Annotated in this window: 113 protein-coding genes and 1 tRNA gene (1 of these 114 running past the window's edge); 66 read left to right on the plus strand and 48 right to left on the minus strand. The window is 68.3% G+C overall.

What is annotated here, in order from left to right; translation table 11 throughout:
• The first annotated feature begins 25 nt into the window (after nt 1–25).
• From ACQY8B_RS26895 to ACQY8B_RS26915, 5 genes are all read left to right on the plus strand, one after another.
• On the plus strand, nt 26–418 hold the full coding sequence (locus ACQY8B_RS26895) for a DUF4260 domain-containing protein (RefSeq protein WP_422084707.1): 393 nt from the start codon (nt 26–28) through the stop codon (nt 416–418).
• Complete coding sequence (locus tag ACQY8B_RS26900; protein WP_422084708.1) at nt 412–807, plus strand: hypothetical protein; 396 nt, start codon at nt 412–414, stop codon at nt 805–807. The genes ACQY8B_RS26895 and ACQY8B_RS26900 overlap by 7 nt, the downstream gene beginning before the upstream one ends.
• A gap of 50 nt (nt 808–857) precedes the next feature.
• Nucleotides 858–1,550 carry a response regulator transcription factor gene (locus ACQY8B_RS26905; protein WP_422084709.1) on the plus strand — a complete coding sequence of 231 codons (693 nt, stop codon included), beginning with the start codon at nt 858–860 and terminating at the stop codon, nt 1,548–1,550.
• 26 nt (nt 1,551–1,576) lie between these two features.
• Nucleotides 1,577–2,956 carry a HAMP domain-containing sensor histidine kinase gene (locus ACQY8B_RS26910; protein ID WP_422089116.1) on the plus strand — a complete coding sequence of 460 codons (1,380 nt, stop codon included), beginning with the start codon at nt 1,577–1,579 and terminating at the stop codon, nt 2,954–2,956.
• Between the two features lie 121 nt (nt 2,957–3,077).
• Nucleotides 3,078–4,121 carry an NADP-dependent oxidoreductase gene (locus ACQY8B_RS26915; protein ID WP_422084710.1) on the plus strand — a complete coding sequence of 348 codons (1,044 nt, stop codon included), beginning with the start codon at nt 3,078–3,080 and terminating at the stop codon, nt 4,119–4,121.
• Between the two features lie 16 nt (nt 4,122–4,137).
• Here ACQY8B_RS26915 and ACQY8B_RS26920 read toward each other — a convergent pair whose 3' ends face one another.
• The 10 genes from ACQY8B_RS26920 to ACQY8B_RS26965 form a co-directional block, all read right to left on the minus strand.
• Nucleotides 4,138–4,455, minus strand: a complete 318-nt coding sequence (locus ACQY8B_RS26920; protein ID WP_422084711.1) for a hypothetical protein — start codon at nt 4,453–4,455, stop codon at nt 4,138–4,140.
• Nucleotides 4,456–4,528: 73 nt separating this feature from the next.
• On the minus strand, nt 4,529–5,374 hold the full coding sequence (locus ACQY8B_RS26925) for a DMT family transporter (protein WP_422084712.1): 846 nt from the start codon (nt 5,372–5,374) through the stop codon (nt 4,529–4,531).
• Nucleotides 5,375–5,460: 86 nt separating this feature from the next.
• Nucleotides 5,461–6,177 (minus strand): helix-turn-helix domain-containing protein, encoded by a 717-nt coding sequence (locus ACQY8B_RS26930; RefSeq protein WP_422084713.1) that lies wholly within the window; start codon nt 6,175–6,177, stop codon nt 5,461–5,463.
• 52 nt (nt 6,178–6,229) lie between these two features.
• The gene (locus tag ACQY8B_RS26935; RefSeq protein ID WP_422084714.1) at nt 6,230–6,784 is read right to left on the minus strand and encodes a hypothetical protein; all 555 of its coding nucleotides are present in this window, start codon (nt 6,782–6,784) and stop codon (nt 6,230–6,232) included.
• A gap of 42 nt (nt 6,785–6,826) precedes the next feature.
• Complete coding sequence (locus tag ACQY8B_RS26940; protein ID WP_422084715.1) at nt 6,827–7,990, minus strand: SLC13 family permease; 1,164 nt, start codon at nt 7,988–7,990, stop codon at nt 6,827–6,829.
• A complete protein-coding gene (locus ACQY8B_RS26945; protein ID WP_422084716.1) occupies nt 7,987–9,249 on the minus strand; it encodes an MFS transporter in 1,263 nt (420 codons plus the stop codon). The genes ACQY8B_RS26940 and ACQY8B_RS26945 overlap by 4 nt, the downstream gene beginning before the upstream one ends.
• A gap of 19 nt (nt 9,250–9,268) precedes the next feature.
• Nucleotides 9,269–10,084: a hypothetical protein gene (locus ACQY8B_RS26950; protein ID WP_422084717.1), complete on the minus strand. Its 816-nt coding sequence runs from the start codon at nt 10,082–10,084 to the stop codon at nt 9,269–9,271.
• 150 nt (nt 10,085–10,234) lie between these two features.
• Nucleotides 10,235–11,596 carry a sigma-54-dependent transcriptional regulator gene (locus tag ACQY8B_RS26955; RefSeq protein ID WP_422084718.1) on the minus strand — a complete coding sequence of 454 codons (1,362 nt, stop codon included), beginning with the start codon at nt 11,594–11,596 and terminating at the stop codon, nt 10,235–10,237.
• A complete protein-coding gene (locus tag ACQY8B_RS26960; RefSeq protein ID WP_422084719.1) occupies nt 11,581–13,041 on the minus strand; it encodes a sensor histidine kinase in 1,461 nt (486 codons plus the stop codon). The genes ACQY8B_RS26955 and ACQY8B_RS26960 overlap by 16 nt, the downstream gene beginning before the upstream one ends.
• 38 nt (nt 13,042–13,079) lie before the next feature.
• Nucleotides 13,080–14,612, minus strand: a complete 1,533-nt coding sequence (locus ACQY8B_RS26965) for a class I adenylate-forming enzyme family protein (RefSeq protein ID WP_422089117.1) — start codon at nt 14,610–14,612, stop codon at nt 13,080–13,082.
• 193 nt (nt 14,613–14,805) lie between these two features.
• On the opposite strand from ACQY8B_RS26965, the gene ACQY8B_RS26970 reads away from it, so the two are divergent.
• Together ACQY8B_RS26970 and ACQY8B_RS26975 are read left to right on the plus strand one after the other, a co-directional pair.
• Nucleotides 14,806–15,048, plus strand: a complete 243-nt coding sequence (locus ACQY8B_RS26970) for a GlsB/YeaQ/YmgE family stress response membrane protein (RefSeq protein WP_081266107.1) — start codon at nt 14,806–14,808, stop codon at nt 15,046–15,048.
• A 13-nt stretch (nt 15,049–15,061) separates the two neighbouring features.
• The gene (locus ACQY8B_RS26975; RefSeq protein ID WP_422084720.1) at nt 15,062–15,556 is read left to right on the plus strand and encodes a hypothetical protein; all 495 of its coding nucleotides are present in this window, start codon (nt 15,062–15,064) and stop codon (nt 15,554–15,556) included.
• A gap of 19 nt (nt 15,557–15,575) precedes the next feature.
• Here the strand turns inward: ACQY8B_RS26975 and lipA are convergent, their stop codons facing one another.
• Genes lipA through ACQY8B_RS27000 form a run of 5 tightly spaced genes read right to left on the minus strand, consistent with a single transcriptional unit; the run spans nt 15,576 to nt 19,707 of the window.
• On the minus strand, nt 15,576–16,577 hold the full coding sequence (lipA, locus tag ACQY8B_RS26980) for a lipoyl synthase (protein WP_422084721.1): 1,002 nt from the start codon (nt 16,575–16,577) through the stop codon (nt 15,576–15,578).
• 7 nt (nt 16,578–16,584) lie between these two features.
• Complete coding sequence (lipB, locus tag ACQY8B_RS26985) at nt 16,585–17,310, minus strand: lipoyl(octanoyl) transferase LipB (protein WP_422084723.1); 726 nt, start codon at nt 17,308–17,310, stop codon at nt 16,585–16,587.
• Entirely contained in the window at nt 17,307–18,512 is a 1,206-nt protein-coding gene (locus tag ACQY8B_RS26990; protein ID WP_422084724.1) for an MBL fold metallo-hydrolase, read from the minus strand. Before ACQY8B_RS26990 ends, lipB begins: the two co-directional genes overlap by 4 nt.
• Nucleotides 18,509–18,817: a YbeD family protein gene (locus ACQY8B_RS26995; RefSeq protein WP_081266103.1), complete on the minus strand. Its 309-nt coding sequence runs from the start codon at nt 18,815–18,817 to the stop codon at nt 18,509–18,511. Before ACQY8B_RS26995 ends, ACQY8B_RS26990 begins: the two co-directional genes overlap by 4 nt.
• On the minus strand, nt 18,814–19,707 hold the full coding sequence (locus ACQY8B_RS27000) for a D-amino acid aminotransferase (protein WP_422084725.1): 894 nt from the start codon (nt 19,705–19,707) through the stop codon (nt 18,814–18,816). The genes ACQY8B_RS26995 and ACQY8B_RS27000 overlap by 4 nt, the downstream gene beginning before the upstream one ends.
• 157 nt (nt 19,708–19,864) lie before the next feature.
• On the opposite strand from ACQY8B_RS27000, the gene ACQY8B_RS27005 reads away from it, so the two are divergent.
• The 20 genes from ACQY8B_RS27005 to ACQY8B_RS27100 all read left to right on the plus strand — a co-directional run bounded on the left by ACQY8B_RS27005 (nt 19,865) and on the right by ACQY8B_RS27100 (nt 40,769).
• Nucleotides 19,865–20,350, plus strand: coding sequence for an ATP synthase subunit I (locus ACQY8B_RS27005; protein WP_422084726.1), 486 nt, complete (start codon nt 19,865–19,867; stop codon nt 20,348–20,350).
• Nucleotides 20,351–20,354: 4 nt separating this feature from the next.
• The gene (gene atpB / locus ACQY8B_RS27010) at nt 20,355–21,224 is read left to right on the plus strand and encodes a F0F1 ATP synthase subunit A (protein ID WP_422084727.1); all 870 of its coding nucleotides are present in this window, start codon (nt 20,355–20,357) and stop codon (nt 21,222–21,224) included.
• A 60-nt stretch (nt 21,225–21,284) separates the two neighbouring features.
• On the plus strand, nt 21,285–21,548 hold the full coding sequence (atpE, locus tag ACQY8B_RS27015; protein WP_019657641.1) for a F0F1 ATP synthase subunit C: 264 nt from the start codon (nt 21,285–21,287) through the stop codon (nt 21,546–21,548).
• An 82-nt stretch (nt 21,549–21,630) separates the two neighbouring features.
• A complete protein-coding gene (locus tag ACQY8B_RS27020; protein WP_081266099.1) occupies nt 21,631–22,101 on the plus strand; it encodes a F0F1 ATP synthase subunit B in 471 nt (156 codons plus the stop codon).
• An 8-nt stretch (nt 22,102–22,109) separates the two neighbouring features.
• A complete protein-coding gene (locus ACQY8B_RS27025) occupies nt 22,110–22,640 on the plus strand; it encodes a F0F1 ATP synthase subunit delta (RefSeq protein ID WP_081266098.1) in 531 nt (176 codons plus the stop codon).
• Between the two features lie 38 nt (nt 22,641–22,678).
• Nucleotides 22,679–24,292: a F0F1 ATP synthase subunit alpha gene (gene atpA / locus ACQY8B_RS27030; protein ID WP_106936601.1), complete on the plus strand. Its 1,614-nt coding sequence runs from the start codon at nt 22,679–22,681 to the stop codon at nt 24,290–24,292.
• A 21-nt stretch (nt 24,293–24,313) separates the two neighbouring features.
• Nucleotides 24,314–25,189: a F0F1 ATP synthase subunit gamma gene (atpG, locus tag ACQY8B_RS27035; RefSeq protein WP_081266096.1), complete on the plus strand. Its 876-nt coding sequence runs from the start codon at nt 24,314–24,316 to the stop codon at nt 25,187–25,189.
• Between the two features lie 98 nt (nt 25,190–25,287).
• On the plus strand, nt 25,288–25,668 hold the full coding sequence (locus ACQY8B_RS27040) for a hypothetical protein (RefSeq protein ID WP_422084728.1): 381 nt from the start codon (nt 25,288–25,290) through the stop codon (nt 25,666–25,668).
• Between the two features lie 127 nt (nt 25,669–25,795).
• Complete coding sequence (gene atpD / locus ACQY8B_RS27045; RefSeq protein ID WP_081266094.1) at nt 25,796–27,196, plus strand: F0F1 ATP synthase subunit beta; 1,401 nt, start codon at nt 25,796–25,798, stop codon at nt 27,194–27,196.
• A 12-nt stretch (nt 27,197–27,208) separates the two neighbouring features.
• A complete protein-coding gene (locus tag ACQY8B_RS27050; RefSeq protein WP_081266093.1) occupies nt 27,209–27,628 on the plus strand; it encodes a F0F1 ATP synthase subunit epsilon in 420 nt (139 codons plus the stop codon).
• A gap of 250 nt (nt 27,629–27,878) precedes the next feature.
• Nucleotides 27,879–29,048, plus strand: coding sequence for an ROK family protein (locus tag ACQY8B_RS27055; RefSeq protein WP_081266120.1), 1,170 nt, complete (start codon nt 27,879–27,881; stop codon nt 29,046–29,048).
• Nucleotides 29,045–30,667: a sugar ABC transporter ATP-binding protein gene (locus ACQY8B_RS27060; RefSeq protein WP_422084729.1), complete on the plus strand. Its 1,623-nt coding sequence runs from the start codon at nt 29,045–29,047 to the stop codon at nt 30,665–30,667. The genes ACQY8B_RS27055 and ACQY8B_RS27060 overlap by 4 nt, the downstream gene beginning before the upstream one ends.
• A complete protein-coding gene (locus ACQY8B_RS27065; RefSeq protein ID WP_422084730.1) occupies nt 30,630–31,655 on the plus strand; it encodes an ABC transporter permease in 1,026 nt (341 codons plus the stop codon). The genes ACQY8B_RS27060 and ACQY8B_RS27065 overlap by 38 nt, the downstream gene beginning before the upstream one ends.
• A 44-nt stretch (nt 31,656–31,699) precedes the next feature.
• Complete coding sequence (locus ACQY8B_RS27070) at nt 31,700–32,662, plus strand: substrate-binding domain-containing protein (protein ID WP_106936605.1); 963 nt, start codon at nt 31,700–31,702, stop codon at nt 32,660–32,662.
• Nucleotides 32,663–32,699: 37 nt separating this feature from the next.
• Nucleotides 32,700–33,827, plus strand: coding sequence for a Gfo/Idh/MocA family protein (locus tag ACQY8B_RS27075; RefSeq protein ID WP_422089118.1), 1,128 nt, complete (start codon nt 32,700–32,702; stop codon nt 33,825–33,827).
• A 25-nt stretch (nt 33,828–33,852) separates the two neighbouring features.
• Nucleotides 33,853–34,566, plus strand: a complete 714-nt coding sequence (locus ACQY8B_RS27080) for a phosphatase PAP2 family protein (protein ID WP_422084731.1) — start codon at nt 33,853–33,855, stop codon at nt 34,564–34,566.
• A gap of 80 nt (nt 34,567–34,646) precedes the next feature.
• Nucleotides 34,647–35,168 carry a DUF3617 domain-containing protein gene (locus tag ACQY8B_RS27085; protein ID WP_422084732.1) on the plus strand — a complete coding sequence of 174 codons (522 nt, stop codon included), beginning with the start codon at nt 34,647–34,649 and terminating at the stop codon, nt 35,166–35,168.
• A 101-nt stretch (nt 35,169–35,269) separates the two neighbouring features.
• On the plus strand, nt 35,270–36,355 hold the full coding sequence (locus ACQY8B_RS27090) for a ligase-associated DNA damage response exonuclease (protein ID WP_422084733.1): 1,086 nt from the start codon (nt 35,270–35,272) through the stop codon (nt 36,353–36,355).
• Nucleotides 36,352–38,007 carry an ATP-dependent DNA ligase gene (locus tag ACQY8B_RS27095; RefSeq protein WP_422084734.1) on the plus strand — a complete coding sequence of 552 codons (1,656 nt, stop codon included), beginning with the start codon at nt 36,352–36,354 and terminating at the stop codon, nt 38,005–38,007. The genes ACQY8B_RS27090 and ACQY8B_RS27095 overlap by 4 nt, the downstream gene beginning before the upstream one ends.
• Nucleotides 38,004–40,769: a ligase-associated DNA damage response DEXH box helicase gene (locus ACQY8B_RS27100; RefSeq protein WP_422084735.1), complete on the plus strand. Its 2,766-nt coding sequence runs from the start codon at nt 38,004–38,006 to the stop codon at nt 40,767–40,769. Before ACQY8B_RS27095 ends, ACQY8B_RS27100 begins: the two co-directional genes overlap by 4 nt.
• Nucleotides 40,770–40,791: 22 nt before the next feature.
• Here the strand turns inward: ACQY8B_RS27100 and trxC are convergent, their stop codons facing one another.
• Nucleotides 40,792–41,241, minus strand: coding sequence for a thioredoxin TrxC (gene trxC, locus ACQY8B_RS27105; protein WP_409194404.1), 450 nt, complete (start codon nt 41,239–41,241; stop codon nt 40,792–40,794).
• Nucleotides 41,242–41,318: 77 nt separating this feature from the next.
• On the opposite strand from trxC, the gene pdeM reads away from it, so the two are divergent.
• Entirely contained in the window at nt 41,319–41,999 is a 681-nt protein-coding gene (gene pdeM, locus ACQY8B_RS27110) for a ligase-associated DNA damage response endonuclease PdeM (protein ID WP_422084736.1), read from the plus strand.
• Nucleotides 42,000–42,113: 114 nt separating this feature from the next.
• Here pdeM and ACQY8B_RS27115 read toward each other — a convergent pair whose 3' ends face one another.
• The 3 genes from ACQY8B_RS27115 to ACQY8B_RS27125 are packed head-to-tail and all read right to left on the minus strand — an operon-like array spanning nt 42,114 to nt 44,177.
• Nucleotides 42,114–42,641 carry a TPM domain-containing protein gene (locus tag ACQY8B_RS27115; protein WP_422084737.1) on the minus strand — a complete coding sequence of 176 codons (528 nt, stop codon included), beginning with the start codon at nt 42,639–42,641 and terminating at the stop codon, nt 42,114–42,116.
• Nucleotides 42,642–42,646: 5 nt separating this feature from the next.
• Nucleotides 42,647–43,561 carry a TPM domain-containing protein gene (locus tag ACQY8B_RS27120; protein WP_422084738.1) on the minus strand — a complete coding sequence of 305 codons (915 nt, stop codon included), beginning with the start codon at nt 43,559–43,561 and terminating at the stop codon, nt 42,647–42,649.
• A 16-nt stretch (nt 43,562–43,577) separates the two neighbouring features.
• Entirely contained in the window at nt 43,578–44,177 is a 600-nt protein-coding gene (locus ACQY8B_RS27125; protein ID WP_422084739.1) for a LemA family protein, read from the minus strand.
• Between the two features lie 45 nt (nt 44,178–44,222).
• Between ACQY8B_RS27125 and ACQY8B_RS27130 the strand changes: the two genes are divergently transcribed.
• Complete coding sequence (locus ACQY8B_RS27130) at nt 44,223–44,981, plus strand: hypothetical protein (protein ID WP_422084740.1); 759 nt, start codon at nt 44,223–44,225, stop codon at nt 44,979–44,981.
• A gap of 10 nt (nt 44,982–44,991) precedes the next feature.
• Here the strand turns inward: ACQY8B_RS27130 and ACQY8B_RS27135 are convergent, their stop codons facing one another.
• From ACQY8B_RS27135 to ACQY8B_RS27160, 6 genes are all read right to left on the minus strand, one after another.
• Complete coding sequence (locus ACQY8B_RS27135) at nt 44,992–45,666, minus strand: cysteine hydrolase family protein (RefSeq protein WP_422084741.1); 675 nt, start codon at nt 45,664–45,666, stop codon at nt 44,992–44,994.
• Nucleotides 45,663–46,595, minus strand: coding sequence for an ABC transporter permease (locus tag ACQY8B_RS27140; RefSeq protein WP_422084742.1), 933 nt, complete (start codon nt 46,593–46,595; stop codon nt 45,663–45,665). Before ACQY8B_RS27140 ends, ACQY8B_RS27135 begins: the two co-directional genes overlap by 4 nt.
• Nucleotides 46,592–47,740 (minus strand): ABC transporter permease, encoded by a 1,149-nt coding sequence (locus ACQY8B_RS27145; RefSeq protein WP_422084743.1) that lies wholly within the window; start codon nt 47,738–47,740, stop codon nt 46,592–46,594. The genes ACQY8B_RS27140 and ACQY8B_RS27145 overlap by 4 nt, the downstream gene beginning before the upstream one ends.
• The gene (locus ACQY8B_RS27150) at nt 47,733–49,259 is read right to left on the minus strand and encodes an ABC transporter ATP-binding protein (RefSeq protein WP_422084744.1); all 1,527 of its coding nucleotides are present in this window, start codon (nt 49,257–49,259) and stop codon (nt 47,733–47,735) included. Before ACQY8B_RS27150 ends, ACQY8B_RS27145 begins: the two co-directional genes overlap by 8 nt.
• 19 nt (nt 49,260–49,278) lie before the next feature.
• The gene (locus ACQY8B_RS27155; RefSeq protein ID WP_422084745.1) at nt 49,279–50,346 is read right to left on the minus strand and encodes a BMP family ABC transporter substrate-binding protein; all 1,068 of its coding nucleotides are present in this window, start codon (nt 50,344–50,346) and stop codon (nt 49,279–49,281) included.
• Nucleotides 50,347–50,448: 102 nt separating this feature from the next.
• On the minus strand, nt 50,449–50,835 hold the full coding sequence (locus ACQY8B_RS27160; protein ID WP_422084746.1) for a VOC family protein: 387 nt from the start codon (nt 50,833–50,835) through the stop codon (nt 50,449–50,451).
• A 302-nt stretch (nt 50,836–51,137) separates the two neighbouring features.
• Here ACQY8B_RS27160 and ACQY8B_RS27165 point away from each other — a divergent pair, with 302 nt between their 5' ends.
• Nucleotides 51,138–52,244: an IS110 family transposase gene (locus tag ACQY8B_RS27165; protein ID WP_422084748.1), complete on the plus strand. Its 1,107-nt coding sequence runs from the start codon at nt 51,138–51,140 to the stop codon at nt 52,242–52,244.
• 411 nt (nt 52,245–52,655) lie between these two features.
• Here ACQY8B_RS27165 and ACQY8B_RS27170 read toward each other — a convergent pair whose 3' ends face one another.
• Nucleotides 52,656–53,657, minus strand: coding sequence for an isopenicillin N synthase family dioxygenase (locus ACQY8B_RS27170; RefSeq protein WP_422084749.1), 1,002 nt, complete (start codon nt 53,655–53,657; stop codon nt 52,656–52,658).
• 226 nt (nt 53,658–53,883) lie between these two features.
• Between ACQY8B_RS27170 and rutR the strand changes: the two genes are divergently transcribed.
• Nucleotides 53,884–54,591, plus strand: coding sequence for an HTH-type transcriptional regulator RutR (gene rutR / locus ACQY8B_RS27175; protein ID WP_422084750.1), 708 nt, complete (start codon nt 53,884–53,886; stop codon nt 54,589–54,591).
• Between the two features lie 116 nt (nt 54,592–54,707).
• On the opposite strand, the gene rutF is transcribed toward rutR, so the two are convergent.
• The 6 genes from rutF to rutA are packed head-to-tail and all read right to left on the minus strand — an operon-like array spanning nt 54,708 to nt 59,018.
• Entirely contained in the window at nt 54,708–55,259 is a 552-nt protein-coding gene (gene rutF, locus ACQY8B_RS27180) for an NADH-dependent FMN reductase RutF (protein WP_422084751.1), read from the minus strand.
• 14 nt (nt 55,260–55,273) lie between these two features.
• Nucleotides 55,274–55,873, minus strand: coding sequence for a malonic semialdehyde reductase (locus tag ACQY8B_RS27185; protein ID WP_422084752.1), 600 nt, complete (start codon nt 55,871–55,873; stop codon nt 55,274–55,276).
• Nucleotides 55,870–56,676 carry a pyrimidine utilization protein D gene (rutD, locus tag ACQY8B_RS27190; RefSeq protein ID WP_422084753.1) on the minus strand — a complete coding sequence of 269 codons (807 nt, stop codon included), beginning with the start codon at nt 56,674–56,676 and terminating at the stop codon, nt 55,870–55,872. The genes ACQY8B_RS27185 and rutD overlap by 4 nt, the downstream gene beginning before the upstream one ends.
• Before the next feature lie 8 nt (nt 56,677–56,684).
• Nucleotides 56,685–57,077 (minus strand): pyrimidine utilization protein C, encoded by a 393-nt coding sequence (gene rutC / locus ACQY8B_RS27195; protein WP_285413130.1) that lies wholly within the window; start codon nt 57,075–57,077, stop codon nt 56,685–56,687.
• 22 nt (nt 57,078–57,099) lie between these two features.
• Entirely contained in the window at nt 57,100–57,891 is a 792-nt protein-coding gene (gene rutB, locus ACQY8B_RS27200; RefSeq protein WP_422084754.1) for a pyrimidine utilization protein B, read from the minus strand.
• 14 nt (nt 57,892–57,905) lie between these two features.
• The gene (rutA, locus tag ACQY8B_RS27205; RefSeq protein WP_422084755.1) at nt 57,906–59,018 is read right to left on the minus strand and encodes a pyrimidine utilization protein A; all 1,113 of its coding nucleotides are present in this window, start codon (nt 59,016–59,018) and stop codon (nt 57,906–57,908) included.
• Between the two features lie 217 nt (nt 59,019–59,235).
• Between rutA and ACQY8B_RS27210 the strand changes: the two genes are divergently transcribed.
• The 3 genes from ACQY8B_RS27210 to ACQY8B_RS27220 all read left to right on the plus strand — a co-directional run bounded on the left by ACQY8B_RS27210 (nt 59,236) and on the right by ACQY8B_RS27220 (nt 61,318).
• Nucleotides 59,236–59,688, plus strand: a complete 453-nt coding sequence (locus tag ACQY8B_RS27210) for a YybH family protein (RefSeq protein WP_422084756.1) — start codon at nt 59,236–59,238, stop codon at nt 59,686–59,688.
• A 66-nt stretch (nt 59,689–59,754) separates the two neighbouring features.
• The gene (locus ACQY8B_RS27215; RefSeq protein ID WP_422089119.1) at nt 59,755–60,732 is read left to right on the plus strand and encodes a YheT family hydrolase; all 978 of its coding nucleotides are present in this window, start codon (nt 59,755–59,757) and stop codon (nt 60,730–60,732) included.
• A 19-nt stretch (nt 60,733–60,751) separates the two neighbouring features.
• Nucleotides 60,752–61,318, plus strand: coding sequence for a DUF2946 family protein (locus ACQY8B_RS27220; protein WP_422084757.1), 567 nt, complete (start codon nt 60,752–60,754; stop codon nt 61,316–61,318).
• A gap of 48 nt (nt 61,319–61,366) precedes the next feature.
• Here the strand turns inward: ACQY8B_RS27220 and ACQY8B_RS27225 are convergent, their stop codons facing one another.
• The 4 genes from ACQY8B_RS27225 to ACQY8B_RS27240 form a co-directional block, all read right to left on the minus strand.
• Nucleotides 61,367–62,065, minus strand: coding sequence for a c-type cytochrome (locus ACQY8B_RS27225; protein ID WP_422084758.1), 699 nt, complete (start codon nt 62,063–62,065; stop codon nt 61,367–61,369).
• 124 nt (nt 62,066–62,189) lie between these two features.
• Nucleotides 62,190–63,617: an efflux transporter outer membrane subunit gene (locus ACQY8B_RS27230; protein ID WP_422084759.1), complete on the minus strand. Its 1,428-nt coding sequence runs from the start codon at nt 63,615–63,617 to the stop codon at nt 62,190–62,192.
• Nucleotides 63,610–66,774 carry an efflux RND transporter permease subunit gene (locus tag ACQY8B_RS27235; protein ID WP_422084760.1) on the minus strand — a complete coding sequence of 1,055 codons (3,165 nt, stop codon included), beginning with the start codon at nt 66,772–66,774 and terminating at the stop codon, nt 63,610–63,612. Before ACQY8B_RS27235 ends, ACQY8B_RS27230 begins: the two co-directional genes overlap by 8 nt.
• 17 nt (nt 66,775–66,791) lie before the next feature.
• Nucleotides 66,792–68,057, minus strand: a complete 1,266-nt coding sequence (locus ACQY8B_RS27240; RefSeq protein WP_422084761.1) for an efflux RND transporter periplasmic adaptor subunit — start codon at nt 68,055–68,057, stop codon at nt 66,792–66,794.
• A gap of 179 nt (nt 68,058–68,236) precedes the next feature.
• Here ACQY8B_RS27240 and ACQY8B_RS27245 point away from each other — a divergent pair, with 179 nt between their 5' ends.
• The 3 genes from ACQY8B_RS27245 to ACQY8B_RS27255 all read left to right on the plus strand — a co-directional run bounded on the left by ACQY8B_RS27245 (nt 68,237) and on the right by ACQY8B_RS27255 (nt 69,301).
• A complete protein-coding gene (locus tag ACQY8B_RS27245) occupies nt 68,237–68,905 on the plus strand; it encodes a TetR family transcriptional regulator (RefSeq protein ID WP_422084762.1) in 669 nt (222 codons plus the stop codon).
• A 41-nt stretch (nt 68,906–68,946) separates the two neighbouring features.
• Nucleotides 68,947–69,021 (plus strand) — tRNA-Arg (locus ACQY8B_RS27250).
• Nucleotides 69,022–69,073: 52 nt separating this feature from the next.
• Nucleotides 69,074–69,301 (plus strand): hypothetical protein, encoded by a 228-nt coding sequence (locus ACQY8B_RS27255; RefSeq protein WP_422084763.1) that lies wholly within the window; start codon nt 69,074–69,076, stop codon nt 69,299–69,301.
• Nucleotides 69,302–69,328: 27 nt separating this feature from the next.
• Here ACQY8B_RS27255 and ACQY8B_RS27260 read toward each other — a convergent pair whose 3' ends face one another.
• Nucleotides 69,329–70,096, minus strand: coding sequence for an AraC family transcriptional regulator (locus ACQY8B_RS27260; RefSeq protein ID WP_422084764.1), 768 nt, complete (start codon nt 70,094–70,096; stop codon nt 69,329–69,331).
• 134 nt (nt 70,097–70,230) lie between these two features.
• On the opposite strand from ACQY8B_RS27260, the gene ACQY8B_RS27265 reads away from it, so the two are divergent.
• Together ACQY8B_RS27265 and ACQY8B_RS27270 are read left to right on the plus strand one after the other, a co-directional pair.
• Complete coding sequence (locus ACQY8B_RS27265; protein ID WP_422089120.1) at nt 70,231–71,034, plus strand: sulfite exporter TauE/SafE family protein; 804 nt, start codon at nt 70,231–70,233, stop codon at nt 71,032–71,034.
• Between the two features lie 90 nt (nt 71,035–71,124).
• Nucleotides 71,125–71,853 (plus strand): glutathione S-transferase, encoded by a 729-nt coding sequence (locus ACQY8B_RS27270; protein ID WP_422084765.1) that lies wholly within the window; start codon nt 71,125–71,127, stop codon nt 71,851–71,853.
• A gap of 15 nt (nt 71,854–71,868) precedes the next feature.
• Here the strand turns inward: ACQY8B_RS27270 and rsmI are convergent, their stop codons facing one another.
• The gene (gene rsmI / locus ACQY8B_RS27275; protein WP_422084767.1) at nt 71,869–72,816 is read right to left on the minus strand and encodes a 16S rRNA (cytidine(1402)-2'-O)-methyltransferase; all 948 of its coding nucleotides are present in this window, start codon (nt 72,814–72,816) and stop codon (nt 71,869–71,871) included.
• Between the two features lie 46 nt (nt 72,817–72,862).
• Here rsmI and ACQY8B_RS27280 point away from each other — a divergent pair, with 46 nt between their 5' ends.
• The 3 genes from ACQY8B_RS27280 (at nt 72,863) to ACQY8B_RS27290 (ending at nt 74,765) form a co-directional block, all read left to right on the plus strand.
• The gene (locus tag ACQY8B_RS27280; protein ID WP_422084768.1) at nt 72,863–73,231 is read left to right on the plus strand and encodes a YraN family protein; all 369 of its coding nucleotides are present in this window, start codon (nt 72,863–72,865) and stop codon (nt 73,229–73,231) included.
• Nucleotides 73,232–73,317: 86 nt separating this feature from the next.
• The gene (locus ACQY8B_RS27285; RefSeq protein ID WP_081266048.1) at nt 73,318–73,962 is read left to right on the plus strand and encodes an SIS domain-containing protein; all 645 of its coding nucleotides are present in this window, start codon (nt 73,318–73,320) and stop codon (nt 73,960–73,962) included.
• On the plus strand, nt 73,959–74,765 hold the full coding sequence (locus tag ACQY8B_RS27290; protein ID WP_422084769.1) for a BON domain-containing protein: 807 nt from the start codon (nt 73,959–73,961) through the stop codon (nt 74,763–74,765). The genes ACQY8B_RS27285 and ACQY8B_RS27290 overlap by 4 nt, the downstream gene beginning before the upstream one ends.
• A 42-nt stretch (nt 74,766–74,807) precedes the next feature.
• Here the strand turns inward: ACQY8B_RS27290 and ACQY8B_RS27295 are convergent, their stop codons facing one another.
• Entirely contained in the window at nt 74,808–75,716 is a 909-nt protein-coding gene (locus tag ACQY8B_RS27295) for an NAD(P)-dependent oxidoreductase (protein ID WP_422084770.1), read from the minus strand.
• Nucleotides 75,717–75,803: 87 nt separating this feature from the next.
• Here ACQY8B_RS27295 and ACQY8B_RS27300 point away from each other — a divergent pair, with 87 nt between their 5' ends.
• Entirely contained in the window at nt 75,804–76,286 is a 483-nt protein-coding gene (locus ACQY8B_RS27300) for a MerR family transcriptional regulator (protein WP_422084771.1), read from the plus strand.
• Complete coding sequence (locus tag ACQY8B_RS27305; protein ID WP_422084772.1) at nt 76,283–77,833, plus strand: MFS transporter; 1,551 nt, start codon at nt 76,283–76,285, stop codon at nt 77,831–77,833. Before ACQY8B_RS27300 ends, ACQY8B_RS27305 begins: the two co-directional genes overlap by 4 nt.
• Here the strand turns inward: ACQY8B_RS27305 and ACQY8B_RS27310 are convergent.
• Both ACQY8B_RS27310 and ACQY8B_RS27315 read right to left on the minus strand, forming a co-directional pair.
• Nucleotides 77,830–78,966, minus strand: a complete 1,137-nt coding sequence (locus ACQY8B_RS27310) for a PilT/PilU family type 4a pilus ATPase (protein ID WP_422084773.1) — start codon at nt 78,964–78,966, stop codon at nt 77,830–77,832. The genes ACQY8B_RS27305 and ACQY8B_RS27310 overlap by 4 nt on opposite strands.
• 32 nt (nt 78,967–78,998) lie before the next feature.
• Complete coding sequence (locus ACQY8B_RS27315; protein WP_081266042.1) at nt 78,999–80,042, minus strand: type IV pilus twitching motility protein PilT; 1,044 nt, start codon at nt 80,040–80,042, stop codon at nt 78,999–79,001.
• A 51-nt stretch (nt 80,043–80,093) separates the two neighbouring features.
• Between ACQY8B_RS27315 and ACQY8B_RS27320 the strand changes: the two genes are divergently transcribed.
• Nucleotides 80,094–80,804 (plus strand): YggS family pyridoxal phosphate-dependent enzyme, encoded by a 711-nt coding sequence (locus ACQY8B_RS27320; RefSeq protein WP_422084774.1) that lies wholly within the window; start codon nt 80,094–80,096, stop codon nt 80,802–80,804.
• 4 nt (nt 80,805–80,808) lie between these two features.
• Here the strand turns inward: ACQY8B_RS27320 and ACQY8B_RS27325 are convergent, their stop codons facing one another.
• Both ACQY8B_RS27325 and ACQY8B_RS27330 read right to left on the minus strand, forming a co-directional pair.
• A complete protein-coding gene (locus tag ACQY8B_RS27325; RefSeq protein ID WP_056514219.1) occupies nt 80,809–81,276 on the minus strand; it encodes an Lrp/AsnC ligand binding domain-containing protein in 468 nt (155 codons plus the stop codon).
• A 143-nt stretch (nt 81,277–81,419) separates the two neighbouring features.
• Complete coding sequence (locus ACQY8B_RS27330; RefSeq protein ID WP_422084775.1) at nt 81,420–81,842, minus strand: hypothetical protein; 423 nt, start codon at nt 81,840–81,842, stop codon at nt 81,420–81,422.
• A 230-nt stretch (nt 81,843–82,072) separates the two neighbouring features.
• Here ACQY8B_RS27330 and ACQY8B_RS27335 point away from each other — a divergent pair, with 230 nt between their 5' ends.
• From ACQY8B_RS27335 to ACQY8B_RS27405, 15 genes are all read left to right on the plus strand, one after another.
• Nucleotides 82,073–83,347 (plus strand): Glu/Leu/Phe/Val family dehydrogenase, encoded by a 1,275-nt coding sequence (locus ACQY8B_RS27335; protein WP_409194383.1) that lies wholly within the window; start codon nt 82,073–82,075, stop codon nt 83,345–83,347.
• A gap of 43 nt (nt 83,348–83,390) precedes the next feature.
• Complete coding sequence (locus ACQY8B_RS27340; protein ID WP_422084776.1) at nt 83,391–83,798, plus strand: alpha-ketoglutarate-dependent dioxygenase AlkB; 408 nt, start codon at nt 83,391–83,393, stop codon at nt 83,796–83,798.
• A 25-nt stretch (nt 83,799–83,823) separates the two neighbouring features.
• Entirely contained in the window at nt 83,824–84,477 is a 654-nt protein-coding gene (locus ACQY8B_RS27345; protein WP_422084777.1) for a nucleoside/nucleotide kinase family protein, read from the plus strand.
• Nucleotides 84,478–84,574: 97 nt separating this feature from the next.
• Nucleotides 84,575–85,264: a DUF2242 domain-containing protein gene (locus tag ACQY8B_RS27350; RefSeq protein ID WP_422084778.1), complete on the plus strand. Its 690-nt coding sequence runs from the start codon at nt 84,575–84,577 to the stop codon at nt 85,262–85,264.
• 41 nt (nt 85,265–85,305) lie between these two features.
• Nucleotides 85,306–85,782, plus strand: a complete 477-nt coding sequence (locus ACQY8B_RS27355) for a MarR family winged helix-turn-helix transcriptional regulator (RefSeq protein WP_422084779.1) — start codon at nt 85,306–85,308, stop codon at nt 85,780–85,782.
• Nucleotides 85,779–86,831, plus strand: coding sequence for an FUSC family protein (locus ACQY8B_RS27360; protein ID WP_422084780.1), 1,053 nt, complete (start codon nt 85,779–85,781; stop codon nt 86,829–86,831). The genes ACQY8B_RS27355 and ACQY8B_RS27360 overlap by 4 nt, the downstream gene beginning before the upstream one ends.
• Before the next feature lie 38 nt (nt 86,832–86,869).
• A complete protein-coding gene (locus ACQY8B_RS27365; RefSeq protein ID WP_422084781.1) occupies nt 86,870–87,388 on the plus strand; it encodes an RDD family protein in 519 nt (172 codons plus the stop codon).
• Nucleotides 87,389–87,394: 6 nt separating this feature from the next.
• The gene (locus tag ACQY8B_RS27370) at nt 87,395–88,132 is read left to right on the plus strand and encodes an RDD family protein (RefSeq protein ID WP_422084782.1); all 738 of its coding nucleotides are present in this window, start codon (nt 87,395–87,397) and stop codon (nt 88,130–88,132) included.
• Nucleotides 88,129–89,130 (plus strand): stage II sporulation protein M, encoded by a 1,002-nt coding sequence (locus ACQY8B_RS27375; RefSeq protein ID WP_422084783.1) that lies wholly within the window; start codon nt 88,129–88,131, stop codon nt 89,128–89,130. Before ACQY8B_RS27370 ends, ACQY8B_RS27375 begins: the two co-directional genes overlap by 4 nt.
• Nucleotides 89,120–89,851: a hypothetical protein gene (locus ACQY8B_RS27380; RefSeq protein WP_422084784.1), complete on the plus strand. Its 732-nt coding sequence runs from the start codon at nt 89,120–89,122 to the stop codon at nt 89,849–89,851. The genes ACQY8B_RS27375 and ACQY8B_RS27380 overlap by 11 nt, the downstream gene beginning before the upstream one ends.
• A complete protein-coding gene (locus ACQY8B_RS27385; RefSeq protein ID WP_422084785.1) occupies nt 89,838–90,614 on the plus strand; it encodes a DUF4129 domain-containing protein in 777 nt (258 codons plus the stop codon). Before ACQY8B_RS27380 ends, ACQY8B_RS27385 begins: the two co-directional genes overlap by 14 nt.
• Nucleotides 90,611–91,861: a DUF4350 domain-containing protein gene (locus ACQY8B_RS27390; RefSeq protein ID WP_422084786.1), complete on the plus strand. Its 1,251-nt coding sequence runs from the start codon at nt 90,611–90,613 to the stop codon at nt 91,859–91,861. The genes ACQY8B_RS27385 and ACQY8B_RS27390 overlap by 4 nt, the downstream gene beginning before the upstream one ends.
• Before the next feature lie 17 nt (nt 91,862–91,878).
• On the plus strand, nt 91,879–92,874 hold the full coding sequence (locus tag ACQY8B_RS27395) for an AAA family ATPase (RefSeq protein ID WP_106936649.1): 996 nt from the start codon (nt 91,879–91,881) through the stop codon (nt 92,872–92,874).
• Between the two features lie 115 nt (nt 92,875–92,989).
• Entirely contained in the window at nt 92,990–94,354 is a 1,365-nt protein-coding gene (locus ACQY8B_RS27400) for a DUF58 domain-containing protein (RefSeq protein WP_422084787.1), read from the plus strand.
• Between the two features lie 69 nt (nt 94,355–94,423).
• Nucleotides 94,424–94,954, plus strand: coding sequence for a DUF805 domain-containing protein (locus ACQY8B_RS27405; RefSeq protein ID WP_422084788.1), 531 nt, complete (start codon nt 94,424–94,426; stop codon nt 94,952–94,954).
• Here the strand turns inward: ACQY8B_RS27405 and rocF are convergent.
• Nucleotides 94,951–95,871: an arginase gene (rocF, locus tag ACQY8B_RS27410; protein ID WP_422084789.1), complete on the minus strand. Its 921-nt coding sequence runs from the start codon at nt 95,869–95,871 to the stop codon at nt 94,951–94,953. The two genes, ACQY8B_RS27405 and rocF, sit on opposite strands and share 4 nt — an antisense overlap.
• Nucleotides 95,868–97,931, minus strand: coding sequence for a prolyl oligopeptidase family serine peptidase (locus ACQY8B_RS27415; protein WP_422084790.1), 2,064 nt, complete (start codon nt 97,929–97,931; stop codon nt 95,868–95,870). The genes rocF and ACQY8B_RS27415 overlap by 4 nt, the downstream gene beginning before the upstream one ends.
• A gap of 200 nt (nt 97,932–98,131) precedes the next feature.
• On the opposite strand from ACQY8B_RS27415, the gene ACQY8B_RS27420 reads away from it, so the two are divergent.
• The 5 genes from ACQY8B_RS27420 (at nt 98,132) to ACQY8B_RS27440 (ending at nt 102,578) form a co-directional block, all read left to right on the plus strand.
• On the plus strand, nt 98,132–99,844 hold the full coding sequence (locus tag ACQY8B_RS27420; RefSeq protein WP_422084791.1) for a WS/DGAT/MGAT family O-acyltransferase: 1,713 nt from the start codon (nt 98,132–98,134) through the stop codon (nt 99,842–99,844).
• A 137-nt stretch (nt 99,845–99,981) separates the two neighbouring features.
• A complete protein-coding gene (locus ACQY8B_RS27425) occupies nt 99,982–100,539 on the plus strand; it encodes a hypothetical protein (protein WP_422084792.1) in 558 nt (185 codons plus the stop codon).
• 55 nt (nt 100,540–100,594) lie between these two features.
• Nucleotides 100,595–101,044, plus strand: a complete 450-nt coding sequence (locus ACQY8B_RS27430; protein WP_422084793.1) for a phasin family protein — start codon at nt 100,595–100,597, stop codon at nt 101,042–101,044.
• A gap of 25 nt (nt 101,045–101,069) precedes the next feature.
• Nucleotides 101,070–101,705 (plus strand): TetR/AcrR family transcriptional regulator, encoded by a 636-nt coding sequence (locus tag ACQY8B_RS27435; protein ID WP_422084794.1) that lies wholly within the window; start codon nt 101,070–101,072, stop codon nt 101,703–101,705.
• A gap of 87 nt (nt 101,706–101,792) precedes the next feature.
• Complete coding sequence (locus tag ACQY8B_RS27440; protein ID WP_422084795.1) at nt 101,793–102,578, plus strand: esterase/lipase family protein; 786 nt, start codon at nt 101,793–101,795, stop codon at nt 102,576–102,578.
• A gap of 54 nt (nt 102,579–102,632) precedes the next feature.
• Here ACQY8B_RS27440 and ACQY8B_RS27445 read toward each other — a convergent pair whose 3' ends face one another.
• The 3 genes from ACQY8B_RS27445 to ACQY8B_RS27455 all read right to left on the minus strand — a co-directional run bounded on the left by ACQY8B_RS27445 (nt 102,633) and on the right by ACQY8B_RS27455 (nt 108,078).
• Nucleotides 102,633–105,860 (minus strand): bifunctional cytochrome P450/NADPH--P450 reductase, encoded by a 3,228-nt coding sequence (locus ACQY8B_RS27445; RefSeq protein WP_422084796.1) that lies wholly within the window; start codon nt 105,858–105,860, stop codon nt 102,633–102,635.
• A gap of 240 nt (nt 105,861–106,100) precedes the next feature.
• On the minus strand, nt 106,101–107,360 hold the full coding sequence (locus tag ACQY8B_RS27450) for a branched-chain amino acid ABC transporter substrate-binding protein (RefSeq protein ID WP_422084797.1): 1,260 nt from the start codon (nt 107,358–107,360) through the stop codon (nt 106,101–106,103).
• A 25-nt stretch (nt 107,361–107,385) separates the two neighbouring features.
• Nucleotides 107,386–108,078 (minus strand): TetR family transcriptional regulator, encoded by a 693-nt coding sequence (locus ACQY8B_RS27455; RefSeq protein WP_422084798.1) that lies wholly within the window; start codon nt 108,076–108,078, stop codon nt 107,386–107,388.
• A gap of 85 nt (nt 108,079–108,163) precedes the next feature.
• Here ACQY8B_RS27455 and ACQY8B_RS27460 point away from each other — a divergent pair, with 85 nt between their 5' ends.
• On the plus strand, nt 108,164–108,581 hold the beginning of the coding sequence (locus ACQY8B_RS27460; RefSeq protein ID WP_422084799.1) for an AMP-binding protein. It continues 1,196 nt past the right edge of the window; the window shows 418 of its 1,614 coding nt (coding positions 1–418); its start codon is at nt 108,164–108,166; its stop codon lies off the right edge, out of view.

Raw genomic sequence — 108,581 nt, forward strand, 5'->3', positions numbered from 1 at the left:
GGTATCCCGCGAACAGACAACGCCAATGACGACGACAACGGCAGCGGCGGGTGGCGTGCGCGCACTGCTGCGCCTCGAGGGCGCGGTGGTGCTCGGCGTGGCGCTCGCGGCGTACGCGCAGTACGGCCTGGGCTGGGGCGTGTTCGCGCTCTGGCTGCTGGCGCCCGACCTCGCGATGCTCGGCTACCTTGCCGGGCCGCGTGTTGGTGCAGCGCTCTACAACGCGACGCACTCGTACGTCGGCCCCGCACTGTTGCTCGCGTTCGGCGTGCTCGCGGCCACGCCGTGGGCGGTGGCCGGCGGGTTGATCTGGTTCGCCCACATCGGCTTCGATCGCGCGCTGGGCTACGGGCTCAAGTACGCCGCCGGTTTCGGTCTCACGCATCTCGGCCGCATCGGCCGGGCCGATCCATGGTGAGCGCCGCTGCCGCCGTTGTGGCCCCCGTCATGCGCCCGCGCATCGCGCGCGCATGGATGCTGGGCGAGGCACTCACGCTCGGTGTCGCGTCGACGGTGCATGCCGGCTACCTCGTGCCGGGCCATGCGCACGCACATGCGCGCATCGCCGAGGCGGTGATCGCGACTGTGCTGGTGCTGGCTTCGGTCGAGACCTGGCTGCGCCCCGCGCATGCGCGGCGCGCCGCGATCTTCGGCCAGGGCTTTGCGCTGCTGGGCACGCTGGTCGGGCTGGGCACCATCGTGGCCGGCATCGGCCCCGGCTCCACAGGCGACGTGGTCTACCACGCGCTGCTGCTCGCAATTCTGGTTGCGGGCCTGACCTGGGCGGTGCGATGCCGGCGGGTCTGATGGTGAGCGAAGTCATCCGCCACATGCTTGCCAGGAGGCACAATCCCGCCATGCCGCGCATCCTGCTGATCGACGACGACGAACACCTCGCCGCGCCGCTGACCACCTACTTCGCGCGCTTCGGCTGCACGCTCGAAAGCGCCGTGCGCCCGAGCGAAGGCCTTGCCAAGCTGCGCGCCGGCCAATACGACGCCGCCATCCTCGACGTCATGCTGCCCGAGATGGACGGCTTCGAGCTTTGCCGCGAGATCCGCAAGGAAAGCGACATCCCCATCGTGATGCTCACCGCGCGCGGCGAAGTGACGGACCGCGTGGTCGGCCTCGAGCTGGGCGCCGACGACTACGTGCCCAAGCCCTTCGAGCCCCGCGAACTGGTGGCTCGCGTGCAGACGATCCTGCGCCGCCAGCGCAGCGCGCCGCCGGCCGCGGGCAGCACGCAGCAGCGCGTGTTCGACGGCCTGTCTATCGACCTCGACCGCCGCCAGGTGCTGCGCCACGGCGAGCGCGTGGAACTCACCGGCACCGAGTTCGAATTGCTCGCGCTGCTGGCCGGCGAACCCGGCAAGGTCTTCAGCCGCGACGACATCCTCAACCGCCTGCGCGGCCACGAGGCCGAGCTTTACACGCGCGCGGTCGACATCGTGGTGAGCCGCCTGCGCAAGAAGCTGGAACCGCTGGACTGCATCAAGACGCTGCGCAATGCCGGCTACGCGCTGGCCGTGGCGCGCAGCGAGACTGCATGAGCTTCAACCGCAGGTTTCCCCGCGAGATGCGGCGGCGCATGGAATGCCAGGACGAAGAATGGCGCCAGGAGTGGCACAAGCAGTGGCATGCGCGCTGGAACGAGAAGGTGCAGGGCAAGCGCCGCTGGCGCCGTTCGCTGCGGGTGCGGCTGGTGCTGATGTTCGTGCTGCTGGCCATGGTGATGGCGGTGGTCTTCATGAGCGGCATGAAGCGGGCGTTTTCCACCGGCTGGGCCGAGGCCGCGAGGCCGATGCTGACCGACTACACCGACCGCCTGGTCGCCGACATCGGCACGCCGCCCGACGTGGCGCGCGCGCAGGCGCTGGTGGCGCGTCTTCCCATCACCATCCGCATCGTCGGCCCCAAGGTCAACTGGGACTCCAACCCCGGCGGCGCGAGCAGCCCCGGCGGCTGGATGCACGACCGCTACGACGTGTCCGGCGGCGACAAGTGGTTCATCCGTTCCACCGCCGACGGCCACCGCGTGATCTTCGGCTGGTCGCCCAAGCTCTGGGAGCTGGCGCCGCGCATCATCGGCTGGGCCACGCTCGGCGTGCTGCTGTCGTGCGTGCTGCTGGCCTATGCCTACGTGAGCCGGCTGCTGCGGCCGCTGATCGACATCCGCGAAGGCGCGCAGCGCTTCGGGCGCGGCGAGTTCTCGCAGCCCATTCCGATCCGCCGCAACGACGACCTTGGCGATCTGGCGCAGCGCGTCAACACCATGGCCGACGACATCCAGGCCATGCTCGATGCCAAGCGCGGCCTGCTGCTCGCGCTGAGCCACGAGCTGCGCTCGCCGCTCACCCGCGCCCGGCTCAATGCCGAGCTGCTGCCGGCCACGCCCGAAGGCCAGGCCGAGCGCGAGGCGCTGCTGCGCGACCTGAACGAGATGCGCGACCTCATCAGCGACCTGCTCGAAAGCGAACGCCTGGCCAGCCCGCACGTGGCACTGCAGCGCGAGCCGGTCGACCTTGCCGTGATGATCCGCGAGACCGTGGCCGAGATGCCCGGCGCGCAGCAGGTGCACCTGGACCTGGCCGACGGACTGCCGCCCCATGCCGTCGACCGCATGCGCATCCGCCTGCTGGTGCGCAACCTGCTGGACAACGCGCTGCGCTACAGCAACGAAGCGCCGCGCCCGCCCTGCGTGTTGCTGCGCGCGGTGCTCGACGGCAAGAAGCAGGGCGTCGAGATCGAGGTGCGCGACCACGGCCCCGGCGTCGACGATGCACAGCTGGAGCGGCTCACCGAGCCCTTCTACCGCACCGACGGCGCGCGGGCGCGGGCCACCGGCGGCGTCGGCCTGGGCATGTACCTGTGCCGGCTGATCGCCGAGGCGCACGGCGGCGAACTCATGGTGCGCAACGCCTCGCCGGGGCTGCAGATCATCGTCCGGCTGGTGTAGCGCGCGGCGGCGCCGGGCTGTCGCCTGCGCTACAGGCGGGGCTACGGAGGGCGCGGGGTGCGCGGCTACGATGCGCCTCCGTGCCCACGCCGGCGCCCGGCCCGTCATTCAAGGAGACACCATGAGCAGCCCCCTCACCAATCACCAGGTTCGCCTTGCCAAGCGCCCCGAAGGCGCCGCCACCCGCGAGAACTGGAAATTCACCACCGAGCCCGTCGGCGAGCCGGCCGAGGGCGGCGTGCTGGTCAAGACGCTGTCGCTGTCGCTCGACCCGGCCATGCGCGGCTGGCTCAACGACGCCAAGAGCTACATCCCGCCCGTGGCCATCGACGAGGTGATGCGCGCCGGCGGCGTCGGCCGCGTGGTGGCCTCGAAGAACCCGAAGTTCGCGGTCGGCGACACGGTGTACGGCACGCTCGGCGTGCAGGAATACATCCTCATCGCGCAGGACGACCTCAAGCGCAACGGCCTGGTGAAGATCGACCTGAACGTCGGCAGCATCACCCAATGGCTCAACGTGCTGGGCATGCCCGGCATGACCGGCTACTTCGGACTGATGGACGTGGGCCAGCCGAAGCCGGGCGAGACGGTGGTGGTCTCCGGCGCGGCGGGCGCCGTGGGCCAGACCGTGGGCCAGCTGGCCAAGATCAAGGGCTGCCGCGTGGTCGGCATCGCCGGCGGCGCCGCCAAGTGCGACTGGGTGGTGAAAGAGCTGGGCTTCGACGCCTGCATCGACTACAAGGCCGGCGCGGGAGCGGTGCGCGAAGGCCTCAAGGCGCATTGCCCGAAGGGCGTGGACGTCTACTTCGACAACGTCGGCGGCGAGATCCTCGACATGGTGCTGGCGCGGCTCGCGCGCAAGGCCCGCATCATCATCTGCGGCGCCATCAGCCAGTACAACAACGCCAACAGCATGCCCTCGGCCGGCCCCAGGAACTACCTGAGCCTGCTGGTGAACCGCGCGCGCATGGAAGGCATCGTGGTGTTCGACTACGCCGACCGGTATCACGTCGCCATCGCGGAGATGGCCGGCTACCTGAAGGACGGCCGCATGAAGAGCAAGGAAGACATCGTCAAGGGGCTGGACACCTTCCCGGAGTCGCTCAACAAGCTCTTTGCCGGCGAGAACTTCGGCAAGCTGGTGCTGCAGGTCGCCGAGGCCTGAAGGGCTGCGGGGCGCTTCAGTCGTCCTCGGGGCGCATGGGAATGTCGCCCATCGCCTCGTCGTCTCGCAGGCCGCGCGCGGCCTTCAGCAGCTCGATCGACAGGCCGTCGCCCCGGCCCGCGAAGCCCTTGGCGATGCCTTCGAGCACCGTCGACAGGCCTGCTTCGCCGTCGTCGCGGGCATCCATGCTGATGTTCAGAACGCGGGCCGCCATCTGGCGGTAGGTGACGGCGCCCGCGGCTTCCAGCGCGGCGACCAGGTCGAGGTACAGCGCAAGGTTCATGTCGAACACGAGCTTGGGCGTTATCTCGAAATCCCCGTTCTTTTCGTTCATGCGTGGCTCCTTTGTTCCTGAGTCGCCACTCTGCCAGAAAACGCGCGGCCTGCCCCGTCGGACGCGGACGCATTCAGCGCGCGCGGGTGCCCATCAGCGCGGCCGAGATGATCAGGATCGCCGCGAGCGCGATGCTCCACGTCAGCGGCCGGCCGGTCACCGCGAGCAGCAGCGCGGTCGAGGCCAGCGGCGTGATGTAGCTCAGGATGCCGATCTGCCGCGCGTCGCCGCGCTTGAGCGCCATGTCCCACAGGAAGAAGGCCGCGCCCAGCGGGCCGAGGCCGCACAGCACCAGCAGCAGCCAGTCGCGGCCCGACAACACGGCCGGTGTTTCCAGCACGGCGTGGCAGGCCAGCGCCAGCAGGCCCGAGACCAGCCCGAACAGGCCGATGGCGGAAGTAGGGAAGGCTGGCACGCGCTTCGTCCACAGCGAGTAGCTGGCCCAGATCACGGCCGAGGCCAGCGCGGGCAGGAAGCCCCAGTACGTGGTTGCCGGCCCGGAGGCCGCGGCCCCCTGTGCCCCGAGGATCGCCGCCGCAGCGCCCGCGAACCCGAGCAGCGCCGCCACCACGTGCACCGGCCGCAGCGACATACCGGTCAGCAGCACCGGCGCCAGCACCACCATGAGCAGCGGCCACAGGTAATTGACGAGGTTGGCCTCCACCGGCGGCGCGATCCGCAGCGCCATGAACAGCAGGAAGTGATAGCCGAACAGGCCGTAGATGCCCAGCGCCAGTGTGAGCGGCGGCACCTTCCATGCGCTGCGGTCGCGCAGCACCAGCGGCCAGCTCGGCACGCTGCCGACGATCAGCGCGATGCCGGTCGTGAGGAACGGGGGCAGGTGAGACAGCGAGGTGCCCAGCGAGGCGAGCGTCGCCCAGAGCGCAATGGCGAGCAGGGCAAAGAAAGTGGACGGCATGGCCGGCGAGGCTACGCGATGCGCCCGTCGCGCAATGCCGGACTGTCGTCGCGCAACGACGGTTTGCGGCGCGACCAGCGGTGAAATCAGCGGCGCAGCGCGGCGGTCAGCGCCGACGGCGAGCGGTAGCCCGTGCGGCGCGCCGTCTCGGCCACGCCCATGCCGCCGAGCCGCAATTCGCGCGCATGCGCCAGCCGCAGCGAGCGCAGCCAGTGCATCGGGCTCGTGCCCTGCTCTTCGCGGCAGCGCTGCGCGAACTGGCTCGGGCTCAGGCAGACGACATCGGCCAGGTCGGCCACGCCCAGCGGTTCGTGCCAGCGGGCCCGGGCCCAGTCGGCGAGCAGGGGCCAGTCGATGCGCCGGCGACGCGAATCCGAAGAAGCCGGCGCTGGGCTCCATGCCTCCAGCAGCAGTGCGGGGCCGTGCAACAGGGCCAGGGCCGAGGCCTGCGGCTGGCTGATGCATTGCGCCAGGTAGCGCGCCAGCGTGTGCAACTGCGGCGCGCCGGGCGGTGCGCGCTCGGCGCAGCGCGCCCATGCCGGCTGCGTGGTGTCGAGCACCAGGCACAGGCTGCCGTGCTTGCGCGCGTTGAAGTCGTGCCGCTCGCCCGGGGCGATTACCTGCGCTTCGCCTGCGCCGATGCCGCAGCCGCGGCCCTCCACTTCGATCTCGAGCACGCCGCCCAGGCCGATCAGCACCTGGAAGTGGTCGTGCGCGTGGCTGCCATGCGAGTGGCCATAGTCGCGCAGGGCGAGTTCATGGCGGGGCTGGTGGAGCGGCTGGGAGGAAGCGGGGGCATGCATGGGCTGCAGCGGATTGTCCGCGCAGCCCCGGCCGTGCCACAAGCAGGATCGATCAGCCCTCGTCGGCGTCGTCCCGCACGGCCTGTCCGTTGACCCGCACGGCCTCGACCACGCGCCCATTGCCGGTTGCCAGCGGCTGCGTGCGGCCCTCGGCCCGCACCTTGTCGCCGACCTTGAGGGCCAGCCGCGCCAGTCCGTCGGGCTTGGTGTGGACGAAGTCGCCGGTGTCCAGCACCACGCCGTTGGCCTCTCCGTGGCGCGCGTAGTTGAAGCGCACCACCTTGCCGTCGATGCTTCCGGCGGTGTCCACCTGGCGCGGCGCCTTGCCGTCGACCGAGGCCAGCCGTTCGAACCGGTAGACCGTGTGTTCGGCATCGCCCTTGGGCGAGGGGCCTTCTTCGATGCCCTCGATCACCAGCGCCTGGCCGGACTTCAGGCCGGCGAACGCGGCCGCCGCGTCTTCGTCGTGGCGCTCGAAGACGAACTGCGTGGGCACGCCGTCGGTGTCGATCAGCACGCCTTCGATGCGGCCCTTGGGGCTGTAGATCAGATGCTGGAAACGGCCTTCGACCGACCAGACGTCGAGGGTGTCGTGAGGATGTGGCATGGAATGTCCTTTTTGAGTGTGGTTGTGAAACGGAAAACGCGATCAACCGAGCCGCAGCAGCACCGCCGATGCCGCGCACACGATCAGGAAGGGAATGCTGATGCGATGGAACTCGCGAAGCCCGTGCGGCACCTTGGCCAGCCGCAGGGCGATGAGGTTGGCCAGCGAGCCCAGCACGCAGCCGAAGCCGCCCACGCTCACGCCCGCCGCCAGCGCGGGCAGGTCGTGCACGTAGCGGTCCAGCAGGATGGTGGCCGGCACGTTGCTGATGAACTGCGAGGTGACGATGGCCGCGAGGTACGCGCGCCAGCCCTCGGCAATCGGCCACTGGCCGACCAGCGAAGCCACCGCCGGCAGTTCGGCGAGCTGTCGCAGGTCGACGAACATCAGCGCGATGATGGCGAGCAGCGCCCAGTCGACGCCCAGCAGCACGCGGCGCTGGAACAGCAGGTAGGCGACGAACACCACCGCCAGGCCGGCCAGCAGCCAGTGCCGGTCGAGCGCGACGACGAAGCCCACGAACAGCACGCCCGACAGCGCCAGCAGCCTCGGCTGCACCGGTGCGGCCTCGGCCGCCGGCTTGAGCGCGATGGCCGTGCGCGGCACCAGAAGCCACACGGCCACGAACAGCCAGAAAAGCATGACCAGCACTGTGGGCGCCATCATCAGCATGAAGCCGCCGAAGCTTTCGCCGGTGCGATGCCACAGGTACAGGTTCTGCGGATTGCCGATGGGCGTGAGCGCTGATCCCGCGTTCACCGCCAGCGCCTGGAGCACCACCAGCCGCGCCAGCGGCAGGTGCGCCTGCGTGGCCAGCACGCGGGTGAGTGGCACCAGCAGGAACAGGCTCACGTCGTTGGTGACCAGCGCCGACAGCACGGCCGCCGTGGCGGTGAGCAGCAGCGCCAGCTGGCGCAGATCGGTGGTGCGCGCCAGCAGCCGCTGGGCGGCCGACTGGAGCATGCCGCTCTTCTCCACGCCCTGCGTGATGGCGAGCAGCCCGGCCAGGGCGCCCACGGTCTGCCAGTCGACCAGCTTGAGCCAGTCCATCGGCGCGCGCGGGCGCATGAAGGCGAACAGCACCGCCACCGCCACCAGCACCCAGAGCAGGCCGTTGCCGCCGCTTTCGTGCGTTGCGGGAGCGTCGGCTGGGGAAGCGGCGGACGAGGAGGAAGATGCCAGGGTCGGCGCGGTGTCTTTGGTCATGGAGCGGCGGTGGTCAGTGCGGAGGCGGCCGGCACGTTCGCCATCGAACGGCGCCTGTCGCGAGTTTCCGGCATTGCGAGCGCGAACAGCGTCAGCGCAGCGGCCGCGATGCCCGCCAGCATCACGAAGGCCGTGCCGTAGCCGGCCAGGTGCGCGACCGTGCCCGCCACCAGGTTGCTGAGCGCCGCGCCCAGTCCCACGCAGGCCGCGCCGATGCCCAGCGCGAAGTTGAAGTGGCCGCTGCCGCGCGTCAGGTCGCCGATCATCAGGGTCAGCATCACGCCGAAGATGCCCGCGCCGATGCCGTCCAGCACCTGCAGCGACAGCAGCGCGGCCGGGCTGTCGGCCAGCAGGTACAGCAGCCCGCGCACCGGCAGCACCGCGAAGCCGGCCAGGAATATCGGCTTGCGCGCCAGCCGCGGCGCCCAGCGTCCGACCGCCAGGGCGATCGGAATGGTGACCAGCTGCGTGACGATGACGCCGCCCGACAGCCACAGCGTGGCCGAGGTACCGGCCTGCGTGCCGACCTTCTGCGCCACCAGCGTGAGCATGGCGGCGTTGGCCAGGTGGAACAGGAAAGCGCAGACCAGCAGCACGATGAAGCGGCGGTCGTACCAGCGTGCGTTGGAACGCGGCGCGTCGGCCTCATCGTGATCGGCATCGGCGCCGCGCGCCAGCTTTGGATCGACGTCGCGCTTGCGGATCAGCATGGCCGCAGCGATGGTTGGCAGCGCCATCGCCACCGCATAGAAGAACATGGCATGCGGGCCGAACGCGTGGCCTACCCAGCCGGTGCCCAGCGCCCACAGCACCGTGCCCGCCGCGGTGATCGCTGCGTTGCGGCCGACTCGCGCATCCAGCCCGGCGCGGCCCACCATGCCCAGGCTGACGGCCGCGATGGCAGGCGCCACCAGCGTGCCCGCCGCGCCGATGAGCGACTGCCCCGCCAGGATCACGCCGTAGCCCGGCCAGTTCGCCATGACCACCAGGCACACCGCGATGAGCGAAATGGCGCCGGCGATCCAGCGCGGCTTGTGCCGCGCGCTGTCGATCAGCGCGCCGGCCGGCGCCTGCACCAGCAGCCCCACGAGCGCCGAGACGAACATAACGGTGCCGATGCGCTGCGGGTCCCAGGCCAGCGTGCCGGCCATGAAGACGATCAGGAACGGGCCGACGCCGCCCTGGATGTCGGGCGCGAAGAAGGCCAGTGCGTCGAGTGCGCGCAGGCTGCGGCGCGAGGGTGCGGCGGTAGTGGTCATGGCGGGCCGGACGTGAAGATCAGGAGGCCGGCACCGGCGCCGGCGGGGCCATCAGCGGCGCGGGCGGCGCGGGCGGGGTGGGCGGGGTGGGGCCCGCGCCCCTCGGACCGCGAGGACCGCCGGGGCCGCGCGGCGCGGGTTCCAGGCCCGGTCCGCCGAAGATCTCGCGCACAGTGTCTGCGCTCGTGCCCAGGCTGGTGGCTTCCAGCGCCGTGCCCTGCGCGCCGCGCGTACCCCAGCCGCGCGCATGGAGCTGCGCACCGGGCTTCAGTTGCGCGCCGTACATGGCGCCGATGTGCGGGGGGAAGCGCACGGTGGTCTTGTCCGCGAGCAGCACGCCGCGCACGTCGCCGCGGTCGGTGTAGAGCAGTCGTTCGATGCGCCCGCCCGCCGACAGGGCGACCAGCGCGCCCGGATCGCGCGGCTGCGGCGGGGCCATGCCGGGCGCCGGAGGCTGGTCGGTCAGGCTGCGGCCGTTGGCGGCGAGGGCTTGCATGCGCACCACCGGCACGTTGGGCGCGCGCCAGCCGCTGACCTGCACCGTGTCGCCGGGCTTGAGCATCTGCATCACCGCGGCCGAGAGATGCGGCGGAAATGCGACCTGCGTGCCGTCGCTCAGCAGCAGGCCGTCGGCCTCGCCGTTCGGGTTGATCAGCCATTGCTGCACGCGGCCGCTGGCGACGGTGCCCGCTTCCGGCGCGGCGGGCGGCAGGGGTGCGGTGGCGCCGAGTGGCGGCGGGGGCACCGGGCCGCCGGGCGGCGGCGGTACCTGGGCGAGGGCGGCGCTGCTCGCCAGCAGGCAGGCGGCGGCGAGGAAGGTAATGCGATGTGTCATGGATGGCTCCTTGAGGGGTGGATGCCCAAAGACATCTCACACAACGTGCCAGCCCACGAATCCTTTTAAATCAACGACTTGCGTGTGTCTGGCAGCTTGCCATCGCATGATCCGGAGACACCGGGTGTCCGGTTTGCGGACACCCGCGGCTCATTCGAGCCCGTACTGCGCCAGCTTGCGATACAGCAGCTGCCGGTGAATGCCCAGCCGGCGTGCCGTTTCGGCGCGGTTGCCCTGCGTCTGCGCCAGCGCGTGCGCGATCAGCAAGCGCTCGAGCCTCTCGACGGCGGCTGGCAGTTCGCCCTCGAGCCAGTCGGCGGGCAGCGTGGCGGGTGCTTCGCCGGGAGCCGCGGCACCGAGCGCGAGGTCCAGGTCCGCGCCGCCGATCACGCGGTGCCGCACCAGCGCATGGCAGCGCTCCATCACGTTGCGCAGCTCCCGCACGTTGCCCGGCCACGGGTGGCTCAGCAGCCGCTGCGCCGCCTCGGCCGACAGCGCCTTGGACACGGCATCGGGCGCGCCTTGCAGAGCGGCGCGGCGCAGGAAGTGCTCCGCCAGCGGAATGATGTCCGCCAGACGCTCGCGCAGCGGCGGCATGCGGATCGACAGCACGTCGAGCCGGTACAGCAGGTCTTCCCGGAAGCGGCCTTCGCGCACGGCGGCGGCCAGGTCACGGTGCGTTGCGGCGACCACGCGCACGTCGACCTTCACCGTCTTGTGGCTGCCAAGCGGCGTGACCTCGCCCTCCTGCAGGGCACGCAGGATCTTGGCTTGGACATCCAGCGCCATGTCGCCGATCTCGTCGAGCAGCAGCACGCCGCCGTCGGCCGCGCGAAAGCAGCCGGGCCGCTCGCCGGTGGCACCCGTGAAGGCGCCGCGCACATGGCCGAAGAGCTCGCTTTCGAGCAGCTCCTTCGGAATGGCCGAGCAGTTGACGGCCACGAACGGCTGGCCGGCGCGGGCCGAATGGCGGTGCAGGGCGCGCGCCACCATTTCCTTGCCGGTGCCCGTTTCGCCGAGCACCAGCACCGGCATCGAATTGGCGGCGGCCAGGCCGATGCGCTTGTGCACCTCGCGCATGGCCTGGCTCGGGCCGATCAGGTCGCTGTCGTCGTCCCCTGCCGTGGTGGCGGACGGCGAGGCCGCCGTGTGCTGCTGCAGCGCGCGTTCCAGCACCTCGCGCACCGCCTCGCGGCTGATCGGCTTGGCCAGGTGGTCGAAGGCGCCCAGGCGCATCGCCTCGATGGTGTTGCCCGCGCTCGAAAAAGCCGTGAGCACGATCACCGGCGGCAGCCGCGCCAAGCGCGCCTGCAGGGCGGCGAGTGTCTGCAGGCCGTCCATGCCGGGCATGCGGTGGTCGAGGAAGACGGCGTCGAAGCGTTCGCGCGACGCCGTCTCGATCGCCTCGGCGCCACTCGCGACTGCAACTGTTCCGTGGCCCAGGCCCTCCAGCGTCTCGGCCAGCGTGTCGCGGAAGGCGTCGTCGTCGTCGACGATCAGGAGATGCGCCATGGAAGCTCCAGTTCGAATCGTGCACCCGGCGTCAGCGGCACGTGATGCAGGTCGCCGCCGTGCGCCAGCGCCACCTCGCGCGCCAGCGCCAGGCCCAGCCCGGTACCGTCGGCGCGCCCGGTGGCGAAGGGCTCGAACAGGCTGGCCTGCAGCGATTCGGGCACGCCGGGGCCGTCGTCGTCCACGCGGACGGCCAGCGTGCGTGGGTCGGGCTTCAGGGCCGAGAGCACCACGTGGCCGCCGCGCGGCGCATGGCGAACGGCGTTGTCGAGCAGGTTGTCGACCGCGCGCGCCAGGTGCACCGAATCGAACATGGCGCTGGTGGGCATGTCGTGATGCAGCGTGACCTGCACGCCGGCGGCATCGGCCTTGGGCACCACGGCGGCCACGCGCTCGTCGAGCCAGCGGTGCAGCACCACTTCCACCGGTGCCAGTGCCACCGGTTGAACCAGCGCGAGCAGGCTCTGCACCAGGCCGTCGAGCCGGTCGATCTGCCCGACGATGGCCTGCAGCGCTGCGCCCTGCCGTTCAGGCGTGGCGGCCAGCGCGTTCTCGGCCTTCAGCCGCATGGTGGCGATGGGGTTGCGGATCTCGTGCGCGATGCCGCCCGTCATGCGGCCCAGCGCGGCCAGGCGCTGGTCGCGGCTGCGCTGCTGGGCGGCCGCGCGCAGATGCGTGCGGGCCTCTTCGAAGCGCAGTCGGTAGTGGTTGAAGCCGTCGACGATTCGGTCGAGCTCGCGCACGCCTGTGCGGGGAAGTTCGGGCACGGCGCCGCCGTCGGCGTCGGCCTGGATCAGCCGGTTTTCCAGGCGCTGCACATGGCGCAGTCCGCGCAGCAGGATGAAGCCCAGCCACAGGCCCGAGGCCAGCACCAGCACCAGCAACACGCCCAGGCCGGTGCGCAGGCTGTCCTGGGCGGCCAGCGCGCCGCCGCTGGTGCGCGTCATGGTCCAGGCGGCCAGGTCATTGCGCGGGGTTGCCAGCGGGCAGGCCGAGACGATCAGCGCCTCGCGGCTGCCGCGCACCACGTCGGTCTGCGGCTGCTGCGTGCGCGCCGCGAGCTGCGCCAGCTCGGCGATCAGCGGCTGCTCGGCCGCGGGCACGTCGCGCTTGACGCCGCTGCCTTCGTAGGTGGGGTAGGCGTAGGCCAGGTGGCCGCCGCTGGCTTGCCATACGCCGCCTTCCACGTGGGGCGCCTCGATCAGCACCAGCTGCAGCAGCACCTGCAGCAGGTCGACCTGCGGCTGGGCGGCCGGGGGGGCGGTGGCCGAGCGGACATAGCGCGCCGCGATGGCCCGGCACGACTGCTCGGTGGCGGTGCGCCCCGCCGCCACCTGCGCGCCCGCGCTGCTGCGGTACAGCGTGAGCATCACCACCGCCAATGCGGCGCACATGCCGAACAACAACACCCAGAAAAAGAGCAACTGACCGCGTAGAGATTTCATCTGCCGCAATCGTGCCCTGTTTTCAGGGCTTCGGCGTGTCAGCTGCGGTCGCGTTCGCGCAGCTCGCGCTTGAGCACCTTGCCGATCGCGCTGCGCGGCAGTTCGTCGATGAAGCTCAGCCGCGCCAGCCGCTGGGTCTTGCCGAGCTGGTCGTTGGTCCATTGCAGCAGCGCGGCTTCGGTGGTGGCGTCGCCCTCGCGGCGCACCACGAAGGCCACCGGCGTCTCGCCCCATTGCTCCGACGGCACGCCGACCACCGCCGCGTCGGCCACCGCCGCATGGCCGCGCAGCACGGCCTCGAGGTCGCTCGGATAGATGTTGAAGCCGCCGCTGATGATCATGTCCTTCTTGCGGTCGAACAGCGTGAGGAAGCCCTCGGCGTCGAAGCGGCCCACGTCGCCGGTGCGGATGAAGCGCTTGCCGGTGGCGTCGAACCACTCGGCCTCGCGTGTCTTCTCTGGCTGGCGGTGGTAGCCGGTCATCATGCCGGCCGAATGGCCCACCACCTCGCCGGCCACCTCGGTGTTGTCGCGCGGCAGTTCGTTGCCTTGCTCGTCGATCAGGCGGATGTCGCTGCCCTCGGCGGGCCGGCCCACGGTGTGCAGCTTGGTCGGGTTCAGGTGCGCTTCCAGGATGCAGGTGCCGCCGCCTTCGGTCATGCCGTAGAACTCGACCAGCCCGCCGGGCCAGCGCTTGAGCACGTCGGCCTTGAGCGTGGCGTTGAAGGGCGCGCTGGTGCTGAACTTGTGGCGGAAGGAGGAGAGGTCGTGCTCGTCGAAGCGCGGGTGCGCCATCAGCCGCTGGTACTGTACCGGCACGAGCATGGTGTGCGTCACACGGCGCTGCGAGGCCAGCTGCAGGTAGCCGAGCGCGTCGAACTTGGGCATCAGCACCACGCAGCCGCCGAAGGCGATGGTGGGGAAGAACACCACCAGCGTGGTGTTGGAGTAGAGCGGCGTCGACAGCAGGGTGACGGTGTCGGGGCTGTACTCGTACCTGGCGCCGCGCTGCACATGGGCCCAGCGCATGCCGTGGCCCTGCACGATGCCCTTGGGCTCGCCGGTGGTGCCCGACGAATAGATGATGTTGAACGCCCACGATGGCTGCGCCTCCACGGGCGCGGGCCGCGTGCCGGCCGGCGCGAGCCAGCCTTCGAAGCCGCGGCCCACGGCGGAGCCGTCTAGCGCGATGCGCGCAATGCCGCCTTCCCTGGCAGGGCCGATCACCTCGGCCGCCGATGCGTCGCTGAACAGGATGCGCGCCTCGGCGTCCTCGATCATGCGGGCCAGGCTGGCGGGCGTGGAGCCGGGCGCCAGCGGTGCCACCGCCACGCCCGCGCGCAGTGCGCCCAGGAACACCGCCGCATAGTTGACCGACGACGACGCGCATATCGCGATGGCGTCGCCGGGCTTGAGACCGTCGCGCTGCAGGCTGGCGGCGATGCGGTCCATCAGCGCGTCCAGCGCGCGGTAGTCCAGCGTGTGGCGGGCGTCGGCCAGCGCGGCGTTCCCGGGCGTGTGTTGCGCATGGAGACGGACCAGGTCGGCAATGGCGCCGAAGTTGCGTTCCATCGCGGCTTGAACGGCAGGGTGCGTTTGCAAAATCATTCCTTCTTCTTGACCAACCAAAGGGCAGGATAGCGAAATGTTTACGCTTTCGGCCAGCGCCTTGGCGACCTCGAGGCTTCAGGGCGCAGCCGTCAGCCAGCGCTCAGGATGGCCGGTCCACGATGCCTCGTCACCATCAGCAAACAGGGAGCTTCTCGTGCACATCATCTGGACGATCCTGATCGGTTTCATCGCGGGGCTGATCGCCCGCGCCGTCTTGCCGGGCAACAACTCGATGGGGTTCATCCTCACGGTCATCCTGGGCATCGCCGGGTCGCTGGTGGCGACCTATGCAGGACAGGCCCTGGGGCTGTACGCTGCGGGCGCGGGTGCCGGCTTCATCGCCTCGGTGATTGGCGCGGCCCTGCTGCTCGGGGTCTGGCATCTCGTGACCCGCTGACAAGGAGTTCCACATGGGTCTACTCGACATCCTCCAGCAGGCCATCGGCGGCAACAGCAGCCCCGAGGCCCACATCGACCAGGTCACGCAGCACGCTTCCACCGACGAGGTCGGCGCGGGGCTCGCGGCGGCCATGCGCTCCGACCAGACGCCGCCTTTCGGCAACATGGTCGGGCAGCTGTTCGGCCAGTCGTCGCCGCAGCAGCAGGCCGGCGTGCTCAACCAGATCCTGGCCACGCTCGGGCCGGCGGCCGCGTCGGCGCTGGCGGGCGGCGTGCTCGGCCGCATGCTGCAGCCGGGCCAGACACAGATCACGCCCGACCAGGCCTCGCAGCTGTCACCCGCGCAGGTGACCGAAATCGCCGCGCATGCCGAGCAGCAGCACGCGGGCGTGATCGACGAGGTGAGCCAGTTCTATGCGCAGCACTCGGGGCTGATCAAGACGCTGGGCGGCGCGGCGATTGCCATTGCGCTGGCGAAGATGAAAGAGAACGCCACGCGCGGCTGAGGGCGCGCGGGCTGCTGGCTCACTCGTGGTGAGTCGCCGCCTGCTGAGCCGCATGCGCCTGCTGGTCGGCGTGGTAGCTCGACCGCACCATCGCGCCCACGGAGGCGTGGCTGAAGCCCATCTTGTAGGCCTCTTCCTCGAACATCTTGAAGGTGTCCGGGTGCACGTAGCGGCGCACCGGCAGGTGCGAGCCCGACGGCGACAGGTACTGGCCGATGGTCAGCATGTCGATGTCGTGGGCGCGCATGTCGCGCATGACCTGCAGGATTTCTTCGTCGGTCTCGCCCAGGCCGACCATGATGCCGCTCTTGGTCGGCACGCTGGGGTGCAGCGCCTTGAACTTCTTCAGCAGGTTCAGGCTGAACTGGTAGTCGCTGCCCGGGCGCGCTTCCTTGTAGAGGCGCGGCGCGGTTTCCAGGTTGTGGTTCATCACGTCCGGCGGCGCGGCCTTGAGGATCTCGAGGGCGCGGTCGTCGCGGCCGCGGAAGTCGGGCACCAGGATCTCGATCTGCGTCATCGGCGAGAGCTCGCGGATGTTCTTGATGCAGTCGACGAAGTGCTGGCTGCCGCCGTCGCGCAGGTCGTCGCGGTCGACGCTGGTGATCACCACGTACTTCAGGCGCAGCTTGGCGATGGTCTTCGCGAGGTTGAGCGGCTCGTCCTTGTCGAGCGGGTCGGGGCGGCCATGGCCCACGTCGCAGAACGGGCAGCGGCGGGTGCACTTGTCGCCCATGATCATGAAGGTGGCGGTGCCGTTGCCGAAGCATTCGCCGATGTTCGGGCACGAAGCCTCTTCGCAGACGGTGTGCAGGTTGCTCTCGCGCAGGATCTGCTTGATCTCGTAGAAGCGCGTGGTCGGGCTGCCGGCCTTGACGCGGATCCATTCGGGCTTCTTGAGCACCTCGCCGCCCTGCACCACCTTGACCGGGATGCGCGAGAGCTTGGCCGCTGCTTTCTGCTTGGCCAGGGGGTTGTAGTTTTCGGCGCTTTGCGCGTCGCGGACGACTTCTGTGGTGCTCATTGGTATGTCAAGGCGCCAGGAAGGCGCGGAGCTTCTGGCTCAGCACCGTGGCGGCTTCTTCCCATGTGGTTTGAATGCCGATTGTAGAAAGGTCGACCGTTTGCAGCCCCGCGTAGCCGCAAGGGTTGATGCGGGAGAAGGGTTCGAGGTCCATGTCGACATTGAGCGCCACGCCGTGGTAGGTGGCGTGGCGGCTCACCTTGATGCCCAGCGCGGCGATCTTGCCGAGACCGCGAAACGGGTCGGCGGCGGGCAGCGGGCCCGTCAGCGCTGAGCCAGGCGAAGGCGGTGCTTTCAGCATCGCGTGCGAAAACGGGTCGTCCAGCCGCACGTAGATGCCCGGCGCGCCCTGCACGCGGTGGCCTGTCACGCCGAAATGGGCGAGGGTGCGCAGCACCGATTCCTCGATGCGGTAGACGTATTCCTTGACGAAGTAGCCGGCGCGCCGCAGGTCGATCAGCGGATAGGCCACCACCTGGCCGGGGCCGTGGAAGGTGACCTGGCCCCCGCGGTCGGTCTGCACCAGGGGAATGGCGCCGGGGTTCAGGATGTGGTCCTGCTTGCCGGCGATGCCCTGGGTGAACACCGGCGCGTGCTCGCAGACCCACAGCGCGTCGGGCGTCCCGGGCGTGCGGTCGAGGGTGAACTGCTTCATGGCCGCGAAAGTGGTCGCGTAGTCGACGCGGCCCATCGGGTGCAGCTCGATGGCGGGAACGGTGGCGGTGTCTGTCATGGCGTGGCCTGCCGCGCGGGCAGCCTGCGGGTCTCGCCGATGGCGAGCGTGAAAAAGGCGTCGTCCGCCACGCCCTGGGCCTTGCGGGCTGCGGCAAGGTCCTTGGGTGGCTGGTCGAGGGCTTCGTCGGTGAGCGAGAAAGTGCCCCAGTGCACGCCCAGGCTGCGCCTGGCATGCAGTTCGCGGTGGATGCGCACGCTTTCGTCGGGGTTGACGTGCTGGTCCTTCATGAACCAGCGGGGCTCGTAGGCGCCGACGGGCAGCAGCGCGAGGTCGAAGCCGCCACCTTGCGCGTCGGCCTGGCGCGGCGCGAGACGGGCCTGGATATCCGCAAAATCCTTCGAGTAGCCGGTGTCGCCGGAATAGAAGACGTGCAGCTTTGGCGAAAGCAGCGCGAATCCGCCCCAGAGCGTCTTCATGCGGTCGCCGAGGCCGCGCGCGCTCCAGTGCTGCGCGGGTGTCAGGAACACCTGCACGGCGTCGCTGTTTGCGCCAGCTGCGATGCCCGCGCCGTTGCGCTGGACCAGCGCCTGCGCGGAAGGTGCGGAAGGCGTGGCCGGCAGCGTGACGCTGTCCCACCAGTCGAGCTCCACCGCGTTTGTGATGCCGCGCTCCGCGAGCCACGGCTTGATGCCCAGCGGCACCACGAACAGCGGCGGGCCGCCGGCCTGCGCATTGAGCGCTTTCACGCTGTCTTCGTCGAGGTGGTCGTAGTGGTTGTGGCTGATCAGCACGAGGTCGATGCGCGGCAGGTCCTTCAGGGCCACGCCGGGCGGCTGGAAGCGCTTCGGTCCCGCGAAGGAGACAGGCGAGGCGCGCTCGCCGAACACCGGGTCGGTCAGAACGTTGAGGCTGCCGTTCGCAGTCGGCACCTGCACCAGCACGGTGGCGTGGCCGATGAAGGTGGCGGCGGGCCGGGCCTGTGCGCCGGTGTTCGACGCGATGAAGGCGAGGTCTGGCGCGACCACCGGCGGTGGCGCTTCGGGCGCGGGCGGCAGGCCCTTGAACCACGAAGGCAGCTGCCAGCCCAGCAGCACGTCGGTGAAGAAATTCTTCGGCTTGAACTCGACGTAGTTGTCCTGGAAGCCGTCGGGCCGGTGGTGTCTGCGGCTGGCGTCGTAGTACGGGTTCGGCGGCGTCGAGCAGGCGGCCAGCAGGCCACCCGCGCAGAGCGCCGCCGCGACGTGCCGCAGACGGGTCAAAGCACGACCTTGACCTGCGGGTGCGACGACAGCGCGCGGTACAGGTCGTCGAGCTGTTCGCGGCTGGTGGCCGTGACGGTGATGGTCACGCCGAGGTAGTTGCCGGCCTTGCTGTCGCGCAGTTCGACCGTGGTGGCGTCGAAGGTCGGGTCGAAGCGCTCGGCGATCTGCGTGACGGCATGCACGAAGCCGTCGACCTTGGCGCCCATCACCTTGATCGGGAACTGCGAGGGGTACTCGATCAGCGACTCCTTGCGCGGGTCGGGAATCGAGGTGGTTTCGGTGGTGGTCGTGTTGTCGGTCATGCCGGGACTCCGTGCTTCTGTGCGTTGCGTAGCTTGGCCTGCTGATAGGCCGCGTACAAGCTCTTGTAGATGGGGCCGGGGTGGCCGTTGCCAATAGCCTTGCCGTCGAGCGTGACGACGGGCAGCAACTCCTTGCTGGCCGAGGAAATCAGCAGCTCGTCGGCGGCGAACACCTCGTCGCGCGAGATGCGGCGCAGCGCGAACGGAATGCCTTGCTCCTCGCACAGGCGCTCCAGCAGGCCGTAGCGGATGCCGGTCAGCACGAGGTTGTCCCTGGGCGGCCCGGCGAGGATGCCGTACTTCACGATCCACACATTGCTCGACGAAGCCTCGCTGAGCCAATCGCCGCGGAACATGACGGTCTCGGCCGCGCCGGCCTCCACGCTGATCTGCCGCGCGAGCACGGCGCCCAGCAGGCTGGTGCTCTTGATGTGGGCCTTCTGCCAGCGGAAGTCTTCCGCCGTCACGCAGGCCACGCCCTTGGCGCGGATGGCCTCGGAGATGGGCGGCAGCGGGTTCACCATCACGAACACCGTCGGGCGAATGCCGCGCACCATCGCGTGGTCGCGCGGAGCCACGCCGCGTGTCACCTGAAAGTAAACGGATTGTGGCGCTTCGCCGCCGGGGGCGACCAGGCGCATCACGATTTCGCGCCACTGCGCGAGCGAGAGCGGATTCTCGATCTGCAGCTCGGCGAGCGAGCGGTCGAGGCGGGCCATGTGCTCCTCGAAACAGAAGGGTTGGCCGAAGTAGACGGGGACGTATTCGTAGATGCCGTCGCCGAAAATGAAGCCGCGGTCCAGGACGCTGATCTTCGCGTCGCGCAGCGCGGTGTACTCGCCATCGAGGTAACAAAGCGTGGCGGGCAGGGCGTCGGTGATAGGGTGCATGAAGGAATTATGGTTGCGTGCGCCGGGTCGGGCTCGCGTCAGGGAATGCAGGAGCGATTTGCATGCGCGACACGTGGGGTGGCGGGATGGGTTGGGTTTTTACTTATAATCAATGGCTTTGTAGAAATTCTGGGTCGTCATCCGGGCTTCATTCAAAATGAAAACAATCGCCCGACAAGACTCGGAGGTCGCTGAAGACCTCGACGCAGAATTCAAGCCGTTGACCGCCGAGGAGGCGCGTGAACTGCGTGCAAGGAACCCTTCGATCTCCCCCTGGCGGGTGGTCGTGGGGCAGTTGGTTGTCGGTCTGCTGGTGGCTCTGGCCATCTGGGGACTGACGGGGAGGCAAAATCTGGGTTGGTCCGCCGCTTATGGTGCGATCGCGGTGGTCATTCCATCGGCGGTATTCGCACGAGGGCTGACCGGTCGGTTTTCTTCCCTGAATCCGGGCACTGCGGTGTTCGGATTCTTCCTGTGGGAAATGGTCAAGATGGCCTTGTCGGTGGCGATGCTGATCGCTGCGCCAAGGCTGATTACGGCGCTGAGCTGGCCAGCAATGCTGGTCGGCCTGGTGGTGACAATGAAGGCGGCCTGGTTGGCGGTGATGTTCTCGCCCCGGCGCCGGAAACAGAGAGACGAGTAACGGAATGGCTGCTGAAAACGCTGCGGAACATAGTCAGACCGCGGGTGAATACATCGTTCACCACTTGACGCACCTGCAAAGCTCCAAGCCTGGAGGTGTGGCTGACTTTACGGTTTTCAATTTCGACTCGCTCTTTTTCTCGATCTCGCTCGGCATCCTGGGCTGCTGGCTGCTGTGGCTTGCCGCACGCAGGGCCACTTCGGGCGTTCCCGGCCGTTTTCAAGCGGCGGTCGAGCTGCTGGTCGAAATGGTCGATCAGCAAGCCAAGGGCATCGTTCACAACGCCACGAGCCGCAAGTTCGTGGCCCCGCTGGCACTCACGATCTTCGTCTGGATCTTCCTGCTGAACGCGATGGACCTGTTCCCGGTCGATCTGTTCCCGGCAATCTGGGCCAAGATCTTCGGCCTCGCCGGCGAAGACCCGCACCACGCCTACCTGCGCGTCGTGCCCACCGCCGACCTCTCGGTCACCATGGGCATGTCCGTGGCCGTGCTGCTGATCTGCATCTACTACAACATCAAGATCAAGGGCGCTGGCGGCTGGATCCACGAGCTGTTCACCGCACCCTTCGGCAACCACTGGGCGCTGTACCCCTTCAACTTCGCCATGCAGATGATCGAGTTCGTCGCCAAGACGGTCTCGCACGGCATGCGGTTGTTCGGCAACATGTACGCCGGTGAACTGATCTTCCTGCTGATCGCCCTGATGGGCGGTGCCTGGTCCATGTCGGCCACCGGCATCGGCCTGGCCATCGGTCACATCATCGCGGGCACGGCCTGGGCCATCTTCCACATCCTGATCATCACGTTGCAAGCCTTCGTGTTCATGATGTTGACGCTGGTCTACATCGGCCAGGCCCACGATCACCACTGATCATCAGTTTTCGTTTCTGTTTTTGTTTTTCTCTTCAACCAAAGTCCTCTAGGAGTCATCATGGAAGTTATTAGCTTTGTTGCACTGGCCGCCGGCCTGATCATCGGTCTGGGCGCTGTTGGCGCATGTATCGGCATCGGCATCATGGGCAGCAAGTACCTCGAGTCGGCCGCACGTCAGCCTGAACTCATGGGTGAACTCCAAACCAAGATGTTCCTGCTGGCTGGTCTGATCGACGCCGCTTTCATTATCGGCACCGGTATCGCCCTGTGGTTCGCAACGGCCAACCCGTTCCTGTCGCAAATCGCCAACCTGCCGAAGTAAGTCTTTCTCGTCGGACCTGCGTCGTCGTTCTCTAGAGTCCCTAGCGAATGGCTTCGATTCAATCCCATAGAGAGGGTGAAAAGTGAGCATTACCGGTACCCTGATCGTTCAGATGATCGTGTTCCTGATCCTGGTCGGGTTCACGATGAAGTACGTGTGGCCGCCGATCGCGAAGGCGTTGGACGACCGCGCTGCGAAGATCGCCGAAGGCCTCGCTGCAGCCGACAAGGCCAAGTCCGAGCTGACCGCCGCCAACAAGCGCGTGGAAGCCGAACTGGGCCAGGCACGCAACGAGTCCGCACAGCGTCTTGCCGACGCCGAACGTCGCGCCCAGGCCATCGTTGAAGAGGCCAAGGCCCGCGCGACCGAGGAAGGCAACAAGATCGTTGCAGCCGCACGCGTCGAAGCCGACCAGCAGGCACTGAAGGCCCGTGAGGCCCTGCGCGAGCAGGTCGCCGCTCTGGCCGTCAAGGGCGCGGAGCAGATTCTGCGCAAGGAAGTGAATGCAGGCGTTCACGCCGATTTGCTCGCCCGTCTGCAGACCGAACTCTGATAGAAGCCATGGCAGAACTCGCCACCATTGCACGCCCCTACGCCGAGGCGCTCTTCAAGGCGTCGTCGTCCGACCTCGCCGGTACCAGCGCCTGGCTTGAAAAGGTTGCCGCCATCGCGGCCAGCCCGGAGCTCAAGCAGTTCGCCGAGAACCCCAAGGCCACGGCCGAACAGGTGATCGGCGTGGTCGCCGGTGCATTCGGTGCACCGCTTGCTGCTCCTGCCCAGAACTTCCTGGGTGCGCTCCTCGAGAACGGACGTTTTTCGGTGCTGCCGGAAATTGCGAAGCAGTTCCGGGCACTGGCCAACGCGAAGAGCGGTTCGTCCGACGCCGTTGTCTACAGCGCCTTCCCGATCGATGCCGCGGCCCTCGCCAACGTGTCGGCCGCGCTCGAAAAGCGTTTCGGTCGCAAGCTCCAGGTCACGGTCCAGCAAGAGCCGGAACTGATCGGTGGCATTCGTGTGGTGGTCGGCGACGAGGTGCTCGACACCTCCGTCAAAGCGCGCCTTGAACAAATGAAAGTTGCGCTGGCGGCCTGACGGTCTCCATCGCCTTACAAAGAAAGAAGGAAAGAGTCATGCAACTCAATCCCGCAGAAATTTCCGAACTGATCAAGAGCCGCATCGAGGGCCTCGGGGTCAGCGCCAACATCCGCAACGAAGGCACCGTGGTTTCGGTGACTGACGGCATCGTGCGCGTGCACGGCCTGTCGGACGCGATGCAGGGCGAAATGCTCGAATTCCCGCCGAGCGCAGACGGCACGCCGTCGTTCGGCCTCGCACTGAACCTCGAGCGCGACTCCGTCGGCGCCGTGATTCTGGGTGAGTACGAGCACATCTCCGAAGGCGACACCGTCAAGTGCACGGGCCGCATTCTTGAAGTGCCGGTCGGCCCCGAGCTCATCGGCCGCGTGGTGAACGCACTGGGCCAGCCGATCGACGGCAAGGGTCCTATCAACGCCAAGATGACCGACGTGATCGAAAAGGTCGCTCCCGGCGTGATCGCACGGAAGTCCGTCGACCAGCCGATGCAGACCGGCCTGAAGTCCGTCGACTCGATGGTGCCCGTCGGCCGCGGCCAGCGCGAGCTGATCATCGGCGACCGCCAGACCGGCAAGACCGCAGTGGCCATCGACGCGATCATCAACCAGAAGGGTCAGAACATGACCTGCGTCTACGTTGCGATCGGCCAGAAGGCTTCGTCGATCAAGAACGTGGTGCGCGCTCTCGAACAGGCCGGCGCGATGGACTACACCATCGTGGTGGCGGCATCGGCTTCCGAATCGGCAGCCATGCAATACGTGTCGGCCTACTCGGGCTGCACGATGGGCGAATACTTCCGCGACCGCGGCCAGGACGCACTGATCGTCTATGACGACCTGTCCAAGCAAGCCGTTGCATATCGCCAGGTCTCGCTGCTGCTGCGCCGCCCGCCAGGCCGCGAAGCCTACCCCGGCGACGTGTTCTATCTCCACAGCCGTCTGCTCGAACGCGCAGCCCGCGTGAATGCCGACTACGTCGAAGCCTTCACCAAGGGTGAAGTCAAGGGCAAGACCGGTTCGCTGACCGCACTGCCGATCATCGAAACGCAAGCCGGCGACGTGTCCGCCTTCGTTCCGACCAACGTGATCTCGATCACCGACGGCCAGATCTTCCTGGAAACCAACCTGTTCAACGCCGGTATCCGCCCCGCCATCAACGCCGGTATCTCGGTGTCGCGCGTGGGTTCGTCGGCTCAGACCAACCTGGTGAAGAACCAGTCCGGCGGTATCCGTACCGACCTGGCGCAGTACCGCGAACTCGCGGCCTTCGCCCAGTTCGCATCGGACCTGGACGAAGCCACCCGCAAGCAGCTCGACCGCGGCGCCCGCGTGACCGAACTGCTGAAGCAGACCCAGTACAGCCCGCTGCCCATCTCGCTGATGAGCGCCACGCTGTTCGCGGTGAACAAGGGCTTCATGGACGACATCGACGTCAAGAAGGTGCTCTCGTTCGAACACGGCTTCCACCAGTACCTGAAGTCGAGCCACGCCTCGCTGCTGGAAACGATGGAAAAGCACGGCGCCAAGTGGGACGTCAAGCCCGCCAAGGCCGACGACAGCGACGCCAAGAAGGCACTCAAGAAGACCTGCCAGGACGCCGAAGCCGAACTGCTGGCCGCCGCCACTTCGTTCAAGAAGTCGTTCGCCTGATCGACGCAAGAAGGAGCTCTCATGGCAGCTGGTAAGGAAATCCGCGGCAAGATCAAATCGGTGGAAAACACCAAGAAGATCACCAAGGCCATGGAAATGGTCTCGGTTTCCAAGATGCGCAAGGCGCAGGAACGCATGCGCGCCGCTCGCCCCTACAGCGAAAAGATCCGCAACATCGCGGCCAATCTCGGCAAGGCGAATCCGGAGTACACCCACGCGTTCATGAAGACGACCGAGGCCAAGGGCGTCGGTTTCATCATCGTGACCAGCGACAAGGGCCTGTGCGGCGGCTTGAACACCAACCTGCTGCGTGCAGTGACGGCCAAGCTGCGCGAAGCGCAGTCGGCCGGCAACGTGGTGGAGTCGGTGGCTATCGGCAGCAAGGGCCTGGGTTTCCTGAACCGCATCGGCGCCCGCGTGGTGGCCCATGTGACGCAGCTGGGCGACACGCCGCATCTCGACAAGCTCATCGGGCCGGTCAAGACGCTGCTCGACGCCTACGCCGAAGGCAAGCTGTCGGCCGTGTACCTGTGCTACACGAAGTTCATCAACACCATCAAGCAAGAGCCGATGGTGGAGCAGTTGCTGCCGCTCAAGGCCGAGACGCTGCAGACCGAGTCGGGACACCATTCGTGGGACTACATCTACGAACCCGACGCGCAAAGCGTGATCGACGAGCTGCTGGTGCGCTACGTGGAATCGCTCGTGTACCAGGCCGTGGCCGAGAACATGGCGTCCGAGCATTCGGCGCGCATGGTGGCCATGAAGGCCGCAACGGACAACGCGGGCAACGTGATCAGCGAGCTGAAGCTGGTCTACAACAAGACCCGCCAGGCCGGCATCACCAAGGAACTGTCGGAGATCGTTTCCGGCGCCGCGGCCGCCGCGGGCGTTTGATGGTTGGCGGGCAATGGAACTGGCCACATTGCCTGCCGTGCGCGCTTCGCGTGCACAGTGAGTGACTCAAGGCCTTCTTTTAAGGGGACTACGCGCAAATGAAGAAAATTCTTGCTCTGGTGGCAGTTGCTGCCGCTCTGACCGCCTGCTCCAAAAAGGAAGAGGCGCCCGCGCCTGCACCGGCTCCGGCTGCTGCACCCGCGGCGCCTGCGCCCGCTCCCGCAGCCGCAACGCCTGCAGCTCCTGCAGCGGCATCGACGGCCTCGGCCGACCTGCCGCAAGAGTGCAACGACTACCTGGCCAAGGTGCAGACCTGCGTTGCCGCGCAAAGCGGTGCTGCCGCCGACGCGATGAAGGCAAGCCTCGACCAGACCAAGGCCACCTGGGCTTCCATGGGTGCCGACAAGGCTGCGCTGGGTCAGGCCTGCAAGGCTGCCTCGGACGCATTCGCTGCGCAAGCCACGGCAATGAAGTGCTGATCTGATCTGAACCAATCAAGGGTGCCGGCCCGTCCGGCATTCTTGCAAAAGCGGCCCGTTTCGGCACCAGGACGCTTCTGCAAGAACCTGTCGCAAATTTATTGAGATCCATCCAGAAGGAAACGCCATGGCTGAAGGAAAAATTGTCCAATGTATCGGCGCCGTGGTCGACGTGGAGTTCCCGCGTGACCAGATGCCCAAGGTGTACGACGCCTTGAAATTCGAAGGCAGCGCGCTGACTCTCGAAGTCCAGCAACAGCTCGGCGACGGCGTGGTGCGCACGATTGCACTGGGCTCGTCCGACGGCCTGCGCCGCGGCCTGATCGTCACGAACACCGGCGCACCCATCACGGTGCCCGTCGGCAAGGCCACGCTCGGCCGCATCATGGACGTGCTGGGCGCGCCCATCGACGAACGCGGCCCGGTCGGCCAGGAGCTCACCGCTTCGATCCACCGCAAGGCTCCCGCGTACGACGAACTGTCGCCTTCGCAAGACCTGCTGGAAACCGGCATCAAGGTGATCGACCTGGTGTGCCCGTTCGCCAAGGGCGGCAAGGTGGGCCTGTTCGGTGGCGCCGGCGTGGGCAAGACCGTGAACATGATGGAACTCATCAACAACATCGCCAAGGCCCACTCGGGTCTGTCGGTGTTCGCCGGTGTGGGTGAACGTACCCGCGAAGGCAACGACTTCTATCACGAGATGGCCGACTCCGGCGTCGTGAACCTCGAGAAGCTCGAGGACTCGAAGGTGGCCATGGTCTACGGCCAGATGAACGAACCCCCGGGCAACCGTCTGCGCGTGGCGCTGACCGGCCTGACCATCGCCGAGTCGTTCCGCGACGAAGGCCGCGACGTTCTGTTCTTCGTGGACAACATCTACCGCTACACGCTGGCCGGTACCGAAGTGTCGGCTCTGCTGGGCCGCATGCCTTCCGCCGTGGGCTACCAGCCGACGCTGGCCGAGGAAATGGGCCGTCTGCAAGAGCGGATCACGTCGACCAAGGTCGGCTCGATCACCTCGATCCAGGCCGTTTACGTTCCCGCCGACGACTTGACCGACCCGTCGCCCGCCACCACCTTCGCCCACTTGGACTCGACCGTGGTGCTGTCGCGTGACATCGCTTCGCTGGGTATCTACCCCGCCGTGGACCCGCTGGACTCGACCTCGCGCCAGCTCGACCCGAACGTGGTCGGCGAAGAGCACTACAACGTGGCCCGCGCCGTGCAAGGCACGCTGCAGCGCTACAAGGAACTGCGCGACATCATCGCGATTCTGGGCATGGACGAACTGGCTCCCGACGACAAGCTCGCCGTGGCCCGCGCCCGCAAGATCCAGCGTTTCCTGTCGCAGCCGTTCCACGTGGCCGAAGTGTTCACGGGCTCGCCCGGCAAGTACGTGCCGCTGGCCGAAACCATCCGTGGCTTCAAGATGATCGTGAACGGCGAAGCCGACCACCTGCCGGAACAAGCGTTCTACATGGTGGGCGGCATCGACGAAGCGTTCGAAAAGGCCAAGAAGGTCGCTTAAGAAGGAATCACCATGGCAGGCACCATTCATGTGGACGTGGTCAGCGCGGAAGAGTCGATCTTCTCGGGCGAAGCCAGGTTCGTCGCGCTGCCCGGTGAAGCCGGTGAGCTCGGCATCTACCCGCGCCACACCCCGCTGATCACGCGCATCCGCCCCGGCGCCGTGCGCATCGAAATGGCCGATGGCGGCGAAGAGTTCGTCTTCGTGGCCGGCGGCATTCTCGAAGTGCAGCCCAACGCCGTGACCGTGCTGTCCGACACCGCGATCCGCGGCAAGGACCTCGACGACGAAAAGGCCAATCAGGCCAAGGCCGCGGCCGAGGAAGCACTGAAGAACGCGAAGAGCGACATCGACATCGCGATGGCGCAATCGGAGCTGGCCGTGATGGCCGCCCAGATCGCGGCGCTGCGCAAGTACCGCCAGAAGAAGTAAGTAAGCAAGCAAGAGAAGAGCCCCATAGGCTCTCTTCCCGAAAAGCCGCCTCCGGGCGGCTTTTTTGCGTCCGGCGTTCCCCCGCTCAAGCCGACTTCGGTTTGAACTTGGCCGAAGTTCGGCCTTGTCCGGCTGAAGACCTGCACCTAGTATTCGCCTTCGCCCGACGGCCGAAGGTTGCGGGCGGCGACTTCAAAAGAACACCGGAGACAAACGCGTGGCACCCTGGAGCGGCATCACCGCCGATGAAATGCGGTTGCTGGAAACGACCTTCTGGTCGGCCGGCGGATCGCGCCATGCCATGGCCGAGCAGCTCGGCTTCTCCAAGAGCAAGGCCAATGCGCTCATCGCCGGCCTCGTCGAACAGGGCCTGCTCGCCGAAGCAGGCCTGCAGCGTTCCTCGGGCGGGCGGCGCGCTGAAAACCTGCAGCTGCACTTCGGGCTCGGCGTGCTGGTCGGCATCGACATCGGCGCGACCAGCCTCGGCGTGGCCGTGCTGCGCCCCGACCTCACCGTGCTGGCGCAACACGAAGAGCCCGCCGACGTGCGCGAAGGCCCGGCCGTGGTGCTGGCCCGGGTGCGGGTGCTGATGCGCGAGCTGCTGGCGCAAGGCGGCCACGCCGCGCGCGACGTGCTCGGCATCGGCATCGGCGTGCCCGGCCCCGTCAACTTCGAGATCGGCCAGCTCGTGAACCCGCCGCTGATGCCCGCGTGGGACAGCTTCTCGATCCGCGACTACCTGCGCGAGGACTATGCCGCGCCCGTCTTCGTCGACAACGACGTGAACCTCATGGCGCTCGGCGAGCTGTGGCGCCTCAAGCGTTCGCTGACCAATTTCCTGGTCATCAAGATCGGCACCGGCATCGGCTGCGGCATCGTCTGCCACGGCGAGGTGTACCGGGGCGCGGCCGGTTCCGCCGGCGACGTGGGCCACATCTGCGTCGACCAGGAAGGCCCGCGCTGCCACTGCGGCAACCTGGGCTGCGTCGAAGCCATGGCGGCCGGCCCCGCGATCACGCGCATGGCCGTGCAGGCGGCCGAGGCCGGCGAAAGCGAACTCCTGGCCGAGTGCCTGCGCGTGCATGGCCGCATCGACGCGATCGACGTCGGCCAGGCCAGCCGCGGCGGCGACACCGCGGCGAACGGCATCATCCAGCGCGCGGGCAGCCTGATCGGCCAGATGCTTGCGTCGGTCGTCAACTTCTTCAATCCGTCGCATGTGTTCATCGGTGGCGGCATCACGCGCATCGGGCCGCTGTTCCTCGCGGCGGTACGCCAGAGCGTGTACCAGCGCTCACTCGCGCTCTCCACGCGGCACCTCGAAATCCAGTACACGCCGCTGGGCATGCAGGGCGGCCTGATCGGCGCGGGCGTGCTCGCGATGCACGAGACCCTGAAGGTCCGCGGAGTGGCACCATGAGCGACAGCACGGCAAGCAGCAAAGGCAGCGTCGCCGTCGAGTTCGACGGCGTGGTCAAGGCCTTCGGCCCGGTGCAGGTGCTTCACGGCGTGAGCTTCGCCCTCGCCCCCGGCCGCGTGTACGGCCTGCTCGGCGAAAACGGCGCGGGCAAGTCGACGCTGATGAAGATCCTTGCCGGCTACGAACAGCTCACCGGCGGCACGCTGCGCATCAACGGCCAGCCGCAGCGGTTCGGCAGTTCGCGCGATGCCGAGGCGCTGGGCATCGTGCTGATCCACCAGGAGTTCAACCTCGCCGAAGACCTGAGCGTGGCGCAGAACATCTTCCTGGGCCATGAAAAGAAGATGTCGCCCCTTGGCCGCCGTGTCACGGCGCCCGTCCCCCGAGGGGAGCAAGGAAGCGCGGGGCGGCCCGGCGCTTCCTGGGCGGGCTGGCTGCTCGACGACGCAGCCATGGAGCGCGAAGCCGCCGCCGCGCTCGCTGCCGTGGGCCTGAACATCGACCCGCGCACCAAGGTGCGAAAGCTCATCGTCGCAGAGAAGCAGCTCGTCGAGATTGCGAAGGCCATCGCCCGCCGCGCGCGCTTGCTCGTCATGGATGAACCCACCGCGACGCTCACGCCCGGCGAGACCGAGCGCCTGTTCAAGCTCATCGCGCAGCTGCGCGCGGACGGCGTGACCATCGTCTACATCTCGCACAAGCTCGACGAAGTGGAGCGGGTGACCGACGAGGTGATCGTCATGCGCGACGGCCGCTTCGTTGCGCGCGCACCGACGCCCGAGGTCACGCGCCAGCAGATGGCCAACCTCATGGTGGGGCGCGAGCTGGCCGACCTGTACCCGCCGCGCGATGTGGTGGTGGCGGCGGACGCGCCCGCCATGCGCGTGCGCAATTTCAACGTGCCCGGTTGGGCGCGCGACGCGAGCTTCGAGGTGCGCCCCGGCGAGATCCTCGGTTTCGCGGGCCTCGTCGGCGCCGGCCGCACCGAACTCTTCGAAGGCCTGCTCGGCCTTCGCCCCGCGAGCGGCAGCGTCGAGATGCTCGGCAAGCCCGTGCCCGGCGGCAAGGGCTGGCGCAACCCGCGCGACGCGGCGAAGCACGGCCTCACCTATCTCAGCGAAGACCGCAAGGGCAAGGGCCTGCACGTCAACTTCGGCCTGCGCCAGAACCTCACGCTGATGGCGCTAGAACGCTATGCGCAGCCCTGGCTGAAGCCCGAGGCCGAACGCGGCGCGCTGGCCGGGGCGGTGAAGGACTACGGCATCCGCACCGGATCGCTCGAGGTCAAGGCCTCGTCGCTGTCGGGCGGCAACCAGCAGAAGCTCGCGCTCGCCAAGGTGCTGCAGCCGCAGCCGAAGGTGGTGGTGCTCGACGAGCCCACGCGCGGCGTGGACGTGGGCGCCAAGCGCGATATCTATTTCCTGATCCAGCGACTGGCCCGCGAAGGGCTCGCGGTGATCGTCGTCTCGTCGGAACTGATGGAGCTGATCGGCCTGTGCCACCGCGTCGCGGTGATGCGCGCGGGCCGCCTCGTCGCCACGCTCGACGCGGACCATTTGACAGAAGAGGAGCTCATCGCTCATGCCACCGGAACAGCAGACACCTCCGCCGCAGCCTGAAGTCGCAGCGCACCGCAGCGAGGCCAGGCCGCGCTGGACCGAGCGGCTGCACGGGCTCGGCCCGGTCATCGGCCTCGTGCTGCTGTGCATCGCCGGCACGCTGCTCAACAGCGACTTCGCGACCGTCGACAACGCGATGAACGTGCTCACGCGCACGGCCTTCATCGGCATCATCGCGGTGGGCATGTGCTTCGTGATCATCTCGGGCGGCATCGACCTGTCGGTGGGCTCGATGGCGGCGCTCATCGCGGGCAGCGTGATCATGTTCATCAACTGGGCCGGCCCGGCTTCAGGCTCGCCGCTGCTCGCGGTGGTGATGGGCGCGGTGCTGGCCATCGTGCTGGGCGCTGTGTTCGGGCTGGCGCATGGCCTGCTCATCACCAAGGGGCGCATCGAGCCCTTCATCGTGACGCTGGGCACGCTCGGCATCTTCCGCGCGTACCTCACGTACTTTGCCGACGGCGGCGCGCTCACGCTCGACAACGAACTGTCGGACCTCTACGCGCCGGTGTACTACGCGAGCCTCGCGGGCATTCCGGTGCCGGTGTGGGTGTTCGTGATCGTCGCGATCATCGGCGGCGTCATATTGAACCGCACGGCCTATGGGCGCTACGTGCAGGCCATCGGCTCGAACGAGCAGGTGGCGCGCTACGCAGCCGTGGACGTCGACCGCGTGAAGATCATGACCTACGTGCTGCTCGGCGTGTGCGTGGGCATCGCGACGCTGCTCTACGTGCCGCGCCTGGGCTCGGCCTCGCCGACCACCGGCCTGCTGTGGGAGCTGGAAGCCATTGCCGCGGTGATCGTCGGCGGCACTGCGCTCAAGGGCGGCGCGGGCAGCATCACCGGCACCGTGGTGGGCGCGATCCTGCTCTCGGTCATCAGCAACATCCTGAACCTCACCAGCATCATCAGCGTGTACCTCAATGCCGCAGTGCAGGGCTTCGTGATCATCATCGTCGCGTTCCTTCAACGCGGCCGGCGCTAGTTCCGTTCCCGTTCCGTTCCACCCACCAAGAGGAGACATCCAGCATGACAACTTTCACCAGACGCCTCGCGCTCACGGCCGTTGCCGCCGCAGCCTTCGCCAGCCTGCCCGCGCTCGCCGCGGAGAAGGTCAACCTCGGCGTTTCGATTCCCGCGGCCACGCACAGCTTCATGGGCGGCATCAACTACTGGGCCAACCAGGCGAAGAAGGACCTCGAGAAGGAACACAAGGACCTGAAGATCACTATCAAGACGGCAGCCAACGCGCCCGAGCAGGCCAACCAGCTGCAAGACCTGTCGACGGTGACCAAGATCAATGCGCTGGTCGTGTTCCCGTTCGAATCCGCCGCGCTGACCAAGCCGGTCGCGCAGGTCAAGGCCAAGGGTGCCTATGTGACCGTGGTCGATCGCGGCCTCACCGACACCAGCGCGCAGGATGCCTATGTGGCCGGCGACAACACTGCCTTCGGCAAGATCCCGGCCGAGTACATCGTGAAGCAGCTCAACGGCAAGGGCAACGTGGTGGCGCTGCGCGGCATTGCCACCACGCTCGACAACGAGCGCATGGACGCCTTCAACGCCGTGCTCAAGGGCAGCCCCGACATCAAGCTGCTGGACGCCAAGTACGCCAACTGGAACCGCGACGACGCCTTCAAGGTCACGCAGGACTACCTCACGCGCTTCAAGAACATCGACGCCATCTGGGCCGCCGACGACGACATGGCCGTGGGCGTGCTCAAGGCCATCTCGCAGGCCAAGCGCGACGACATCAAGATCGTGTTCGGCGGCGCCGGCGCGAAGGACATGGTCAAGACCATCATGGACGGCAAGGACCCGCGCATCACGGCCGACGTGAGCTATTCGCCGAAGTTCATCTACGACGCGATCAAGCTCACTGCCGAAGCGCGCCTGAAGGGCGAGAAGCTGCCTGCGACGACGATCATTCCTTCGGTGCTGATCACCAAAGAGAACGCCAAAGAGTTCTACCACCCCAACTCGCCGTTCTGAGGTGATCGAGATCGCTCCTCGCAAGCTCCGCTACGCCATGGTCGGCGGCGGCCGCGACGCCTTCATCGGCGCCGTGCACCGCAAGGCCATGGCGCTCGACGGCCAGATCGAGCTCGTGGCGGGGGCGCTGTCGTCGAGCCCCGACAAGGCGCGCGCCTCGGGCCGCGACCTTGGCTTGGCCGACGCGCGCAACCACGGCGACTGGCAGTCGCTGCTGGCCGACGAGCTGAAGCGGCCCGCCAATGAACGCATCGACTTCGTGTCGATCGTCACGCCCAACCATGTGCACTTTCCGGTGGCGCAGGCCTTTGCCGACGCCGGCTTCCACGTGGTGTGCGACAAGCCGCTGGTGCACACGCGCGAGCAGGCCGATGCGCTGGTCGCCACGGTCGCGAAGCGGGGCACGGTGTTCGGCGTCACCTACAACTACACCGGCTACCCGATGGTGCGGCAGGCACGCGAGATGGTGCGCTCGGGCCAGATCGGCGAAGTGCGCAAGGTCGTCACCGAATACAACCAGGGCTGGCTTGCCAGCCATGTCGAAGGCGGCACCAACAAGCAGGCCGACTGGCGCACCGACCCCGCGCGCAGCGGCGCGGCCGGGGCCATCGGCGACATCGGCTCGCATGCCGAGAACCTCGTGGCCAGCGTCACCGGCCTGGAGATCGAAAGCCTCTGCGCCGACCTCAGCGCACTGGTGCCGGGCCGCATGCTCGACGACGACGGCAGCCTGCTGTTGCGCTTCAAAGGGGGCGCGCGCGGCGTGCTCGTGGCCTCGCAGATCAGCACGGGCCTGGAGAACGACCTGCGCCTGCGCGTCTCAGGCACGCTGGGCACGCTCGAATGGCACCAGGAGCAGCCCAGCCAGTTGCTGCACCTGCCGCACGACGGACCCAGGCGCGTGCTGACGCGCGGCGCGCCCTGGCTGTGCGAGGCCGCGCAACGCGCGAGCCGGCTGCCGGCGGGGCACCCCGAAGGCTTCATCGAGGCCTTCGCCAACGTGTATGCCGGCGTTGCGGCGGACATCCGCGCCCGGCTCGACGGGCGGACGGCCGACCCGCTGGCCGCCGACTATCCGCGCGTGGAAGACGGCGCGCGCGGCGTGCGCTTCATCGAACGCACGGTGGCTTCCGCGCAAAGCGAATTAAAGTGGACGCCCTGGTAGCGCATGCGCGCTGCCGCGGGCTTCCATGACATCCACAACCACCAGCAACAACGACACCGGCGCCTCGCCCTCGAACACGCAGACATGGCCCGCGGCGCTCTGGCGGCGCTGCATCACGCTGTTCCCGCTGAAGCTGGTGGGCAACACCGTCGCCACGCTCGGCTTCTTCCCGCTGTACTTCTGGATCGCGAAGAACGCGGGCCAGGCCTGGGTGCTGCCGCTCACCGCCTTCGACCGGGCGATCGCCTTCTGTCCGGCGCTGCTGCCGGTGTATCTCTCGCTGTGGGGCTACATCGCGCTGCCGGTGCTGCTGGCCAGGGACATGCGCGAGCTGACGCGCTTTTCCCTCGGCTGCGCGGCGATGACCTTGCTTGCGCTGCTCGTTTTCTGGTTCATGCCCACGGCCATTCCCAATTTTGCGGTCGCCACCACGCCGGGCACTTCGCTGCAGTTCCTGAAGATGGTGGATTCGGCCGGCAATGCCTTTCCGTCGCTGCATGTGTCGTTCTCGGTGTTCGCCTGCGTCATGCTCGCGCGGCAGTTGCGCGATGCGGGCGCGCCGGCGTGGCTGCGCTTCGTCAACGTGGCGTGGGCCGTGGGCATCGTCTATTCGACGATGGCGGTGCGCCAGCATGTGCTGGTCGACGTGCTCGGCGGCCTTGCGCTGGGTGTCGCGCTCGGCGTGGCCACGCGGCAGCGGGAGCCGGCCGCGTTGGCGGCGCATGCGCGTCCGGCGTAGGCCGATAGCGGTATTCCGCCGCCACCGGGCGCGCGGTACAAACCCGGCATCGTCGTTGTCCAAGCGATGCGGAGCCCGCCATGAAGATTCGTCCGTCCGCCGCCGCGGCAGCCTGCCTTGCGGCGGCTGCCATCGCCATGCCCGCCTTCGCGCTCGACTACCCGGCGCGCAAGCCCGGCCTGTGGGAGATCCAGACCGGCGACGGCGGCAAGGGCCAGGGCCACACCATGCAGCAGTGCATCGACGCGGCCAGCGACAAGTCGCTGCGCGAAATGGGACAGGGCATGGGCAAGGAAATGTGCTCCAAGCAGGAGTTGCGGCTCGACGGCGGCAAGCTGGTGATGGACTCCGTCTGCAAGGTCGGCAACGCCACAGCCACGTCGCATGCGGTGATGAGCGGCGACTTCAACTCGGCCTACCGCATGGAAAGCAAGTCGAGCTACAACCCGCCGCTGATGGGCCGCGCCGAAGGCACCAGCGTGATCGAGGCCAGGTGGATCGGCCCCTGCAAGGCCGACCAGAAACCCGGCGACATGGTCATGCCCAACGGCATGAAGATGAACGTCATCGACATGATGAACAACCGGCCCAAGCGGCCCTGACCGTGCCCCTGCGGCAAGCCGGCGGGTAGGCGCCGGCCCACAGCGCTTCGCGGCCGACGTTCGGCGCCGGGCAACGCCGGCTGCGCCTACGATGGCGTGCCATGCCCGCAACGCAGCAGCAAGAAGATCTCGTCGTCGCCCGGCCCGAAGGCCTGTACTGCCCGCCGGGCGATTTCTATATCGACCCCTGGCGGCCGGTGGCGCGCGCCGTCATCACCCACGCCCATTCGGACCACGCACGCACGGGGCACGCCTACTACCTGGCCCACACCGACAGCGCCGGCACCCTGCGCACGCGGCTGGGCGCCGACATCGACCTGCAGACGCTGGCCTACGGCGAGGCCGTCAGCCACCACGGCGTGCGCGTTTCCCTGCATCCGGCCGGCCATGTGCTGGGCTCGGCGCAGGTGCGGCTCGAGCACGGCGGGCGCGTGTGGGTGGCCTCGGGCGACTACAAGACCGAGCCCGACGGCACCTGCACCCCCTTCGAGCCGGTGCCCTGCGACACCTTCATCACCGAATCGACCTTCGGCCTGCCGATCTACCGCTGGCCCACGCAGGCCGCGCTGTTCGCGGAAATCGACGCATGGTGGCGCGCCAATGCCGAGGCGGGGCGCGCGTCGGTGCTGTTCTGCTACGCCTTCGGCAAGGCGCAGCGCATCCTGCACGGGGTGGACGCGAGCATCGGGCCGATCGTGGTGCACGGGGCGGTGGAACCGCTCAATGCCGTGTACCGCGCGGCGGGCGTGGCGCTGCCGCCGACGCTGCGCGTGACCGACGCAGGTGTAGACGCGGCACTGCTGAAGCGCGCGCTGGTGCTGGCCCCGCCGTCGGCGCAGGGCACGCCGTGGATGCGCCGCTTCGGTAACTACGCCGATGCGTTCGCGAGCGGGTGGATGCAACTGCGCGGCACGCGCAGGCGGCGCGGCGTGGACCGCGGCTTCGTGATGTCGGACCACGCGGACTGGCCCGGGCTGCAGCAGGCGATTGCCGGCACGGGTGCGCAGCGCGTGTTCGTCACGCATGGCAGCGTGCAGGTGATGGTGCGGTGGCTGACGGAGAACGGGCTGGATGCGCAAGGGTTCAAGACCGAGTACGGCGATGAAGACGACCAGGCGACGCCCGATGGAGCCGCCGACAGCCCCCATACCAGCCTTCCCCCGGCGGGGGAAGGAGCGAACGCATGAAAGCCTTTGCCGCGCTCTACCGCGAGCTCGACGCCAGCACCTCGAACCTCGCCAAGCAGGCCGCGCTGCAACGCTACCTGCGCGAGGCCGACGCGGCCGATGCCGCATGGGCCGTCTACTTCCTGGCCGGCGGCAAGCCGCGCCAGCTCGTGCCCACCAAGCTGCTGCGCCTGCTGGCGCAGGAAGCCGCGGGCCTGCCGGAGTGGCTGTTCGACGAAAGCTACGACGCTGTGGGCGACCTCGCCGAGACCATCGCGCTGCTGTTGCCGCCGCCCAGCGAGGTGCATGACCTCGGGCTCGCGGGCTGGGTCGAGCAGCACCTGTTGCCGCTGCGCGATGCGGCGAAGACATCGCCCGAGCAACTGGCCGACCGCCTGCGCGCGCAGTGGCGCCAGCTCGCGGCCGAAGAGCGGCTGGTGTACTTCAAGCTCATCACCGGCGCGTTCCGCGTGGGCGTGTCGAAGCTGCAGGTCACCCAGGCGCTGGCGGCCGTCGGCGGCATCGACCCCAAGCGCGTCGCGCAGCGGCTCATGGGCTACACGCACATCGGCGCGCGGCTGCATCCGGACGACTACCAAGCGCTCATCGCACCCGAGTCGGGCGTGGAGCAGGTGCAGAAGACCAGCGGGCAGCCGTATCCCTTCTTCCTCGCGCATCCATTCAACCTGCCGCTCGAGCAGTTCGACGCCGTGCTCGGCCCGCCTTCCGGCTGGATCGTGGAATGGAAGTGGGACGGCATCCGCGCGCAACTGGTCAAGCGCGCTGGCGTGGCATGGGTGTGGTCGCGCGGCGAAGAGCTGGTGACGGAGCGATTCCCCGAACTCGCCGTGCTCGGCGAGGCCCTGCCCGACGGCACCGTGCTCGACGGCGAGATCGCTGTATGGCGCGACGGCAAGGTGCAGCCCTTCGCGGAGCTGCAGAAGCGCATCGGCCGCAAGACGCTGGGTGCCAAGCTGCTGCGCGACATTCCGGTCGTGCTGCTGGCCTACGACCTTCTCGAATGGGAAGGCCGCGACCTGCGCATGCTGCCGCAGTCGGAGCGCCGGGCACTGCTCGACGAACTGGTCGCGCGCATGCAGCACCCTTCGTTGCTGCCCAGCCCGATGCTCACCGGCGCTGACTGGACCGATCTGTCCAGGCGACGCGAAGCCGCGCGCGCCATGGGTGTCGAAGGCATGATGCTCAAGCGCCGCGACGCGCAGTACGGTGTGGGCCGCACCAAGGATGTCGGCGTGTGGTGGAAGTGGAAGATCGACCCGCTGAGCATCGACGCCGTGCTGATCTACGCGCAGCGCGGCCATGGCCGCAGGGCGAGCCTGTACAGCGACTACACCTTCGCTGTGTGGGACGGTCCGCCCGGGCAGGAAGACCGCAGGCTCGTGCCCTTTGCCAAGGCCTACTCGGGTCTCACCGATGCCGAGATGGCGCGCGTGGACGCGATCATCCGCAAGACCACGGTGGAGAGCTTCGGCCCGGTGAAGAGCGTGAAGCCGACGCTGGTGTTCGAGCTGGGCTTCGAGGGCATCGCGCGCAGCACGCGCCACAAGAGCGGCATCGCGGTGCGCTTTCCGCGCATGCTGCGGTGGCGGGAAGACAAGCCGGTGGAGGAGGCGGATACCTTGCAGACGCTTGCCGCGTTGCTGCCGGCATGAGCACCAAGCCGGACCCCGGGGATTTTCTCCCTCCCCCGCCGGGGGAGGGCAGGGGTGGGGGCAAGCGGCATGTCCGTAGTGAGCCGCCGCTCGATGAAAGCCGCTTGCCCCCATCCCGGCCTACCCCCAGCGGGGGAAGGAGCAAGACAAAGGTCAAGACTGCGCTCGATGCTTGGTTCGCCGCGCGCGGCTGGAAGCCCTTCAAATTTCAACGCGACGTCTGGAAGGCGATCGCACAAGGCCAGTCCGGCCTGCTGCACGCCACCACCGGCGCGGGCAAGACCTACGCCGTCTGGCTCGGCGCGCTGCAGGCCTTCTCGCGCGCCCGCAAGGAAACGGCCCGGCCAGCGCCCCCGCCGCTCACAGTGCTGTGGCTCACCCCGATGCGCGCGCTCGCCGCCGACACGCTGCGGGCACTGCAACAGCCGCTCGAAGCCTTGGGCGCCGAGGTGCATCCCTGGAGCACTGGCGCGCGCAGCGGCGACACCTCGTCGGCCGAGCGCAGCGCGCAGAACCAGCGCTTGCCCAGCGTGCTTGTCACCACGCCTGAAAGCCTCTCGCTGCTGCTGGCGCGCTCCGATGCGAGCGAGGTGCTGGGCAGCGTGCGGATGGCGGTGGTCGACGAATGGCACGAGCTGCTCGGCAACAAGCGCGGCGTGCAGGTGCAGCTCGCGCTCGCGCGGCTCAAGCGCTGGAACCAGGGCATCGCGATCTGGGGCATGTCGGCCACGCTGGGCAACCTGCGCGAGGCCATGCGCGCGCTGCTGGGCCATGACGAAGGCGTGCTGGTGCAGGGCCAGGTGCCCAAGAAGCTCGTCATCGATTCGCTGCTGCCCGGCCGGGCCGAGCGCTTTCCGTGGGGCGGCCACCTGGGCCTCACGATGCTGCCGCAGGTGATCGAGGAAATCGCCGCGAGCAAGACCACGCTGGTCTTTACCAACACGCGCTCGCAGTCGGAGATCTGGTATCAGGCCCTGTTGGAAGCCCGGCCCGATTGGGCAGGCCTGATCGCGCTGCACCACGGCTCGCTCGACCGCGAGGTGCGCGAGTGGGTCGAGCTGGGCCTGAAGAGCGGCGAGCTGAAGGCGGTGGTCTGCACATCGAGCCTCGACCTGGGCGTGGACTTCCTGCCGGTCGAGCGCGTGCTGCAGATCGGTTCGCCCAAGGGCGTGGCGCGGCTGCTGCAGCGCGCGGGGCGCTCGGGCCATGCGCCGGGGCGGCCTTCGCGCATCACGCTCGTGCCCACGCACAGCATCGAGATGGTCGAGGGCGCGGCCGCGCGCGCTGCCATTGCCGCCGGGCACATCGAGGCACGCCATTCGCCCGGCCAGCCGCTCGACGTGCTGGTGCAGCACCTGGTGACTGTGGCGCTCGGCGGCGGTTTCGTGCCCGACGACCTGTATGCCGAAGTGCGCGGCACGGCCGCCTACGAAAACCTTTCGCGCGAGACCTGGCAGTGGTGCCTCGACTTCGTCTCGCAGGGCGGTCCCTCGCTCTCGGCCTACCCCGACTACCGCCGCGCCGTGCCCGACGCCGAGGGCGTGTGGCGCGTGCCCGATGCGCGGCTCGCGCGGCGGCACCGCATGAACATCGGCACCATCGTGAGCGACGCGAGCATGTCGGTGCAGTTCCTCGGCGGCGCGAAGATCGGCAGCGTCGAAGAGGGTTTCGTCGCGCGCATGAAGCCCGGCGACTGTTTCCTGTTCGGCGGCCGGCTGCTCGAACTCGTGCGCATCCACGACATGACGGCCTGGGTGCGGCGCGCCAGCGGCAAACGGCCCGCGGTGCCGCGCTGGAACGGCGGGCGCATGCCGCTGTCGAACACGCTGGCCGACGCGGTGGTGCAGCAGCTGGCGCTGGCCGGCGATGGCGCCTACGGTTCGCCCGAGCTGCAATGCGTGCGCCCGCTGCTCGAGATCCAGCAGCAATGGTCCGCGCTGCCCACGCCACAGACGCTGCTGGCCGAGACGCTGACCACGCGCGAGGGCTCTCACCTGTTCCTCTATCCGTTCGCCGGGCGGCATGTGCACCTGGGGCTCGCGAGCCTGCTGGCCTGGCGTGTCGCGCAGCACGAGGCGCGCACCTTTTCCATCGCGGTCAACGACTACGGCTTCGAGCTGCTGAGCGCGACCGAGGTCGACTGGCCGGCGCTGCTGCCGCAGGTGCTGCGGCTGCCCGAAGGCAATGAGGAAGGCGACGGTGAGGGCGCACGCGCGGCGCTGCTGCACGAAGTGCTCGCATCGCTCAACGCCGGCGAGCTTGCACAGCGCCGCTTCCGCGAGATCGCGCGCGTGTCGGGCCTGATCTTCCAGGGCTACCCGGGCGAAAAGCGCAGCAGCAGGCAGCTGCAGGCCTCGTCTTCGCTGTTCTGGGAGGTGTTCCGCAAGTACGACCCCGGCAACCGGCTGCTGCAGCAGGCCGAGCAGGAATTGCTGGCGCAGGAGCTCGAGATCGGCCGGCTGCGCGCCAGCCTCACTCGCATGGCCGGGCAGCAGCTGGTGCTGAAGCCGCTCGCGCGGCCTACGCCTTTCTCGTTCCCGCTGATGGTCGAGCTTTTCCGCGAGAAGCTGTCGAACGAGAACGTGGCCGACCGCATCGCGCGCATGGTCGAACAACTGGAGAAGGCCGCGGGCGGCGTGGTGACGGCCGGTGGTGTCGATCGCGTGAAGAGCACGCTGGCGTTCGGCCGGGAAGGGGCGGGCAAGCCGCCTGCGCCGCGGCGCGAACGCAGGCGGCCCTCACGCCCGCCGCCCCCGCTGTGAGGGCCTGGTGAAAGGCCGTTGCCTAGCCGGCGCCGTGCGCCTTCACCCAGCGCACGATGTCCGCCGCGCTCATTGCGCCGGCCTGCCGCGCCACTTCCCGGCCGCCCTTGAACAGGGCAAGCGTCGGGATGCTGCGGATGTTGAAGCGCGCGCCCAGCGAGCGCACCGCCTCGGTGTCGACCTTGGCCAGCCGCACCTTCGGCTCGAGCTGGGCCGCGGCCTGCTCGTAGCCCGGCGCCATCTGGCGGCACGGACCGCACCAGGGCGCCCAGAAGTCGACCAGCACCGGAATCTCGTTGCGCGCGATGTGGCGATCGAATGTGGCCTCGTCGGGCAGCGCGGTCGAATGGCCGGCGAACAGCGGGCGGTGGCAGCTGCCGCAGTCGGGCGCGCTGCCCAGCTGGTCCGCGCGCACGCGGTTGGTCGTGTGGCAGTGCGGGCAGACGATGTGCAGCGAGGTCGATTCGGTCATGCGCAAGAACTGGGGGCCGCAGGGGCCAATTGCAAGGCGTCCGCCGGGCAAGGCGTCTTTTGCGAAACTTGCCAGCCGTGACGCTCGCAGAATCCTCCGAATCGACCACCTCCACTGTGCGCTGGGCAGGTGAACTGCTCCACCTGCTGCCTGAACGGGCGCTGTGGTGGCCCGCCGCGGGCGTGCTCTTCGTGGCCGACCTGCACCTGGGCAAGGCCGCGACCTACCGCGCGCTGGGCCAGCCGGTGCCGGGCGGCACCACGCAGGAGAACCTCGCGCGGCTCGATGCGCTGATCGCGCGGTGGAGCCCACAACGCCTCGTGTTCCTGGGCGATTTCCTGCATGCGGCCCAGGCGCGCACGGTGCTCGCCGGCGTGCAGGCCTGGCGCGAAAGTCATGCGGGCATCGCGATGACGCTGGTGCGTGGCAACCATGACAGCCGCGCGGGCGACCCGCCCGAAGCGCTGGGCATCGAAGTGGTCGACGAGCCGCACCTGATGGGCCCGTTTGCCTGCTGCCACCATCCGCAGCCGCATGCCACGCATTTCGTGCTCGCCGGGCATTTGCACCCGGTCTGCCGGCTACATGGGCCGGGTCGCGACAGGGTGCGGCTGCCTTGCTTCGTGAGCGAGGCCGGGCAGGCGGTGCTGCCTGCGTTTGGTGAGTTCACCGGCGGGTGGTTGATGGAGCGCGCGCCGGGGCGTCGCTTCCACGCAGTGGGTGGTTCGGCCGTCTGGGCGCTGCCGGCGTCGGAGTGAAGTTCGCTCCTTCCCCCCTTTGGGGGAAGGTTGGGATGGGGGCAGGCAGGGCGCCCATAGCGAGCGCTGCTTGCCCCCACCCCGGCCCTCCCCCAGAGGGGGAGGGAGGAATATTCAGAGCACGACCGGCTCGTCCGGCAACTCGTTCACGTCCAGTTCGCCTTCGCCCAGCGGAAAGTGCTCCACCAGCAGCGCCGAAATCTCTTCGAGCGCCTGCGTGAGCCCGTCTTCGAAGCGCCCTTCGCGGAACGCCGCGCTCATGCGCTGCATCATCGCCGTCCACGCGGCGGCGTCGACGCGCGAATGGATGCCCCGGTCAGCCACGATCTCTATCGCATGCTCGGCCAGCAGCAAGTAGATCAGCACGCCGTTGTTGTGCGCGGTGTCCCACACGCGCAGCTTGCCGAACAGCATGACGGCACGCTCGCGCACCGAGGCATGGCGCCACAGGTACGACATCGGCAGGCCGGCCTCGATGCAGATGCGGATCTCGCCGCTGTGGCGGCGCTCGCTCGCGGCCACGCGGCGCGTCAGGCGCTGCATTGCCTCGTCGGGCAGCGCGCGGCGAACCTCGGCTTCGTCGATCCAGCGATGGCGCCAGATGCGGCCGAGCTTGGTGAACAGGGTTGCTTCGGTCGTCATCGTGTTCACCAGTTGCCCGAGGCGCCGCCGCCGCCGAAGTTGCCGCCGCCGCCGGAGCTGAAACCACCGCCTCCGCCCCCGCCGCCACCGCCACCGCCGAAGCCGCCGCCGCCAAGACCACCGCCCCAGCCGCCGCCACCCCCGCCCGGCCTTGCGGCGCCCGCGACCAGCGAAAACACCAGCGCCACCAGGCCGGCGATCACCGCGATGGCGATGCTGGCGGTGATGAAGAACACGATCACGCCCACGCCGCCGCCCACCGCCATCGTGCCCAGCTTCTTGCCGAGGATGGAGCGCGCGATGGGCGCACCGATGAACACGCCCACGAACAGGAAGATCGCGAGGTTCTCCCAGTCGAAGCCGCCCCGGCTGGAGCCGTCCGTGTCCTGCACCGGTGCCGGCAGCGGCTCGCCGTCGACCAGCCCGATGATCCGGTCGACCGCCGCGTTCAGCCCGCCGGAGAAGTCGTTGTTGCGAAAGCGCGGCTTCATCTCCTCGTCGATGATGCGGCTGGCCGCGAGATCGGGCACCACCCCTTCGAGCGTCTTGGCGGGCGCGATGCGCATGCGGCGGTCGTTCTTGGCCACGACCACCAGCAGGCCGTCGCCCACGCCCTTGCGGCCTATCTTCCAGGTGTCGCCCACGCGCTGGGTGTAGCTCTCGATGTCCTCGGGCGCGGTGGTCGGCACCATCAGCACCACGATCTGCGAGCCCTTGCGCTGCTCGAAGGCGGCGAGCTTGGTCTCGAGGCCGCTGCGCTGCGGGCCGTCGAGTGTGCCGGTCTGGTCGATCACGCGTGCGGTGAGCGCGGGCACCGGCAGCAGCCCTTGCTGCGCCAGCGCGGGCAGCCCGGTCCAGGCCAGCACCGTGAGAACGACGGCCGCCAGGGCGCGGCGGAGCAGCAGTGCGGCGACAGCCATCGGGTGCGGCTTTTCGTTACTTCTTGGGGTTACTGAAATCGACCGTTGGCGGTACAGAGATCTGCGCCTCGTTCTGCACCGTGAAGGTCGGCTTCGGCGCGTAGCTGAAGATCTTGGCGGTGATGTTGGTCGGGAAGCTGCGCGCGAGCACGTTGTACTCCTGCACGGTCTCGATGTAGCGGTTGCGCGCCACGGTGATGCGGTTCTCGGTGCCCTCGAGCGTCACGCGCAGGTCGCGGAAGGCCTGGTTGGCCTTGAGGTCGGGGTAGCGCTCCGACACCGCCATCAGCCGCGACAGCGCGGAAGACAGCTCGCCCTGCGCCTGCTGGAACTTGGCGAAGGCCTCGGGGTTGTTCAGCGTCTCGGGCGTGACCTGGATCGAGGTGGCCTTGGCGCGGGCCTCGACCACCTTGGTGAGCGTGTCCTGCTCGAAGGAAGCCTCTCCCTTGACGGTGGCGACGATGTTGGGCACCAGGTCGGCGCGGCGCTGGTACTGGTTGAGCACCTCGCTCCAGGCCGACTTGCTGGCCTCGTCGAGGGACTGGAACTGGTTGTAGCCGCAGCCGCTCAGGGACACGACCGCCGCAAGGATCAGGAACCAGCGCTTCATCATCATTTGCATTACCTCCGCAGAAGAGGCGGAAGTTAGCATAGATGCCCCATGGCCCCAGACCCGCTCCACGCCCTCCAGGCCGCGAACCGCGCGGCATTGCCCGTGGCGTCGGCCGCGTTCGGCACATTGCTGATCGCAGGCGCGACCGGCGCACTGGGCGCCGAACTGCTGCGGCGGCTGGCGGGCAGCCATCGCCATGCCCACACCCGCGTGCTGGCGCGCGAGCCGATCCGCGACGGGGTGCGCGGCGTGGAAGCCTGCCTGAGCCCGGCACGGCCGATCGCGCAATGGCCGCTCACCTCGGCGCACACCGCCATCATCGCGTTCGACCCGCCGCGCCTGTACCACGACCGCGAGCGCGCGCTGTGGGTGCCCGAGCCGTCCGACCTGCCGGAGCTGGCCCGCTGGCTGCGCGCCTGCGGCGTGCAGACGCTGGCCATCGTGCAGCCGCACGACCAGGGCCGGCTGCCCGAGGCGCTGAAGCGCGGCCTCGCCAGCCTCGACGAGCAGGCGGTGGTGGCCAACGGCTTCGAGCGAGTGATCCTCGTGCGCTCGGCGCGCAAGCCGGCCGATGCGAAGCTCGTCAATCCCTTCGAACGGGTGGCCGCGTGGATGCTGTCCATCGTGCGCTTCATGGTGCCGAGCAGCGAACAGCCGGTGCGCGCTTCGAAGGTGGCGGAACTGGTCGACATCGCCTTGCGCATCGCGCCGCCGGGCGTGCACGTGGCCGCGCCGGAGTTGGTGTGGCGCGCGTCTCAGGGCGACATGGAAGGCGAGGCGCGCCGCTGGCTGGGCGCGCCGGCCTAGGCTGGCGCGGTTATTCGCGCCACTTGCGCAGCAGCTCGGCCGAATCCATCACCAGCCCCAGGTGCAGCGACACCATCGCCAGCGCCGCGCTTTCCAGATGCGCGTCGGTGCCTCGCACCAGGTCGCGCAGCACGATCACGCGGTAGTTGTGGTTGTTGGCGTCGAAGGCGGTGTTGAGCACGCAGCAGTCGGTGAAGCCGCCGTCGAGCACCACCGTCTCGATGCGCTGGTTGCGCAGCAGAAAGTCGAGGTCGGTCGGATAGAACGCCGAGAGCCGGCGCTTGGTGTCCACGCGCATGTCGCCGGGCTTCACGCGCGTGACCCACTCGGTCCACTTCGAGCCCTCGATGGCATGCGCGTCGGCATTCGGAATCTCGCCCACGTGCAGCGGAAAGGTGCGCCGCCATGCGGCCGGAATGCCGCGCGTGTCGTCCTCGCCGCCGGGCCGCAGCACCGACCTGATGTGCACGATGCGCACGCCCAGCGCGCGCACTTCGTCATGGAAGCTGTCGATGGGCGCCACGACGTCGCGTGCGCGCGGCGCGGGGCAGGGGCAGTCGGGGTCGTCGTCGAGATGGCCCCGGTGCATGTCGATGGAGACCACGGCCGTGGTGGCCGGGTTCAGGTAGTCGGCGAACTGCGCCGCGTCCAGCTCGCGCTCCTCGTTGTAGACCCAGGCCTTCATCGGCGTTCTTCCCGCACATAGGGTTGGCCCAGCGCGCCGGGCTCTTCATCGGCGCCGCGCCGGGAGAGCGCGACCCACACCATCACGCCCAGCGTCACCGCATAGGGCGTCATCATCACGAAATACTGCGGCAGCTGCACGCCGGCGGCGGCCAGTTGGGGAATCAGCGCCTCGATGCAGCCGAACAGCAGCGCGCCCACCAGCGCCTTCCAGGGCGACCAGCGCGCGAAGATGACCAGGCCCACGGCGATCCAGCCGCGCCCGCCGGTCATGTCCGCGATCCACAGCTTGGTGCTGACCACCGAGATGTACGCACCCGCCAGCCCCACCAGCGCCGAGCCCGCGAGCACCGCCGCGAAGCGCCATGCCGCCACGCGGATGCCGGCGGCGTCGGCGGCCTGCGGGTTCTCGCCCACCGCGCGCAGCCGCAGGCCGGTGGAGGTGCGCGCGAAGAACCACGCCACCGCGCCGAAGATCGGCAGCGTGAGCCACACCATCGCGTTCTGCTCGAACAGCTTGCCCACGCCCGGCAGCATCGACAGCGGCCACAGCGCCATCGCACCGATGCCTTCGGTGGCATGGTTGGTCCAGTCGGCCATGGAGCCGACCAGCGCGGTGAGCCCCTGGCAGAAGAACACCAGCGCGAGTCCGGCAATCACCTGGTTCACGCGCAGCCAGATCACCATCACCGCGAACAGCACCGACACCACGCTGGCCGCGAGCATGGCCAGCACCAGCGACACCGCCGGCTGCCCGATGGCGATCTGCGCGCCGATGCCGGCCAGCGCGCCGACCAGCATCAGCCCCTCGGCGCCGAGCGCGAGCACGCCCGCGCGCTCGCAGATGATGAGACCGAGCGCAGCGAGCGCATAGGGCACCGCGAAGTCGGGCGTGCTCGCGAGCCAGTTCAGCACGATGCCGCCGTTCATCGAAAAGCCTCCGCGCCCACGCGGCGCAGCCTGTGGCGAATGAAGAAATCGCTCGACGCCACGCACACCACGATGATGGCCTGTATGAGCTGCACCATCGAGAACGGCACCTGGTAGAACACCTGCAGGCTGCGCCCGGTGACGAACAGCGCCGCCACCAGCAGCGCCACCACCGTGGCCGCCAGCGGGTTGTTGCGCGCAAGGAAGGCAATGAGGATGCCGGAGAAACCGTAGCCCTGATAGAAGGCCTGCGTGAGCCGGCCTTCCTGCCCCGCCGCGACGGCGAAGCCAGCGAGCCCGGCCATCGCACCCGACAGCAGCACCGCGCCATAGATGGTGCGCCGCACCGGCACGCCGTTGGCATGCGCGACGCGCGGGTTGGCGTCGACGAAGCGCAGGTACAGGCCCGCGCGGCTCACGCTCACCAGCCACCATGCGAGCAGCGCGACCACGCCCGCCAGCAGGATCGAGCTGCCCACGCCGCCGCCGAGTTCGGGCAGCCGCTCGAACGCGCGGAACTGCGGCGAATAGGGAAAGTTGTCCTTCGGATCTTTCCAGCTTCCGTAGACCAGGTGCAGCAGGAAGTTGGCCGCCATGTAGTTGAGCATCAGCGTCGAGATGATCTCGTTCACGCCCAGCTTCAGCTTGAGCCACGCCGGGCCCAGCACCCACAGCAGGCCGCAGCCGACGGCAGCGACGAACATCAGCGGCAGGCGCAGGTTCTCGGGGCCGATCTGCCACATCGACACTGCCGTGGCGCCGATGGCGCCCCAGATCATCTGGCCCTCGAGCCCGAGGTTCCAGAAGCGCGCGCGGAACGCGATGGCGCCGGCCAGGCCGACGAGGATCATCGGCGCGGCCTGGAACAGCACCGCACGGAAGTTCTGGCCGTCGAAGAAGGTCTGCGTGACGAACTCGTTGGCCAGTTCGTCGGCTGGCACACCGGCCGCCACCAGGATGGCGGCGGAGATGGCAAAGCCCACCAGCAGCGCGGCCGCGAGGATCAGCGCCTGCCAGCGCCATGCCATGTGCTGGCGGATCTCGAGCGCATAGCGGCGGCGCGCTAGCGGCTGGGGTTGCGGCGGTTTTGCCGCGATGGTCTTCGGTGCGCGTGCCATGTCTGCGGAGAGGGATGCTTCAACCATGGTCCACCATCGCCTGTCCAATCGCCTGCCGGTCGGCGGGCTGCGCGAACTCGCCGGCGATGCGCCCTCGCGTCATCACGCCCACGCGGTCGGCGAGCTGCAGCACCTCGTCGAGGTCTTCGCTGATCAGCAATACGGCTGCGCCGCCGTCGCGTGCCGCGCGCAGCCGCGCATGTACCTCGGCGCTGGCGCGCACGTCGAGGCCGCGGCTCGGGCTGTGCGCGAGCACCAGCGTCGGCGACTTGCCGAACTCGCGCGCCAGCACCAGCTTCTGCGCATTGCCGCCCGACAGCAGCGCCGCCTTCTGCGCGACAGAGCGCACGCCCTGCACGTCGAAGGCGCGCACCGCTTCCTGCGTGTCTGCCTGGATGCGGCCCCGTCGCAGCCGCCACACGGGGCCGTAGCGGCCGGCGTGCACGCGGCCGATGGCGTAGTTCTCCGCCACCGACAGGCCGCCCGCGAGTGCCAGGCCGTAGCGGTCGGCCGGAATCGCGGCAATGCCGATGCCGCGCCGCGCGGATGCGGCCATCGTCTTCAGGTCGCCGTGGCCTTCGAGCCTGATCTCGCCTTCGGTGGCTTCGCCCGGCAGGCCCATGATGGCGCCCGCCAGTTCGCCTTGCCCGTTGCCGCCCACGCCTGCAAGACCGTAGATCTCACCGGCATGCAGCTCCAGGTCGACACCGTCGAGCACCCGCCGGCCTTCGGGCGAAGCAGGCGTGCGCAGCCCGCGTACCGTCAGCCGCACCGGGCCGCGCGATGCAGCCGGCGCCTGGAATCCCTGGGCGGCGATCGACTCGCCCACCGTGAGCTTCACCAGCTCGGCGGTCGTGGCCTCGGCCGGCTTCAGCGTGGCCACGGTGCGTCCGCCGCGCATCACAGTCACGCGGTCGGCATAGGTCTTCACGTCGGCCATCTTGTGCGTGACCAGCACCACCGCGGCACCCTTGCGCGCCAGCCCCTGGACCGTCTGCAGCAGGCGCGCGGCTTCCTGGTCGGTCAGCACGGCGGTGGGCTCGTCGAGGATCAGGATGCGCGCGCCCGCGAGCAGTACCTTGAGGATCTCCACGCGCTGCTGCTCGGCAATCGACAGCGCATCGACACGCTTCGACGGATCGATGTCGAAGCCCAGCTCCGAGGCCTTGTTGCGGATGTCGCGCTCTATCTCGCGCAGCCTTTCGCCGTGGCTCTGGAAGCCGACAGGCGGCGGCGCGGTGAGCAGGATGTTCTGCGCCACGGTGAACGGCCGCACCAGCTTGAAATGCTGGTGGACCATGCCGATGCGCTGCCTGGCCGCATCGCGCGGACCCGCGAAGCGCACCGCGTTGTCGTCCACCAGCAGTTGGCCTGCCTCGGGCGCATAGAGCCCGGCCGCGATGTTCATTAGCGACGACTTGCCCGCGCCGTTCTCGCCCAGCAGCGCATGCACCTCGCCCCAGCGCGCGGTGAAGTGGGCGTCGGTCAGCGCCGCGAAGCCGTCGAAAGACTTGCGGATGCCGGTGAGTTCCAGCGCATTGGGCATGGCGGTCTTCCTGCTGGGCCTACTTCTGCGTGACCACGCCCTTGACGAACCAGTCCATCTTCCAGAGGTCGGCATCGGACAGCACTGCGCCCTTGGCGACACGCTCCTTGCCGTCGCGGTCGGCGAGCGGGCCGGCGTAGATCTGCTTGCCCTTCATGATCGCATCGCGCTCGGCGGTGATGAGAGCGGCCTTGTCCTTGGGCACTGCCGGGCCGAAGCCGGCGATGTCGGTGCCGCCGTCCTTCATCTCGATGAAGGCACCGTAGGGTTCGGGCTTCCAGTTGCCGGCCATGATCTTCTTGAGCTCCGGCGTGAGGAAGCGGTCCCACACCCACACCGACGAGCACAGCGTGGCCTTGGGCGCGAACTGGCGCAGGTCGCGGTGGTGGCCGGTGCCGTACACGCCGCGCTCCTGCGCCACGATCTGCGGCGTGGGGCTGTCGACGTGCTGGCCGATCACGTCGGCGCCCTGGTCGATCAGCGCGGCGGCGGCGGCGCGTTCTTTCACCGGGTCGTTCCAGGCGCCGGTGTAGATCACGTTGACGGTGGCGTTCGGGTTCATCTTCTGCGCGCCCAGCGCAAAGGCGTTGATGGTCCAGTTCACCACGCCGAAGGGGTTGGCCGCGACGAAGCCGAGCTTGCCGGTCTTCGAAGCCGCGCCGGCGGCCATGCCGCAGAGGTACTGGCTCTCGTAGGTGCGGCCGTAGAACGATTCGAGGTTGCTGCCGTTGGTGGTGCCCGAGCCGTTGAGGAACGCTACGTTGGGGTACTTGGCGGCCAGGTCCTTGAAGCTGTCGGAGTATCCGAAGGCGGTGCCGATCACGATGTTGGCGCCGCGCTGGATGAACTTCTCCGCGGCGGGCTTGATGGCCGATGCGTCTTCGGGAACGTTCTCGACGAACTGGATCTTCTGGCCGATTTCCTTTTCGATCTTCACGCGGGCTTCGTCGAAGGCCTGCGTCCAGCCGCCGTCGTTCTTGGGGCCGAAGTAGAGCATCGCGATCTTCGGCTTGTCCTTGAGCGTGAAGCCGTCGGCCGCAGCGGCGGGCAGCGTGGTGAAGAGCGCGCCGCCGGCTGCGAGGGTCATGGCAAGCCCGAGGACGGGGCCGTGGGAGAAAGTGCGCAGCATGAAGCAACCTTTCGTGAGGAGCATGGGAAGAGAGAAGGGGAGGAAGAAGGCTGCGTGCGGCTACATCATGAAGTTGATGCGGAACACGTTGCCTTCGGGGTCGAGCAGCACCGACTGGTACCAGTTGTAGTAAGTGACGTAAGGCGCCTTCACCAGCGTGGCGCCGGCCTCCAGCGCGACGGGCACCATGCGGTCGACGTCGGCCTGGCTGTCGACGTCGATGTTCAGCAGGAACTTGACGCCGCGCGTGTCGGAGAACTCGCTCAGGTGCAGCAGCTCATAGGCGTCGAGCGCGTTGAAGCCGAGGCTCGATTTGCCGGTGTCGAGGCCGCGGAAGATGGGGGAGCGGATGGCTTCTATCTCTTGGAAGCCGAACACGCGCTGGTAGAAGTCGCTTAGCGCGACCACGTCTTTGGCGAAGACGTTGACGTAGGAGAGGTGGGCCATGTTGCTTATTGCACGGTTGCTGGGGTTCTTGTTCGGGGCGCGTGCACAGGCCATCGGGTACTCCCCTCCGCGAATGTCCCCCGGCCTGCGGCCTCCTCCTTTATTTCGCTGCGGGGAGCACCCGACGCCCTGCGCACAGGGCACGCTGCTGGTGCTCGGCTGATCACCAACTGCTCTGCGTAACGCTCACGACGGCGGGGTGCCTTGCGCAGCGAATGCGAAGGGACTTCCCCAATCCTGAGACGGTGTCCAGGCACCAAGATTGACGTTGTGGAAGTCAACCTATACGGAAAGGGGAAGTCATGACGGAGATTACACAAGCCTCGATCGCCCGGGTAGGGGTTGATCTGTCCAAGCGTGTTTACCAGGTGCATGCGGTGGATCGAGCGGGCACGCGAGTACTGGCCAAAGCGATGTCGCCAGATCGCTTCTTCGCGTGGTGCGCCAGCTTGCTTGCGGGCTGCATGGTGGCAATGGAGGCGTGCGGCGGTGCGCATCACACGGCCCGCAGGCTGAGACTGCTGGGGCTGGATGCCCGGCTCATCGCGTGCCATCTGGTCACGCCATACCGCATGGCCGGCAAGAGCGGCAAGAACGACGCCAACGACGCTGCCGCGATCTGCGAGGCCGCCAGCCGACCGCACATGCGCTTCGTTGCGGTCAAGAGCGCCGAGCAGCAGGCTCACCTGGTGGTGCACCGGTTGCGTGAAGGCTACAAGAAGGAGCGCACCGCCTGCATCAACCAGATCCGTGGCTTGCTCACCGAGTTCGGCTTGGTATTTGCGCAGAGCCCCGAGAAGCTGCGTGCAGTTCTGCCCCAAGTCCTGGAGGATGCGAGCAACGAGCTGCCCGGCATCGTGCGCCTGGCTCTGCAGCGCGCACATGAGCACTGGATCGCGCTGGACAAAGAACTGCAGTGGTGTGACGAGCGCATCGCCGCGCACGTGCAAAAGGACGACAACGCCCGGAAAGCAGCAACGTTGATCGGCATCGGGCCGATCACTGCCAGTGCGTTGGTGGCCAGCGTGGGTGACTTCAAGCAGTTCGACAACGCGCACCAGTTCGGCGCCTGGTTGGGGCTGACGCCCAGTCAGCATTCCAGCGGCGGCAAGGCCAATCTGGGACGCATCACCAAACGCGGTGACGAGTACTTGCGAACCTTGCTGATCCAGGGCGCCAAGTCGGCCGTGTTCAGCGCGGCCAAACGCAGCGACCCGATCAGCCGATGGTTGCTGGCGCTCACGGCGCGCTCGGGCTGGCAGAAGGCCGCCGTCGCACTGGCCAACAAGAACGCGCGCATCCTGTGGGCCATGCTCACGCGCGGAACCGCGTTCGATGCGCACCATGTGCCACAGTTGCCCACTGCGCGACAAGCACCAGACAAAGCCGTGGCGGTGCCCGCGATGTAGCCATTTACTCATTCGCTCTTTCCAGTTGTTCAACCAGGACGTACGCATCGAAGATGCTCCACAGGTCAGACCGGCAGCAGGGGAACTCGTTTTATTTCGTGTGGCACTTGACCACGTGCGGCGAATGGAGTCCTGCTGAGCGGCTCGTATCTGGGGCCTCGGCCATAAGCCGACACAAGCCCGTCTGTAGATGTGCAGTCTGTCCATTCGTGGTGACCTCTTCTCTCACCGTGCGCTTGCTTTGAACGACGACGAAGACCGATTGTCAGGAACAGAAAAACCCATGAACAGTTGTTGACGTGGCGGGAAGTCCCTGTAGAAATAAAGGAGGAGCCCGAAGGGCGGGGGACATTCGCGGAGCAAGGTACCCCGTCGGCGTGAGCGCGCCCCGAAGAACAGCGGTAAGTCATCTCAGGCCACCGCCTTGGTACCGCCAAAGGTCGTCTGCTTGACGAACTTCGAGGTCAGGTGATCGCCCGAGGAAATAGGCGCGTACTTGGCGACCTCGCCCGGTGCGAGACAGCTCGGCAGGCACTCGACCATCGCGTCGTAGTTCGGCTGATGGAAAAACACCAGCGACTGGCGGCGGTTGGTGCTCGCCACTTCGAACGGCGGGTTGATCACGCGGTGCAGCGTGGACACCCACTGGTCGTTGGTCCACTGCATCATCAGGTCGGCGATGTTGACGACCAGCCCGCCCTCGACTTGCGGCACGTCGACCCACTGGCCTGCCTTGTTGAACACCTGCAAGCCCTTGTCGTCGGGCAGCACGATGGTGAGGCTGCCGTAGTCGCTGTGCGCGCCCGCGCGCAACTGCCCCGGCAGCGGCTGCTCGCGCTGCGGCGGATAGCTCAGCACGCGGAACATGCTGATGTGCTCGTCGATCTTGTCGTCGAAGAAAGTCTCCGGCAGCGAAAGGCCGAGCGCGAAGATGCGCATCAGCGAGCGCGAGAGATCGCTCATGGCCTCGAAGTAGCTTTCGTAGGCTTCACGGAAACCGTCGATGGGCGGCCAGCTGTTGGGCTCGAAGTGCGGGCCGGCGGCGGGGCCACGGTGGTAGTCGTCGTCGGGCACGTTCGACGGGCCGATGGAGAACGACTCCTTCAGGTCGCCGGGTGCCGCCTCTTCGAGGCTGTACGACAGCCCCTCTTCGCCGACCGCGCTGTAGCCGCGCACCGCGTCTTCGCGCGGCCGGTCGACCTTGCGCTTCTCGGCCAGCGGCATGTCGAAGAACTTGCGCGAGAGCGACGACACGCGCTCTATCAGCCCGGGCGAGATGCCGTGGTTGGTGATGACGAGAAAGCCGATGCTTCGGCAGGCTTCGTCGACTTTTCTCGCAACCGCTGACTTGCCTTCGGCGGTGCCGTTGAAGTAAGGCGCGAGATCGATGATGGGAACGGACAGCAGGGTCATGGCGGCTTCCTCATTCAGTCAGTCATGCGTTCGTGCATGCGTTGGCATGCCTTTCGCCATGCAACGTCTGTGCCAGTTGGACCAAATGGACAAATCGCATTCGCCGCGTCAGCATGGTGCGCAACAGCGGCCTGTGGCGCCGGTTGCGACGCAATGCGATGCACAGTGGCCTTACAGTGGTGCGCCGTTTGAAAATCGATGAACGTGAAGAGAAGAGCGAGGGAAGATGCCTAAGACCAAGGCGCTGGCCGCAGCCAGCAGCAGTACCGACAAACCGGCGCGCAAGCGTGCCAAGCCGGCCGTGCGCAGTGCGTCGGCCGTGAACCGGCGGCTGCGCCAGATAGAGGACAAGCGCAGCGCGATCCTCGGCGCGGCGCTGGGGCTGTTCTCGCGCTTCGGCCTGCATGGCACGTCGATCGACCAGGTGGCGGCACGCGCCGATGTGTCGAAGAGCAACCTGCTCTATTACTTCGCGAACAAGGAGGAGCTGTACGTCAACGTGCTGCGCGACCTGCTCGCCCTGTGGCTCGAACCGCTGCGCGGCTTCAGCGCAGAGCAGGACCCGGCGGAGGCGATTGGCGGGTACATCCGCCGCAAGCTGGTGGTGTCGCGCGACCGGCCCGATGCGTCGCGGCTGTTCTGCCTTGAAATGATCCAGGGCGCGCCGCTGCTGCGCGACGAACTGGACCGCGAGCTGCGCAAGCTGGTGGAGAAGAAGTCGGAAGTGATCCGCGCCTGGGTCGAGGCCGGCAAGCTGGCGCCGGTCGATCCGCATCACCTGATCTTCGCGCTGTGGGCGGTGACGCAGCACTATGCGGATTTCGGCGTGCAGGTGCAGGCGCTGACGGGGCACACGCTGGAAGATGCGGCGTTCTTCGAAGAGACGGTGGAGAACGTTCAGCGCATAGTGCTGCAGGGCATTGCGCCGCGCTGAGTCTTGCCTTGCTCCCTCCCCCTCTGGGGGAGGGTTGGGGTGGGGGCAAGCAGCTTGTCCATCGAGCGCTCTGCCTGCCCCCATCCCAGCGTTCCCCCAAAGGGGGAAGGAGCAATTCAGTGCTGCGGCGGCGCCGCGATTTCGTGATAGCGCCGGTCGAAGTAGATCAAGCCCTGCGGCGCACCACCGATCGCAATCGCCACCGCCTCGCAGAACAGCACGTCGTGCGTGCCTGCACTCGTCGCGTGCACCACGCGGCAGTCGAAGGACACGGCTGCATCGTCGAGCATCGGCGAGCCGGTGGTCTTGCGGCTCCAGCGGCCGGCGGCGAAGCGTTCGTCCATCGGCGTCCTGCCGCCGAACAACGCAGACAGCGACTGGTGGCCGGCGGCCAGCACGTTCACGCACAGCACGCCGTTGGCCTTGAACGCCGGGTACACGGAAGCGGACCGGTTCAGGCACACCAGCAGTGTCGGCGGCTCGTCGGTCACGCTGCACACAGCCGATGCGGTGAAGCCGGCGCGGCCTGCCGGGCCGTCGGTGGTGATGATGTTCACCGCCGCGCCCAGCCGCGCCATCGCGTTGCGGTAGTCGGCCTTCTGCAAGCCCGGAGGCAGGCTGGCGGGGTTCGATGACGAAGAGGCGTGGGAGGCCATGGCATTCAACATGGAGAGTGACTCCTTCAGGCCAGCACGCAGGCTTCGTCGAAGGGCAGCCGCGGCAGGCGGCCGAACACCTTCGACGCATCGCCGTGGCCGAGGTTGATGAGGAAATTGACGGTCCAGTCGGTGCCCTCGAAAAAAGCCGCATCGACTTTCGCCTTGTCGAAGCCCGACATCGGGCCGGCGTCCAGGCCCACCGCGCGCGCGGCCAGCAGGAGGTAGCCGGCCTGCAGGCTCGCGTTGCGGAAGGCCGTTTCGTGCGCGGCCTCGGGGCTGCCCGTGAACCAGCTGCGCGCGTCGGCATGCGGGAACAGCGTGGGCAGCTTGTCGTAGAACTTGCGGTCCCACGCGGCGATGACGGTGACGGGTGCGCTCATGGTCTTGTCAAGGTTGCCCTTCGACAGTGCGGGCGCGAGGCGCTGCTTGCCTTCGGGCGTTCGCACGAACACGAAGCGCGCGGGGGAGCAGTTGGCAGAGGTCGGGCCCAGGCTCGCGAGCGAATAGATCTGCTGCAGTTGCGCGTCGGTAACGGGCTCGTCGGTCCAGCCGTTGTGGCTGCGTGCGGCGGTGAACAGCAGCGACAGCGCTGCGTCGTCGAGTGTGGATGCAAGTGTGGTCATGCTGGAACTGCAGGTGCGGTGACCCGCGAAAGAAAGTCGAGCAGGCTGCGGTTGAAGGCTGGGGCCTCGGTCACGCTATGGGCGTGGCCGCCATGCGGCATGAAGTCGAGCGTGACGTCGCCCAGGCCATCGGCCAGGCGCTGGGAGCAGGTCCAGGGCACGAGTGCGTCGTCCTTGGCCGCGGCCACCAATGCGGGAGCGGCGATGTCGCCCAGGCGTGCATCGATGTCGAAGGCGCGCAAGGCGGCGATGCGCGCGCGCATGTTGGCCTCCCCGGGAAAATGGGCGAAGGCGTGATCGACTTCGTCGGCCACGCGCTGTGCGTGTTCGGCGGCCCAGGCTGCGGGGTAGAGAAAGATCGGCTGTGCTTCCACGTAGGCGCGCGGGCCGCATGCGCCGAGCAGCGCGAGCCGTGCATCGAAGCAGCGCGCCGAATGCGGGTTGGGCTTCGACCATGCGTTGATGAGAACGAGGCTCGCAATGCGCGAGGGTGCATCCAGCGCGAGCTGCAAGCCCACGAGGCCGCCGAGCGCATGGCCCGCGAAGTGGCACCGCGAAGTGTTCGTGGCGTCGAGGATCTCCAGCACGTCCTGCGCCATGTCCTCGATGGCATAGGCAGCGGGCAACGTGCCGGGGCTGCGGCCCGTGCCGCGCTGGTCGTAGGCAATGACCCGGTGCCCGGCTGCGATCAGCGCGCCGAGCTGCGGTTGCCAGAAACCGGCCGAGCCACCGAGGCCCGACGACAGCAGCACGGTGGCGGGTGCGTCGGACGGCCCGTGCACCTCGTAGTGCAGCGAACGCATGCGGCGCCTCAGGCCTTGTTGCCGATGTGCGCGATCGAGGCGATCTCGATCAGCGCATCGGGCTTCACCAGGCCGCACTGGATGCAGTACCGCGCGGGCTTGGTGCCGGGAAAGAACTCGGCGTACACCGCGTTGATCTTTGCGTAGTCGGCCCAGTCCTTGAGCATGATCTGGTTGAAGGTCACGTCGTCCATGGTGCCGCCAGCGGCCTCGACCACGCCCTTGATGATGGTGAGCACATGCCTTGCCTGCGCGCTCGCGTCGCCGACGTGCACCACGTTGTTGTCCTTGTCGAAGGGCAGCGTGCCCGACACGTAGAGCACGCCGTCGGCGAGCGTGCCGGGAACATAGGGGGCGAGCGGCACGCCGGTGCCGGGAGGGATGATGGCTTGCTTGGGCATTGGGGAACTCCTTGAAGGTGAATCAGGCGATGGCCGCTTCGGCCGCTGCGGGTTGGGAAACGGCTTGCGGCGCGAAGGTGGCGCAGAACTGGTCCACGCTGGAGACCCACCCGAAGAAGGTCTCGACGTTGTAGACCGATGCCTTCTGGATCGCCGGGCCGCCGAGTTCGTGCGTGGCGTCTTCCAGCATCACGGCGAAGTACTCGAGGTGGAAAGCGTCTCGCAGCGTCGACTCCACGCACACGTTGGTCGCGATGCCGGTGAAGGCCAGGTGCCGGATGCCGCGTGCGCGCAAGGTGCTGTCGAGCGTGCTGTTGAAGAAGCCGCTGTAGCGCGTCTTGGGCACGACGATGTCGCCGGGCAGAGGCTTCATCTGGTCGATGAGTTCGTAGTCCCAGCCGCCCTTGGCGAGGAACTTGCCCTGCAGCTCGGGCCTGGCGCGCATGGTCTTGAGCGCGTTCGACTTGTGCCAGTTGGGCGAGCCGGGGCCGCCGGCTTCCACGTATGCGGCGTCCCAGCCGTTCTGCAGGAACACGACCAGCATGCCGGCCGCGCGCGCCGCGGCAATGGCGCGCACGATGTTGGCGATGGTGCCCTGCGCGCCGGAGATGTCGAAGCCGGCCGAGTCGACATAACCGCCGATCGACGCATAGGCGTTCTGCATGTCGACGACGATGAGCGCCGAATCGCTGGCGTGCATCGCAAGCGGCTCGGGGCGTGCCGGCAGCACCAGCGGTGCGGGTGTGCCGGGCAGGCGGGGTGCGCCGACGGGCGTGGTCGAGGTGAGGGTGGTGTTGCGTGCGGGTGCGGTCACGTTGGTGCTCCTGTTCAGGCCGCGAGGCGCTCGGGCTCGACCTGCGAGGGCACGGGGCTCTGCACGTGCGCGCGGCTCTTCATGAGCGGCTGGATGCGCTCGCCGAAGGCTTCCACGCCTTGCACGAAGTCGTCGAAGGTCAGCAGCACGCCTTCGGTGCCGGGCACCTCGGCCACTTCGTCGAGCATGCGCGCCACGCTTGCGTACGAACCCACCAGCGTGCCCATGTTGATGTTCACGGCCGAGGTCGGGTCGGCCATCTGGCGCACGTTGGTGTCGGCGCCCGACTTGGTGTCGGCCGCGCCCTGCTGGCCCAGCCATGCAATTGCTTCGTGGTCGGCGCCGGCCTTGTAGTGCTCCCACTTGGCGCGCGCAGCTTCGTCGGTCTCGTCGGCAATCACCATCATCAGCACGTAGGTGGTGACGTGGCGGCCGGTCTTCGCGGTGGCCTCGATGAGCTTCTGGGCCGCGGGCGCGAAGGCCTTGGGCGTGTTCACGCCCTTGCCGAAGCAGAAGTTGTAGTCGGCGTACCTGGCGGAGAACTCCATGCCCGCGTCGCTCTGGCCGGCGCAGATCACCTTCATGTCGGCCTGCGGCTGCGGGCTCATGCGGCAGTCGTCCATCTTGAAATGCTCGCCCTTGAAGTCCGACTGGCCGGTGCCCCAGAGGTCGCGCAGCACCTGGATGTATTCGCTGAGGTACTGGTAGCGCGTGCCGAAGAACTGGTCGCCGGGCCACATGCCCATCTGCGAGTACTCGGGCCGCTGCCAGCCGGTGACGAGGTTCAGGCCGAAGCGACCGTTGGAGATGGAGTCGATGGTCGACGACATGCGCGCGACGATGGCCGGCGGCATGACCAGCGATGCTGCCGTAGCAAACAGCTTGATCTTGCTGGTGACGGCCGCGAGGCCGGCCATGAGCGTGAACGACTCCAGGTTGTGGTCCCAGAACTCCGTCTTGCCGCCGAAGCCGCGCAGCTTGATCATGGACAGCGCGAAGTCGACGCCGTAGCGCTCGGCCTTCAGCGTGATCTGCTTGTTGAGCTCGAAGCTGGGCTTGTACTGGGGGGCGTTTTCGGAAAGCAGCCAGCCGTTGTTGCCGATGGGAATGAAGATGCCGACGTTCATGGAAGGACTCCTGTTGCGTGATTGCGCAGCTCCTTGCATGCGGCGTGCCAGCTGGATAAGTTGTTATTAATCAATGGCTTGGGAGAATTCTTCGTCTTGTGTTTGACCATTTGGTCCAAAACGGAGCAGGCGATTCGCCAGGATTGCGGCACCGCGGTGCGGCCCGTGCCAAAGCGGTGCAGTCCCCTCGTCACCGACGGCGCGGCAGAATCACGCCATGCCCAAGACTCCACTCCGCGCCGCCGCGGCCATCGGCGGCACTGCCGACGACGTCGAAGCGGCCTTCTACGAAGCGCTGCAACGCGGCGACATCGATGCGCTGATGGCCTGCTGGGCCGACGAGGACGAGGTGTTCTGCGTGCACCCCGGCGGCCCGCGGCTGGTGGGCGCGGCCGCGATCCGCGCCGCCTTCGAGCAGATGTTCGGCAACGGCGCCATCCATGCCACGCCCGCGCGGGTGCGCAAGATCGAATCGCTCGCCAGCGCCGTGCACAACGTGCTGGAGCGCATCGAGGTGCTCACGGCCGAGGGCCCGCGACACGCCTTCGTGCTGGCCACCAACGTCTATCACAAGACCGCGCAGGGCTGGCGGCTGGTGGCGCACCATGCGAGCCCCGGCAGCGCGCGCGAACCCGACGACGCCAACGATCCGCCCCAGACCCTGCATTGATAGATGCCGTCCTTCGTTCCTTCCGCGCCTTCCTCTTCTTCTTCAGGCCCCTCGCCCTTCACGGCCATGGGCTACATGGCGCCGCGCTGGCTGCCCGGCGGCAACCTGCAGACGATCTGGCCCGCGCTCTATGCACGTCGCTTCGACGGGCCGGCGCCGGTCTACCGGCGTGAGCGCTGGCAGACGCCCGACGGCGACTTCATCGACGTCGACTTCGTCGATGCGCCCCGGCAGCAGGCGCCGCTGCTGGTGCTGTTCCACGGCCTGGAGGGTTCATCGCGCAGCCATTACGCCGAAGCCTTTGCCGCATTCGCCGCATCGCAGGGCATGGCCTTCGCGGTGCCGCATTTCCGCGGCTGCAGCGGCGAGCTGAACCTGGCGCCACGCGCTTATCACTCGGGCGACTTCGAGGAGATCGGCTGGATCCTCACGCGCATGCGCGAACAGCATGCGGGCAAGTGCGGCGGCCCGGTGCTGGCCGCGGGCGTGTCGCTCGGCGGCAATGCGCTCATGCGATGGGCTTCGGAGGCCGGTGAAACGGCTGGCGGCGTGGTGAACGCGGTGGCCTCGGTGTGCGCGCCGCTCGACCTCGCGGCGGGTGGCGAAGCCATCGGCCGGGGCTTCAACAAGCTGGTCTACACGCGCATGTTCCTCGCGACCATGAAGCCCAAGGCCATGGCCAAGCTGGCGCAGTTCCCGGGCCTGTTCGACCGCGACCGCCTGCTGGCCGCGCGCGACCTCTACACCTTCGACGACATCTTCACCGCGCCCCTGCACGGCTTTCGCGACGCCGACGACTACTGGGCCCGGGGCTCGGCCAAGCCGCACCTGGCATCGATCCGCGTGCCCGCGCTGGTGGTGAACGCGCGCAACGACCCGTTCATTCCCGCCAGCAGCCTGCCGCTGCCCGGCGAGGTGGGTGCGCACGTCACGCTGTGGCAGCCCGCGCATGGCGGCCACGTGGGCTTTCCCATGGGGCTGCCGCCGGGGCATGTGCGCGGCATGCCCGAGCGCGTAGGCGGCTGGCTGGCCCGCCACGCCTGACGGCGAGCAAAATAGCTTTATGGATGACATCGTCAAACAGGCACTCGCCAAATGGCCCAACGTGCCTCACTGCTACGGCTGGCTCGGTCTGGACGCTCGCGGCAACTGGTACATGCGCGACGACCGCACGCAGGCCCAAGGCCCCTTTCCCTTGGCGAAGGGGTCGATGCTCAGGCACGACAAGCTGATCGAATTCATTCACCGCAACTACGAGCACGACGACGAGGGGCAGTGGTTCTTCCAGAACGGGCCGCAGCGCGTGTACGTGGAACTGGAGGCGGCGCCGCTGGTGTGGCGCGTGGCCGAGCAGGGCGACGGCTTCACGGTCACCGCGCACACCGGGCAGCCCGCCGAGGTGACTGGATGCCTCCTCGACGAGGACGGCAGGCTCTACCTCTCTTCGCCGATCGGGCTGGGGCTGGTGCACACGCAGGACGTCGGCATCGCGGCGGAGGCCATCGAACGCGGTCTCTGGACGCCGGAGGAAGTGCGTGCCGGGCAACTGCCCGGCCGCTTCAGGCACGTGTTGAGCCCGGCGCAACACCACGCCGAAGCCGCTGCTGCAGCAGAGACCGCACGCCCATGAAAAAAGCCGGCGCTGGGCCGGCTTCGTTCTCGAGACTAGGGTAAACGCCTAGTTGGCGGCGGGAGCGCTTGCCGCGGGTGCAGGGGCTGCTGCCGCTGCGGGGGCCGCAGGGGCTGCGGGTGCAGCGCCGGCTGCAGATGCTGCGGGAGCCGCTCCAGCAGCGCCTTCGGCGGCGGGTGCATCGGCGGAGGCGGCCGGGGCCGGGCGATCGGGCACCGGGAACTTGGCGCCGCCTGCATTGGCCATGTAGACCACGGCACGGCCCACTTCGAGGTCTTCGAAGTCGCCGCCGCCCTGGGCGGGCATGGCGCCCTTGCCCTTCAATGCATGTTCGAGAAGCGTGGCATAGCCCTGGCCGATGCGCGGGCCCCAGGCTGCGGCATCCTGGAAGTGCGGCGCACCGGGAATGCCGGGCGAGCCGTGGCAGGTGGCGCACTGGGCCTTGAAGACGGTCTCGCCGGTGGCCAGCGGACGGTTGGCGTCGCGGATCTCGATGGCGCCGACCTTCTTGAGACGTTCCGCCACTTCGCGGTCGCGCGCTTCCTTGGTCACGCCGTAGAGGGACATGTTGTCACCCTGCGCGGTGCCCGAGGGCTTGTCGCCCGAGACCACGTAGGAGACAAGACCCACGATGATCAGGATCGGGGCAATGAAGGAAAAAAATACCGCGAGAAGCAGCTGCTTCGGGTTCTTGATCGGCCCGGTGTGGGCTTCTTCTGTGGCCTGGTAATGCGGGTCTGCGCTCATTGGCGTCCTCAATATCGGGGGCTCGTCGGGGGGCTTTTCCTAACCAACCAGCGATTATAGAGAGACCCCTTGCCCAAGCGGGCAAGGGACCTACCCTTAGCGGACGCCGAAGTTTCTCAACGCATCAGCCCTTGCTGCCGTCGCGCGTGGCCCAGCCGCCGCCCAGCGTCTTGTACAGCGTGACCTGGTTCTGCAGCTGCAGCAGCTGCGTGGTCACGGCCGACTGCTGCGCCGTGAACAGCGAGCGCTGCGCGTCGAGCAGGTCGAGCGCGCTGGCGATGCCGTTGCGGTAGCGCAGGTCGGACAGCTTGAAGCGCACCGCCTCCGCATCGGCTTGCGCACGCTGCGCGCGCACCTGCTCGCCCAGCGTGGCGCGGCCCGCGAGCGCATCGGCCACTTCGCGGAACGCCGTCTGGATCGACTTCTCGTATTGCGCCACCGCAATCTCGCGCCCGGCCTTGGCCGACTCGAGGGTCGCGCGGTTGCTGCCTGCATTGAAGATCGGCAGCGTCACCGTCGGCGCGAACGACCAGGCCTTGGAGCCGCGGTCGAACAGGCCCGAGAACTCGGTGCTCGCGGTGCCGATGGAGCTGGTCAGCGACACGCGCGGGAAGAAGTTCGCGCGCGCCGCGCCGATGTTGGCGTTGGCCGCGATCAGCTGCTGCTCCGCCGCGCGGATGTCCGGGCGCTCGGCCAGCAGGTCGGAGGGCAGGCCGGCCGGCACGTCGGGCATCGGCTTGATGCCGGCGAGGCCCTTGGCGCCACCCGCCGTGGCGTCGGCGGGCACCGGCGCGCCCAGCAGCAGGGCGAGGGCGTTCTCGTCCTCCGCGCGGGTGCGCAGTTGCTGCGCATAGGCAGCGCGCGCGCTTTCGAGCTGGCCGTTCGAAGCCTGGAAATCGAGCTCGGACGACACGCCGTTGTCGAAGCGCAGCTTCGTGAGGCGCACCGACTCTTCGCGCGTGACCAGGGTCTGGCGCGTGATCTCGAGCAGCTCGTCGTCGGCCAGCAGCGTGAGCCAGCCGTTCGCGACCGACGCGATCAGGCTGATCTGCACCGCCTTGCGCGTTTCGTCGGTGGCCAGGTACTGCGCCAGGGCCTGGTCCTTCAGCGCGCGGATGCGGCCGAAGAAGTCCAGCTCCCAGGCCGTGAAGCCGAAGTTGACGCTGTACTGCGAGGCCACGCTGCCCGCGCCGGGCTCGATGCCCTGGTACGGGTTGGGACCCGAGCGCGAGCCCGAGCCCGTCAGGCCCAGCGCCGGGAACAGCGCCGAGCGCTGGATCTGGAACTGCGCGCGCGCCTGCTCGATGTTGAGCACCGACACACGCAGGTCGCGGTTGTTCGACAGCGCCGTCTGGATCAGGCCCGCCAGGCGCGGGTCGGTGAAGAAGTCCTGCCAGGCCAGGTTGGCCGCGGCCTGTCCGGCCGGCTGCGCCGGGTCACCCGGGAAGGTGGTCGGCACCGGCGCGGCAGGGCGCTCGTAGGTCGGGATCAGCGAGCAGCCGGCCAGCAGCATCGCGGCGGCCAGGGCGGTAGGAATCAGTTTCTTAGTCATGCTTGGGTTCCTCTTCGATGCCGGCGGCCGCGGCGTGCCGCTTGTCGGCCTCGCGTTGTCGTGCGCTGCCCTTGAACAGCGTGCGCACCACCACGAAGAAGATAGGTACGAAGAACACCGCCAGGGCAGTGCCGGTGATCATCCCGCCGATCACGCCGGTGCCGATGGCACGCTGGCTGGCCGAGCCCGCGCCCGAGGCGAGGAACAGCGGCAGCACGCCCAGCCCGAAGGCCAGCGACGTCATGATGATCGGGCGGAACCGCAGGTGGGCCGCGGTGAGGGCCGCTTCCACGACACCCTTGCCTTGTGCCTGCAGGTCCTTCGCGAACTCGATGATCAGAATCGCGTTCTTCGCGGACAGCCCGATGATGGTGATCAGGCCCACCTGGAAGTACACGTCGTTCGAATACGAGCGCAGCATGGTCGCCAGCAGCACCCCGATCACGCCCAGCGGCACCACCAGGATCACCGCCAGCGGAATCGTCCAGCTCTCGTACAGCGCTGCCAGGCAGAGGAACACCGCCAGGATCGCGAAGCCGTAAAGAATGATCGACTGCGAGCCCGCGAGCTTTTCTTCACGCGACTGGCCGGTCCATTCGAAGCCGAAGCCTGCCGGCAGTTGCGCGGCGAGCTTTTCCATCTCGGCCATCGCGGCGCCCGTGCTGAAGCCGGGTGCCGCGTCGCCGCTGATCCGGATCGCGGGGTAGCCGTTGTAGCGCACCGTCTGCGTGGCGCCCTTGACCCACTTGGTGGTCGCGAAAGCCGCGAGCGGCACCGGCAGGCCCTGGCTGTTGCTGGCGTTCAGCTTCAGCAGGTCGTCGGGCTGCATGCGGGCCGGCGCATCGGCCTGCACCACCACGCGCTGCAGGCGGCCGCGGTTCGGGAAGTCGTTCACGTAGCTGGAGCCCAGCGCGGTCGACAGCGTCGAGTTGATCGAGTCGAAGGTCACGCCCAGGGCGTTGGCCTTGTCGCGGTCGATGTCGATCTGCAGCTGCGGCGCGTCTTCCAGGCCGTCAGGGCGAACCTGCGCCAGGATCTTGCTCTGCCCCGCCATGCCCAGCAACTGGTTGCGTGCGTTCACCAGCGCCTCGTGGCCCGCGCCCGAGCGGTCCTGCAGGCGGAAGCTGAAGCCGGTGGCATTGCCCAGTTCGGGAATGGGCGGCGGGCTCAGCGGGTAGATGAAGGCGTCGCGGATGCCCGACAGCGCACCGAAGGCACGCCCGGCCAGCGCGCTGGCGGAGTGGGCCGGATCCTTGCGTTCGTCCCAGTCCTTCAGCGTCACGAAGGCGAGGCCGGCGTTCTGGCCCTGGCCGGAGAAGCTGAAGCCCATCACGCCCACCATGCTCTGCACTTCGGGCTGCTTCAGGATGAAGCCTTCGACCTGCTGCATGACCGACAACGCGCGCTCTTGCGTGGCGCCCGGCGGCAACTGCACGTTCACGATGATGTTGCCCTGGTCTTCCTGCGGCAGGAACGAGCTCGGCAGGCGCATGTAGGCCACCACCACCGCGCCGATGATCGCCGCGTAGATGATGAGGTAGCGCGCCGCGCGGCGCAGCAGGCGCGAGACCACGCTTTCATAGCCCTTGGCCGTGCGCGTGAACACCCGGTTGAACCAGCCGAAGAAGCCGCGCTTCTCGTGGTGGTGGCCGGCTTCCACCGGCTTGAGCAGCGTGGCGCAAAGCGCGGGCGTGAGCGACAGGGCCATGAAGGCCGAGAACGCGATCGACGCCACCATCACCGCCGAGAACTGCCGGTAGATGTTGCCGGTCGAGCCGGCGAAGAACGCCAGCGGCACGAACACCGAGATCAGCACCACGGTCACGCCGATGATGGCGCCCGAGATCTGCTTCATGGCCTTGCGCGTGGCTTCGAGCGGCGAGAGCCCCTCTTCGCTCATGATGCGCTCGACGTTCTCCACCACCACGATGGCATCGTCCACCACGATGCCGATCACCAGCACCATGCCGAACATGGTCAGCACGTTGATCGAGAAGCCCAGCGCCAGCAGCGTGGCGAAGGTGCCCAGCAGCGCCACCGGCACCACGATGGTCGGGATGATCGTGTAGCGCCAGTTCTGCAGGAAGATGAACATCACCACGAACACCAGCGCCACGGCTTCCAGCAGCGTCTTGACCACTTCGGTGATCGAGATGCTCACGAAGCGCGAGCTGTCGTACGGAATGGCCCACTTCACGCCCTGCGGAAAGTACTTGGACAGCTCGTCCATCTTGGCGCGCACGGCCTTGGCGGTCTGCAGCGCGTTGCCCGTGGGCGTCTGCTGCACGCCCACGCCCACGGCCGGCTGGCCGTTCAGGCGCGCCGACGTGGCATAGGCCTGGCCGCCCAGTTCCACGCGGGCCACGTCCTTCAGCCGCACGGTCGAGCCGTCGGTGTTGGCGCGCAGCACGATTTCCTTGAACTGGTCGACGTTGGCGAGTTGGCCGTTCACCACCACGGTGGCGGCGATGGCCTGGCCCGGCACGTTCGGCAGGTCGCCGATGGTGCCGGAAGCCACCTGGGCGTTCTGCGCCTTGATCGCGTTGTTCACGTCGGCCGGCGACAGGTTGTAGCCCTGCAGCTTGGCCGGGTCGATCCAGATGCGCATCGCGTTTTCGGTGCCGAACAGCTGCGCCTGGCCCACGCCGGGAATGCGCTGCAGTTCAGGAACGATGTTGCGCGAGGCGTAGTCGCCCAGTGCCACCGGGTCGTAGGCGGGGTTGTCGGACGAGAGGATCGTGAACAGCAGGAAGTTGTTGCGCGACTTGTCCACGCGCACGCCTTGCTGCGTCACCGTGGCCGGCAGGCGCGGGGTTGCGCGCGACAGCCGGTTCTGCACGTCCACCTGCGCGAGGTCGGGGTCGGTGCCCTGCTCGAAGCTGATGGTGATGGTGCCGGTGCCGTCGGCTTGCGCCACGGATTCCATGTAGATCAGCCCTGGCGAGCCGTTCATTTCGCGTTCGATCACGGACAGCACGCTGTCCTCGAGCGTCTGGGCCGACGCGCCGGGGTAGGCGGCGTTGATCACGATGGCCGGAGGGGCCACCGGCGGGTACTGCGAGATCGGCAGCTGGGTGATTGCGACGCTGCCCATCACCAGGATGAACAGCGCGATCACCCAGGCAAAGATCGGGCGGTCGATAAAAAATTTGGCCATGCGGGCGCGCTCCTAACTTACTTCTTCTCGGCAGCAGGGGCTGCGGCGGGGGCTGCGCCCGGGGCAGCGGGGGCCGCCGGAGCGGCATTCGGGTCGGGCTTCTTCCAGGGCACCGCCTTCACGGGCGTGCCGGGCGGCATCATCTGCAGCTTCTGGAAGCCGTCGACCATCACCTGTTCGCCGGCCTTCAGGCCGTCGAGCACCACCCACTGGTTGTCCTTGGCGGCGCTGATCTTCACCGTGCGCTGGCTGATCTTGCCGTCGGCGCTCACCACCGAGACGGTGTCGCCCTGCTGGGTGCGGGTCACGGCCTGCTGCGGCAGCGTGATGGCGTTGGTGGCCTGCGCCTGCTCCAGCTTCACGCGCACATACAGGCCCGGCAGCAGTTCGCCCTTGGGGTTGGGCACTTCGGCGCGCAGCGTGATCTGGCCCGTGGTCGCGTCGACCGTGAGGTCGGAGAACAGCAGCTTGCCTTCCAGCGGGTAGTCGCTGCCGTCTTCCAGCACCACGCGGATGCTGGCGGCTTCGCCGCCGCCGGCGCGCTTGTACTGGCCGTCGGCCACGGCACGGCGCAGCTTCAGCACGTCGGTGGCCGACTGCGTGAAATTGACGTACACGGGGTTGATCTGCTGCACCACGGCCAGCTCTGTGGCGTCTCCCTGGCCCACCAGCGCGCCTTCGGTCACGAGGGCACGACCGATGCGCCCGGCGATGGGCGAGGTCACGTCGGCATAGCCGAGGTTGATCTTGGCGGTCTGCACGGCGGCCCGGCCGGCAACCACGTCGGCTTCGGCCGTTTTCTGCGAGGCCACTGCCGTGGCGTATTCCTGCTTGCTCACGGCGTTGGCCTCGACCAGCGGCTTGTAGCGGTCGGCCAGGGCCTTGGCCTGCACGGCATTGGCTTCGGCGCGGGCCAGCGTGGCCTGGGCGTTCTGGGCGGCGGCGACCAGCGGTGCGGGGTCGATGCGGAACAGCAGCTGGCCGGCCTTCACGTCGCTGCCTTCGCGGAATTCGCGCTTCAGCAGGATGCCGGCCGCGCGGGCGCGAACCTGGGCGACGCGGGAGGCTTCGAGGCGGCCCGGCAACTCGGTGACGAGGCCGACATCGGTCGGCGCAGCCACCACCACGCCCACTTCGGGCGCGGGGCGGGCGCCGCCGCCGCCGCCCTGGGCGGCAGGCGCATCGCCCTTGCCACAGCCCGCGAGGACCAGCAGGACAACGGCGGCCACGGTCGCGAGACGCGGCGAAAAGGACGATTGACGCGAGACATGCAGGAGAGGCATGCGATTCCTTTGAAGCGAAGACGGGAGATGGCGCGTTCTCGGGCGAGCCGGAAACCTGTACGGGCAGGCGGGCCATCGGGGAAGCCCGGTAGTTTACATACATTCATGGATGTATAGTGACGGTAGTGCAATGGCCCCACGATCGGGAAAGGGCGTTGCTTTACAAATCAGGAGACTTGGTGGCACGTCGTACGAAGGAAGAAGCAATGGCCACGCGGCATCGGTTGCTCGATGCCGCGGAGCTTTTGTTTCAGGCGCAAGGCGTCTCGCAGACCACGCTGCAGCAGATCGCGCAGCAGGCCGGCGCGACGCGCGGCGCCATCTATTGGCATTTCAAGGACAAGGCAGACCTGTTCAACGCCATGATGGAGCGCGTCATCCTTCCGCTCGAAGCAGGCCCCAGGGCCACCAGCGCCAGCGGCATCGACGATCCGCTGGCCGAGATAGAAGAGGGCATGGTCCACGCGCTGACCCTCATGGCCACCGACCCGCAGGTGCGCCGCGTGTTCGACGTGGCGACCCACAAGGTCGAATACACGCACGACATGGCTTCCGTTCAGCAGCGCCACCTCGACGCCCGCAACGCCTGCGTCGCTGACTTCGAAAAGGCCCTTCGGCTGGCCGCCCGCCGTGCCCGCATCAAGCTGCCCGTACCGGGCGCAATGGCCGCGCAGGGGCTGCATGCGCTCATCAGCGGGCTCATCCAGAACTGGCTGCTCGACCCCGAGGCCTTCGATCTCGTGCCCACCGGCAGGCGCACCTTCAGGGTGTATCTGGCGGGCCTGGGCTTCGGTGCGCTGCTGTCCGGAGCGGCGGTTGCGGACGAAGCCGAAACAGAGGCCGCCTGATAGGCCATAATGTCTGGCTCCGGTGCTTGCCGGACCCCTCTCTCGCTGTATTTCAACGGATAGAATTCGGCCCTCCGAAGGCTGAGATCCAGGTTCGATTCCTGGCGGCGGGACCACATACCAGACCGGAAGCTCCCAAAAGCTTCCGGTTTTTCTTTTTCCCCACCCATGACGGAGTTGACTGATCTGGACGAGGCCAGCCTGGCAGCGCATGCCGCCGAATGGCGGCGGCGCGCGTTGCGCGGCGAGAAAAAGGCGCGCGGCATCGCCCATGCCCTCGAAACCGAACTGCGGCGCCGCTCGGGCGACTCCATCGCGCCGCAGAACACCGACGACCTCGACACCCGCCCGCTGGCGCTGCGGCGGGCGCCGCGGCCGTGGTGGAAGTTCTGGTGAACCTGCGCCCCGGCGCCCGGAGCGCCGCTAGGCCATCATGAAATGCGAGGGCGGGCGCCCCAGCGTCTTGCGGAACATCGTCGAGAACGCGCCCGGGCTGTCGTAGCCCATGTCCAGCGCCACCACCGTCACCGGCTCGCCCGCCGCGAGCCGTGACAGCGCCACCAGCACACAGGCGCGCTGGCGCCATTTGCCAAAGGCCATGCCTGTCTCAAGGCTGAAGCGGCGGTTGAAGGTGCGTTCGCTGACGTTCAGCCGCGCGGCCCACGCCGACGGCGCCGCGTGGATGTCAGGCCGCCTGAGAAATTCCACGCAAAGCCCCGCCAGCGCCTGGTCGCGCGGCAGCGGCACGTGCAGCAGCGGCAAGGCCTCGGCGCGCGCCACCTCGTGCAGCACGAGGCGCATCAGCACACCGTCGCGGCCTTGCCTGTCGTATTCGGCCGGCACCTCGATGGCTTCCATCAGCAACTGGCGCAGCAGCGGCGACACGTTCAGCACCTCGCACTGGTCGCCCTTGCGCGGCACGTCGCGCGGCTCGATGTAGAGGCTGCGCGTGCTCACCCCGAGCATGCGCACCCGGTGCGGCTTGCCGGCCGGAATCCACACGCCGCGCTGCGGCGGCACCACCCAGGCGCCGTCGTCGGTGCCGACTTCCATCACGCCGGTGGCGCCGTACAGCAACTGCGCGCGCCGGTGGCTGTGCGTGTGCAGCATCGTGCCCGGCGGGTAGTCGGTGCCTATGGCCAGCACCGCGCGGGCGATGGCATCCACGGAGTCGAGCGGGACATTGCGCATGGCGTGGTGGCAGAAAAGAAGGTTGGCCGGAACGCAAACATTATTGGCCTACGTGCGCAAGCGCGCCAAGCCATGCAGACCTATCGTAACGGCCTTGTCTCAATGCACAGGAGCGTTTCGTGTCGATCTATCTCATGCTTGCCGGCTTCGGTTGCCTGGCGGGCGTCACCACCGTGCTGTTCGGCTTTGGCGGCGGCTTCGTCGTCGTTCCGTTGCTCTACCGGGCGCTGATCGCGGAGTACGGCGCGGACAGCGCCACCGGCCAGGCCGCCATGCACATCGCCGTGGCCACTTCGACCTGCGTGATGATCGTCAGCGCCATGCTCGCCACGCGGCGGCACCAACGCGCCGGCACGCTCGACTGGGCTCAGGTGCGCCCGCTGCTGCGGCCCATCGGCGCAGGTGCCGTGGTGGGAGCTGCAGCGGCTGTTGCGGCCGATGGCGAGTTCGTGCGCTGGGCCTTCATCGCGTACCTCGGTGCGACCATCCTCGATTGCGTGTTCCGCCCCGGTTTTCTCGCGCACACCGCACCTGCCGTGGCACGCCCGCTGTCGGGGAAGGTCGCGACCTTCGGCAGCTTCGTCATCGGGCTGATTGCCGCGTTCCTCGGCGTGGGCGGCAGCGTCATGACCGTGCCGCTGATGCGCCGCCGGGGCGCCGCCATGACGCATGCCACAGCCATGGCCAACCCGTTGTCGCTGCCTGTTGCGCTGGCCGGCACCGCGACCTACATGGGGCTCGCATGGAACTCGGCCTCGTCGCTGGAAGGGTGGCACATCGGCTACGTCGACATGCCCGCGTTCGCCGCGCTGGTGGCGGGTTCGCTGGTTGGCGTGCGCGCGGCCGCGCCGCTGATCGGCCGCATTCCGGACCGCATCCACACCTGGGTCTACCTGGGCCTGCTGGTAGCGGTGCTGGCGGGCATGGTGCTGCGCTGAGCGTGCGGGTCAAAGCGTGCATGTCAGCCGAAGCCGATGCTTCGCGCCAAAGGCTTGCGGCGGCCCGCCGAGCCATGACACCATGGCCGCATGCCATACCAACTTCATTACTGGCCCACCATCCAGGGCCGCGGTGAATTCGTGCGGCTCGCGCTCGAGGCGGCCGGTGCCGATTACGTCGACGTGGCGCGGCTGCCCGAATCGAAAGGCGGTGGGGAGTCCGCGCTGGGCCGCCTCCTCGGCGATGCGGGCAACGCGCGCCCCGCGTTCGCGCCGCCGTTCCTTGTCGACGGCGACATCGTGGTCGGCCAGACCGCTGCGATCCTGCTGTACCTCGGGCCACGGCTGGGCCTGTCGGGCGTGGGCGAGTCCGACGGGCTGTGGACGCACCAGCTGCAGCTCACCATCGCCGACGCGGTGGCAGAGGCGCACGACACGCACCATCCCATATCGACCGGCGCCTACTACGAAGACCAGCGCGACGCCGCCACGCAGCGCGCAAAGGCCTTTCGCGAAGAGCGCATCCCGAAGTTCCTCAACTGGTTCGAACAGGTGCTGCAGCGCAACCCCTCAGGCAGCCTGCACCTGGTCGGCGACACGCTGACCTACGCAGACCTGTCGCTGTTCCAGCTGGTGGATGGACTGCGCTATGCGTTCCCAAAGGCAACGGCGCGCGCGCTGGATGCAACGCCGGCGGTCGAGAAGCTGCACGGCAACGTCAAGCGCCGCCAGCGGGTGCACGACTACCTGCAGAGTCCGCGGCGTATAGCGTTCAATGAAGACGGGATCTTCAGGCGGTATGCGGAACTGGACGGCTGACAGCCGACGCGTCGGCTATTGATCTTCCGCGCCATTGCGAATGCACAGCGCCAATTCATACAAGGTATTGCGCGGCGCACCACTGATTTCCGCGGCCAGCTTCACCGCCGTCTTCACCGGCAGTTCCGCCAGCAACAGCCGCAGGACCCGCTCGCCCTCGGCGCCGCCGTCGCCGCTTACCGCCACCGGATGCAGCACCAGCGCGAACTCGCCGCGCGTGCGGTCGCGGTCGGCGTCGAACCAGTCGGGCAGGGCGCTGGCCGCCACGGTCGCGATTTCCTCGAACTGCTTGGTCAGCTCGCGGCCCACGGTGATGCGGCGTTCGCCCAGCGTCGCGAGCGCGCGCGCCAGGCTTTCGATGCGGTGCGGCGCCTCCAGCAGCACGACGGCGCGGGGCTCCTGCGACAGCGCCTGCACGGCGGTGTCGCGCTCGCCGGCCTTGCTCGGCAGGAAGCCGGCAAACACGAAGGCGCTGCTGGCATTGCCGTCGCCGCCGTCGGCCACCAGGCCCGCCGCGCCGACCAGCGTGGTCACGCTGCTGGCACCCGGCAATGGCAGCACGCGTTGCCCGGCCGCGCGCACGGCGGCGGCCAGCCGGGCGCCGGGGTCGCTCACGCCGGGCGTGCCGGCATCGCTGACATATGCGATGCGTTCGCCCTGCGCGAGCCGGGCGACCACGGCCTGCGCGGCCTCGGCCTCGTTGTGCTGGTGCACCGCGAGCAGCCGCGCGCCGGGCCGGTCGATGCCGTAGGCGCGCAGCAGGCTCTGGGTGTGGCGCGTGTCCTCGCAGGCGATCGCGTCGACCAGCTGCAGCACATGCAGCGCGCGCAAGGTGATGTCGGCCAGGTTGCCGATCGGCGTGGCGACCACGTAGAGGGTGCCTTGCGGATAATGCTGCGCACCCGCGGCGTCGTGCGCGGCCGCGAGGGCGGCGCCGAAAGAAGCAGGGGCGAGTGAAGCCAAGAGGTTTCTCCGTCAGATCGAACAAGAAGATTGCAGGCAGGGAGCCATGAAGACCGACACCACAACGAAGCATCGCGGCGATGCGGCGGAAGACGCCGCGCTCGAACATCTGCAGGACGCCGGCCTGGTGCTGGTCGCGCGCAATTATCGGACGCCCGGGCGCGGCGGCGGCGAGATCGACCTGATCATGCGCGATCCGCGCGACCACACGCTCGTGTTCGTCGAGGTCCGCCAGCGCAGCACCGGCACGCACGGCGGCGCGGGCGGCAGCATCACCGGCCTGAAGCAGCGGCGCATCGTGTTCGCGGCGCGGCACTACCTGAACCAGTTGCGCACGCTGCCGCCGTGCCGCTTCGACGTGGTGCTGGTCGAGGAGAAAATCACCTGGTTGCAGGCGGCCTTCGATGCCGGCTGATGCCTCTTTCGCGGGAACTGAAGCCCTCTTGAAGGCTCCACAACTCACACGTCTTGTTTCACAGCCCCCAGTTATCATCCCGCCTCATGCTCGAGCAACGGATTCAGCAGCACTTCATCGATAGTGCCGACCTCAAATACCAGACCGGACCGGTCCTCAGCAAACCCATCTCTCAGGCAATGCAGGCCATCCTGGCCTGCGTGACCAGCGGCGGCAAGGTGCTCGCCTGCGGTGCCGGCGTGTCGGGGCTGCTGGCGGCCCAGTTCGCCGCGCAGTTCGTGGGCCGCTTCGAACGCGAGCGGCCCGAGCTTGGCGCCATCGCGCTGCCCGGCGACACCACCGACCCCAATGCCGACAGCGCCAACGCCATCGACGCCGACCGCTTCGCCCGCCAGGTGCGCGCGCTCGGCCAGGCCGGCGACGTGCTGCTCGCGCTGAGCGCCAGCGGCCAATCGGCGGCGGTGCTCGCGGCCGTGACGGCCGCGCACGAACGCGACATGACCGTGGTCGCGCTGCTGGGCAATGCCGCCTCGGGCGCGCCTTCGGCGCCGGGCGCTGGCAGCAGCGGCACCGGCGGCGCCATCGGCCGCGCGCTGCGTGAAACCGACGTCCAGATCAGCGTGCCGCACGAGCGTGCGGCACGCATCCACGAAGTCCACCTGCTCGCGCTGCATTGCCTGTGCGACGGCGTGGACGCCCAGTTACTCGGAGAACAGGAAGTTTCCCCATGACCCTCGCAACCATGAAAACGACACCGGCCCGACGTTTCGCCATCGCGCTCACCCTGGGGGGCGCGCTGGTCGCGGGCCTTTCCGCCTGTGTGCCGCTGGTGGTGGGCGGCGCCGCGGTAGTGGGCGTGGGCATGGTGGCGACCGACCGCCGCAGCTCGGGCGCGCAACTCGACGACCAGGGCATCGAGCTTCGCGCCGCCGCACGGGTACGCGACATCGCCAACGACCAGATGTACGTGAGCGTCACCAGCTACAACCGCCAGGTGCTGCTGACCGGCGCCGTTGGCAGCGACGCCGACCGCCGCCGCGTCGAGGACGAGGTGGGCCGCGTCGTCAACGTGCGCTCGGTGGTCAACGAGCTGACCGTGGGCAGCTCGAGCACTTTCCAGGACCGCTCGAACGACCTGTACATCACCGGCAAGGTGAAGGCCTCGCTGCTCGACGCCAAGGACATCTTCGCCAACTCGTTCAAGGTGGTGACGGAGCGCGGCGTGGTCTACCTGATGGGCATCGCCACCCGCCGCGAAACCGACCGCGCCACCGAAATCACGCGCGGCGTGACGGGCGTGGTGAAGGTGGTGCGCGTGGTCGAGATCGTGTCCGAGGCCGATCTGGCCGCCAGCCAGGCGGCGAACCAGGCCGCGGCGCAACGCGGCGGCCAGGGCCCCGCGCCGGTGACGTCGGCTACGCCGTCGGCGCCTTCGTCGACCTCGGCGCCGGCTTCTTCTTCATCGTCGCGCGTGCCGCTGCCGCCGATGGACCCGCTGCCCGCCAGCGGCGCGACGACCTCACCGATTCGCTGAAGAAAAGCGCCGAATTGAAAAAGCCCGCTCAGCGGGCTTTTCTTATTTGAGGCGGGTGATGAGGCTCGAGGTGTCCCAGCGCCGTCCGCCGGCCTGCTGCACGTCGGCATAGAACTGGTCGACCAGCGCCGTCACCGGCACGCGCGCGCCGTTGCGCTTGGCTTCGTCGAGCACCAGGCCCAGGTCCTTGCGCATCCAGTCGACCGCGAAGCCGTAGTCGAACTTGCCCTCGATCATGGTCTTGCCGCGGTTTTCCATCTGCCAGCTCTGGGCCGCGCCCTTGCTGATGACGCCCAGCACGGCTTCCATGTCGAGCCCGGCGCGCTGGCCGAAGGCAATGGCTTCCGACAGGCCCTGCACCAGCCCCGCGATGGCGATCTGGTTCACCATCTTTGCGAGCTGGCCGGCGCCGCTCTCGCCCAGCAGCGTGACCGCGCGCGAGAAAGCCATCGCCACCGGCTTGATGCGCTCGAACACGGCCGCGTCGCCGCCGCACATGACGGTGAGCGCGCCGTTCTGCGCGCCGGCCTGGCCGCCCGAGACAGGCGCGTCGATGAAGTGCAGGCCCAGCGCCTGCGCCGCCTTCGCCAGTTCGCGCGCCACGTCGGCCGAGGCGGTCGTGTGGTCGACGAAGGCCGCGCCCTTCTTCATGCCGGCGAAGGCGCCGTCGTCGCCCAGCACCACCGAGCGCAGGTCGTCGTCGTTGCCGACGCAGCAGAACACGATGTCGGCGCCGGCGGCGGCCTCGCGCGGGGTCGGGGCGTGGCGGCCGGGCGCGCCGAATTCGGCGGCCCAGGCCTGGGCCTTGGCTGGCGTGCGGTTGTAGACCGTGACGCTGTGGCCGGCCTTGGCCAGGTGGCCGGCCATGGGGCCGCCCATGACGCCGAGGCCCAGGAAGGCGACGGTCTGCGCGGGGACGGATTCGTAGGTGCGGGTGTTGATGCTGCTCATGGGGCGACAGCTTAAAGCCATTCCGCGACCGGTGCGATGGCCCAAACCTGTACGTGAACGTACAGGTTTGGGTAGAATGGAACCATCATGACCACGCCGAACTCCGCCAGGACCATCACCGTGCGCGATGCCGCGGCCCGGCTCGAGGTCACGCCGCGCACGCTCAAGTACTACGAAGAGCTGGGCATCGTGGTGCCGGAGCGCAGCGAAGGCGGCTACCGTCTCTACGAGCAGGCCGACCTCGACAAGCTCGCACGCGTGCTGCGCATGCGCTCGCTGGGCTTCTCGCTCACGGCCATCACAACGATGCTGCAGCAGCCGATGGAAGCGCCGGCCGAAGGCGGCCGCCCGCGACTGTCGAACGCATCGCTCAAGACCCTGCGCGAAACCCTGACCGGGCAGCTCTCGACGCTGGATGCGCGCGTGGCCCAGGTGCGCCGCGAGCTCAAGGAGGCCGCATCGCTGCAGGCGCAATTGCGGCGCGACCTCGACTACGTGGAGCGCCGCCTCGCCGGCGAGCCGGTGGAAGAGGCGCTGGAGCAGCGTCGCAAGGAGCGGCCGGCGCCATGAGCTCCCCGGCCCTGGCGTGGCCTTCGCGCGGCAATGCCGCGGTCGCGCTGCTGCCTTGGGCCATCGGCCTCGTCACGGCCATCGACTACTTCGACAACGCGCTGTTCGCCTTCTTTGCGAGCTACATCGCCGGCGGCGTCAATGCCTCGCCCGACGAACTGGTGTGGGCCTCCAGCGCCTATGCGCTGGGCGCGGTGCTCGGCATCCTGCACCAGCATGCGTGGGTCGAACGGCTGGGCTACAGGCGCTACCTCGCGGTCTGCATGTTCGCCTTTGCGCTGGGTGGCGTAGGCGCCGCGCTCTGCGACAGCTCGATGCAACTCACGGCCGCGCGCGCAGTGCAGGGCTACTTCGTCGGGCCGATGCTCGGCGCCTGCCGTATCCTGATCCAGATCGGCATTGCGCCCGCGCGCCGTGCCCAGGCGCTGAAGGCCTTCATGGTGCTCATCGTGTTCGGCGGCGCGCTGGCGCCCATTGCCGGCGCCTTTCTCGTCACCAACTTCGACTGGCGCTGGCTGTTCGCCAGCACCGCTCCGGCCGCCGCGTTGATCGGCGTGCTGGTGCTCTGGACGCTGCCCGACATCGGCGACGTCGCGCCGCACGAACGCACCGAGCCGCACTACATCGCCTACGTGGTGTTCGCGCTCGCGCAGGCCGCGCTGCAGGTGGTGCTCACGCGCTCGCATTTCGAGCTGTTCACCGGCTCGCCCGCGCTGATCGGGCTGACGCTCGCCGGCGTCACGGGGCTCGCATGGTTCGGATGGCAGCAGTGGCGGCACCCGGCGCCGCTGGTGCGGCTGCACGCGCTGCGCAACGCGTCGTTCCGCGTGGGGCTCGCGCTCTACGTCGTCTATTACTACCTCTCCACGGGCTTCAGCTACCTGCTGCCGCGCCTGATGGAAGGCGGGCTCGGCTTTACCGTGGGTAACACCGGCTACTTCACCGGCGCCGCCTCGCTCGCCACCGGGCTGCTGGTGTTCGTCTACCTGCGCTACTCGGCGCGGCTGACGCGCAAGAAGTGGCTCATCGTCGCGGGCTTCGGCATCGCGGCGCTGGCGGCGTGGTGGCTGTCGCGGGTCACGCCGCAGGCAGGGCGCGAGGCCCTGCTGGCCCCGCTGCTGCTGCGCGGCCTGCTGATGCTGTTCGTGGTGCTGCCCGTTGCCAACCTCACCTTCAGGCCTTTCGCTGCGGAAGAGTTCGCGCACGGCTACCGGCTCAAGAACCTCGTGCGCCAGCTCGCGATTTCCTTCGCGACATCGAGCGTGATCGCGCTGCAGCAGCACCGCCTGGCACTGCACGAAGTGCGCCTGAGCGAGTCGGCCAACCCCGCGAACGCCAGCTTCATGCAGGCGCTGGAGTCGCTGACCCACGGCTTCGCCGCGGCCGGCCATGCGGCGGGCGAGGCCCATGCAATGGCGCTGGGCACGCTCTGGCGCACGCTCGAACAGCAGGCCACCTTCATGGCCTCGCTCGACGGCTTCACCGCGATGGCAGTGATTGCGCTGGCGGCGGGCGTGTTCGCCGCGTGGCAGAAGACGATCGACTAGACGATCGCGAAGTGCTCGGTGCCTGCGGCCAGGTCGGTGCTGCGCGCGCGCTGGCTGTTGAGCTTGATCTGCAGCCGCAGGTCGTTGGCCGAATCGGCGTTGCGGATGGCGTCCTCGAAGGTGATCGAGTGGCTCTCGAACAGGTCGAACAGCGCCTGGTCGAAGGTCTGCATGCCCAGGTTGCGGCTCTTCTTCATGATCTCCTTGATCTCGCCCACCTCGCCCTTGAAGATCAGGTCGGAAATCAGCGGCGTGTTCAGCAGCACCTCGACCGCCGCCACGCGGCCCAGGCCGTCCTCGGTAGGCACCAGCCGCTGCGACACCAGCGAGCGCAAGTTCAGCGACAGGTCCATGAGCAGCTGTGCGCGGCGCTCTTCGGGGAAGAAGTTGATGATGCGGTCCAGCGCCTGGTTGGCGCTGTTGGCGTGCAGCGTTGCCATGCACAGGTGGCCTGTCTCGGCGAAGGCCACCGCGTGTTCCATGGTCTCGCGGTCACGGATTTCGCCCATCAGGATCACGTCGGGCGCCTGGCGCAGCGTGTTCTTCAGCGCGGCTTCCCAGCTGTCGGTGTCGATGCCGACTTCGCGCTGCGTCACAACGCAGTTCTTGTGCGGGTGCACGAATTCCACCGGGTCTTCCACCGTCACGATGTGGCCGTACGAGTTCTCGTTGCGCCAGTCGATCATCGCCGCCAGCGTGGTCGACTTGCCCGAGCCCGTGGCACCCACCAGGATGCACAGGCCGCGCTTGCTCATCGTCACTTCCTTCAGCACCTGCGGCATGCCCAGGCCGTCGATGGTCGGCAGCTTGGCGGGAATGGTCCGCAGCACCATGCCGACCTTGCCCTGCTGCACGAACGCGTTCACGCGGAAGCGGCCGATGCCGGTGGGCGAGATCGCGAAGTTGCACTCCTTGGTGCGCTCGAATTCCGCCGTCTGGCGGTCGTTCATGATCGAGCGCGTGAGCGCCAGCGTGTGCTGCGCGCCCAGCGCCTGCTGCGACACCTTGGTCACCTTGCCGTCGACCTTGATGGCCGGCGGGAAGTCGGCGGTGATGAACAGGTCGCTGCCGGCGCGGCTCACCATGAGCTTGAGCAGGTCGTTGATGAACTGGCTGGCTTGATCGCGTTCCATGATGTCTTTGCTCCGGGAGGGCTGCTGTTCGATCAGCCGGGGAAGTTTTCGGGGATCTTCGCCTTGCCGCGGGCTTCCGCAGCCGAGATGGTATTGCGCCGCACCAGATCCGTCAGGTTCTGGTCGAGCGTCTGCATGCCCTGGCCCTGCCCGGTCTGGATGGTGGAATACATCTGCGCCACCTTGGCCTCGCGGATCAGGTTGCGGATGGCCGGCGTGCCCAGCATGATCTCGTGCGCCGCCACGCGGCCCTGGCCGTCCTTGGTCTTGCACAGCGTCTGCGAGATCACCGCCTGCAGCGACTCCGACAGCATGGCGCGGATCATTTCCTTTTCCTCGCCCGGGAACACGTCGATGATCCGGTCGATGGTCTTGGCGGCCGACGAGGTGTGCAGCGTGCCGAACACCAGGTGGCCCGTTTCGGCCGCGGTCATGGCCAGGCGAATGGTTTCCAGGTCGCGCAACTCGCCCACCAGGATGGCGTCCGGGTCTTCGCGCAGTGCGGAGCGCAGCGCGTTCGAGAACGACAGCGTCATCGGTCCCACTTCGCGCTGGTTGATCAGGCACTTCTTCGACTCGTGCACGAACTCGATCGGGTCTTCCACCGTGAGGATGTGGCCGTACTCGTTTTCGTTGAGGTAGTTGACCATGGCTGCCAGCGTGGTCGACTTGCCCGAACCCGTGGGCCCCGTCACCAGCACCAGCCCGCGCGGCTTGAGCGCGAGTTCGCCGAAAATCTTGGGCGCGTTCAGTTGCTCCAGCGTCAGGATCTTCGAGGGAATGGTCCGGAACACCGCGGCCGCGCCGCGCGCCTGGTTGAAGGCGTTCACGCGGAAGCGCGCAAGGCCGTCGATCTCGAACGAGAAGTCGACCTCCAGGAACTCTTCGTAGTGCTTGCGGTGCGTGTCGCTCATGATGTCGTACACCATGGCATGCACGCCCTTGTGGTCGAGCGCGTCGACGTTGATGCGGCGCACGTCGCCGTTCACGCGGATCATGGGCGGCAGGCCCGCGGAAAGATGCAGGTCGGAGGCTTTGTTCTTGACGCTGAATGCCAGCAGTTGGGTGATGTCCACGGGGCTCCTCGAATCGAGTTCGGTGACGTTTTGATACGATTTTGGACGATTATGACGATGATTGGCGACGACCTCCAGCAAGTAAACAACCGGATCGCGCAGGCGTGTGTAACGGCCGGCCGCGACCCGGCCGGTGTGCGATTGCTGGCGGTGTCCAAGACCTTCGGGGCGGAGGCCGTGCGCGAGGCGCATGCGGCGGGCCAGTCGGCCTTCGGCGAGAACTACGTGCAGGAAGGGCTGGACAAGATCGAGGCACTGGCCGACCTGCGCGCCCACCTCGAATGGCACTGCATCGGCCCCCTGCAGAGCAACAAGACGCGGCCCGTGGCCGAGCATTTCGACTGGGTCCACAGCGTCGACCGGCTCAAGATTGCCGAGCGCCTGTCGGCCCAGCGGCCGGCGCACCTGCCGCCGCTGAATGTATGCCTTCAGGTTAATGTGGACGGCGGCGTCAACAAGTCCGGCGTGACGCCCGACGAGGCACTGCCGCTGGCGCAGGCTGTGGCGGCCTTGCCACAGCTGCGGCTGCGCGGGCTCATGGCGATCCCCGAGCCGGCGCCCGACTTCGCCGCGCAGCGCGAGCTCTTCTTGCGGGCGCATGCACTCTTCGAATCGATCCGCAATTCGGGCATCGAACTCGACACGCTCTCGCTCGGCATGAGCGCCGACCTCGAAGCCGCCATCAGCGCCGGCAGCACGATGGTTCGCGTGGGCACGGCCATCTTCGGCGGCCGGGCACGCAAGCCTGCCAACCCGGCCTGAAAGCTCATATCCCGAGCGGCAGCCGCGCGCTGCTCTTCACTTCTTCCATCACCGCGTAAGTCCGCGTCTCGCGCACGCCGGGCAACTGCCACAGCACGGTGCCCGCGAACTCGCGGTAGGCGGCCATGTCGGCCATGCGGGTCTTGAGCAGGTAGTCGAAGCCGCCCGCGACCATGTGGCATTCCATGATCTCGTCGCGCACCTGCACGGCGGCCTTGAACTGGTCGAACACGTTGGGCGTGGTGCGGTCGAGCAGCACTTCGACGAACACGGTGAAGCCGCGCCCCAGCTTGTGCGGATCGAGCCGCGCCTCGTAGCCCTGGATGAAGCCGTCGCGCGTCAGGCGCTGCACCCGCGCCAGCACCGCGGTGGGGGACAGCGCCACCGCCTCGGCCAGCTTGAGGTTGGTGATGCGGCCGTCCTCCTGAAGGATCTTCAGCAGGCGCAGATCGATGCGGTCGAGGTCGAGCATCGGAGGATTATCCGGCTCGCGCATCGATTTCTTGAAGAAAATGCGGCCTGCGCGAGCCGGCTATAGGAGATAGAACCAAGGAAATGCCACGGCCTACCCATTGCCTACCCTTGCCGCGAGGGTGGGGGCATTTTTGCCGCCGGTCAGCGCAGCGTGGTGCCCGGTTGTGCCTGGGCTTGCGCCGCCGCCTTGCGGCTGCTGTAGTCTGCGGCGGCCTGGCGGTAGCCCGGCTGTGCGGCATCTGCGCCGGCTTCGCCGTTCTGCTTGGCCGCGAGTCCCGACTGCAGCCACAGCCGCGTATCGGCCGCAACGGCGGCGCGCGTGTTCGTCGACACCATGGCCGGCGCCTGCGCGATGGCGTCGGTGTAGCCCTGCGTCGGCGCGGCCTTCAGCCATTGCTGTGCGTCGGCGGTCACCGCGGCGCGGGTGGTGGACGAGGCCATCGGCACCGGGCGCGGATCGCCTTCTGCGTAGTTGCCGGCAAGGCTGGGCGCGGCGGCTGCGCCGAGCAGGGCCGCGACAGCGGTGGTGGCCAGCAGGCGGGCGGTGGACGATGGCTTCTTCATGCGTAACTCCTTGAGGTGGTTGCTTGTGTGTCGATCAGTGAGGCCAACTCTACGAAGCGCATCCGCCGGATCGATAACCCGTCGATGACGGTTTTGTCATCTGCGCAGCGCCCTCGCGCGAGGCGCCCCAACGTCTCTTGCATAACCGCCAGCGCGGCGCGCATAAGCCATGGCGCAACGCGCGGCGGAGGTCTATCGTTGCGGGCACCCGTTCAACCAAGGGATCTCTCATGAGCGAAAAACTCTCCTTCGTCAGCCCGACCGCCAACAGCCCGTGGGGCACCTATCTTTCGCAGGTCGACCGTGTCGTGCCGTACCTCGGCCCGCTGGCCCGCTGGGTCGAAACCTTGAAGCGCCCCAAGCGCGCGCTGATCGTCGACGTGCCGATCGAGATGGATGACGGCACCATCGCCCACTTCGAGGGCTACCGCGTGCAGCACAACATGAGCCGCGGCCCGGGCAAGGGCGGCGTGCGCTTCCACCCCGACGTCACGCTCGAGGAAGTGATGGCGCTGTCGGCCTGGATGACCATCAAGACCGCGGCCGTCAACCTGCCGTACGGCGGCGCCAAGGGCGGCATCCGCGTCGACCCCAAGAAGCTGTCGCTGCAGGAGCTGGAGAAGGTCACGCGCCGCTACACCAGCGAGATCGGCATCATCATCGGCCCGCACACCGACATCCCCGCGCCCGACGTCAACACCAACGCGCAGATCATGGCGTGGATGATGGACACCTACTCGATGAACGTCGGCGGCACGGCCACCGGCGTCGTCACCGGCAAGCCGCTGCACCTGGGCGGCTCGCTCGGCCGCGTGAAGGCCACCGGCCGCGGCGTGTTCGTCACCGGCCGCGAAGCAGCGCGGCGCCTGGGCATGGACCTGCGCGGCGCGCGCATCGCGGTGCAGGGCTTCGGCAACGTGGGCTCCGTCGCTGCCGAACTCTTCGCCGAAGCAGGCGCCAAGATCGTTGCGGTGCAGGACCACACCGGCACCATCGTCAACAGCAACGGCCTCGACCTGGCCAAGCTGATTCCCGTGGCCAACAAGGAAGGCGTGGTCGCCTTCAAGGCCGGCGGCGACATCGTGCCGAACGAAGACTTCTGGAATGTCGCCTGCGACATCCTGATCCCGGCCGCCCTCGAAGGCCAGATCACCGCCGAGCGCGCGCAGAAGACCACCGCCAAGCTGGTGCTCGAAGGCGCCAACGGCCCCACGGTGCCGACCGCCGACGACATCCTCGCCGAGCGCGGCGTGCTGGTGGTGCCCGACGTGATCTGCAACGCCGGCGGCGTGACCGTGAGCTACTTCGAATGGGTGCAGGACTTCTCGTCCTTCTTCTGGGACGAGGACGAGATCAACGTGCGCCTCGACCGCATCATGATGAACGCGCTCAACCAGATCTGGGACACGGCGGACAAGCACAAGATCACGCTGCGCACCGCGACGTACGCGGTGGCTTGCGAGCGCATCCTGATGGCGCGCCAGGAACGCGGCCTGTATCCCTGATCTCCCTGATCGCAGGGCGCCGGTCCTTGTATCCTGCGGACCCATGAGCGGTCCGCCAATTCACCTCGATCCCGCGTTCGTCGCGTCGCCCGATGCCCTTCTCGAATGGCTCCGGTCCGCGGTGACGTGGGACGAGCGCATGCGCGCACGCCAGACCGCCAGCTTCGGCGTGCCGTACGACTATTCGCAGATCGCCTACGAGGCCGCGCCGATCCCCGCCCAGCTCGAAGCGCTGTGCGACCGGATCGAAGCCGCGCTAGGCTTTCGTCCCAACAACTGCCTGCTCAACCGCTATGCCGACGGCGCGTCGTCGATGGGATTCCATTCGGACGCGCTCGACACTGGCGCCCGGCACGGGCGTGGCCATCGTGTCCGTCGGCGCCACGCGATTCCCAAGGCCGATGGCGCGGGGGAGCGCATCAGCCTGACGTTCCGCGAGATTCTGAAATAGCGCCGCGGGACGCTACGCTCCGGCAATGACTACCCATTCCGCGCAGATCCTTCCTCCCCTCCCGTCCGACAGCACAGCCCGCCTGCAGTCCCTGATGGCCGGCGGTAAGCGCAAGCTCCTGGGCCTGGTCGGCGCGCCCGGCGCCGGCAAGTCCACGCTCGCTGCGGCGCTGCTCGCGCTGGTGGGCGCCGACCGTGCGCAGGTCGTGCCCATGGACGGCTTCCACCTGGCCAACGTCGAACTTCAGCGGCTCGGCCGCGCCGGCCGCAAGGGCGCCCCCGACACCTTCGACAGCGCCGGCTATGTCGCGCTGCTGCAGCGCTTGCGCGAGCAGCGGCCCGACGGCGACATCGTCTATGCCCCCGAATTCCGCCGCGAGATCGAGGAGCCGGTGGCCGGCGCCATCGCGGTGCTGCCGACGACGCAGCTCGTCATCACCGAAGGCAACTACCTGCTGCACGACGTCGGCCCGTGGGCCGGCGCGGCGGCGATGCTCGACGAGGTCTGGTACGTGGACATCGACGATGCGCTGCGCGAAGAGCGGCTGGTGCGGCGCCACCAGCAGTTCGGCCGCAGCCTCGAAGAGGCGCGCGCGTGGGTCGCCAGCACCGACGCGCCCAATGCGCGGCTGATCGCGGCCACGCGGGTGCGCGCCCACCACGTGCTGCCCTGGGCCTGAGCCCGCCGGTAAAACTTTCACGCCGGACAGGGAACGCCGGCGCGCCCGCGCGCTCGAAGCCTTGCCGGCACTAGCGCCGGTTAGCATTCGCCGCTCCATGCCGTTCATGCACCCCATGCACTTCCGTTCTATTCGCGCACCGGTCCTCTGGCTGGGCCTTTCGTCCGCACTCGTACTGGCCGGCTGCGGCGGTGTCGTCCAGCGCAAGGTCAACTACGAGCCCGAGGCCTTCGGCTCGACCACCACCCACACCCGCGACTACCAGGCCACCGAGGCCGAGACCTGCGAAGCCGCGCGCCGCGCGCTGTTGAGCCAGGGCTACATGATCACCGCGGCCAACGCCGACCTCGTGACCGGGCGCAAGAGCTTCCAGCCGGCGGCCGAGGTGCATGTGGAGGTCGAGTTCCGCGTGGTCTGCGCGCGCGAGAGCACGCGGGGCGGCGGCAAGGCCAGCAAGAACACCGTGGCCTTTGCGACTGCGCTGCAGGACCGCTACGGCATCAAGAAGGTCAACAACTCGGCCAGCCTCGGCGTGGGCGCGATCGGCTCGCTCTCGCTGCCGTTCTCTGGCAGCGACGACGCGATGGTCAAGGTCGCGAGCGAGACGCTGACCGACGAGCGCTTCTACGACCGCTTCTTCGCGCTGCTCGACCGCTTCCTCGAAGGCCCGGAAGACGAGGCCGACGCCCCCCAGGAAGAAAAGCCCGAGAAACCGGCCGCGGCGCCTTTGCCCGCCGAAGGGCCTGCCACCACCTACCCCGTGAACTCGTCGCCGAACCGGGGTTGACGCGGGTCGTCAAATAATAAGATGAGTCTTACAATCCGGGCATGGCTTCGACCTCCCCGGATCCGGCGCAGTGCGCCACGCGTCTTCGCAACTCCGTCGCGCTGCTGTCGCGGCAACTGCGCAGCGGCAGCGCCACACCTGACGGCCCGAGCGTGGCCAAGCTCAGCGTGCTCGGCCAGTTGCACCGCCACGGCCCCAGCACCTCGACCGCGCTGGCGGCGCTGGAGCGCGTCAAGCCGCAGTCGCTGACGCGGCTGCTGGCCGAACTCGAAGCCGAAGACTGGATCGCGCGCGCCCCGCATGCCAGCGACGGGCGCCAGTCGGTGCTGTCGCTCACGCCCGAAGGCACGAAGCGGCTGAAGGCGATCATGCGGTCGCGCGAATCGGCGCTGGCCGGGGCGATCGGCGCCACGCTGGATGCGCAGCAGCGCGCCGTGCTGCTGCAGGCCTGCGAACTGATCGACGGCCTCAGCGCCACGCTGGCCCTCCTCGATGCCTCCGGGCCGACGAAGCCATGAACGCGGTGCCGGCGCTGCAGCACTTCACGGGGCTTTGGCGCCACGGCCGCTGGCGTCCCGGCGTGCAACTGGCCGCCTCGGTTGCGCTTGCCTGGATCGTGTCAGTCGCGCTGCATCTGCCGGAGAGCTTCTGGGCCGTGATGAGCGTGCTGATCGTCATGCGGCCGAGCGCGGGCTCCACGCTCGATGCCGGCTGGGACCGGGTGCGCGGCACCGCGGCCGGCGCGCTGTGCGGCCTTGCAGGTGTCTACCTGCAGCACCATGGCGCACCTGTGCTGCCGGTCACCCTGGCCGTCGTCATGCTGCTGGCCTTTGCCGGCGCGGCGGTGCCGGGCCTGCGCAGCGCGCCCGTGGCGGCGCTGATCATCCTGTCGGCCGGCGGCATCCCCGGCCATTCGGCATTGCAGGTGGCGCTGCTGCGCATGGTGCAGATCGGCATCGGCGTGGGCGTGGCGCTGGCGGTCTCTACTGTCATGTCCGAATACCACGCGGGCGTGCGCTTCGACGAAGGCTGTGCCGCCTTGCTGCGCGGCATCGCGAAGCGCATGGCGGCTACTACCCGGCCCGCGGATGCGGAGCGGGAGCGCATCGACATCGGCACGCGCGCCGCGCTGGGGCGGCTGGCCGTGCTGGCGGGCAGCGCCGACCTGGAGGCGCGATGGTGGCGGCGCGGCGCGGCTGCGGGCACTGCCCGTACCTACCGCACCAGGGCGCGGCTGGCGGCACGCATCTTCCAGGATGCCGTCGTGCTGGACCGCGCACTCCGGCTGGCAAAGGGCGACGAAGCGCCCGGCTCGTTCCGCCATGACGCTGCGCGAGCAGCCGCCAAGGCCATCGCCGGAATGGCCGACGCACTCGAAGGCAAGTGCGCGCCGCCGGATCTGGCGGAACTCGAACGCTGCGCGCAAGCGTCGCACGGCACCCCGTCGAACGCGATGCTGGCCGCGCCGCTGAACCTGCTGCTCGACGACCTCCGGCACCTGCAGCACACGCTCCAACCCGCCCGCCAGAACCCGTCCGGCGCCGGCTGGACCGGCGATTCACCCTAGAATCTTCCGGAAATCAATCGTTTCGGAGAGGGACGGGCATGGAAGACCAGACGCAGGACGCGCGCTACGCGCCGCCGCAATCCCATGTGGAAGACGTGCAGCAAACCGGCCAGCCGCAGCCGGGGCAGCCCGCGACGCGCGGCAAGCGCTTTCTGGCCGCCATGGTCGACGGCGGCATCGCGGTCGGCGCGCTGTGGCTGCTGTCGATGTTCACGCCCTACGATGTCTGGAGCGACGACGGCCTCAGCCTCTGGACGCCCCGTATTGCCGACACCGCCATCGGCATCGTTCTCTACCTCGCATTGCACGGCTACCTGCTGGCCACGCGCGGCCAGACCATCGGCAAGGCACTGTTCAAGATCCGCATCGCGCGGCCCGACGGCTCGAAACCGTCGATCGGCCGCATCCTCGGCTTGCGCGAGAGCCCGCTGTTCCTGGCGAACATCGTGCCGATGCTCGGGCAGATCTTCGTGCTGGTCGACAGCCTCCTCATCTTCCGTGAGTCACGCCGCTGCCTGCACGACCAGATCGCCGATACGGTCGTGCTGCAGGCCTGAGCGTTGGTGCGGCTCGACACCCTCTACACCGCCGAGACCCCGGAGGGCATCGCGCTCTCGCTGCGCCCGGCCGGGCTGGTCGCGCGCGGTCTGGCTTATCTGATCGACTTCGCGATCCGGCTCGGCATCTTCGTCGGCATCTCGATCACGGTCGGCATGCTGGGCAAGATGGGCTTCGGCATCCTGCTGGTCGCGTATTTCTGCCTCGAGTGGTTCTACCCCGTGATCTTCGAACTCACGCGCGCGGCGGCCACGCCCGGCAAGCGCGTGATGGGCCTGCGCGTGGTGATGGACTCCGGCCTGCCCGTGACGCCCGCCGCCTCGCTCACCCGCAACCTGCTGCGCGCGGCCGACTTCGTGCCTTCCTTCTACGGCGCGGGCATCGTGTCGATGCTGTGGCGGCGCGACAGCAAGCGGCTGGGTGACCTGGCCGCCGGCACGCTGGTGGTTTTCAGCGACCAGGTGAGCCTGCACGGCAGCGTGCCCGCCGCCGAGCCGCAGGCGCCCGCGCGGCCGCTGACCGCGCGCGAGCAGATGGCCGTCGTCTCGTGGGCCGGCCGCGCGACGCGCCTGACGCCCGAGCGTTTCGACGAACTCGCCCGCATCGCGCAGCCGGTGCTGGGCCCCGACACCTCCGCGGGCGGCGGTGCCTCCGCATCGCAGCGCCTTCTGGGCGTGGCGCAGTGGGTGCTGGGCCGGCGCGGCGGCAGCGCAGCCGACACGAGAGGAAGCACGACGCGATGACGCCGCTGGATTTCGAAGCCGCCTATGCGCCCCTGTGGGCCGAACTCGAAGCCGTCATCGGCGTGGCCGAGACCAAGCGCAAGTTCGACGGCGCGCGGCTTGCCACGCTGTACCGCCGCGTGTGCGAGCACCTCGCGCTGGCGCAGGCCAGGGCCTATCCGATCCACCTCACGCAGCGGCTCGAAAGCCTGACGCAGAGCGCGCACCGGCTGATCTACCGGCAGCACGACTACGGCCTGGCGCGCTTCGCCCGGCTGGCGCTGGTCGACTTTCCCGAAGCCGTGCGGGCGCATCGCGTCTACCTGTGGGTGTCGGCGCTGATGTTCGTGCTGCCGCTGCTGGTGGCGGGCTGGGCCGCCTGGCGCGACCCCGGCTTCATCCTGCATCTGCTCGACGCCGACAACGTGCAGCAGTTCGACGCGATGTACAGCGACGACGCCGATGCCTTCGGCCGCACGCGCAGCGCCGGCGATGACTGGCAGATGTTCGGCTTCTACGTGATGCACAACATCGGCATCGGCTTTCGCTGCTTCGCGGCCGGCATCTTCGCGGGCGTGGGCAGCGCGGCGCTGGTGGTGTTCAACGGCATCCAGATCGGCGCGGTCGGCGGCTACCTGATCGGCACGGGGCATGCCCAGAACTTTCTCTCCTTCGTCGTCACGCATTCGGCCTTCGAGCTCACGGCCATCGTGCTGGCCGGCGCGGCCGGGCTGCGGCTGGGCTACGCGTGGATCGCGCCCGGGCGCCACACCCGGCTCGAGGCCCTGCGGCTGGCCGCGCGCCATGCGGTGGTGATCGTCTACGGCGTCATCGGGCTGCTGCTGATCGCCGCCGCGGTCGAGGCTTTCTGGTCTTCGGCGCGCTGGATCGCGCCGGCCGTGAAGTACGGCGTGGGCGGCGCCTGCTGGGTGCTGGTGCTGGCGTACCTGGGCTGGCAGGGCCGGCCACGTGGAACCGCCGGCATGGTTGCGCAAAAGGAGCCCGGCCATGCAGGTTGACGGCCTTGCCATCGCGCTGCGGCCACGCCCCATGGCCGAGGCCGCGGATCTGGGCGCGCAGCTCGTGCGCAGCCACGCGCGCTCGGTCTGGCGCACCTTCCTGCCGGTGTACCTGGTCACGGTGCTGCTGGCGTTCTGCACCGTCGAGATCGCGGGCTGGCTGCCGAGCCTGCTGATCTTCTGGCTCAAGCCCTGGCTCGACCGCAGCCTGCTCTTCGTGCATTCGCGCGCGGTGTTCGGCCAGGAGACGCGCTTCGCCGACCTGTGGCAGAACCGCCGCGCCGTGTGGGGCGGGCAACTGCTGCGCACGCTGCTGTGGCGGCGGCTGTCGCCCTGGCGCTCGTTCACCCAGGCGATCGACCAGCTCGAAGGCCAGCGCGGCGGCGCACGCAGCAAGCGGCGCGCGCAGTTGCTGCGCGGGCGCCGCGGCGCGGCCACGGGCATGCAGCTGGTGTTCGCGAACGTGGAGATGGCGCTCGACATTTGCCTGCTGTCGCTGCTGTTCTGGTTCGCGCCGGAGGGCAGCTCGCGCGAACTGTTCGGCTGGCTCACGCAGTCGGACGCACCGCTGCAGAGCCTGCTGGCCGCGGGCGCCTATGCAATCGTCGTCGGCGTGCTGGAGCCGTTCTACGTGGGCGCCGGTTTTGCGATGTACCTCAACCGCCGGGTCGAACTCGAGGCCTGGGACATCGAACAGGAGTTCCGCCGTGGGTTCCGCTGACATCCGGCGATGGCTGTTCGCTGCCGTGCTGGCCGTGTGCTGCACGGCCGGCACGGCCTCGGCCGCGAGCGACGCAGCCCCGACGCGCGAGCAGGTCAGGGCGGCCGCCGAGAAAGTGCGCGCCGACCCGAACATGCCCGGCGTCAAGACCGAGAAGAAGCTGCGCTTCAAGGAGCGCGACGACGACGAGGAAGAAGAGCCCGAGAAGAAGGCCGACAGCCTCGACTGGCTGCGCGACTTCGTGAGGACCGTGGCCGAAGGCGCGCGCTGGCTCATCTGGGGGCTGGCCGCGCTGGCGCTGGCCTGGCTGGCGATCCGCATCCACCGCTGGGCGCGGGTGCGTGCCGGCGGCGCGCGGCCCGGCAAGGCGCCGCTGCCCAGCCATGTCGGCAGCCTCGACATCCGGCCCGAGAGCCTGCCCGACGACGTCGGCAATGCCGCAGCGGCGCTCTGGCAGCGCGGCCAGCACCGGCCGGCGCTGTCGCTGCTGTATCGCGGCGCGCTGTCGCGCCTCGTGCATGCGCACGGCGTGCCGGTGCGCGCAGCGAGCACCGAGGGCGAGTGCGTGGCCCTTGCCGCCAGCCGGCTGCAGCCGCAGGCACAGGCCTTCTTCGTGCGGCTGGTGGATGCCTGGCAACTGGCGGCCTACGGCGGGCGCCTGCCTTCCACCGCGCAGGTGCTGGCGATCTGCGGCGAATTCGACCTGCACCTGCCGGCAGTCGCCGCGCCCTTGCCCGGCTTCGCGCAGGAGGCCGCCGCATGAAGACCTGGGTGGTCCGCATCGTCTCGGTGCTCGTACTGGTGCTGGCCGGCGCCTGGCTGGTTTCCGCCACCGAATGGGCGGAAACCGAAGTGCCGACGCCCGCGAGCGAGGAGGTCAAGAAGAACTCCTTCTATGCCGTGCAGTCGCTGCTGCGCCTCCTCGGCGCCGAGGTGGTCAGGCGCGAGAGCCTGGACGAGCTGCCGCCTGCGCAGGCGCGGCTGGTGCTCTCCTCCAGCTACTGGGACATGTTCCCCGAGCGCGAGCAGCGCCTTCGCCGCTGGGTCGAGCAGGGCGGCCATCTCGTGATGCCGGGCCACCTTGCGAGCAGAGACATGCTGGAGAGCTGGATTCCGCTGGTCCGCGAAAAACCCGTGCGGCCGGACGAGTCCGACGAACCCGCTGCACCGAAGAAGAAAAAGTCCCGCTCGCAGCGCGACGAACAACGCATCAAGGACGCCGACTGCCGCATGCTGACCGAGCCCGACACCGTGCCCGCGAGCTTTGCGGGCGGCCGGAGCTTCCGCATCTGCACCTGGGCGGAGCCGGTGCAGTTCAGCCCCGCCGACAAGCGGCAGCCGCCGCCGTGGATGGCGCGCGGCGCACGCGGCGCCGAGGCGATCCGCGTGCGCGTCGGCCAGGGCACTGTCACCTTGCTGCCCTCCGGCGTGTGGCACAACCAGAACCTGCTGCGCGGCGACAACGCGCTGTTCGCCGTGGCCGCGCTGCAGCTGCGTACCGCCGGTTCGCAGGTCTGGTTCGTCGCCGAGGAGGCGCGCGAGCCTTTCCTGCGCTGGCTCTGGCAAAAGAGCTGGGTGGTCTGGGTCGTGGGCCTGCTGGCGCTGGCCGCAGCGCTCTGGCGCGCGGCCGTGCGCTTCGGCCCGCTCGCGCCTTCGGCCAGCACGCACCGGCGTTCCATGGCCGAGCAGGTGCGCGGCACCGCCGGCTTCCTGCACATGCACGGCAGCGATGCCCTGCACGCGGCGCAACTGCGCGCGCTGAACGAATCCGCCACCCGCCAACTGCGCGGCTATGCCCACCGCGACGCGGCGGCACGCGCCGACGCCATCGCCAAGGCCACCGGCCTGGAAGCGGCCATGGTCGTGCGTGCGATGGCTGATCGCGCCCGCAACCCCGGGGCCATGGCCCTCGACCTGGAAGTGCTGGAAACCGCGCGCCGGCGGCTCGATGCCAACGGGCCCTTCGTGCTTTCGCCTTCCTCCGCTTCTTCTTCCCCCTCCACACCCTGAACCGAGAGACGACGCCCATGCAAGCCATCCAACCCGAAGAACTGACGCGCGCGGCCCAGTGGCTGCAGACGCTGCGCGCCGAGGTCGGCCAGGCCGTGGTCGGCCAGCTCGAGGCGGTCGACCAGACGCTGGTGGCGCTGGTCGCGTCGGGCCATGTGCTGATCGAAGGCGTGCCGGGCCTGGGCAAGACGCTGCTCGCGCGGGCGCTGGCGCAGGCCATGACGCTGCGCTATGCGCGCGTGCAGTTCACGCCCGACCTGATGCCCTCTGACATCACCGGCCACGCGGTGCTCGACATCGCCTCGCGCGGCGACGGCAGCCTCGGCACCCTGCGCGTGCACCAGGGGCCGGTGTTCACCAACCTGCTGCTGGCCGACGAAATCAACCGCGCGCCGGCCAAGACCCAGAGCGCTCTGCTCGAAGTCATGCAGGAGTACCAGGTCACGCTCGAAGGCACGGCCATGCCGCTGCCGCGTCCCTTCATGGTGATGGCCACGCAGAACCCGATCGACACCGAAGGCACCTACCCGCTGCCCGAAGCGCAGCTCGACCGCTTCCTGCTGAAGATCGACATCGGCTTTCCCAGCCACAGCGAAGAAAACGCCATCGTGCAGCTGACCACGAACCAGCGCGCCGGCAACCAGTTTCCGCTCGACGCGGTGCGCCCCTGCCTCGACGAGGCGCAGGTGCTCGAACTGCAGCGGCTGGCCTGCCTGGTGCAGGCCGACGAGCGCGTGATCGACTACGCGGTGCGCATCGCGCGCGCCACGCGCGACTGGCCGGGCCTGTCCTCGGGCGCCGGGCCGCGCGGAACCATGGCGCTGGTGCGCGCCGCCCGGGCCGCCGCGCTGATGGCCGGGCGCGACTTCATCACGCCCGACGACGTGGCGCGCCAGGCGCTGCCCGCGCTGCGCCACCGCGTGATGATCTCGCCCGATGCGCAGCTCGAAGGCGTCAGCGTCGACGCGCTGCTGCGCGCCGCCCGCGACAGCGTAGAGGCCCCGAGGTTATGACACTCGCCCCCAGGCTTCGCGCACTTCGTGTCGCTGCGCCAACCCCCTGCCGGGGGCAACACCTGCGGCCCGGCGAAGCCGGTTCCGCGGTGTTTCCCGAAGGAGCCGCGCCCCGATGACCTGCGCGCTGCCGATTCCCGCGCGCGCGGCCGTGCTGGCGCTGGCCGGCCTGGCCGTGTCCGCCGCCGTGGCGCTGCTGCTGGGCGCTCCGCTGGGCTACGTGGCCGTCGCGGCGGGTGTGTTGCTTCTGCTGGGGCTCGCGTTCGCGGCGCTCGACTTGTGGCAGAGCCTGCGCCTCTGGCACGCCGCGCCGCTGCGCATGGAGCGCAACCTGCCGGGCGCGTTCTCCCTGGGCGTGCCGACGGTGCTCACGCTCGCGCTGGTGAATGAAGGCGCGCAGCCGTGGCGGGTGGCGGTGTTCGACGAGCTCGATGCGCACTTCAGCTTCGACGGGCTGCCGCAGTCCGTTACCGTGCCCGGAGGCTCGCGCGCCGTGCTGCGCTACACCGCCACGGCCACGCAGCGCGGCGTGGCGCAATTCGGCGCCACCCAGCTGCGCTGGCGCACCCGGCTCGGCTGCTTCGAGGTGAGGCAGGCGCTCGGCGAGCCGCGCCGGCTGCGCGTGTATCCCAACTTCGCTGCGCTGGCGCGCTATGCATGGCTGTCGGGCGACCGGCGGCTTGCGCAGATCGGCATCAAGACCTATGCGCAGCGCGGGCTCGGCACCGACTTCCGGCAGCTCGCCGACTACAAGACCGGCGACTCGCTGCGCCACATCGACTGGAAGGCCACGCAGCGCCAGCGCCGCCCGATCGTGCGCGAGTTCCAGGACGACCGCGACCAGTGCGTGCTCTTCCTGCTCGACTGCGGCCGCCGCATGCGCGCCGACGAAGGCGCGCAGGCACAGAAGGCCAACAGCCATTTCGACGAGGCGCTCAATGCGCTGATGCTGCTGAGCTACGTGGCGCTGAAGGAGGGCGACGAGGTCGGCGCCATGACCTTCGGCTGCCCGCCCGAGGAACGGCGCGACTTCGCACCGCGCAAGGGCACCGCCACGCTCAATGCGCTGATGAACCGGCTGCACGACATCCAGCCCGGCGCCACCCATTCCGACTACCTGCTCGCCGCGCAGGAGCTGCTGATCACGCAGAAACGGCGCGCGCTCGTCATCGTGCTGACCAACTTCCGCGACGAAGACGCCACCGAGCTGCGCCCCGCCATCAAGCTGCTGCGCCGCAAGCACCTGGTGCTGGTCGCGAGCCTGCGCGAACGCGTGCTCGGACGCATCGCCAGCCAGCCGCTGGCCCAGCCGCGCGACGCGGTCGACGTGGCGGCTGCGCACCTGTTCGACCAGTCGAGGCGCGACGCCTTCGCGCGCGTGGTCGGCAACGATCCGCTGTCGGTCGACGTGGAGCCGGCAGACCTGGCGGTGGCGTTGGTGAACCGCTATCACGCTGTCAAAAGGGCTGGTCTTTTGTAGCCATCCCTGTCCACAATGTTTGCGTTCAGTTAATCGTTCAACTACCAACAGTCAGAGGAGAAGAAGCACATGACGGAATTGACCAACCCCAACCCCAATCTCAATCCGAACCCCTATGCCGCGCCCCGCGCGGCGGTGGACGACGTCTACGAAGACAACGCGAGCGTCCAGCCCGTGAAGCTGTGGTCCGCCAAGGGCCGGATCGGGCGGGTGCGCTTCCTGGCGTACATGATGTATTCGTACCTGCTGTGCGTCGCGGGGGCCGGCGTGCTGGGCGGCATCATCGGCGCGGCGGGTCTGGGCACACCGACCGGCATCGGCATCGTGACCGGGCTGGCCCTGATTCCCTATTTCATCTTCTATGTGCTGGCGGCGATCCAGCGCACGCACGACATGGACTGGTCGGGCTGGATGCTGCTGCTGGCGCTCATTCCCTTCGTGGGGCTGATCTGGGTCTTCAAGGGCGGCACCAATGGCCGCAACCGCTTCGGCGCGCCGCCGCCGCCGAACGGCCTGGGCGTCATCATCGGCGCATGGCTGCTGCCCGTGGTCGCGCTGATCGGCATCGTGCTGGCCATCGCGATGCCGGCCACCCGCTAACGCACCAGCGTCGACTTGCCGAACAGGCTCTCGATGAGTTCCACGGCCACCTCGGCCGTCTGGTTGCGCACATCGAGGGCCGGGTTCAGCTCCACCACATCGAGCGAGCAGAGCCGGCCGGTGTCCGAGATCATTTCCATGCACAGCTGCATCTCGCGGTAGGTCGGCCCGCCGCGCACGCCGGTGCCCACGCCGGGCGCTATGCCGGGGTCGAGGCAGTCGAGGTCGAAGCTCACGTGCAGGTGCGTGTCTTCATCCACGTCCTGCAGCGCCTCGGTCATGGTGGTGCGCATGCCGTGTTCGTCGATGTGGCGCATGTCGAACACGTTCAGGCCCAGCGTGCGAATGGCTTCCTTCTCGTCGCTGTCCACGCTGCGGATGCCGATGAAGCGGATGGCCTCGTGCGCCAGCGCCGCGCGCTCGCCGCTCCAGCCCGTGAGCACCGCCGGCCCGTGGCCCAGCAGGCACGACACCGGCATGCCGTGCAGGTTGCCGCTGGGGCTGGTGGTTTCGGTGTTGACGTCGGAGTGCGCGTCGAGCCACAGCACGCGCAGCTTCTTGCCGCGCCTGCGCGCATGCCACGCCACCGCGCTGATCGAACCGATGGCCAGGCAGTGGTCGCCGCCCATCATGAGCGGCACATGGCCGGCGCCGAGCGCGCTGTCGACGGCGGCGTAGACCGAGCGGTTCCACGTGACCACCTCGTCCAGATGGCGCAGTCCGTTGGCCGGCGCCGCCCACGGCGTGGCGGGGCCCGCGAGGTTGCCGCGGTCGATCACCGCGTAGCCCTGTTTCGCCAGCGCCTCGGGCAGGCCTGCCACGCGCAGCGCGTCGGGCCCCATGCCGGCGCCGCGCACGCTGGCGCCGATGTCGGTCGGCGCGCCGATCAGTTCGAGGGTGGTGGTGTTGTTGGTCATGCCGGCTTCCTCAGGTGTTGCCACAGATATGCATAGCCCAGCGCATCCATGAACGCCGATTCCTTGTTGTCCGCGGCCGCGCTGTGGCCGCCTTCCATGTTCTCGTAGAAGCTGCTGTCGTGGCCCAGCGCCAGCATCTTCGCGTGCATCTTGCGCGCATGCACCGGCCCCACGCGGTCGTCGCGCGTCGAGGTGGTGAAGAGCGCCGGCGGGCAGGCCTGGCCCGGCATCGCGTTCTCGTAAGGCGAGAAGGTACGGATGAACTCCCACTCCTCGGGCAGCTCCGGGTCGCCGTATTCCGCGATCCACGAGGCGCCGGCCGAAAGCTGCGTGTAGCGCCGCATGTCGAGCAGCGCGACCTCGCTCACGATCGCGCCGTAGAGCCGCGGGTACAGCGTGAGCATGTTGCCCATCAGCAGGCCGCCGTTGCTGCCGCCCATCGCGCCCAGGTGCGCGGGCGAGGTGATCTTGCGCGCGATGAGGTCCTCGGACACCGCCGCGAAGTCCTCGCAGGTGCGCAGCCGGTTCTCCTGCAGCGCGGCCTGGTGCCAGCGCGGGCCGTACTCGCCGCCGCCACGGATGTTGGCGACGACGTACACGCCGCCCTGGTCCAGCCATGCGCGGCCGATGCTGCCGCTGTAGCTGGGCTGCAATGAAATCTCGAAACCGCCGTAGGCGTACTGCAGCGTGGGGTTCCTGCCGTTGGCCTGCAGGTCCTTGGCGGCGATCTCGAAGTAGGGCACGCGGGTGCCGTCCTTCGAGGTGGCGAAATGCTGGCTCACGCTGTAGCGCGAGGCGTCGAAGAAGGCGGGGCTGTGCTTCAGCACCTGGGGCTCACCATGGCCGATGGTGCCGATGTAGAGCGTGGTCGGCTGCAGGAAGCCGCTGACCGTGAGGAAGTAGTCGTCGTTCTCGTCCTCGTCGATGCCGCCGGCCGCGATGGTCGAGAGCGCGGGCGCGCCGCCCAGGCTCTCGCGCTTCCACGGCCCCTTTCCATCGGCAGGCGGCGTGAGCACCTCGAGGCGGTTCACCACGTCGTGCATCACGTTGAGGATCAGGTGGTTGCGCGTCCACGAGTGGTCGTCGAGCGCGGTGGTGTCGTCGGGCTCGAACAGCACCGTCAGTTCACGCCTGCCGGCCATGTAGTCGTCGAACTTCGCGGCCAGCAGCGAGCCTGAGGCGTAGGTGCGGCCGCCCACCGTCCAGTCTTCGCGCGGCTCGATCAGCATCCATTCGCGCGTGATGTCGGTGTTGGAATCGTCGGGCACGTCGATCTTCACCAGGCGGCCGTCGGCGCCGCGCAGCCAGGTTTCGCTCTCGTAGAAGTCGATCTGCCGCGTGACGAAGTCGCGCTCGAAGCCGGGCGTGTTGTCGCGCCAGGCGCTGACGGACATGTCCTCGTGCAGGCCCTCGTACACCGTCACGGCGTTGGCCAGCGGCGTGCCGCGGCGCCACTCCTTCACGATGCGCGGGTAGCTGGAGCTGGTCATCGAGCCGGGGCCGAAGTCGGTGGCCACGTAGAGGTGGTCGATGTCTTTCCAGCCCACGTGGTTCTTGGCCTCGGGCAGCGAGAAGCCGCCTTCGACGAACTGCGCGGTCTCCAGGTCGAACTCGCGCACCACGTCGGCGTCGGCGCCGCCGCGCGAGAGCGAGATCAGGCAGCGCCTGTAGTCGGGCTCCAGGCAGTCGGCGCCGTGCCAGACCCAGTTCTCGCCGTCGGCCGCGGCCAGCGCGTCGAGGTCGAGCACGGTCTCCCAGGCGGGTTGCGGCTTGCGGTACTCGTCCAGCGTGGTGCGGCGCCAGAGGCCCTTCGGATGGTCCTTGTCGCGCCAGAAGTTGTAGAAGCGCGCACCGATCTTGCGCACCATCGGGATGCGGTCGTCCGAGTCGAGCACCTCGAGGATGCCCCGCTGGAGCGCATCGAACGCGGGCGACTGCGCATAGGCCTGCACGGTGCGTGCGTTCTGCGCGCGGGCCCAGTCGAGCGGCTTGTCGCCGTCGATGTCTTCGAGCCAGAGGTGGTCGTCCTGGGGGTGCTGCTGGGTGAGGCTGGATGTCATGGCCTCAGTGTACGGAGACCGCGTGAAACACATGTGCACGCAGTGGATTTGCTCGCAGCCGCTTTTTCATTACCTGGGGCAAACCCCTGTGCCGCCGGTGCCTTCCCCCCGGTGGAAACACTGAAGAAGGCGAGGCCCCTAAACGCGATGCCCGCGCTATCCTGCCAATCGGCGCATGCCCCACCAAGGAGACACAACACATGAAACACCTGAGCGGACTTGATGCCACTTTCCTGCACCTGGAAACGCCGGAAATGCCGATGCACGTGGGCTCCCTGAACGTGCTCGACCTGCCCAAGGGCTACAAGGGCGACTTCTACGAAGACGCCAAGAACTTCATGGCCAGCCGCATCCACCTGGCCGACGTGTTCACGCGCAAGCTCGCGCTGATGCCCTTCGACATGACCAACCCGGTGTGGGTCGAGGACGACGACATCGACCTCGACTACCACGTGCGCCACATCACGCTGCCCAAGCCCGGAACCAACCGGCAGTTGCAGCAATACGTGGCGCGGCTGCATTCCACGCTCATCGACCGCAGCCGGCCGATGTGGGAGTTCTTCATCATCGACGGCCTCAAGAGCGGGCAGGTGGCGCTCTACACCAAGGTGCACCATGCGGGCATCGACGGGCAGGCGGGCGTGGAAGTGGGCAAGGCCATCTTCGACCTCGAGGCCACCGGCCGCGTGGTGAAGCCGCCGCGTTCGCGTCCGCGCGGCAGCGGCTACCAGCTGGGCATGGCCGAGCTGGCGACCGCGGCGCTGCGCAACACCGCGCAGCAGTACGTGAAGCTCTTCAAGATGGCGCCCGCCATCGCGCGCGCCATCGGCGGCCTGGCCAAGCCCGACGAGAAGGCGGCCGAGAAGAACACGACCGCCGCGCCGAAGAAGTTCAACCTCTTCGCGCCGCGCACCTCGCTCAACGTGTCGATCACCAACCAGCGCACCTTCGCCGGGCGCACCATCTCGCTGGCCGAGACCAAGTACATCGCCAAGCACTTCGGCGTGTCGCTCAACGACGTGGTCATGGCCACCGTGGCCGGTGCGCTGCGCCACTACCTGGCCGACAACAACGAGCTGCCGGCCAAGCCGCTGGTGGCCGGCGTGCCGGTGAGCCTGCGCGAGGCGGGCGACCAGACGGCCAACAACCAGGCCAGCATGATCCTGGTGAGCCTGGCCACCGACATCACCGACCCGTTGCAGCGGCTGAAGGCGATCAACGCGTCGTCGACCTCGTCGAAGTCGACCATGAACCGCTTCAAGGCCGTGGTGCTCGACGACTTCCCGACCTTCGCCGCGCCGTGGCTGGTGTCGGGCATCGCGTCGATGGTGGGGCGTTCGGGCATCGTCAACCTGCTGCCCCCTGCGGCCAACGTGGCCATCTCCAACGTGGCCGGCGCGCCGTTCCCGATGTACTTTGCCGGCGCGCTCGTCACCTGCTACTACCCGGTGTCGATCGCCAGCCACGGCACGGCGCTGAACGTGACGGTGCAGAGCTACAACGGCCGCATGGACTACGGCCTGATCGCCTGCCGCCGCGCCGTGCCGGACATCACCGAGATCGGCGACTACCTGCTGGCCGAGCACAAGCTGCTGATGGAGCTGACGCAGAAGCACCCGGCCGCCGCCGGCGCCGCGCCTGCGCCGGTGCCGCCGAAAACGGTCGAGGCGCCTTCGGACGACGCCCAGGCCGCCGCGCCGGTTGCCGCGAAGAAGAAGCCGGCCGCGCGCAAGAAAGCGCCGGTGAAAGTCGCGGCAGCAAAGAAGGCGGTGAAGGCTGTGAAGGCGAAGGCCCCGGCCAAGGCCCCTCTCAAGGCGGTGGCGAAGAAGGCCAAGCCCGCAGCGTCCAAGACGCCGGCGCGCAAGGCCGCTCCGGCCAAGCGTTCCGGCACTTCGCGGGCCGCGGCGGCATGAAAAGAAAATTGGGGCAGTTGGACTAGTTTTCCGACCGTTCTAGTTTTCCAGGCCTAGGCCTCGAGGAAGAAGATAGGTCCATCGCGAAAGACACCCCGTTTCCTTCGCGAACCTTTCAACTTCAAGGAAACCACACCATGTCCACGCAAACCACCATCGCTTCCGCAGCCGTTCACGTCATCGGCCAGTACAACGACGCGGGCAAGACCCTGGTCGGCGCCTACCGCACCGGCGTGCATCGCCTGTTGAACGGCGCCGCTTCGCGCTACAGCGACTTCCTGGGCAGCCGCCAGATCCCGATGGTGAGCGAGAAGGTCAAGGCCAACCTGATCGGCGCGCAAGAGAAGATCAACGGCTTCCTGGCCAACCGCCTGGACATCGACACCAGCCGCATCGTGAACGTGATGGACCGCGTGGCCGCGGGCACCACGACCGGCATCGAAACGGTCGCCGGCCGCGTGGCGCGCATCGAATCGCCGGTGGCCACCTCGGTCATCAACACGCTGAGCGCCATCAACCAGCCGATCGCCACCGTCTCGGTGCAGATCGCCGACAAGATCGTCGCCGGCACCAGGCAGATCGAAGCCCGCGTGAGCGGCGCCGAAGAAGCTGCCAAGCCGGTCCGCACGGTGAAGGCCAGGGCCGGCGTCGCCAAGAAGCCGGTTCGCCGCGCTGCTGCCCGCAAGGCGGCCTGACCCCCGGGGCGCCTTGCGGCGCCCTTTTCATTTTTCCGGCATCTGGAGCACTTGCATGGCGACCCGTCCTGACGAAACCGCAAACTCGAAGAAGAAGGCGGCGCCTGCCAAGAAGAGGGTGCCAGCCGTGAAGAAGAAAGCGCCCGCCGCCAAAAAGCCCGCGGCGCAGCCCGGCAAGGCCGAAGGCCTGCTGCGTGCCGGCCTCAAGGCGCTGGACAACGTGCGCAACGACGTCGCCAAGCGCCAGGCCAACGTGATCGAAGGCCTGCTCGGCATCGGGCAGGGCAAGGTGCCCAGCCTCGGCCTGGACAGCTTCGGCATCCGCAAGTTCGAAGACGTGTTCGACCAGCGCGTCGCCACCGCCATGCAGCGCCTGGGCATGCCCGGCGCGGACGAAGTGCAGGCCCTGCGCGACGAGGTTGCGCAACTGCGCGAACGCGTGGCGCAACTCGAAGGCACCGCTACTGTGGCCACAGCCGCCCCGCGCGGACGCGGCAAACGCTGAGCGGCCACAACGCAACGCCCCGGTTGTGGCCAGCTCCAACACCACGCGCGACCGCATCCTGCAGGCCAGCCTTGCGCTGTTCAACGCGCAAGGCCTCGCGGCCGTGTCGACGCACAAGATCGCGGCAGAGCTGGGCATCAGCCCCGGCAACCTGCACTACCACTTCAAGGCCAAGCAACTCATCGTCGAATGGCTGTTCCGGCGCTTCGAGCAGCGCATGGAAGCGCTCAACGGCTCGTCGGCCTCCATCGCCGCCATCGACGACCTGTGGCTGGCGCTGCACCTGCGCTTCGAGGCCATCGACGAGTACCGCTTCATCTACCGCGACATGGCCTTCCTGGCCAGCGAGTACCCCGCGCTCGGCCAGCGCGCGCAGGCCCTGACGGCGCAGAACCTCCTGGCCGCGCAGGCGCTCTGCGAAGGGCTGGTTGCATCGGGCGTGATCGAGACCAGCGCCGAGCAGGCCCGCATCCTGGCGCTGCAGATGGTGTTCACCACCACCTGCTGGCTGTCGTTCGAGCGGCTCGTGCCGGGGCGCGACGCCCTGGCGCAGGCCGACCCCGGCCTGGCGGCCTTCTACACGCTCACGCTGGTTTCGCCGTATGTTTCGAGCGAATCGAGGGCTTACCTCGATTACCTGAGGGGCAAATACCTCGGATAAATGTCGTTGTTGTCCGACGGGGCATTGGCTGCTGCAGCCCCAACTTCGTCTTGAAGAAGATAAAAAACCAAAAAGGAGCCCTCCATCATGACCACTGCCACCCACGCCCGAGCCAACGATCCCATCGCGCCGCCGTCGCGCCTGCTGCTGCTTGCCGAAGCCCGTGCGCTCTGGGAGACCGGCGCGGGCATCGCCATGTGGCCGCTGCTTCAGCTTACGCCGCGCGGCGACGGCCACCCGGTGCTGGTGCTGCCTGGGCTGGTGGCGGGCGACGGTTCCACGCTGCTGCTGCGCCGCTACCTCCGCAGCCGCGGCTACGACGCCCACGGCTGGGGCCTGGGTCGCAACCTCGGTCCGCGCGAAGGCGTGGAAGACGGCATGGTCGAGCTGCTCAAGACCCTGCACGAGAAGAGCGGCCAGAAGGTCAGCGTGATCGGCTGGAGCCTGGGCGGCGTGTATGCACGGCTGCTGGCGTCGTCATACGCGCCGATGATCCGCAACGTCATCACCCTGGGCAGCCCGTTCTCCGGCAGCCCGCGCGCCACCAACGCATGGCGGGTGTACGAAGGCGTGAGTGGACAGAGCTCTCACGACCCGCGCCGCATGAAGTTCGTGCAGCCCACGCCACCGGTGCCCACTACTTCGATCTTCAGCCGCACCGACGGTGTGGTGGCATGGCGCTGCAGCATCGAGAAGACCGGGCCGCAGTCGGAGAACATCGAGGTGCTGGCCAGCCACCTGGGCCTGGGTGGGCATCCGGCGGTGCTCTATGCGGTGGCTGACCGGCTGGCGCAGCCGGAAGGGCAGTGGAAGCCGTTCAATCGCGGGTTGCTGGGGCCGCTGGTTTATCCGGACCCTGATCGGGACATCTGAGCGGGGCGTCGAGATCGAAGAAAAGCCGGCAGTCGCCGGCTTTTCTGTTTCTCATCAGCTGCCGGCCCAAACATCCAGCACATAGCGCTGGTCCGCGATCATCTTGTCCATCCATGCCGCGCTGTCGTGCCCATGCTCGCGTGCCAGATCGCTCAGCGTGCGCCGCACGTCGGGCTCCATGCGAGAGCCGTCGCCGCACACATAGACCACCGCACCCGCTTCGAGCAGCTTCCACACGTGCGCCGCCTGCTCGCGGATCAGGTCCTGCACATAGACCTTGCGCTCGCCCGCGCGAGAGAAGGCGGTGTGCAGCTTCATCACGCCGCGGTGTGCCCAGGCCTGGAGTTCGTCGGCGTAGATGAAGTCCTGCTCCGGGTGGCGGCATCCGAAGAACAGCAGCGCCTCGCCGAGCGCATTGCCGGCCTCTATCTGCGCCGCGCGTTCCTGCAGGAAGCCGCGGAATGGCGCGAGGCCGGTGCCGGGGCCGATCATGATGAGCGGGCGGCTCGCATCTTCCGGCAGCCTGAAGCCTTCGGCCGTGGTCTCGCGCACCACGCCGTGCACCGTGTCGCCCGCTTCGGCGCGCGCCAGGAAGTTGGAGCACACGCCCTCGAAGGTGCCGATGCCCGACCTGGCGGGGCCGCTCACCACGCCCACCGTCACGCTGCACTTGCCCGGCGTCATCGTCGGCGACGAGGAGATGGAGTAATAGCGCGGAGACAGCGGCGACAGCATTTCGAGGAACACCGCGAACGGCACCTGGCAGGCGCGATGCTCTTCCAGCAGGTCGAGCAGCGACTTGTGCTTGTGGAGCACGTCGGCCTTGTATGCCGCCTGCGAAGCCTCGTCGCTGCCTGACAGGGCCACCAGCTTGGGCTTGGTGAACGGGCACTCGGTGTAGGCCGCGAGCGTGGCGATCTGCTTGCGCGTGGCCACGTCCTGCAGCTCGACGTAGTCGCCCAGCAGGCGGTCCACCGCGATCACCTGCTCGAGCGGCAGCGCCGCCTTGCGGCCCGCGACGGCATGCAGGCGCGCATGCGCCGTGCGGTCGAAGCCGAAGCGCGCCATTGCACGCTCGACCTGCGCCGGGCTGTTGCGCGGCACCACGCTGAGGTGGTCGCCGGCGCGGTAGACCAGGCCCTCTGGCAGCATCAGCTCGACGTGGCGCGTGGAGCGGCCGGCTTCGCCACTGTGCTCGCTCGCGCCGCTTTGCAGCTCGCGGTTCTCGATCACCCGCAGCGCCACCGCGCCCAGCGCATCGACGATGGCGTTCTTCTGCGGCGGCGGCAGCTCTTCCAGCGTGTAGAGCGGTTCGCTCTGCGCGGGCGTGTCGGCGCCGGTCTTGATGTCGAAGGCCTTCACCAGCTCGGGCCAGAGCGCGTCGCTCCAGTCCTGGAAGGCGCCATCCATGTCTTCGCGCGCATCGCCTTCACCGCGCGGATGCACGCGCGTGGCGCCCAGTGCCTCGAGCCGCTCGTCGATGCGGCGCGGCACGGCCTGGTAGGTGGCGGCCCAGTCGGTGTTGCCACAGCCGAACACGCTGAATCGCACGCCGTTGAGCGCGTCGTCTGCCTTGTCGAGCCAGCGGTGAAACTCGGCCGCGTTGTCGGGCGCCACGCCGTTGTACGAAGCGCAGACGATCGCGACCGCGCCGTTGGCCGGCAGACGTTCGGCATAGTCGTCGAGCGAGGCCAGCTGCGTGGAGAAGCCGCGCATCTCGCCCGCCTCGGCCAGCTGGCGCGCCAGGTCTTCGGCGGTGCCGAGGTTCGAGCCCTGCAGCACCAGCAGCGAGGTGCCGTGGCGCGCGGCCTGCGGCTTGCGCTGCGCGGCCTGCACGGGCTGCACCGGAGCGGCCGCCGCGTCGGTCGTGTTGCCGCGCGGGCGCGTGGCCGGGTCGCGCAGCAGCGCCTTGATCCTGAAGCCCTCGGGCTTGATGGTGAGCGCTTCCTTGATCTTCAGCTTGTAGCCCGTGTGGTCCACCAGGTTGAAGCGCTGCAGGATCATGCCCAGCGTGAGCACCGCCTCCTGCAGGGCGAACTGCCGCCCGATGCAGGCGCGCTGCCCGTTGCCGAAGGGCTTGAAGGCGTTCACCGGCCGCTCGCGCTCGGCCTCGCGGCTGAAGTTGTCGGGGTTGAACCGGTCGGCGTTCTCGCCCCAGATGCCCTTGTCACGATGCAGCGCCAGCGCATGCATGATGATCATGTTGTTCTTCTTGATGGTGTACTGGCCGCCGATCTTGGTGTCTTCCTTGGCGCGCATCGAGATGGCAGGCGCCGTGGGGAACAGGCGCAGAGATTCCTTCAGCACCTGCATCACGTACTGCAGGCGGTTGACCTGCGCGTAGGTGGGCTTCTGCGTGGTGTCGGGGCCGAACACGTTGTCGACCTCGGCCTGCGCCTTGGCCATGGCCTCGGGGTTGTTCAGCAGGAAGTAGATGGCGAACGAGAGCAGGCCGCTGGTGGTTTCATGCCCCGCGATGAGGAATTCGATGCACTCGTCGCGGATCATCTTGTCGGTGAGCTGCTCGCCGCTCTTCTTGTCCACGCCCGCGATCATGTAGCTCAGCAGGTCGGGCTTGGTGGCGATGTCGGCGCCGCTCGCGCGCCGCTCCTCGATGATGTCTTCCACCATCTTGTGCATGTAGCGGATGTCCTTGCGCTGCTGCGCAAGCTCCTTCTTCAGCATCAGCTCTTCCAGCGGCAGGCCGCGGCGGTTCTGCACCGTCTCCAGCGTGCGCACCATCGCATCGACGAAGGGATGAAAGCCTTCGCGGTAGAACGAGTTGAAACGGTAGCCGAAGCCGCACAGGCCGATGGTGTCGAGCGTGAGCGCGGTCATGTCGCGCACCACGTCCACTTCCTCGTCGAAGTTCAGGCGCTCCCACTTGGTGACCAGTTGCCCGGCAATGTCCAGCATCATCGGGTGGTAGGCCTGCATCGCGCGCTGGCTGAAGTTGGCCAGCAAGATGTTGTGCGGCTTCGACCAGGTTTCTTCGTGCGTGTCTGATGTGAAGAGGCCATGCGACGCGGCACGCAACCGGCGCAATGCGCCGCGCGTGCTCTTGTCGAAGCGGGCTTCCTCGCACAGTTCGTCGACCAGCGCGGGCGACGACACCACGATCACCGGCATGCCCGGCATGTCGAGCCAGTAGATGCCACCGAGGTCTTGCGCGATCTTCCACATGTCGAGCACGGGAGAATCGGAGCCGATCGACAGCAGGTTGCCGACGAAGGGCTTCTTCGCCGGATGCGGGATCGGGTGGAGCGAGTTTTTGCCTGCCATCGTTGTTGTGCCTTCGGGTTGGACCCGCTTCGGATGTCCGGGGTGTAGCAACCGGAGTATCCCGACGGCACGGGGGCAGGGAGGACGGGGTTTCCCTTAGCTTCCGGGTTCGTTTCAGGTGTTCATTGAGGGCGCGTTCAGGGCGCGTTCAGGGCGCGCTCACGCCGACGGGGGACATTCGCGGAGGGGAGTACCCGGTGGCCTGCGCACACGCCCTGAACCTGAAGCCACAGGGAAGAGTCAGGGCCGAACCATCTTGCACTCGGTACCCTGGGCCAGCTCGTTCCCGGTATAGACCGCGTCAGTGCGAAACCCGTAGTTCGTGCCCTCCCAGCCCACCTTCACGGTCTTGCCGTCCACCGGCGCAATGGTGTTGACCACCTGCGGCAGCAGCAACTGATGGTCTTCGCCACGCATGCGCACCGGCCCCACCACCGAATCGAAAGTCAGGTCCTCGAGCGCATGAGCCACCTTCACCGTGTCCGTAGAGCCTGCCTTGTTGATGGCCGCAGCCAGCAGGCGCGGCGTCATGTCGATGCGCGGCGCCAGAAAGTCCTTGCCCGTCTTGGCCTTGTACGCCTTGGCCAGCGCGTCCACCTTCGGCGTGTCGGCCTCGCCCGGATGCCATTCGGCCACCCATGTCAGCTGCCCCAGCTTCGCCTGCGACACAGCGGTCACCGTGCCCGGCACCGAACCCGCGCTGTGGTTGAAGTAACGCAGGTTGTAGCCCGCGTCGCCCGCGGCCTTCAGCAGCAGCGTCATGTCCTGGCCCCAGTTGCCGGTGATGACCGAGTCCGCGCCGCTTTGCTTCACGTTGGCGATGTAGGGCGCGAAGTCCTTCACGCGGCCGATGGGGTGCAGCGTCTCGCCGACGAACTGGATGTCGGGCCGCGCCAGGCCCACCATCTGGCGGCCATAGCTGGCCCACTGCTTGCCGTGCGCATAGTCCTGGTTCAGCAGATAGACCTTCTTCACGTCGGGCGTCTTCTTGATGTAGTTGGCCAGCGCCTTCATCTTCATCGCCGTGTTCGCCTCTGTCTGGAAGTGCCAGAAGCTGCAGGCCTTGCCCGTCATCTCCGGGTCGATGGACGAGTGGTTCAGCACGATCAGCTCCTTGCCCGGGTTGCGCTGGTTCCAGCGCGCCACCGACTGCACCAGCGCCGTGACCACCGACGAGCCCGAGCCGCCCGTCACGATCGCCTTCGCACCCTGGTCGATGGCCGCCTGCAGCGCGCTCTGGCTTTCCTGCGCCGACAGCTTGCTGTCGAACTGCAGCAGCTGCAGCTTGGTGCCGCCGAGCACGCCGCCCTTGGCGTTGATGTCCTCGATGGCGTACTGCGTGTGCATCAGCATCAGCTCGCCGACATTGGCGAAGGGGCCCGAGAGCGGGTCGATGTAGGCGATCTTGTAGGTCTGCTGCTGTTGAGCATGCGCGGCACCCGCGATGCAAAGCACAGAGGCAAGGGCGATCCGCGCCAATGGCGCACGGTTGAACTTCATGGTTTGTCTCCGGAGGGTTTTGTCTTCAGTTCTTCGTTCGCAGCCCGATCACGCGGCTGGCCAGCATGGTGAGCTCGGCCACCACCTCGTCGGGAGACAGGCGTCCGCCCGGCCGGTACCAGCTGTACAGGAAGCCCGGCAGGCTGCAGGCCGCGAGCGCGGTGATCTTGGTCTCGGTGAAGTCGAGGTCGCCGTCGCGCCGCGCTTCTTCGAGCAGCGGGCACAGCAGGTCGTAGAAGTGGTGCGCCAGCTTCTTCTGCGCGGCCAGGTATTCGGGCCGGTACACCTGCGGCTCGCGGTAGGCGAAGAAGGCTGCCGGGTGGTGCGTGATGGTCGCGCGGATCAGCCGCTCGATGCCTTCGAGCACCTTCTCGCTGGCGCGGCGCGGGTCTGTGGCCGCGAAGTCGAGCGCGGTGAAGCAGTCGACCGCCGGTGCCCACGAGAGCGTCTCGAAGATCTCCTGCTTGTCGCGGAAGTAGTAGTACACGAAAGGCTTGGTCACTCCCAGCGCGCGAACGATCTGCGCCATGGTTGTGTTGGCATAGCCCTGCGCCGCGAACAGCTGCGCCGCCGCCTGCAGGATGCGCTCGCGCTGAAGGTCGGTGCCCTGCGTGGCGGCGCGCTGCCGGCCGGTGCCCTGCGGCAGGTGCGGCTGCGTGGTCGTTGTCTCGCTCTGGTCTCCAGAGGGTTTTTGCCGTGTCGCGGAAGTTATACCCATGGGTAGGATTGTTCGTGCACCATGCGGCATTGGCAAGCGCCCGCCCTGCATGGGCGGCTATCGATAACCCTGAGAAAGTGACGCCATGGAGACATTGCCCGACCGCCCCCAGCAGCCCCTGCACGAGTACCTGCGCACCCACGCGCGCGAACGCGGCGCGAGCCCCGCCTGCATCTGGTACGGCCACGCCATGAACTGGGCCGAGCTCGACCGCGCGAGCGACGCTTTCGCGGCGCGGCTGCAGGCCTTGGGCGTGAAGAAGGGCGAGCCTGTGGTGCTGTTCCTGAACAACTGCCCGCAATACCTGGTGGCGCACTTCGGCATCCAGAAGATCGGCGCCATCGTCTGCCCGAGCGGCCCGCTCAACAAGGAGCATGAGCTGGCCTACCAGGTCAACGACCTGAAGGCGCGGGTGATCGTCGCGGCTGCGCCGCTGCTGCCGGTGGTGCGCAAGGTGCAGCCTGACAGCGCACTCGCGCATGTGTTCGCCGTGCACTACGCCG

The organism is Variovorax sp. (assembly GCF_965279555.1).
Classification (GTDB): Bacteria; Pseudomonadota; Gammaproteobacteria; order Burkholderiales; family Burkholderiaceae_C; genus Variovorax.

Excerpts from the sequence above, each read along its gene's own strand:
- ACQY8B_RS27075 (WP_422089118.1), top strand. The coding sequence starts at position 32,700 with ATGGTCGGCGGCGGCCGCGACGCCTTCATCGGCGCCGTGCACCGCAAG.
- ACQY8B_RS27225 (WP_422084758.1), bottom strand. The coding sequence starts at position 62,065 with ATGAGCGCAGACCCGCATTACCAGGCCACAGAAGAAGCCCACACCGGG.
- ACQY8B_RS27365 (WP_422084781.1), top strand. The coding sequence starts at position 86,870 with ATGGAAGACCAGACGCAGGACGCGCGCTACGCGCCGCCGCAATCCCAT.
- ACQY8B_RS27375 (WP_422084783.1), top strand. The coding sequence starts at position 88,129 with ATGACGCCGCTGGATTTCGAAGCCGCCTATGCGCCCCTGTGGGCCGAA.
- ACQY8B_RS26945 (WP_422084716.1), bottom strand. The coding sequence starts at position 9,249 with ATGACCACTACCGCCGCACCCTCGCGCCGCAGCCTGCGCGCACTCGAC.
- ACQY8B_RS27325 (WP_056514219.1), bottom strand. The coding sequence starts at position 81,276 with ATGCTCGACCTCGACCGCATCGATCTGCGCCTGCTGAAGATCCTTCAG.
- ACQY8B_RS26935 (WP_422084714.1), bottom strand. The coding sequence starts at position 6,784 with ATGCCACATCCTCACGACACCCTCGACGTCTGGTCGGTCGAAGGCCGT.
- ACQY8B_RS27130 (WP_422084740.1), top strand. The coding sequence starts at position 44,223 with ATGGCCCCAGACCCGCTCCACGCCCTCCAGGCCGCGAACCGCGCGGCA.
- ACQY8B_RS27455 (WP_422084798.1), bottom strand. The coding sequence starts at position 108,078 with ATGGGTATAACTTCCGCGACACGGCAAAAACCCTCTGGAGACCAGAGC.
- ACQY8B_RS27440 (WP_422084795.1), top strand. The coding sequence starts at position 101,793 with ATGACCACTGCCACCCACGCCCGAGCCAACGATCCCATCGCGCCGCCG.
- ACQY8B_RS27120 (WP_422084738.1), bottom strand. The coding sequence starts at position 43,561 with ATGGCTGTCGCCGCACTGCTGCTCCGCCGCGCCCTGGCGGCCGTCGTT.
- ACQY8B_RS27345 (WP_422084777.1), top strand. The coding sequence starts at position 83,824 with ATGACTACCCATTCCGCGCAGATCCTTCCTCCCCTCCCGTCCGACAGC.
- ACQY8B_RS27240 (WP_422084761.1), bottom strand. The coding sequence starts at position 68,057 with ATGCCTCTCCTGCATGTCTCGCGTCAATCGTCCTTTTCGCCGCGTCTC.
- ACQY8B_RS26910 (WP_422089116.1), top strand. The coding sequence starts at position 1,577 with ATGCGGCGGCGCATGGAATGCCAGGACGAAGAATGGCGCCAGGAGTGG.
- ACQY8B_RS26920 (WP_422084711.1), bottom strand. The coding sequence starts at position 4,455 with ATGAACGAAAAGAACGGGGATTTCGAGATAACGCCCAAGCTCGTGTTC.
- ACQY8B_RS27060 (WP_422084729.1), top strand. The coding sequence starts at position 29,045 with ATGAGCGACAGCACGGCAAGCAGCAAAGGCAGCGTCGCCGTCGAGTTC.
- ACQY8B_RS27170 (WP_422084749.1), bottom strand. The coding sequence starts at position 53,657 with ATGACCCTGCTGTCCGTTCCCATCATCGATCTCGCGCCTTACTTCAAC.
- ACQY8B_RS27115 (WP_422084737.1), bottom strand. The coding sequence starts at position 42,641 with ATGACGACCGAAGCAACCCTGTTCACCAAGCTCGGCCGCATCTGGCGC.
- ACQY8B_RS27290 (WP_422084769.1), top strand. The coding sequence starts at position 73,959 with ATGACCCTCGCAACCATGAAAACGACACCGGCCCGACGTTTCGCCATC.
- ACQY8B_RS27445 (WP_422084796.1), bottom strand. The coding sequence starts at position 105,860 with ATGGCAGGCAAAAACTCGCTCCACCCGATCCCGCATCCGGCGAAGAAG.
- ACQY8B_RS26905 (WP_422084709.1), top strand. The coding sequence starts at position 858 with ATGCCGCGCATCCTGCTGATCGACGACGACGAACACCTCGCCGCGCCG.
- ACQY8B_RS26995 (WP_081266103.1), bottom strand. The coding sequence starts at position 18,817 with ATGACCGACAACACGACCACCACCGAAACCACCTCGATTCCCGACCCG.
- ACQY8B_RS27040 (WP_422084728.1), top strand. The coding sequence starts at position 25,288 with ATGAAGAAAATTCTTGCTCTGGTGGCAGTTGCTGCCGCTCTGACCGCC.
- rutA (WP_422084755.1), bottom strand. The coding sequence starts at position 59,018 with ATGAACGTCGGCATCTTCATTCCCATCGGCAACAACGGCTGGCTGCTT.
- ACQY8B_RS27305 (WP_422084772.1), top strand. The coding sequence starts at position 76,283 with ATGAGCTCCCCGGCCCTGGCGTGGCCTTCGCGCGGCAATGCCGCGGTC.
- ACQY8B_RS27420 (WP_422084791.1), top strand. The coding sequence starts at position 98,132 with ATGAAACACCTGAGCGGACTTGATGCCACTTTCCTGCACCTGGAAACG.
- ACQY8B_RS27135 (WP_422084741.1), bottom strand. The coding sequence starts at position 45,666 with ATGAAGGCCTGGGTCTACAACGAGGAGCGCGAGCTGGACGCGGCGCAG.
- atpG (WP_081266096.1), top strand. The coding sequence starts at position 24,314 with ATGGCAGCTGGTAAGGAAATCCGCGGCAAGATCAAATCGGTGGAAAAC.
- ACQY8B_RS27055 (WP_081266120.1), top strand. The coding sequence starts at position 27,879 with ATGCGGTTGCTGGAAACGACCTTCTGGTCGGCCGGCGGATCGCGCCAT.
- atpE (WP_019657641.1), top strand. The coding sequence starts at position 21,285 with ATGGAAGTTATTAGCTTTGTTGCACTGGCCGCCGGCCTGATCATCGGT.
- lipB (WP_422084723.1), bottom strand. The coding sequence starts at position 17,310 with ATGACAGACACCGCCACCGTTCCCGCCATCGAGCTGCACCCGATGGGC.
- ACQY8B_RS26900 (WP_422084708.1), top strand. The coding sequence starts at position 412 with ATGGTGAGCGCCGCTGCCGCCGTTGTGGCCCCCGTCATGCGCCCGCGC.
- ACQY8B_RS27140 (WP_422084742.1), bottom strand. The coding sequence starts at position 46,595 with ATGAACGGCGGCATCGTGCTGAACTGGCTCGCGAGCACGCCCGACTTC.
- ACQY8B_RS27185 (WP_422084752.1), bottom strand. The coding sequence starts at position 55,873 with ATGACCACACTTGCATCCACACTCGACGACGCAGCGCTGTCGCTGCTG.
- ACQY8B_RS27310 (WP_422084773.1), bottom strand. The coding sequence starts at position 78,966 with ATGGAACGCGATCAAGCCAGCCAGTTCATCAACGACCTGCTCAAGCTC.
- lipA (WP_422084721.1), bottom strand. The coding sequence starts at position 16,577 with ATGAGCACCACAGAAGTCGTCCGCGACGCGCAAAGCGCCGAAAACTAC.
- ACQY8B_RS27255 (WP_422084763.1), top strand. The coding sequence starts at position 69,074 with ATGACGGAGTTGACTGATCTGGACGAGGCCAGCCTGGCAGCGCATGCC.
- ACQY8B_RS26975 (WP_422084720.1), top strand. The coding sequence starts at position 15,062 with ATGGGTCTACTCGACATCCTCCAGCAGGCCATCGGCGGCAACAGCAGC.
- rutR (WP_422084750.1), top strand. The coding sequence starts at position 53,884 with ATGCCTAAGACCAAGGCGCTGGCCGCAGCCAGCAGCAGTACCGACAAA.
- ACQY8B_RS27070 (WP_106936605.1), top strand. The coding sequence starts at position 31,700 with ATGACAACTTTCACCAGACGCCTCGCGCTCACGGCCGTTGCCGCCGCA.
- rutD (WP_422084753.1), bottom strand. The coding sequence starts at position 56,676 with ATGCGTTCGCTGCACTACGAGGTGCACGGGCCGTCCGACGCACCCGCC.
- ACQY8B_RS27360 (WP_422084780.1), top strand. The coding sequence starts at position 85,779 with ATGAACGCGGTGCCGGCGCTGCAGCACTTCACGGGGCTTTGGCGCCAC.
- trxC (WP_409194404.1), bottom strand. The coding sequence starts at position 41,241 with ATGACCGAATCGACCTCGCTGCACATCGTCTGCCCGCACTGCCACACG.
- ACQY8B_RS27260 (WP_422084764.1), bottom strand. The coding sequence starts at position 70,096 with ATGCGCAATGTCCCGCTCGACTCCGTGGATGCCATCGCCCGCGCGGTG.
- atpB (WP_422084727.1), top strand. The coding sequence starts at position 20,355 with ATGGCTGCTGAAAACGCTGCGGAACATAGTCAGACCGCGGGTGAATAC.
- ACQY8B_RS27330 (WP_422084775.1), bottom strand. The coding sequence starts at position 81,842 with ATGAAGAAGCCATCGTCCACCGCCCGCCTGCTGGCCACCACCGCTGTC.
- rutC (WP_285413130.1), bottom strand. The coding sequence starts at position 57,077 with ATGCCCAAGCAAGCCATCATCCCTCCCGGCACCGGCGTGCCGCTCGCC.
- ACQY8B_RS27270 (WP_422084765.1), top strand. The coding sequence starts at position 71,125 with ATGCCATACCAACTTCATTACTGGCCCACCATCCAGGGCCGCGGTGAA.
- ACQY8B_RS27265 (WP_422089120.1), top strand. The coding sequence starts at position 70,231 with ATGCTTGCCGGCTTCGGTTGCCTGGCGGGCGTCACCACCGTGCTGTTC.
- ACQY8B_RS27335 (WP_409194383.1), top strand. The coding sequence starts at position 82,073 with ATGAGCGAAAAACTCTCCTTCGTCAGCCCGACCGCCAACAGCCCGTGG.
- ACQY8B_RS27405 (WP_422084788.1), top strand. The coding sequence starts at position 94,424 with ATGACGGAATTGACCAACCCCAACCCCAATCTCAATCCGAACCCCTAT.
- ACQY8B_RS27025 (WP_081266098.1), top strand. The coding sequence starts at position 22,110 with ATGGCAGAACTCGCCACCATTGCACGCCCCTACGCCGAGGCGCTCTTC.
- ACQY8B_RS27100 (WP_422084735.1), top strand. The coding sequence starts at position 38,004 with ATGAGCACCAAGCCGGACCCCGGGGATTTTCTCCCTCCCCCGCCGGGG.
- ACQY8B_RS27085 (WP_422084732.1), top strand. The coding sequence starts at position 34,647 with ATGAAGATTCGTCCGTCCGCCGCCGCGGCAGCCTGCCTTGCGGCGGCT.
- ACQY8B_RS27355 (WP_422084779.1), top strand. The coding sequence starts at position 85,306 with ATGGCTTCGACCTCCCCGGATCCGGCGCAGTGCGCCACGCGTCTTCGC.
- ACQY8B_RS27450 (WP_422084797.1), bottom strand. The coding sequence starts at position 107,360 with ATGAAGTTCAACCGTGCGCCATTGGCGCGGATCGCCCTTGCCTCTGTG.
- ACQY8B_RS27350 (WP_422084778.1), top strand. The coding sequence starts at position 84,575 with ATGCCGTTCATGCACCCCATGCACTTCCGTTCTATTCGCGCACCGGTC.
- rutF (WP_422084751.1), bottom strand. The coding sequence starts at position 55,259 with ATGTTGAATGCCATGGCCTCCCACGCCTCTTCGTCATCGAACCCCGCC.
- ACQY8B_RS27050 (WP_081266093.1), top strand. The coding sequence starts at position 27,209 with ATGGCAGGCACCATTCATGTGGACGTGGTCAGCGCGGAAGAGTCGATC.
- ACQY8B_RS26955 (WP_422084718.1), bottom strand. The coding sequence starts at position 11,596 with ATGGCGCATCTCCTGATCGTCGACGACGACGACGCCTTCCGCGACACG.
- ACQY8B_RS27400 (WP_422084787.1), top strand. The coding sequence starts at position 92,990 with ATGACCTGCGCGCTGCCGATTCCCGCGCGCGCGGCCGTGCTGGCGCTG.
- ACQY8B_RS27300 (WP_422084771.1), top strand. The coding sequence starts at position 75,804 with ATGACCACGCCGAACTCCGCCAGGACCATCACCGTGCGCGATGCCGCG.
- ACQY8B_RS27340 (WP_422084776.1), top strand. The coding sequence starts at position 83,391 with ATGAGCGGTCCGCCAATTCACCTCGATCCCGCGTTCGTCGCGTCGCCC.
- ACQY8B_RS27320 (WP_422084774.1), top strand. The coding sequence starts at position 80,094 with ATGACGATGATTGGCGACGACCTCCAGCAAGTAAACAACCGGATCGCG.
- ACQY8B_RS27000 (WP_422084725.1), bottom strand. The coding sequence starts at position 19,707 with ATGCACCCTATCACCGACGCCCTGCCCGCCACGCTTTGTTACCTCGAT.
- ACQY8B_RS27090 (WP_422084733.1), top strand. The coding sequence starts at position 35,270 with ATGCCCGCAACGCAGCAGCAAGAAGATCTCGTCGTCGCCCGGCCCGAA.
- atpD (WP_081266094.1), top strand. The coding sequence starts at position 25,796 with ATGGCTGAAGGAAAAATTGTCCAATGTATCGGCGCCGTGGTCGACGTG.
- ACQY8B_RS27160 (WP_422084746.1), bottom strand. The coding sequence starts at position 50,835 with ATGGCCCACCTCTCCTACGTCAACGTCTTCGCCAAAGACGTGGTCGCG.
- ACQY8B_RS27230 (WP_422084759.1), bottom strand. The coding sequence starts at position 63,617 with ATGACTAAGAAACTGATTCCTACCGCCCTGGCCGCCGCGATGCTGCTG.
- ACQY8B_RS27125 (WP_422084739.1), bottom strand. The coding sequence starts at position 44,177 with ATGATGATGAAGCGCTGGTTCCTGATCCTTGCGGCGGTCGTGTCCCTG.
- ACQY8B_RS27215 (WP_422089119.1), top strand. The coding sequence starts at position 59,755 with ATGGGCTACATGGCGCCGCGCTGGCTGCCCGGCGGCAACCTGCAGACG.
- ACQY8B_RS27430 (WP_422084793.1), top strand. The coding sequence starts at position 100,595 with ATGGCGACCCGTCCTGACGAAACCGCAAACTCGAAGAAGAAGGCGGCG.
- ACQY8B_RS27005 (WP_422084726.1), top strand. The coding sequence starts at position 19,865 with ATGAAAACAATCGCCCGACAAGACTCGGAGGTCGCTGAAGACCTCGAC.
- ACQY8B_RS26915 (WP_422084710.1), top strand. The coding sequence starts at position 3,078 with ATGAGCAGCCCCCTCACCAATCACCAGGTTCGCCTTGCCAAGCGCCCC.
- ACQY8B_RS27415 (WP_422084790.1), bottom strand. The coding sequence starts at position 97,931 with ATGACATCCAGCCTCACCCAGCAGCACCCCCAGGACGACCACCTCTGG.
- ACQY8B_RS27165 (WP_422084748.1), top strand. The coding sequence starts at position 51,138 with ATGACGGAGATTACACAAGCCTCGATCGCCCGGGTAGGGGTTGATCTG.
- ACQY8B_RS27155 (WP_422084745.1), bottom strand. The coding sequence starts at position 50,346 with ATGACCCTCGCAGCCGGCGGCGCGCTCTTCACCACGCTGCCCGCCGCT.
- ACQY8B_RS26960 (WP_422084719.1), bottom strand. The coding sequence starts at position 13,041 with ATGAAATCTCTACGCGGTCAGTTGCTCTTTTTCTGGGTGTTGTTGTTC.
- ACQY8B_RS27220 (WP_422084757.1), top strand. The coding sequence starts at position 60,752 with ATGGATGACATCGTCAAACAGGCACTCGCCAAATGGCCCAACGTGCCT.
- ACQY8B_RS27425 (WP_422084792.1), top strand. The coding sequence starts at position 99,982 with ATGTCCACGCAAACCACCATCGCTTCCGCAGCCGTTCACGTCATCGGC.
- ACQY8B_RS27380 (WP_422084784.1), top strand. The coding sequence starts at position 89,120 with ATGCAGGTTGACGGCCTTGCCATCGCGCTGCGGCCACGCCCCATGGCC.
- atpA (WP_106936601.1), top strand. The coding sequence starts at position 22,679 with ATGCAACTCAATCCCGCAGAAATTTCCGAACTGATCAAGAGCCGCATC.
- ACQY8B_RS26940 (WP_422084715.1), bottom strand. The coding sequence starts at position 7,990 with ATGACCAAAGACACCGCGCCGACCCTGGCATCTTCCTCCTCGTCCGCC.
- ACQY8B_RS27395 (WP_106936649.1), top strand. The coding sequence starts at position 91,879 with ATGCAAGCCATCCAACCCGAAGAACTGACGCGCGCGGCCCAGTGGCTG.
- ACQY8B_RS27145 (WP_422084743.1), bottom strand. The coding sequence starts at position 47,740 with ATGGTTGAAGCATCCCTCTCCGCAGACATGGCACGCGCACCGAAGACC.
- ACQY8B_RS27080 (WP_422084731.1), top strand. The coding sequence starts at position 33,853 with ATGACATCCACAACCACCAGCAACAACGACACCGGCGCCTCGCCCTCG.
- ACQY8B_RS27065 (WP_422084730.1), top strand. The coding sequence starts at position 30,630 with ATGCCACCGGAACAGCAGACACCTCCGCCGCAGCCTGAAGTCGCAGCG.
- ACQY8B_RS27150 (WP_422084744.1), bottom strand. The coding sequence starts at position 49,259 with ATGCCCAATGCGCTGGAACTCACCGGCATCCGCAAGTCTTTCGACGGC.
- rocF (WP_422084789.1), bottom strand. The coding sequence starts at position 95,871 with ATGACCAACAACACCACCACCCTCGAACTGATCGGCGCGCCGACCGAC.
- ACQY8B_RS26925 (WP_422084712.1), bottom strand. The coding sequence starts at position 5,374 with ATGCCGTCCACTTTCTTTGCCCTGCTCGCCATTGCGCTCTGGGCGACG.
- ACQY8B_RS26950 (WP_422084717.1), bottom strand. The coding sequence starts at position 10,084 with ATGACACATCGCATTACCTTCCTCGCCGCCGCCTGCCTGCTGGCGAGC.
- ACQY8B_RS26895 (WP_422084707.1), top strand. The coding sequence starts at position 26 with ATGACGACGACAACGGCAGCGGCGGGTGGCGTGCGCGCACTGCTGCGC.
- ACQY8B_RS27235 (WP_422084760.1), bottom strand. The coding sequence starts at position 66,774 with ATGGCCAAATTTTTTATCGACCGCCCGATCTTTGCCTGGGTGATCGCG.
- ACQY8B_RS27295 (WP_422084770.1), bottom strand. The coding sequence starts at position 75,716 with ATGAGCAGCATCAACACCCGCACCTACGAATCCGTCCCCGCGCAGACC.
- ACQY8B_RS27280 (WP_422084768.1), top strand. The coding sequence starts at position 72,863 with ATGAAGACCGACACCACAACGAAGCATCGCGGCGATGCGGCGGAAGAC.
- ACQY8B_RS27210 (WP_422084756.1), top strand. The coding sequence starts at position 59,236 with ATGCCCAAGACTCCACTCCGCGCCGCCGCGGCCATCGGCGGCACTGCC.
- ACQY8B_RS26930 (WP_422084713.1), bottom strand. The coding sequence starts at position 6,177 with ATGCATGCCCCCGCTTCCTCCCAGCCGCTCCACCAGCCCCGCCATGAA.
- ACQY8B_RS26965 (WP_422089117.1), bottom strand. The coding sequence starts at position 14,612 with ATGGAACGCAACTTCGGCGCCATTGCCGACCTGGTCCGTCTCCATGCG.
- ACQY8B_RS27390 (WP_422084786.1), top strand. The coding sequence starts at position 90,611 with ATGAAGACCTGGGTGGTCCGCATCGTCTCGGTGCTCGTACTGGTGCTG.
- ACQY8B_RS27285 (WP_081266048.1), top strand. The coding sequence starts at position 73,318 with ATGCTCGAGCAACGGATTCAGCAGCACTTCATCGATAGTGCCGACCTC.
- ACQY8B_RS27095 (WP_422084734.1), top strand. The coding sequence starts at position 36,352 with ATGAAAGCCTTTGCCGCGCTCTACCGCGAGCTCGACGCCAGCACCTCG.